The 114043-nt window shown below is 69.0% G+C and carries 106 protein-coding genes and 1 tRNA gene (2 of these 107 cut by a window edge); 74 read left to right on the top strand and 33 right to left on the bottom strand.

The features are described 5' to 3' along the window. Positions 1–382 carry the 3' end of a hypothetical protein gene (locus tag DLJ53_RS17055; RefSeq protein ID WP_111347422.1) on the top strand. The gene continues 1643 nt to the left of window position 1, outside the view, so the window shows 382 of its 2025 coding nt (coding positions 1644–2025); its start codon lies beyond the left edge, outside the window; its stop codon occupies positions 380–382. A 33-nt stretch (positions 383–415) separates the two neighbouring features. Here DLJ53_RS17055 and flgF read toward each other — a convergent pair whose 3' ends face one another. Beyond that, positions 416–1138, bottom strand: a complete 723-nt coding sequence (flgF, locus tag DLJ53_RS17060) for a flagellar basal-body rod protein FlgF (protein WP_111347423.1) — start codon at positions 1136–1138, stop codon at positions 416–418. Beyond that, the gene (locus DLJ53_RS17065; RefSeq protein ID WP_111347425.1) at positions 1139–1924 is read right to left on the bottom strand and encodes a DUF1217 domain-containing protein; all 786 of its coding nucleotides are present in this window, start codon (positions 1922–1924) and stop codon (positions 1139–1141) included. 373 nt (positions 1925–2297) lie between these two features. Between DLJ53_RS17065 and motA the strand changes: the two genes are divergently transcribed. The 29 genes from motA (at position 2298) to fliK (ending at position 30642) form a co-directional block, all read left to right on the top strand. Further along, entirely contained in the window at positions 2298–3197 is a 900-nt protein-coding gene (motA, locus tag DLJ53_RS17070) for a flagellar motor stator protein MotA (protein ID WP_111347427.1), read from the top strand. Positions 3198–3205: 8 nt separating this feature from the next. Further along, complete coding sequence (locus DLJ53_RS17075) at positions 3206–4120, top strand: flagellar motor switch protein FliM (protein WP_111347428.1); 915 nt, start codon at positions 3206–3208, stop codon at positions 4118–4120. Beyond that, positions 4101–5069: a hypothetical protein gene (locus DLJ53_RS17080; RefSeq protein WP_111347430.1), complete on the top strand. Its 969-nt coding sequence runs from the start codon at positions 4101–4103 to the stop codon at positions 5067–5069. Before DLJ53_RS17075 ends, DLJ53_RS17080 begins: the two co-directional genes overlap by 20 nt. Before the next feature lie 111 nt (positions 5070–5180). Beyond that, positions 5181–5498 (top strand): flagellar motor switch protein FliN, encoded by a 318-nt coding sequence (gene fliN / locus DLJ53_RS17085; RefSeq protein ID WP_226578008.1) that lies wholly within the window; start codon positions 5181–5183, stop codon positions 5496–5498. Positions 5499–5501: 3 nt separating this feature from the next. Beyond that, positions 5502–6545, top strand: a complete 1044-nt coding sequence (locus DLJ53_RS17090) for a flagellar motor switch protein FliG (protein WP_111347433.1) — start codon at positions 5502–5504, stop codon at positions 6543–6545. Positions 6546–6700: 155 nt separating this feature from the next. Then, positions 6701–7792 carry a flagellar biosynthesis protein FlhB gene (flhB, locus tag DLJ53_RS17095; RefSeq protein ID WP_111347435.1) on the top strand — a complete coding sequence of 364 codons (1092 nt, stop codon included), beginning with the start codon at positions 6701–6703 and terminating at the stop codon, positions 7790–7792. 50 nt (positions 7793–7842) lie between these two features. Continuing rightward, positions 7843–8403 (top strand): sugar O-acetyltransferase, encoded by a 561-nt coding sequence (locus DLJ53_RS17100; protein ID WP_111347437.1) that lies wholly within the window; start codon positions 7843–7845, stop codon positions 8401–8403. A 258-nt stretch (positions 8404–8661) separates the two neighbouring features. After that, positions 8662–9081, top strand: coding sequence for a flagellar basal body protein (locus DLJ53_RS17105; protein ID WP_111347438.1), 420 nt, complete (start codon positions 8662–8664; stop codon positions 9079–9081). Further along, positions 9078–9506 carry a flagellar basal body rod protein FlgC gene (gene flgC / locus DLJ53_RS17110; RefSeq protein WP_111347440.1) on the top strand — a complete coding sequence of 143 codons (429 nt, stop codon included), beginning with the start codon at positions 9078–9080 and terminating at the stop codon, positions 9504–9506. The genes DLJ53_RS17105 and flgC overlap by 4 nt, the downstream gene beginning before the upstream one ends. Next, the gene (fliE, locus tag DLJ53_RS17115) at positions 9503–9796 is read left to right on the top strand and encodes a flagellar hook-basal body complex protein FliE (protein ID WP_111347441.1); all 294 of its coding nucleotides are present in this window, start codon (positions 9503–9505) and stop codon (positions 9794–9796) included. Before flgC ends, fliE begins: the two co-directional genes overlap by 4 nt. Positions 9797–9880: 84 nt before the next feature. Further along, positions 9881–10669 (top strand): flagellar basal-body rod protein FlgG, encoded by a 789-nt coding sequence (gene flgG, locus DLJ53_RS17120; protein ID WP_111347443.1) that lies wholly within the window; start codon positions 9881–9883, stop codon positions 10667–10669. Next, complete coding sequence (flgA, locus tag DLJ53_RS17125) at positions 10669–11148, top strand: flagellar basal body P-ring formation chaperone FlgA (protein WP_111347444.1); 480 nt, start codon at positions 10669–10671, stop codon at positions 11146–11148. Before flgG ends, flgA begins: the two co-directional genes overlap by 1 nt. Then, on the top strand, positions 11145–12260 hold the full coding sequence (gene flgI / locus DLJ53_RS17130; RefSeq protein WP_111347446.1) for a flagellar basal body P-ring protein FlgI: 1116 nt from the start codon (positions 11145–11147) through the stop codon (positions 12258–12260). The genes flgA and flgI overlap by 4 nt, the downstream gene beginning before the upstream one ends. Next, a complete protein-coding gene (locus DLJ53_RS17135; RefSeq protein ID WP_111347448.1) occupies positions 12257–12760 on the top strand; it encodes a MotE family protein in 504 nt (167 codons plus the stop codon). The genes flgI and DLJ53_RS17135 overlap by 4 nt, the downstream gene beginning before the upstream one ends. Beyond that, complete coding sequence (locus DLJ53_RS17140; protein ID WP_226577994.1) at positions 12757–13467, top strand: flagellar basal body L-ring protein FlgH; 711 nt, start codon at positions 12757–12759, stop codon at positions 13465–13467. The genes DLJ53_RS17135 and DLJ53_RS17140 overlap by 4 nt, the downstream gene beginning before the upstream one ends. Continuing rightward, positions 13467–13976 carry a flagellar basal body-associated FliL family protein gene (locus DLJ53_RS17145; protein WP_111347451.1) on the top strand — a complete coding sequence of 170 codons (510 nt, stop codon included), beginning with the start codon at positions 13467–13469 and terminating at the stop codon, positions 13974–13976. The genes DLJ53_RS17140 and DLJ53_RS17145 overlap by 1 nt, the downstream gene beginning before the upstream one ends. A 16-nt stretch (positions 13977–13992) precedes the next feature. Next, the gene (gene fliP, locus DLJ53_RS17150) at positions 13993–14745 is read left to right on the top strand and encodes a flagellar type III secretion system pore protein FliP (RefSeq protein ID WP_244935091.1); all 753 of its coding nucleotides are present in this window, start codon (positions 13993–13995) and stop codon (positions 14743–14745) included. A gap of 209 nt (positions 14746–14954) precedes the next feature. Then, positions 14955–15851 (top strand): flagellin N-terminal helical domain-containing protein, encoded by an 897-nt coding sequence (locus DLJ53_RS17155; protein ID WP_162409295.1) that lies wholly within the window; start codon positions 14955–14957, stop codon positions 15849–15851. Between the two features lie 275 nt (positions 15852–16126). Beyond that, positions 16127–16813 (top strand): hypothetical protein, encoded by a 687-nt coding sequence (locus DLJ53_RS17160; protein WP_111347454.1) that lies wholly within the window; start codon positions 16127–16129, stop codon positions 16811–16813. Positions 16814–17149: 336 nt separating this feature from the next. Then, on the top strand, positions 17150–17407 hold the full coding sequence (locus tag DLJ53_RS17165) for a hypothetical protein (protein WP_111347456.1): 258 nt from the start codon (positions 17150–17152) through the stop codon (positions 17405–17407). A 66-nt stretch (positions 17408–17473) separates the two neighbouring features. Next, the gene (locus DLJ53_RS17170; protein WP_111347458.1) at positions 17474–18388 is read left to right on the top strand and encodes a flagellin N-terminal helical domain-containing protein; all 915 of its coding nucleotides are present in this window, start codon (positions 17474–17476) and stop codon (positions 18386–18388) included. A gap of 323 nt (positions 18389–18711) precedes the next feature. After that, complete coding sequence (locus DLJ53_RS17175; protein WP_111347459.1) at positions 18712–19707, top strand: flagellin N-terminal helical domain-containing protein; 996 nt, start codon at positions 18712–18714, stop codon at positions 19705–19707. Between the two features lie 255 nt (positions 19708–19962). Then, on the top strand, positions 19963–20958 hold the full coding sequence (locus tag DLJ53_RS17180) for a flagellin N-terminal helical domain-containing protein (protein WP_111347461.1): 996 nt from the start codon (positions 19963–19965) through the stop codon (positions 20956–20958). Between the two features lie 275 nt (positions 20959–21233). Further along, on the top strand, positions 21234–22193 hold the full coding sequence (locus tag DLJ53_RS17185; RefSeq protein WP_111347462.1) for a flagellin N-terminal helical domain-containing protein: 960 nt from the start codon (positions 21234–21236) through the stop codon (positions 22191–22193). Positions 22194–22502: 309 nt separating this feature from the next. Next, a complete protein-coding gene (gene fliF / locus DLJ53_RS17190; RefSeq protein WP_111347464.1) occupies positions 22503–24113 on the top strand; it encodes a flagellar basal-body MS-ring/collar protein FliF in 1611 nt (536 codons plus the stop codon). Beyond that, positions 24113–25054 carry a hypothetical protein gene (locus DLJ53_RS17195; protein WP_111347465.1) on the top strand — a complete coding sequence of 314 codons (942 nt, stop codon included), beginning with the start codon at positions 24113–24115 and terminating at the stop codon, positions 25052–25054. The genes fliF and DLJ53_RS17195 overlap by 1 nt, the downstream gene beginning before the upstream one ends. Next, positions 25047–26426: a flagellar motor protein MotB gene (locus DLJ53_RS17200; protein ID WP_146619990.1), complete on the top strand. Its 1380-nt coding sequence runs from the start codon at positions 25047–25049 to the stop codon at positions 26424–26426. The genes DLJ53_RS17195 and DLJ53_RS17200 overlap by 8 nt, the downstream gene beginning before the upstream one ends. After that, complete coding sequence (locus DLJ53_RS17205; RefSeq protein WP_111347469.1) at positions 26423–28966, top strand: hypothetical protein; 2544 nt, start codon at positions 26423–26425, stop codon at positions 28964–28966. The genes DLJ53_RS17200 and DLJ53_RS17205 overlap by 4 nt, the downstream gene beginning before the upstream one ends. Then, a complete protein-coding gene (gene fliK / locus DLJ53_RS17210; protein WP_111347470.1) occupies positions 28963–30642 on the top strand; it encodes a flagellar hook-length control protein FliK in 1680 nt (559 codons plus the stop codon). The genes DLJ53_RS17205 and fliK overlap by 4 nt, the downstream gene beginning before the upstream one ends. An 85-nt stretch (positions 30643–30727) precedes the next feature. Here the strand turns inward: fliK and DLJ53_RS35565 are convergent, their stop codons facing one another. Further along, positions 30728–32890 (bottom strand): mechanosensitive ion channel domain-containing protein, encoded by a 2163-nt coding sequence (locus tag DLJ53_RS35565; RefSeq protein ID WP_202913203.1) that lies wholly within the window; start codon positions 32888–32890, stop codon positions 30728–30730. A 75-nt stretch (positions 32891–32965) separates the two neighbouring features. Here DLJ53_RS35565 and DLJ53_RS17220 point away from each other — a divergent pair, with 75 nt between their 5' ends. The 4 genes from DLJ53_RS17220 (at position 32966) to grxD (ending at position 36745) form a co-directional block, all read left to right on the top strand. Continuing rightward, positions 32966–33586 carry a deaminase gene (locus DLJ53_RS17220; protein ID WP_111347472.1) on the top strand — a complete coding sequence of 207 codons (621 nt, stop codon included), beginning with the start codon at positions 32966–32968 and terminating at the stop codon, positions 33584–33586. Between the two features lie 208 nt (positions 33587–33794). Further along, entirely contained in the window at positions 33795–35975 is a 2181-nt protein-coding gene (gene purL / locus DLJ53_RS17225) for a phosphoribosylformylglycinamidine synthase subunit PurL (protein WP_111347474.1), read from the top strand. Between the two features lie 53 nt (positions 35976–36028). Further along, a complete protein-coding gene (locus DLJ53_RS17230; RefSeq protein WP_111347475.1) occupies positions 36029–36262 on the top strand; it encodes a BolA family protein in 234 nt (77 codons plus the stop codon). 144 nt (positions 36263–36406) lie between these two features. Then, positions 36407–36745 (top strand): Grx4 family monothiol glutaredoxin, encoded by a 339-nt coding sequence (grxD, locus tag DLJ53_RS17235; protein ID WP_111347477.1) that lies wholly within the window; start codon positions 36407–36409, stop codon positions 36743–36745. Positions 36746–36850: 105 nt separating this feature from the next. On the opposite strand, the gene DLJ53_RS17240 is transcribed toward grxD, so the two are convergent. Next, positions 36851–38146 carry a hypothetical protein gene (locus tag DLJ53_RS17240; protein WP_111347478.1) on the bottom strand — a complete coding sequence of 432 codons (1296 nt, stop codon included), beginning with the start codon at positions 38144–38146 and terminating at the stop codon, positions 36851–36853. 161 nt (positions 38147–38307) lie between these two features. On the opposite strand from DLJ53_RS17240, the gene DLJ53_RS17245 reads away from it, so the two are divergent. Then, positions 38308–38898, top strand: coding sequence for a dTDP-4-dehydrorhamnose 3,5-epimerase family protein (locus DLJ53_RS17245; RefSeq protein ID WP_111347480.1), 591 nt, complete (start codon positions 38308–38310; stop codon positions 38896–38898). Here DLJ53_RS17245 and DLJ53_RS17250 read toward each other — a convergent pair. From DLJ53_RS17250 to DLJ53_RS17260, 3 genes are read right to left on the bottom strand one after another with little or no spacing between them, the layout of a single operon-like run. Further along, positions 38871–39953 carry a glycosyltransferase family 2 protein gene (locus DLJ53_RS17250; RefSeq protein WP_111347482.1) on the bottom strand — a complete coding sequence of 361 codons (1083 nt, stop codon included), beginning with the start codon at positions 39951–39953 and terminating at the stop codon, positions 38871–38873. The two genes, DLJ53_RS17245 and DLJ53_RS17250, sit on opposite strands and share 28 nt — an antisense overlap. Before the next feature lie 4 nt (positions 39954–39957). Beyond that, entirely contained in the window at positions 39958–40719 is a 762-nt protein-coding gene (locus DLJ53_RS17255; RefSeq protein ID WP_111347484.1) for an ABC transporter permease, read from the bottom strand. Further along, positions 40716–41666, bottom strand: a complete 951-nt coding sequence (locus DLJ53_RS17260; RefSeq protein ID WP_111347486.1) for an ABC transporter ATP-binding protein — start codon at positions 41664–41666, stop codon at positions 40716–40718. Before DLJ53_RS17260 ends, DLJ53_RS17255 begins: the two co-directional genes overlap by 4 nt. A 189-nt stretch (positions 41667–41855) precedes the next feature. Between DLJ53_RS17260 and msrA the strand changes: the two genes are divergently transcribed. Both msrA and DLJ53_RS17270 read left to right on the top strand, forming a co-directional pair. Continuing rightward, positions 41856–42500: a peptide-methionine (S)-S-oxide reductase MsrA gene (gene msrA / locus DLJ53_RS17265; protein ID WP_111347488.1), complete on the top strand. Its 645-nt coding sequence runs from the start codon at positions 41856–41858 to the stop codon at positions 42498–42500. 92 nt (positions 42501–42592) lie between these two features. Then, entirely contained in the window at positions 42593–43090 is a 498-nt protein-coding gene (locus DLJ53_RS17270) for an SRPBCC family protein (RefSeq protein WP_111347490.1), read from the top strand. Positions 43091–43185: 95 nt separating this feature from the next. Here DLJ53_RS17270 and gatA read toward each other — a convergent pair whose 3' ends face one another. Both gatA and gatC read right to left on the bottom strand, forming a co-directional pair. Continuing rightward, complete coding sequence (gene gatA, locus DLJ53_RS17275) at positions 43186–44643, bottom strand: Asp-tRNA(Asn)/Glu-tRNA(Gln) amidotransferase subunit GatA (protein WP_111347491.1); 1458 nt, start codon at positions 44641–44643, stop codon at positions 43186–43188. Beyond that, positions 44640–44927 carry an Asp-tRNA(Asn)/Glu-tRNA(Gln) amidotransferase subunit GatC gene (gene gatC / locus DLJ53_RS17280; RefSeq protein ID WP_111347493.1) on the bottom strand — a complete coding sequence of 96 codons (288 nt, stop codon included), beginning with the start codon at positions 44925–44927 and terminating at the stop codon, positions 44640–44642. Before gatC ends, gatA begins: the two co-directional genes overlap by 4 nt. 142 nt (positions 44928–45069) lie before the next feature. On the opposite strand from gatC, the gene DLJ53_RS17285 reads away from it, so the two are divergent. Together DLJ53_RS17285 and DLJ53_RS17290 are read left to right on the top strand one after the other, a co-directional pair. After that, complete coding sequence (locus DLJ53_RS17285; RefSeq protein ID WP_111347494.1) at positions 45070–45273, top strand: hypothetical protein; 204 nt, start codon at positions 45070–45072, stop codon at positions 45271–45273. 51 nt (positions 45274–45324) lie between these two features. Beyond that, entirely contained in the window at positions 45325–45858 is a 534-nt protein-coding gene (locus DLJ53_RS17290) for a cupin domain-containing protein (protein ID WP_111347496.1), read from the top strand. Positions 45859–45861: 3 nt separating this feature from the next. On the opposite strand, the gene DLJ53_RS17295 is transcribed toward DLJ53_RS17290, so the two are convergent. The 6 genes from DLJ53_RS17295 to DLJ53_RS17320 form a co-directional block, all read right to left on the bottom strand. Further along, positions 45862–47055, bottom strand: a complete 1194-nt coding sequence (locus DLJ53_RS17295; protein WP_226577935.1) for an ABC transporter permease — start codon at positions 47053–47055, stop codon at positions 45862–45864. Next, complete coding sequence (locus tag DLJ53_RS17300) at positions 47052–48077, bottom strand: ABC transporter permease (RefSeq protein WP_111347497.1); 1026 nt, start codon at positions 48075–48077, stop codon at positions 47052–47054. Before DLJ53_RS17300 ends, DLJ53_RS17295 begins: the two co-directional genes overlap by 4 nt. A gap of 19 nt (positions 48078–48096) precedes the next feature. Beyond that, complete coding sequence (locus DLJ53_RS17305; RefSeq protein ID WP_342353597.1) at positions 48097–49923, bottom strand: ABC transporter substrate-binding protein; 1827 nt, start codon at positions 49921–49923, stop codon at positions 48097–48099. Positions 49924–49985: 62 nt separating this feature from the next. Beyond that, positions 49986–51842: an ABC transporter ATP-binding protein gene (locus DLJ53_RS17310; protein WP_111347500.1), complete on the bottom strand. Its 1857-nt coding sequence runs from the start codon at positions 51840–51842 to the stop codon at positions 49986–49988. 304 nt (positions 51843–52146) lie between these two features. Beyond that, a complete protein-coding gene (locus DLJ53_RS17315) occupies positions 52147–52764 on the bottom strand; it encodes a GNAT family N-acetyltransferase (protein WP_162409297.1) in 618 nt (205 codons plus the stop codon). A 731-nt stretch (positions 52765–53495) separates the two neighbouring features. Beyond that, complete coding sequence (locus DLJ53_RS17320) at positions 53496–54710, bottom strand: lytic murein transglycosylase (RefSeq protein ID WP_111347503.1); 1215 nt, start codon at positions 54708–54710, stop codon at positions 53496–53498. Positions 54711–54862: 152 nt separating this feature from the next. Between DLJ53_RS17320 and DLJ53_RS17325 the strand changes: the two genes are divergently transcribed. Beyond that, on the top strand, positions 54863–55861 hold the full coding sequence (locus DLJ53_RS17325; RefSeq protein ID WP_111347505.1) for a KpsF/GutQ family sugar-phosphate isomerase: 999 nt from the start codon (positions 54863–54865) through the stop codon (positions 55859–55861). A gap of 319 nt (positions 55862–56180) precedes the next feature. On the opposite strand, the gene DLJ53_RS17330 is transcribed toward DLJ53_RS17325, so the two are convergent. Both DLJ53_RS17330 and DLJ53_RS36400 read right to left on the bottom strand, forming a co-directional pair. Then, the gene (locus DLJ53_RS17330; RefSeq protein WP_111347506.1) at positions 56181–57398 is read right to left on the bottom strand and encodes an acyl-CoA dehydrogenase; all 1218 of its coding nucleotides are present in this window, start codon (positions 57396–57398) and stop codon (positions 56181–56183) included. Positions 57399–57477: 79 nt separating this feature from the next. Further along, positions 57478–58470 carry a hypothetical protein gene (locus tag DLJ53_RS36400; RefSeq protein WP_146619991.1) on the bottom strand — a complete coding sequence of 331 codons (993 nt, stop codon included), beginning with the start codon at positions 58468–58470 and terminating at the stop codon, positions 57478–57480. A 451-nt stretch (positions 58471–58921) separates the two neighbouring features. Here DLJ53_RS36400 and pepN point away from each other — a divergent pair, with 451 nt between their 5' ends. Further along, a complete protein-coding gene (gene pepN, locus DLJ53_RS17340) occupies positions 58922–61492 on the top strand; it encodes an aminopeptidase N (protein WP_111347509.1) in 2571 nt (856 codons plus the stop codon). Between the two features lie 249 nt (positions 61493–61741). Here the strand turns inward: pepN and DLJ53_RS17345 are convergent, their stop codons facing one another. Next, the gene (locus tag DLJ53_RS17345) at positions 61742–62644 is read right to left on the bottom strand and encodes a glycosyltransferase 61 family protein (RefSeq protein ID WP_162409301.1); all 903 of its coding nucleotides are present in this window, start codon (positions 62642–62644) and stop codon (positions 61742–61744) included. A 1034-nt stretch (positions 62645–63678) separates the two neighbouring features. Here DLJ53_RS17345 and DLJ53_RS17350 point away from each other — a divergent pair. Next, complete coding sequence (locus DLJ53_RS17350; protein WP_244935092.1) at positions 63679–66201, top strand: PAS domain-containing sensor histidine kinase; 2523 nt, start codon at positions 63679–63681, stop codon at positions 66199–66201. A gap of 373 nt (positions 66202–66574) precedes the next feature. Beyond that, the gene (locus DLJ53_RS17355) at positions 66575–67399 is read left to right on the top strand and encodes a calcium-binding protein (protein ID WP_162409303.1); all 825 of its coding nucleotides are present in this window, start codon (positions 66575–66577) and stop codon (positions 67397–67399) included. Positions 67400–67476: 77 nt separating this feature from the next. On the opposite strand, the gene DLJ53_RS17360 is transcribed toward DLJ53_RS17355, so the two are convergent. Further along, complete coding sequence (locus tag DLJ53_RS17360) at positions 67477–68241, bottom strand: HpcH/HpaI aldolase family protein (RefSeq protein ID WP_111347514.1); 765 nt, start codon at positions 68239–68241, stop codon at positions 67477–67479. Between the two features lie 265 nt (positions 68242–68506). Here DLJ53_RS17360 and DLJ53_RS36405 point away from each other — a divergent pair, with 265 nt between their 5' ends. Continuing rightward, on the top strand, positions 68507–68629 hold the full coding sequence (locus tag DLJ53_RS36405; protein WP_264194524.1) for a hypothetical protein: 123 nt from the start codon (positions 68507–68509) through the stop codon (positions 68627–68629). Here the strand turns inward: DLJ53_RS36405 and DLJ53_RS17365 are convergent. The 11 genes from DLJ53_RS17365 to DLJ53_RS17415 form a co-directional block, all read right to left on the bottom strand. After that, on the bottom strand, positions 68626–71457 hold the full coding sequence (locus DLJ53_RS17365) for a bifunctional [glutamine synthetase] adenylyltransferase/[glutamine synthetase]-adenylyl-L-tyrosine phosphorylase (RefSeq protein ID WP_162409314.1): 2832 nt from the start codon (positions 71455–71457) through the stop codon (positions 68626–68628). The two genes, DLJ53_RS36405 and DLJ53_RS17365, sit on opposite strands and share 4 nt — an antisense overlap. Position 71458: 1 nt before the next feature. After that, positions 71459–72904, bottom strand: a complete 1446-nt coding sequence (locus tag DLJ53_RS17370; protein ID WP_244935100.1) for a sensor histidine kinase — start codon at positions 72902–72904, stop codon at positions 71459–71461. A gap of 84 nt (positions 72905–72988) precedes the next feature. After that, positions 72989–73669 (bottom strand): response regulator transcription factor, encoded by a 681-nt coding sequence (locus DLJ53_RS17375; RefSeq protein ID WP_111347518.1) that lies wholly within the window; start codon positions 73667–73669, stop codon positions 72989–72991. A gap of 62 nt (positions 73670–73731) precedes the next feature. Then, on the bottom strand, positions 73732–74934 hold the full coding sequence (locus tag DLJ53_RS17380; protein WP_111347520.1) for a hypothetical protein: 1203 nt from the start codon (positions 74932–74934) through the stop codon (positions 73732–73734). Positions 74935–75038: 104 nt separating this feature from the next. Next, a complete protein-coding gene (locus DLJ53_RS17385) occupies positions 75039–76577 on the bottom strand; it encodes a Do family serine endopeptidase (protein WP_111347522.1) in 1539 nt (512 codons plus the stop codon). Between the two features lie 111 nt (positions 76578–76688). Continuing rightward, positions 76689–77921 (bottom strand): bifunctional alpha/beta hydrolase/OsmC family protein, encoded by a 1233-nt coding sequence (locus tag DLJ53_RS17390; protein ID WP_244935093.1) that lies wholly within the window; start codon positions 77919–77921, stop codon positions 76689–76691. A 141-nt stretch (positions 77922–78062) separates the two neighbouring features. After that, positions 78063–78536 (bottom strand): cytochrome c-type biogenesis protein, encoded by a 474-nt coding sequence (locus DLJ53_RS17395; protein ID WP_111347523.1) that lies wholly within the window; start codon positions 78534–78536, stop codon positions 78063–78065. Continuing rightward, a complete protein-coding gene (locus DLJ53_RS17400; RefSeq protein WP_111347525.1) occupies positions 78533–80515 on the bottom strand; it encodes a heme lyase CcmF/NrfE family subunit in 1983 nt (660 codons plus the stop codon). Before DLJ53_RS17400 ends, DLJ53_RS17395 begins: the two co-directional genes overlap by 4 nt. Positions 80516–80522: 7 nt before the next feature. Beyond that, positions 80523–81041 carry a cytochrome c maturation protein CcmE gene (ccmE, locus tag DLJ53_RS17405; protein ID WP_111347527.1) on the bottom strand — a complete coding sequence of 173 codons (519 nt, stop codon included), beginning with the start codon at positions 81039–81041 and terminating at the stop codon, positions 80523–80525. A 231-nt stretch (positions 81042–81272) separates the two neighbouring features. Next, a complete protein-coding gene (ccmI, locus tag DLJ53_RS17410; RefSeq protein ID WP_111347529.1) occupies positions 81273–82439 on the bottom strand; it encodes a c-type cytochrome biogenesis protein CcmI in 1167 nt (388 codons plus the stop codon). Positions 82440–82534: 95 nt separating this feature from the next. Further along, positions 82535–84112, bottom strand: coding sequence for a DUF2497 domain-containing protein (locus DLJ53_RS17415; RefSeq protein ID WP_111347530.1), 1578 nt, complete (start codon positions 84110–84112; stop codon positions 82535–82537). A 251-nt stretch (positions 84113–84363) separates the two neighbouring features. Between DLJ53_RS17415 and DLJ53_RS17420 the strand changes: the two genes are divergently transcribed. The 28 genes from DLJ53_RS17420 to DLJ53_RS17545 all read left to right on the top strand — a co-directional run bounded on the left by DLJ53_RS17420 (position 84364) and on the right by DLJ53_RS17545 (position 105997). Next, on the top strand, positions 84364–85239 hold the full coding sequence (locus DLJ53_RS17420; protein ID WP_111347532.1) for a LysR family transcriptional regulator: 876 nt from the start codon (positions 84364–84366) through the stop codon (positions 85237–85239). A gap of 73 nt (positions 85240–85312) precedes the next feature. Further along, on the top strand, positions 85313–86176 hold the full coding sequence (locus tag DLJ53_RS17425) for a putative hydro-lyase (protein WP_111347533.1): 864 nt from the start codon (positions 85313–85315) through the stop codon (positions 86174–86176). A gap of 11 nt (positions 86177–86187) precedes the next feature. Continuing rightward, positions 86188–87249 carry a TRAP transporter substrate-binding protein gene (locus tag DLJ53_RS17430; protein ID WP_111347535.1) on the top strand — a complete coding sequence of 354 codons (1062 nt, stop codon included), beginning with the start codon at positions 86188–86190 and terminating at the stop codon, positions 87247–87249. 7 nt (positions 87250–87256) lie between these two features. Then, positions 87257–87841: a TRAP transporter small permease subunit gene (locus DLJ53_RS17435; RefSeq protein ID WP_211100610.1), complete on the top strand. Its 585-nt coding sequence runs from the start codon at positions 87257–87259 to the stop codon at positions 87839–87841. Then, positions 87838–89112 (top strand): TRAP transporter large permease, encoded by a 1275-nt coding sequence (locus tag DLJ53_RS17440; RefSeq protein ID WP_111347537.1) that lies wholly within the window; start codon positions 87838–87840, stop codon positions 89110–89112. Before DLJ53_RS17435 ends, DLJ53_RS17440 begins: the two co-directional genes overlap by 4 nt. A 145-nt stretch (positions 89113–89257) precedes the next feature. After that, the gene (locus DLJ53_RS17445) at positions 89258–90241 is read left to right on the top strand and encodes an NAD-dependent epimerase/dehydratase family protein (protein WP_162409316.1); all 984 of its coding nucleotides are present in this window, start codon (positions 89258–89260) and stop codon (positions 90239–90241) included. Positions 90242–90319: 78 nt separating this feature from the next. After that, positions 90320–91333: a TRAP transporter substrate-binding protein gene (locus tag DLJ53_RS17450; RefSeq protein ID WP_111347540.1), complete on the top strand. Its 1014-nt coding sequence runs from the start codon at positions 90320–90322 to the stop codon at positions 91331–91333. Positions 91334–91336: 3 nt separating this feature from the next. After that, positions 91337–91846, top strand: a complete 510-nt coding sequence (locus DLJ53_RS17455; protein ID WP_111347542.1) for a TRAP transporter small permease — start codon at positions 91337–91339, stop codon at positions 91844–91846. Further along, positions 91843–93159, top strand: a complete 1317-nt coding sequence (locus DLJ53_RS17460; protein ID WP_111347543.1) for a TRAP transporter large permease — start codon at positions 91843–91845, stop codon at positions 93157–93159. Before DLJ53_RS17455 ends, DLJ53_RS17460 begins: the two co-directional genes overlap by 4 nt. Continuing rightward, complete coding sequence (locus tag DLJ53_RS17465) at positions 93156–94592, top strand: NAD(P)-binding domain-containing protein (protein WP_111347872.1); 1437 nt, start codon at positions 93156–93158, stop codon at positions 94590–94592. The genes DLJ53_RS17460 and DLJ53_RS17465 overlap by 4 nt, the downstream gene beginning before the upstream one ends. Before the next feature lie 170 nt (positions 94593–94762). Beyond that, positions 94763–94855, top strand: a tRNA-Ser gene (locus DLJ53_RS17470). Positions 94856–95002: 147 nt separating this feature from the next. Further along, positions 95003–96154 (top strand): tyrosine-type recombinase/integrase, encoded by a 1152-nt coding sequence (locus DLJ53_RS17475; protein ID WP_111347545.1) that lies wholly within the window; start codon positions 95003–95005, stop codon positions 96152–96154. Between the two features lie 529 nt (positions 96155–96683). Next, positions 96684–96899, top strand: a complete 216-nt coding sequence (locus DLJ53_RS17480; protein WP_162409318.1) for a helix-turn-helix transcriptional regulator — start codon at positions 96684–96686, stop codon at positions 96897–96899. Continuing rightward, positions 96899–97297, top strand: coding sequence for a hypothetical protein (locus tag DLJ53_RS17485; protein WP_111347548.1), 399 nt, complete (start codon positions 96899–96901; stop codon positions 97295–97297). Before DLJ53_RS17480 ends, DLJ53_RS17485 begins: the two co-directional genes overlap by 1 nt. After that, positions 97297–97527: a hypothetical protein gene (locus DLJ53_RS17490; RefSeq protein ID WP_111347550.1), complete on the top strand. Its 231-nt coding sequence runs from the start codon at positions 97297–97299 to the stop codon at positions 97525–97527. Before DLJ53_RS17485 ends, DLJ53_RS17490 begins: the two co-directional genes overlap by 1 nt. Further along, positions 97524–97739: a hypothetical protein gene (locus tag DLJ53_RS17495; protein WP_111347551.1), complete on the top strand. Its 216-nt coding sequence runs from the start codon at positions 97524–97526 to the stop codon at positions 97737–97739. The genes DLJ53_RS17490 and DLJ53_RS17495 overlap by 4 nt, the downstream gene beginning before the upstream one ends. 1 nt (position 97740) lies before the next feature. Beyond that, the gene (locus DLJ53_RS34755) at positions 97741–98001 is read left to right on the top strand and encodes a hypothetical protein (RefSeq protein ID WP_146619994.1); all 261 of its coding nucleotides are present in this window, start codon (positions 97741–97743) and stop codon (positions 97999–98001) included. Beyond that, positions 97998–98492 (top strand): helix-turn-helix domain-containing protein, encoded by a 495-nt coding sequence (locus DLJ53_RS17500; protein WP_111347553.1) that lies wholly within the window; start codon positions 97998–98000, stop codon positions 98490–98492. The genes DLJ53_RS34755 and DLJ53_RS17500 overlap by 4 nt, the downstream gene beginning before the upstream one ends. Before the next feature lie 334 nt (positions 98493–98826). Then, positions 98827–99180 carry a hypothetical protein gene (locus DLJ53_RS17505; RefSeq protein ID WP_111347554.1) on the top strand — a complete coding sequence of 118 codons (354 nt, stop codon included), beginning with the start codon at positions 98827–98829 and terminating at the stop codon, positions 99178–99180. 106 nt (positions 99181–99286) lie between these two features. After that, a complete protein-coding gene (locus DLJ53_RS17510; protein ID WP_111347556.1) occupies positions 99287–99691 on the top strand; it encodes an HK97-gp10 family putative phage morphogenesis protein in 405 nt (134 codons plus the stop codon). Beyond that, on the top strand, positions 99688–101190 hold the full coding sequence (locus DLJ53_RS17515) for a terminase large subunit domain-containing protein (protein WP_202913205.1): 1503 nt from the start codon (positions 99688–99690) through the stop codon (positions 101188–101190). The genes DLJ53_RS17510 and DLJ53_RS17515 overlap by 4 nt, the downstream gene beginning before the upstream one ends. Then, the gene (locus DLJ53_RS36680) at positions 101187–101480 is read left to right on the top strand and encodes an HNH endonuclease (RefSeq protein ID WP_111347558.1); all 294 of its coding nucleotides are present in this window, start codon (positions 101187–101189) and stop codon (positions 101478–101480) included. The genes DLJ53_RS17515 and DLJ53_RS36680 overlap by 4 nt, the downstream gene beginning before the upstream one ends. Beyond that, positions 101474–102748 carry a phage major capsid protein gene (locus DLJ53_RS17525; RefSeq protein ID WP_111347559.1) on the top strand — a complete coding sequence of 425 codons (1275 nt, stop codon included), beginning with the start codon at positions 101474–101476 and terminating at the stop codon, positions 102746–102748. The genes DLJ53_RS36680 and DLJ53_RS17525 overlap by 7 nt, the downstream gene beginning before the upstream one ends. Positions 102749–102750: 2 nt before the next feature. Continuing rightward, the gene (locus tag DLJ53_RS17530; RefSeq protein WP_111347561.1) at positions 102751–103374 is read left to right on the top strand and encodes an HK97 family phage prohead protease; all 624 of its coding nucleotides are present in this window, start codon (positions 102751–102753) and stop codon (positions 103372–103374) included. Next, positions 103374–103907, top strand: a complete 534-nt coding sequence (locus tag DLJ53_RS17535) for a hypothetical protein (RefSeq protein ID WP_111347563.1) — start codon at positions 103374–103376, stop codon at positions 103905–103907. Before DLJ53_RS17530 ends, DLJ53_RS17535 begins: the two co-directional genes overlap by 1 nt. Beyond that, complete coding sequence (locus tag DLJ53_RS17540; RefSeq protein ID WP_111347564.1) at positions 103904–104983, top strand: phage portal protein; 1080 nt, start codon at positions 103904–103906, stop codon at positions 104981–104983. Before DLJ53_RS17535 ends, DLJ53_RS17540 begins: the two co-directional genes overlap by 4 nt. 85 nt (positions 104984–105068) lie before the next feature. Beyond that, a complete protein-coding gene (locus DLJ53_RS34760) occupies positions 105069–105596 on the top strand; it encodes a hypothetical protein (RefSeq protein WP_146619996.1) in 528 nt (175 codons plus the stop codon). Next, entirely contained in the window at positions 105587–105997 is a 411-nt protein-coding gene (locus DLJ53_RS17545; RefSeq protein WP_111347566.1) for a hypothetical protein, read from the top strand. Before DLJ53_RS34760 ends, DLJ53_RS17545 begins: the two co-directional genes overlap by 10 nt. A 519-nt stretch (positions 105998–106516) precedes the next feature. Here the strand turns inward: DLJ53_RS17545 and dctP are convergent. Beyond that, a complete protein-coding gene (gene dctP, locus DLJ53_RS17550; protein WP_111347567.1) occupies positions 106517–107614 on the bottom strand; it encodes a TRAP transporter substrate-binding protein DctP in 1098 nt (365 codons plus the stop codon). Between the two features lie 111 nt (positions 107615–107725). Between dctP and DLJ53_RS17555 the strand changes: the two genes are divergently transcribed. Together DLJ53_RS17555 and DLJ53_RS17560 are read left to right on the top strand one after the other, a co-directional pair. Continuing rightward, entirely contained in the window at positions 107726–108385 is a 660-nt protein-coding gene (locus tag DLJ53_RS17555) for a TetR/AcrR family transcriptional regulator (RefSeq protein WP_146619997.1), read from the top strand. Positions 108386–108759: 374 nt separating this feature from the next. Continuing rightward, the gene (locus DLJ53_RS17560; protein ID WP_111347571.1) at positions 108760–110259 is read left to right on the top strand and encodes a Do family serine endopeptidase; all 1500 of its coding nucleotides are present in this window, start codon (positions 108760–108762) and stop codon (positions 110257–110259) included. A gap of 21 nt (positions 110260–110280) precedes the next feature. On the opposite strand, the gene DLJ53_RS17565 is transcribed toward DLJ53_RS17560, so the two are convergent. Together DLJ53_RS17565 and mprF are read right to left on the bottom strand one after the other, a co-directional pair. Further along, on the bottom strand, positions 110281–111666 hold the full coding sequence (locus tag DLJ53_RS17565; RefSeq protein ID WP_146619998.1) for a virulence factor family protein: 1386 nt from the start codon (positions 111664–111666) through the stop codon (positions 110281–110283). A 7-nt stretch (positions 111667–111673) separates the two neighbouring features. Further along, positions 111674–114043: the 3' portion of a bifunctional lysylphosphatidylglycerol flippase/synthetase MprF gene (gene mprF / locus DLJ53_RS17570; RefSeq protein WP_111347574.1), read on the bottom strand. Its footprint extends 282 nt past the window's final position; the window shows 2370 of its 2652 coding nt (coding positions 283–2652); its start codon lies off the right edge, out of view; the stop codon is at positions 111674–111676.

A 114043-nucleotide genomic window follows, 5' to 3' on the forward strand; every position in this document is an offset into this window, starting at 1 on the left:
CCTCGTCACCACGCGCCATCCCCTCGACGTGTGGCTCAGCATGGTGTCGTCCCGCTTCGCCAAACCCGAGGCGATCGGCCCGGTGATGGGGGGCTTCCGGCATTTCGCGGAGTATGCCGCCACGAACGGCTTCCTCACCTACGAGGCCTTCACCGAGGCGCCGGACCGCTGGCTGCGCGAGGCGACGGGCCGCCTCGGGCTCCCGTTCGACCCCACCTGGAGTGAGACGTGGGCTGACTACCGGACGATCACCGGCGACAGCGGCCGGCGGTCGGGTGACATCGCGCCCCGCCCCCGCCGCCCCGTCTCCGAGGAGACGACGGCCCTCGTGAATGTCAACTCGGACTACAGGCGCGCCTGCGCATTGCTCGGCTACGACTGATCCGCAATACGCCGCACTCCAACGGCGCCCGCGTCAGTCGGCGCCGAGGGTCCGGACGGCGCGCTGCAAGGTCTCCTCGCGGTCGCCGACGGCGGCGGTCGCGTTGTCGAAGGCGCGCTGGATCTCGATGAGCTCGGCGATCGACTGGATCGGGTTGACGTTCGATCCCTCCTGGTACCCCTGCCGCACCCCGTTGGCGACACGGTCCACCACCGGCTCGCCGACGACGTCGGAGAGGAGCGCGGTCTCGCCGTAGCGGGTCAGGTTGGCCTCGTCGGACAGCATGAAGAGGCCCAGGACGCCGACGTTGCGTTCGTTCTGGATCATCGTGCCGTCCGCCCCGATCTCGACCGGACCGCCGTTGATGTCGAGCTGGATCGGTGCGCCGCCCTCGTCGAGGACGGCGTAGCCGGTGAGGCTCCGCAGGTCGCCCTCGGCGCTGACCGTGAAGCGGCCGTCCCGCGTGTAGGCGGTGCCGGACGGCGTCTCGATCCCGAACCAGCCCTCGCCGACGATGGCGACATCGAGCGGGTTGCCGGTCAGTTCGACCGGACCGGCGGAGCGGTCGATGTGCATCTCGCCGACCGCGGCGAAGTTGACGCGGTCGGCGTGATAGTCGCTGAGGACGGTGTCGAAGTTCACCGTTTCGGCACGGAAGCCGGCGGTGCGCATGTTGGCGACATTGTTCGCCACCGTCGAAAGTCGCGTCTCCATGGCCATCTGGCCAGACAGCGACACGTAGAGTTCGGATGCCACTCAGGCGCCTCCAAGGCGTAGGGAAGACAGGGATAGTGCCAGTTCGAGCGAGACGGTCTGCATGGTCGCCCCGCCGACGGCGAAGAGGTTGAGGATCGGGTCGCGGCTCACCGATTGAGTCGCGTCCCACATCGTGGTGAAGCGCATGAGGAAGCGGCGGAGCTGGTCTTCGTCGCTGAAGTCGACGCCGTCGAGACGCTCCGCCAGCACGGCGGCCTGCTTGTCGATGTCGGCGCCGGAGAAGGCGGTCGGAAGGTTCAGCACCGTCCGCACGACTTTGCTCAGGGCCTTGTCGGCGAGGATGTCGTAGGGAGAGTGGATCTCCCCCGCCATCCGCTCGAAGTAGAGGGCGAGGCGCACCCCTTCGCCGTCCAGTTCCCCCGCCGTGACTTCCAGCTGCTGGCGGACGAACTTGTCGACCACCTGCTGGCCGGTGGCTTCCCGCTTCATGGTGAGGTCGCCGAAGCTCTCGAAATCGAAGGCGCGGGCGAACTCCTGGATGCGCGGGTCGGTCGTGCGGTTGCCGAGCGAGAGAGGGTCGCTCATTCCCTCCTCGAGGATCTTGCGCATGTAGCCTTTGGCAAAGGCCATGTCTTCGAGGCCGAACGCTTTCATCGCGGTCGTGAACAGCCTGGTATCCTGCAGGAATTCGTCGATCGACGTCACATTCCCGTAGTTCTCGAGGTAGTACTGCGCCTCGAGCTTCACCGGCCCCTGCTTCGATGTGATTTCGAGCTGCCGGTCGAGGTTCGAGGAAATTAGCCTGTAGCTCACTGCGACGGACATGTTCGTCCTCCTGTAAAGCGCCGTGGCCCTCTTCAACTCCTTTCGCGCGCGGCGCTTGAGCACACTCGCTCAGGCCAGTTGCACGGGGCTGGCGGTCAAGCCGCAAGTTCCCGTCAGATCCGGTGATAACAGGCATCGGACGGCCTCGCCCCAGCCTCGCGCCCCGCAGTCGGCGTATCCGCGCGGGCTCACAGCCGATGCGCCACCGGTCACCTGCAACAAGCAACTCCCGCAGAGATTGCGCCGCCTTGCCGGGGGCGGCGAGCGTGGACACCGGGGCCCCCTTGGAGATCCTGGCGAAGCCTGCCTCGGGCCATGCTCGAGCAAGCTAACAGGCATACGCCTCTAGCGTGCAATCACGGGAGATGAACTCTTGGCAGTCATATTGGGTCTCGTCATCGGCATCGGATCGATGCTGGGTGGCTTCATGGCGATGGGCGGCCACATCGACGTGCTCTGGCAGCCGTTCGAGGTGCTCATCATTTTCGGCCTCGCGGCGGGGATCTTCATCATCGCCAACCCCTCGGCGATGATCAAAAAGACCGGGTCGGCCATCGTCCAGGCGGCGTCCGGCAAGGCGCCCAAGCGCAAGGACCTCCTCGAGCTGCTCGGCTGCCTGTTCGCGCTCATGCGCGACCTCAAGGCCAAGCCGCGCAACGAGGTCGAGGCGCACGTCGACAACCCGGAAGAGTCCGAGCTCTTCAAGAAGTTCCCCACCATCGTCAAAGACAAGATGCTGCTGAACTTCATCTGCGACTACGTGCGCCTGATCCTCATCGGCAACGCGCGAGGCTTCGAGATCGAAGCGCTGATGGACCAGGAAATCGCCACCATCCGCAAGGACAAGCAGAAGCCGGCGCTGGCGCTCGGCGAGATCGCCGACGCGCTTCCGGCGATCGGCATCGTCGCGGCGGTGCTCGGCATCGTGAAGGCGATGGGCGCCATCGACCAGTCGCCGGAGATCCTGGGCGGCCTCATCGCCTCGGCGCTCGTCGGCACCTTCCTCGGCATTCTGTCCTCGTACGCGTTCTTCGCGCCGATGTCCTCCAAGATCAAAACCATCTCCGAGAAGCAGATGAAGCCCTACCTCATCACGAAGCAGGCGCTTCTCGCCTACATCAACGGCGCGATGCCGCAGATCGCGCTCGAGCACGGCCGCAAGACGATCGAGACCTCCTCCCGTCCGACCATCGACGAAGTGGAGTCGGAGGCCCTGGGCAACGGCCCGGCCAATGACGACCAGGGCCGCCGCGCCACCGACAAGGCCGCGTGAGGGACACGATGAGCGATGTTTCCGACAAGCTCCTCGACGCGGCCGGCATCCAGGTCGACCGCCTGCCGATGCTGCCGGTCATCTTCGACCGGGTCGCCAACTCCTGCGCCGAACAGATGCGCGCCGTCGCCGCTTCGCCCTGCTACTTCTCCGTCCTCGACATCGAGCAGGGCCGCATCGGCGAGATGCTCGAGCCCTACGAGGCGAACGCCGTCACCGCGATCCTCGAGGTCCCCGAGTGGGACAGCGAGGTGGTCCTCGGCTTCGATCGCGACTTCATCTTCACGATCGTCGAGGTGATGTTCGGGGCCGACGGGCAGGAGATGCCGGAGGAGGACGGCCGCACCTTCTCCAACATCGAGATGAAGGTCTGCGCCAAGCTGGCCGAACTCGTCTGCGATGTCCTCACGCAGTCCTTCTCGGTGGTCACCAAGGCGACCTTCCGGGTCGAGCGCCTCGAGACGCGGATGCACTTCGCCGTCATCGGCCGGCGCACCGCACAGGCGGCGGCGGCGAAGTTCCTGGTCCAGGCGATCAACCGCGGCGGCGAGATGTTCATCATCCTCCCCTACGCGGGCCTGCAGATGGTCCGCCGCGCGCTCGGCTCCACCACCACCGCGGAGGTCGGCGGCTCGCGCGATCCGGACTGGGTCCGCCAGATGCGGGCCGGCGTCACGCGCGCCGACGTGAAGCTGCGCGCGATCCTCGACGAGAAGATGATCACCCTCGGCGACATCACCGCGATGAAGCCCGGCGATCTCATCCAGCTGTCGGCCACGCCGAAGTCGCCCGTCAAGCTGGAGGCCAACAACCAGGCCCTCTTCTGGTGCCAGCTGGGACAGGCGGACGGGGTCTACAAACTGCGCGTCGACGATGTGTTCGATCCAGAACAGGAGTTTATCGGTGATCTCCTCGGCAATTAACATCATCCTCCTTGCAGCTCTCGCCGCGACCTCCGGGGCGGTGATCCTGATGTACCGGCGCCTCCGGCGGTTCGACGCGTTGCAGAATGCGGCAGCGAAGGAGTTCGCCCGCGCCTCCGAGGCCATCGACCGCGCCCGCGAGGCGATGGGGAAGATGGCCGACGACGGCGGCGAGATGGCCGTCACCCTCGCCACCCGCCTCAACGAGGCGCGGATGATGATGAACGACATCGAGGACGCGACCATCCGCACCCGCGACGCCTACCTCGAGTTCAAGGTCTTCGAGACGGCGACGCCCCCGGCTCCGGCCGCAGTTCCCGCCCCCCGCCCGGTCGTGATCGAGGCGAACGCTTCCGCCGCGGGCGAGGAGCCCGCAGCCGAGCCGGCCGAAGCCGGGGCCGAGGAGGAGCCGGTGGCGGCCGGCAAAAGCGTCCCCGCCGCGATCCGCATCCGTGACGCGGCCCGCGCCCGGATCGCCGCCGCCCGGGAGAAGGCGACGGAGACGCAGGCCGCGAACCGGAACGCCGCGCTCCGCAGCCCGCGCCCGCTGCAGTCGGTCCCCGGCGCCAGGCCCCGGCCGGCGACCCCGCTCGCCTCCGCCGCCAGCGCCCAGCGCGCCACCGAGGCCGATGCGTCCGCCGTGCGGCCCGCATCCTTCGGATCGCTTCCGGCAGCCTCGACCGGCCCCGACGCGTCCCCTCTCGCGGCCGCATCCGACACCAGGCGGCCCGCCTCGTCGACGGCAGCCGAGCGGCCCGCGCCGACCGGGCCGATGATGATGCTGGTCAAGAACAGGGAGGCCCTCGCCAGGGCGAGCGAACCCAAGGCCGACGGCGACGACGAGACGACGACGCAGAACAGCCCCGAGTACGAGGCCGCCATGGCCGTCATGAACGGGCGCCAGTTCACCTGGTCCGAGCTCGCCACCGCGGCGCAGCGCAGCGCCTGACCCCCCGCCGAAGCGCGGTGGGCCGCCGGCCCGCCCCCGACGCGACCCGCCTGATCCCGAGGGCTCATCGAGGAGCCCTCTCCGCCATGTTTCCCTTCAATGAGGACGATGATGTCTGACGGCGAGAGCAAGCCCAACACCCCGAACGCACCGGCCAACGGCTCCCACGAGCCCTCCATCGACACCATCCTGCGCATCCCGGTGAACATGCAGGTGGTCCTGGGCTCGGCGACGATGCCGGTGGCCAACCTCATGAAGCTCGGCCGCGGCCAGGTGGTCGCGCTCGACCACCGCGTCGGCGAGCCGGTCGACATCGTCGTCAACGGCCGCATCATCGCGCGCGGCGAGGTGGTGGTGGTCGACGACGACTCCTCGCGCTTCGGCGTGTCGCTGACCGAGATCGTCGGCCCGGCCGGCAGCGAGAGGTAGCCGATGCCCCCCGAAGCCGCCACCGCACCAGCGCCGCCCGCCCTTCCCAAACGGCAGCTGTCCAACGTCGAGAAGGTGGCCACCGTCCTCATGACCATGGGCCAGCACGCCGCCGGCGAGGTGATGAAGCACCTCGAGCCGCCGGAGCTGCGCACGGTGACCCATGCGATGGCCGAGCTGCGCCCGGTCCCGGTGCACCAGATCGAGGAGCTCGTCGAGGAGTTCATCACCCAGTTCGGGATCGGCACGAACGTCGTCGGCGACACCGCCACGGTGCAGCGGATGCTGGAAGGCATCCTGCCGCCGGAGCAGATCGCCGACATCATCGCCGAGATGGAAGGGAGGGTGAACCAGTCCATCTGGGACAAGATGAGCGGCCTGTCGGAAGGCTCGCTGGTGCCGTACCTGCTCAACGAGCACCCGCAGACCGCGGCCCTCGTCCTCACCAAGCTCGCCCCGCCCACCGCGGCGAAGGTGATGAGCGAGTTCCCGAAGGAGCTGCGCGACTCGGTCGCCCGGCGCATGCTGTCCACCAAGGCCGTCGTCGAGGATGCGCTGAAGATCGTCGAGAAGGCGCTCTACGAGGACTTCATGGTGAACCTCTCGCTCGCCGGCGGCGGCGACAGCCACGCCAGGATGGCCGACATCATCAACAAGATGGACCGGGAGCAGATGGAGGGCCTGCTCGACGGCCTCGCCTCGACGCACCCGAAGTCGGCGGAGATCCTGCGCTCGCTGCTCTTCACCTTCGACGACATCATCAAGCTCGCCCCGAAGGCGCTCACCACGCTGTTCGACAGCATCGACAACACGGACCTCGTGATGGCGCTCAAGGGGACCGACGCGGCCTTCCGCGCGCAGGTGCTCTCCTGCCTCGCCGCCCGCACGCGGCGCATGGTGGAGCAGGAGCTCGCCTCCGGCGAGGCGGCGACCGCCCGCGAGGTCAACGAGGCCCGGCGCAAGATCACCGACCTCGCCCTCGCCATGGGCCAGCGCGGCGAGATCGACCTGTCGACCGGGGACGACGACGGCGGGCTGCTGCAGTAGCCCCGCCGCCGGGCCGGCGGAGCGCCGCACGGGCGGCGATCCGCCCGCGCCCCCGACGCGCCGGCTGCCGCTGAGCGGCCGGCCGCCCTTCCCGCCTCCGGGCCCCCGGCCGCCTCGCGCGTCCCGGCGATGGAGTTGAGACGTGGAGTGGAGACATGGCGGACAAGCCCGACAGCTCTGAAAAGACGGAAGAGGCGACCCCGAAGAAGATCGAGGACTCGCTCAGCAAGGGCCAGACGCCATTCTCGCGCGAGGCGCCCGCCTTCGCCTCGCTCCTCGGCATCCTCACCGTGCTCGGCGTGATGGCGAGCGAGCAGACGCGGGACCTCGCCGCGGCCCTGTCGCGCCTGATGGACAACGCCTCCAGCTACGACCTCGGGCAGGGCGCGGACGTCACGGCCCTGTTCCTCGACGTCTACAAGACGGCGGCCGTCTTCACGCTGCCCATCGTCATCCTCCTCGCCGTGTTCGGACTGGCGGCAGGGTTTGCCCAATCCTCGCCCCGCATTGTCGGCGAGCGCATCCAGCCGAAGCTGGAGCGGATCTCCATCAATGCGGGCCTGAAACGCATCTTCGGGAGCCAGGGCGTCGTGGAATTTCTCCGCTCACTGTTCAAATTCGCGGTGATCGGGACCATCGCCGCGCTCCTTTTGCGCAACGAGGTTCCGACGGTGATCCGTGCCGTCTTCGTGGACCCGACGCTCCTCCCCAAGCAGATCCTGACGATCGCCATCCGCCTCCTCTCCACGATCTGCGCGGCGACCATCATTCTCGTCGCGGCCGATCTGACCTGGACGCGCATGAAGTGGCGGCGCGACCTGCGCATGACCCGGCGCGAGGTGAAGGACGAGCTGAAACAGTCGGAAGGCGACCCGATCCTGAAGGCCCGCATGCGATCGGCGCAGAAGGACCGTTCGCGCCGGCGCATGCTGACCGCGGTCCCCCAGTCGACGGTCGTCATCGCCAACCCCACCCACTACGCGGTCGCCCTCGCCTACGAGCGTGCCGTCGGCGGCGCGCCGAAGGTCGTCGCCAAGGGCGTCGACGCTGTGGCGCTCAGGATCCGCGAGCTCGCCGAGGGTGCCGAGGTGCCGGTGGTGGAGAACCCGCCCCTCGCCCGCGCCCTCTACTACGCGGTGGAGGTCGACCGGTTCATCCCCGAGGATTTCTATCGCGCGGTCGCGCAGGTGCTCTACTTCGTCTACTCCAAGGACGAAGAGGCCGCGAAGTCGCGGCCCGCCTTCTGAAGTCCTGCCGCCCCGCCGGTGGCGGGAGACGACGAGTGGGAGCGGGCGCCATGAGCGCGACGTCGAACAAGGAACGGATGCTCGCCGGCGAGCTCTACCTCGCCAGCGACCTGGAACTGGTGGCCGACTACGAGGCGGCGCAGACCCTCGTCGATGCGCTGAACGCCACCGTCGCGAGCGACACCGCCGCGCTGCGGGCGGTGCTGGGGCGCCTCCTCGGTCACCTCGGGGAGGACGCCGTGGTCCGGCCGAGCTTCCGCTGCGACTATGGCTTCAACATCGCCATCGGCGCGCGCACCTTCGTCAACTACGACTGCGTGTTCCTCGACTGCGCCGCGATCACCCTCGGCGCGGACGTGCAGGTCGCGCCCGGCGTGCACCTCTATACCGCGACCCACCCTCTCGACGCGGCCACCCGCCGCAGCGGTCTGGAGGCGGCACACCCGATCGTCATCGGCGACGGCGCCTGGCTCGGCGGGCGCGTCGTGGTCTGTCCCGGCGTCACGATCGGCGAGAACACGGTGGTCGCGGCGGGCAGCGTCGTCACCAGGGACCTTCCCGCCGGCGTCCTCGCCGCCGGAAGCCCGTGCCGCGTGGTCCGCACGCTCTAGCGCTTCCCGGCTCCGCCCTGGCGGGAGCGAAACTCGGCCTCGGCCCGGCCGGCCCGCCACCGCGGCGCCGTTGCGGGACAGTCGCCCTGCCGCAGCCCGGCATCGCGCGTGCCGTCCAATGGTGGCGGCATAGGTGATTGTTCGCCGGGACGCTTTTTGCCCGGTCACGGCATAGCTGTTAGCGCCGCGCCAGCCCCGCACAAGACGCTCCGCCTACGGTGGCCCCGTTCGAAGACGGATGGAGCGTCGAATCCGACCATGACCGTTGGAGCCATTCCACAAACATCAGCGGCCGTCGGCCCGCTCCACGTGATGGAGCTCGCCGGCCGCAGGGCCGACTGGGCCGCCACCCGGCAAGCCGCGATCGCGGGCAACATCGCGAACGCCAACACACCCGGCTACAAGGCGCGCGACATCGCCGCCTTCTCCGCCGACGGCGACAGGACCCACCTGCAGATGGTGGCGACCCGCGCCAACCACCTGACCCTCTCGCCCGGACGCCTCACCGGCGGCAGCCTCACACGCAAGGAAGGCTGGGACATGAAGCACTCGGCCAACAACGTGTCGCTGGACGAGCAGCTCATGAAGGCGGACGAGACCGCGCGCGAGCACCAGCTCTCGCTCCAGGTGATGGGCACCTTTCACCGCATGCTCCTCACCTCGGTGAGCTTCCGATGAGCGGTGCCGATCCACTGGCCATGGTGTCCCGCCTGTCGGGCGCCGGCCTCGAGGCGCAGTCCTACCGCCTGCGCGTCGTGTCGGAGAACATCGCCAACGCGCAGTCGACCGGGGGAACGCCCGGCGCCGACCCCTACCAGCGCAAGACCATCGTCTTCGGCGCCGAGCTCGACCGCGAGATCGGCGCCCTGTCGGTGCGCGTCAAGAACACCGCGCTCGACGATGCCCCCTTCATCGTCGAGCACGACCCCGGCCACCCGGCGGCGGACGCGGACGGCAACGTGAAGATGCCGAACGTGAACCTGCTCACCGAAATGGCGGACATGCGCGAGGCCAACCTCTCCTACGAGGCGAACCTCCAGATGATGAAGCGTGCCCGCTCGATGATCGCGCAAACCATTGACCTCCTGAGGAGCGGCTCATGATGAACGTCTCCCCCATCGGCGCCGGCGAATCGATCCGCCAGGTCGATCCGGTCGGCTCCGCCGCCACCGTCGGCGACAACTTCGAGGCGATGTTCGCCAAGATCGCCGCCAACGCGCGCGATGCGATGCGCACCGGCGAGGCGGCGGCGATCTCGGGCGTCGCCGGCGACACCTCGGTGCAGAGCGTCGTGCAGAGCCTGATGACGGCGGAGGAGCAGCTCCGCGCCGCCGTCGCCGTGCGCGACCGTGTCGTCGCCGCCTACCAGGAAATCGCGCGGATGCAGATCTAGGCCGACGGCCGGAGGCTGCCCTCGACCCGCCGGGCCAGCCGGCGGGCCAATCCCCATTCGCCACGCAATCGAAGGAGCGCCGCCATGAAGGCTCTCGCCATTGCCGCCACGGGCATGAGCGCACAGCAGACGAACCTCGAGGTGATCGCCAACAACGTGGCGAACATCAACACGACCGGCTTCAAGCGCTCGCGCGCCGAGTTCGCGGACCTGCTCTACCAGACCGACCGCGCCCAGGGCGTGCCCAACCGGGGCGGCGAGCTGCCGGTGCCGGAAGGCACCCGTATCGGCCTCGGCGTGCGCACCGTCGCGGTGCGCAACCTCCACGAACAGGGTCCGCTGAAGGGCACGAACAACCCGCTCGACCTCGCCATCAACGGTCGCGGCTGGTTCCAGATCATCGGCCCCAACGGCGAGACGCTCTACACCCGCGCCGGCAGCTTCAATCTCGGCCCCAACGGCGAGATCGTCACCCTGGACGGCTACCTGGTCGACCCCGGCTTCAACGTGCCGATCGACGCGACGGAGATCGTCGTCAACCAGTCGGGCGAGGTGTACGCCAAGTTCGCGGGCGTCACCGCGACGCAGCAGCTCGGCCAGATCAGCCTCGCCGTCTTCCCCAACGACGCCGGCCTCGAGGCGCTGGGAGACAACCTCTTCCGCGAGACGCCCGCGTCCGGACAGGCGACCCTCGGCTTTCCCGGTGACACCAACTTCGGCACCCTGCAGCAGGGCTATCTCGAGGACTCCAACGTCGACCCGGTGAAGGAGATCACCGAGCTCATCTCCGCCCAGCGCGCCTACGAGATGAACTCCAAGGTGATCCAGACGGCCGACGACATGGCGGGCACCGTCTCGAAGGGTATCCGCTGATGGTCGCGGCGCGGGCGTTCCACCCGATGTGCGGCGCCGCTTTGGCGCTCGCCCTCGCCGCGGCTCCGGCGGCCGCCGTCGACCAGTCCGGCGGCCTGCTGCCGGTCCCGGCGGAGACCATCAACCGAGGCGACACCGTCTCGGCGGATATGCTGACCGAGCGGCATTTCTACTACGACCCGAACCGGCCGCTGGCCGTCCTCACCGATCCTTCCCGCGCGATCGGCCGGGAGGCGCGGCGCACGCTGCCCGCCGGCAAGCCGATCCCGCTCAACGCCTTCCAGACGTCGAGGGTCGTCTTCCGGGGCAAGCCGACGCAGGCGCGCTTCCGGATGGGCAACCTGACGATCACGACGACCGTGCTGCCACAGGCGGACGGCGGGGTGGGCGACATCGTCCAGGCGCGCAACCTCGACTCCAACCGGATGGTCTCGGGCATCGTCGGGATGGACGGCGCGATCGAGGTGTCGGCCCCATGACGCGCCTCCTCACGATCACGGTCGCGGCGCTGTCGCTCCTCCTCACCGCCGGGGCTCCCGGCGGGCCGGACGGATCGCGCATCAAGGACATCACCACCGTCCAGGGCGTGCGCGACAACCAGCTCATCGGCTACGGCCTCGTCATCGGCCTGCAGGGGACCGGCGACACGCTGCGCAACGCGCCCTTCACCGAGCAGGCGCTGAAGTCGATGCTGGACCGGATGGGCGTCGCCGTGCGCGGCGTTCCGCTGCGCGCCCAGAACGTCGCCGCCGTCACGGTGACGGCGACGCTGCCGCCCTTCGTCGGCGTCGGCTCGCGCATCGACGTTGCGGTCTCCTCCATCGGTGACGCGACCTCGCTGCGCGGCGGCACGCTGGTGGTGACCCCGCTGACCGGCGGCGACGGCCAGGTCTACGCCGTGGCGCAGGGCCAGGTGCAGACCTCCGGCGTCAACGTCCAGGGCCAGGCGGCGACCCTCACCGAGGGCGTCGCGACCGCCGGCCGCGTCCCCAACGGGGCGCTGGTGGAGCGCAAGGTGCCGGGCACCCTCGTCGGGATCGACAAGCTGGTGCTGGAGCTCAACAACCCGGACTACCGCACGGCGGCCAAGATCGCCGACGCCATCAACGCGTACACCGAGCGGCGCTGGGGCAGCCGGATCGCCGCGGAGCGCGACCTGCGCACCGTCGTCCTCAACAAGCCAAAGTCCGTCGGCGCGACGCGCTTCCTCGCCGAGATCGGCCAGCTCACGGTGGAGACCGACGCCCCGGCCCGCGTCGTCGTCGACCAGGCGACCGGCACCGTCGTCATCGGCGCCAACGTGCGCGTGTCCACCGTCGCCCTCGCGCACGGCAACCTGACGCTGCGCGTCGCCGAGTCGCCCACGGTCGTCCAGCCCGATCCGTTCTCCTACGGCGTGACCGCGGTCGAGCCGAACACCTTCGTCTCCGCCGAGGAGGCCGGCGGCAAGATCGCCATCGTCGACGGCACCGACCTCCAGACCCTCGTCCACGGCCTCAACACCATCGGTCTGAAGCCGTCGGACATCATCTCGATCCTTCAAACCATCAAGACCGCAGGCGCCCTTCAAGCGGAGCTGATCGTCCAATGACCCATCACCTGACCCACTCCGCCAGTGCGGTGGCGCTCGCGATCGCCCTCCTCGCCGCGCCGTTCGCCCTGGCGCCCGCCGCCGACGCCGAGGAGAGCTCGGCCGCCGAGGCCTACTGCCGGAACCTCGCCGACGAGGCCGGCGACGTGCGCTTCGCCCGCAAGCTCGCCCGCCTCCAGGAGGCCGAGCAGCAGGTCAACGCCCGCCTCCAGGCCCTCGAGGCCAAGCGACAGGAATACGAGGACTGGCTGACCCGGCGCGAGAAGTTCCTGAAGCTCGCCGAACAGAACCTCGTCGCCATCTACGCCGGCATGCGGCCGGACGCCGCCTCCCAGCAGCTCGCCGCCATGAACGAGCTGCAGGCGGCGGCGGTGATCGCAAAGGTCTCGCCCCGCACGGCGAGCGCGATCCTGAACGAGATGGACACCAAGAAGGCGGCCCGGATCGCCGCCATCATGGCCGGCCTGTCGCGCGACGACCTCAACGGGATGCCATCGTGAGACGCGTCCTCATGTTCGGCACGACGGCGTTCGTGCTGGCGGGATGCGCCGACGGCACTCCGCTGGTCAAACCCGAGCTGTCGCCGGTCGGCACGGGCCTCGTCGCCGAGCGGATGCCGATGGCGGCTGCGGTCGAGGTGGCCGCGCTCGGCGACCCGACCTCGCTCTACGGCCGGCGGACGCGCGAGCTCCTCACCGACGTGCGCGCCAGCAACGTGGGCGACACGCTGACCGTCATGATCCAGCTCGACGACAAGGCCGAATTCGACAACGAGTCCGAGCGCAAGCGCAAGTCCGACGCCAATCTCGACTTCGGCCTCAACGTCTCCGGCCGCGGCTTCGACGGACCGGAAGGGTCGGCCGAGGGTGCTCTCACCGGCAACGTCGGCTCGACCTCCAACTACAAGGGCACCGGCACCATCGACCGCTCCGAGAAGCTGCGGCTTCGCGTGGCGGCGGTGGTGAAGGAGGTGCTGCCCAACGGCAACCTCTTCATCACAGGCAGCCAGGAGATCCGCGTCAACGACGAGATGCGCGTCCTCACCGTCGCCGGGATCGTCAACCCGCTCGACGTGAACCGCCTCAACACCGTCGACTACGAACGCATCGCCGAGGCGCGCATCTCCTACGGCGGCCGGGGCCGGCAGAGCGAGATCCAATCCCCGAACTGGGGCCAGCAGATCTACGACAGGGTGGTACCGTTCTGATGGAAGACGACGTCACGGCAGATGATCTGGCGACTGACGACGACAAGAAGAAAGGCGGCATGATGGGGACGATCCTCGCCGCCGTTGTCGTCACGCTCATGGGCGGCGCCGCCGGCGCGGGCCTCGGCATGATGCAGGTGGACACGATCTCCAGCGTCGCCACCAAGCGCGCCAACGAGGTGGAGATCCAGAAGCCCTCCCTCGCCTGGGACAAGGAGACGACGGTGACCCGGCTGGAACCGGTCATCACCAACCTCGCCTCCCCGTCCGGCGCGCGCATCCGCCTCGACACCGCGATGGTGTTCGACGTGGAGGCGGTGGAGGACGTGGAGCGGATGAAGGCGACGCTCTCGACCGACCTCATCGCCTTCCTGCGCACGGTCTCGCTGGGGGAGCTCATCGGCGCCTCGGCCTTCAACCACCTGCGCGACGACCTCAACGAACGCGTGCGCGCCGCCTCGAGCGGCACCGTGCAGGAGCTTCTGATCGAGTCGATGGTCTTCCAGTAGGGATTGGATCCGGAAAATGACTTTCCGATTTGTGCGTCATGGTCTCATCGTCGCCATGGCGGCGAGCCCGCTCGTCCTCGTCGCCGGCGCGGCGGCCGCCCAGCAGCTCGACCTCTCCGAGCTGCTTCCGGCCGGCAGCGGCTCGGCCTCCGGGCGGATCATCCAGTTCGTCGCCCTCATCACGGTGCTGTCGCTGGCGCCGGGGCTCCTCATCATGGTGACGAGCTTCACCCGGATGATCGTCGCCCTCTCCTTCCTGCGCGCCGGTCTCGGCCTGCAGACGACGCCGGCGAACATCGTCGTGATCTCGCTGGCGCTCTTCATGACCTTCTACGTGATGGGTCCGGTGTTCGACAAAGCCTGGGAGGACGGGGTGCGCCCGCTGACCCAGAACGAGATCACCGAGGAGGAGGCCTACACCCGCGTCACCGAGCCGTTCAGGGAGTTCATGCTGCAGCAGGTGCGCCCGCGCGACCTCGAGCTCTTCGCCGACCTCGCCGGCATCGAGGCCTCGTCGGAGCGCGTGACGGAGCTGCGCACCCTCGTCCCCGCCTTCATGATCTCCGAGCTGCGGCGCGGCTTCGAGATCGGCTTCCTGGTGCTGCTCCCCTTCCTGGTGATCGACCTCATCGTCGCGACGCTCATCATGTCGATGGGCATGATGATGATGCCGCCGACGGTGATCGCGCTGCCGTTCAAGATCCTGTTCTTCGTCCTGATCGACGGCTGGAACCTGATCGTCGGTTCCCTGGTCCGCTCCTTCGTGTGAGCGGGCCCGCGACGGGCGGCGGCTATGGCAACACAGAAATAATCACAGCCACCGCTCAATTCACAAAGCTTCAAGCAAGCTCGTCAGGTTAGAACCTGCTCGTGCGCAGGTTGGCGGACAGCACAGTTCCCGCCAATGACATGAAGTCCACCCTGCGAGCCGTGTCCGGCATGTTTCCCCTCATCTTGTATTGCGTAGAGGACGAAACAATGACCAGCATCATCACGAACGCTGCCGCGATCTCCGCCCTTCGGAACCTGCAGAACGTCAACAGCGCCCTCGAGACCACCAACGAGCGCGTCTCCACCGGCCTGCGCGTCAACGACGCCGCCGACAACGCGACCTACTGGGAGCTCGCCACCACCGCGCGTTCGGAGAACTCCGCCGACATCGCCCTGCGCGACTCGCTCGGCATCGGCAAGGCGCTGATGACCTCCGTGCAGGCGACGATGGACGCGACCGTCTCCGAGCTGCAGGACCTCCAGACCCTTCTCGTCTCCGCGCGGCAGGCCGGTGCCGACCGCTCGGCGATCCAGACGGAGGTGGACGGCATCGTCTCCCGCCTCGAGTCCCTCGCGGCGACCCAGCCGATGAACGGCGTGACCCTGTTCACCGCCGACCCGGCCTCGAACAGCGACATCTCCTACGTCACCTCGATCAACCACTCCGCCACCACCACCTTCGGCACGCTGACGGTCGCGACGGACAGCTTCATCCTGACCGACTCGGCAACGAACGCGGGCATCCTCAACGGCACGGCTGCCGCGGTCATCACCGACCTCGACGGCACGACGGTGAGCGCGGCGACCGACGCGACGGCCGCCACCGTGCTCGACCCGTACATCGCCGCGCTCGACACGGCGATCGCCTCCGCAATCGCGGGTGCGCAGGAGGCCGGCGCCTCCCTCTCCGCCCTGGAGTCGGCCGAGTCGTACCTCAACTCGATGATCGACGCGCGGACGGTGGCGATCGGCGACCTCGTCGACGCCAACATGGAGGAGGAATCCACCAAGCTCCGCGCCCTGCAGACGCAACAGCAGCTCGCTATCGAGGCCCTCTCGATCGCGAACTCGCAGAGCTCCTCGATCCTGGGCCTCTTCCGCTAGGCGGCAGGTCCGGTCTCATGAAGGGTCGCCCTGACGGGCGGCCCTTTTTGTCGTTCCCCGGGAGCCGACATCCGGCCGCCGGCCGCGCGCCGGAGGGCGCCCCGGCACGGATGTTTCGGCGAACCTGATATCCTTCGCCAACCGCCCGCCTCTGCCACACATCCCCCATCTGATCCGAGGGAGCGCCACCGCTTCCGCGCCTGGAACGCGCGCCGGCGAGCGCGCTCGCAATCCCGCGCGGCGACCGGCTGGGGCCGAAGTGCTGTAGGACGAGTATGCTGACCAACAATACCGCATCGAAGGTTTTCGGCGGGGCCGACGCCGCCGGCTCGACCGTGCGCGAACGGCGCGATGGCCCGAGCGACGGGATCGGGTCGGCCCTACCGCGCCTCCGGTCGGTCGCCACGCCGAACGGCGACGCCCAGACCGCTGATGCCGCCGCCCGGACACGGCCGTTGCCGCTCCGCGAGCTGCGCGAGCCGGTGCAGGAACCGGCCGACCGGCCGTCCGACTACGATCCGTCGCTGTGGGACGCGTCCGCCGCCGAGCTCTCCATCGCGCCCGCCGGGCCCGCCCCGCACACCGCGGCGCCCGTCGCGCTTCTCCCTGCCCCCGTGCCGCCGGCGGACGACCTCGAAGGCGTCTACGTCGAGTTCGCCTTCGCCGACGAGGACGCCGCGCCGGCGCCGGCGCCCTCGCAGAGCCCAGGCGTGAAGTACGGCCGCCGCAGGACGGACAGGGTCGGCACCGCGCCTGTGTACGCGGACGCCAAGGACGCCGCTGCGGAGGTCCGCTGCACGGGTTCGGCCTTCGCCAACGCGCTGCTGACCGAGGTCACGACCCTCTCGGGAGACGCTCCGGCAAAGGTCGGCACCACCATCGACACCGGGGCCGAGACCGCGGCGCCGGCCATTGTCACCGGACAGGCGGCACGCAGCGCGCAGCGCTCCTACCGGTTCTGACGCCTTCCCGGAGGCGCCGGGCGACGCGCCGGGCGACATTCCCTCGCCGGACGTCGCGGCACCGGTCCGAGGCAGGCGGCTCACCCGGCAAACCGGAATTTGCGAAAGCTGAAAGTGCGGCGGAAGTGCGGATTTCCTCGCTCCGCGGCAGTCCCGCGCCGGGGTTCGCGCGTTAAGTGGCCGAAGCCGGTTCGGCGGGTCGATCCGGCACCTGTTCCCCCATGTACGCCATGACGGCGTGCCCGGTCCGCTCCGTGTTCGGAGTCATCCCTTGCCGCCGCGCACCGTACCGCGCGTCAGGCAGCCTCATGTGTATCGAGTAGAGGACGCCAAGCGATGAGACGCTCTCATCCCGACGGCCCGGTCCTGGCCCTCCTCCCGGCCAACGACAACGGCGCCCCCATCGTCGCCGATCTCCCCACGCCGCTCGCACGGCGGGGCACGCGGCTCTGCGGCACGGCGATCGCGCTGCCGCCCGGCGCGCTCGACGAGCTGCGCAACCTCAACGCCCATCGCATCCGCTACGCCGAGGCGCTGCAACGCCTCGCCGCGGACCGCGAGGCGTTCCGGGAGTTGCTGGCCGAGTTCCGGTAGGCGGCGGCAGGGGCGAGCCGAACCGGACGGACCGACGAGGGATCAGGACGCAGAAGGATCACGGTTATGACGACCATCCACGCCAACAGCGCCGCGCTGACGGCCCTTCGCGAAGTCAATTCGATCAACAGGCAGATCGCCGCCAGTACCGAGCGGGTCTCGACCGGCAACCGCATCAACAGCGCCAGGGACGGCGCCGCACTCTGGGCCATCGCGGCGACGATCCAGAGCGACATCTCGCTGTCGGACACCCTCATCGACCAGCTGGCCGTCGCAGAGGCCGCGTTCGACGCCGCGTCCGCGGGGCTGTCGTCCGCATCCGACACGCTCCAGGACATCCGCGACAACCTCGTCCTCGCCCGCGCGAACGGGGCCGACCGCGTCACCATCCAGAGCGAGATCGACGGGCTCCAGGCCACGCTCCGGTCGACGGCGGCGGACGCCAACATCGGCGATGTCGAGATCCTCAGCCAGTCCGCGTCGGCGAGCTACAATCCGGTGAAGTCGTTCGTCGCCAACGTCAGCCGCTCGGGCGGTTCCGTCACCGTCACCGACTTCGAGATCGACGTCCGCGGCGTGGCGCTCGTCAACGACAACGCCGACGAGGGCATCCTCGACGCCTCGCGCACCGAGAACGCAACCACCGATACCGTGCTCGACTTCGACATTTCCGGGCTGACGGACTCGGCGGCGGACATCCAGACGATCGACGACCTCATCGCCATCGTCGACGCGGCCATGGGCGAGGTCACGGACGCCGGAGCGACCGTCGGCGCGATGGTCAACCAGGTGCAGTCCCACGCCGCCATGGTGGAGACGATCGCGACGGCGCGCGAGCAGGCCTACGCCTCCCTCGTCGAAGTGGACCTCGAGGAGGAGGCCGCGTTGCAGGAGGCGCTTCTCGTGCGGCAGCAGCTCGCCATCGAGGCGCTCGCGATCTCCAACTCCTCGCTGTCCACGATCCTGCGCCTCTTCGAATAGGCGCGGCCCCTGGACATGCTGACCGGTGGGAAATGCGGACCCGCGGCCACGTCCCGGCAAGGACGTGGCCCTATGGCATTCAGGCTCGCACCGGCATGCGCGGTCCCGCTTCCCGGGCCGGGGCGCGACCGGTACCCCGAAAAATCGAAAAGCTGACACACCACAAGGTTCGTGCCAGCGACGCGGCGTAGACGATTAAGCGTAGCAGGTTGGACGAACACGGCATCCCCCACTCGAACGCGCCGGTGCTCTCCAAAGGCATGAGGCCGCCCTGAACAAGCCGACCGTCGGCATGTCTTTCTCAAGTGCCACAAGGAAAGACGATGACGAGCCTTCTCACCAATACCGCGGCGATGGTCGCGCTTCAGACGCTCAACAGCATCAACTCCTCGCTCAACGAGGCGAACAACCGTGTGTCGACGGGCCTGCGGATCCGGCAGGCCGCGGACTCGGCCGCCTACTGGGCGATCGCGACGACCACCGACTCCGACAACGGCGCGCTCAGCACCGTCAAGGACGCGCTCGCCATCGGCAAGTCGACCCTCGACGTCGCCTATAGCGGCCTCGACAACATCCGGGACTCGCTCCAGAAGCTCAAGGAGCTCCTGGTCTCGGCCCGCCAGCCGGGCGTCAACCGCGCCAACGTCCAGGTCGAAATCGACGGCCTCATCACCGACATGGTGAACAAGGCCGGCGCCTCGGTGATCAACGAGCAGAACTTCCTCTCCGTCGACACCGACGACGCGGCCTACAACTCCACCAAGGCCGTCGTCGCATCGTTCGAGCGTGCCGCGTCGGGCATCGCCCTCTCGACCATCGACCTCGACATCACCAACGTCATCCTGGTCGACGCGGACAGCTCCAACGACGGCCACAACGGCATCCTCGACCGCGACCGCTCCGGTTCCGGCATCGCCCAGGTGACCGACAGCGGCGGCGCCACCCACGACGGCATCATGGCGCTGATGTCCTACGAGGCGGCCGGCCCGGTCGACGTCGCCCCCATCGGCGACCTGACGGATTCGGCGGCGGACCTCACCATCCTGGAAGGCTTCATCCAGGGCGTCGACGAGACGCTGGTGGACGTCATCACCGCTCAGAACGCCGTCGGCGTGAACCTTGCCCGTGCCGAGAGCCAGCTCGTCTTCGTCGACGCGCTGATGGACGCCAACAAGCGCGCGGTCGGTGCCCTCGTCGATGCCAACATGGAAGAAGAGTCCACCAAGCTACGTGCCCTCCAGACCCAGCAGCAGCTTTCCGTCGAGTCGCTCTCCATCGCCAACGCCTCGGCCCAGAACGTCCTCGCCCTCTTCCGCTAAACGGACCGGCCCGGGCCGGTCGAGCCGCGCTCCCGCCCGGGGCGCGGCAGAACCGGCGCCGGCAGTCCGCCACCGCTGAGCTCAGCGCTCCCGGGCGCGAGCCGCAAGGCCGGGCCCAGCGTCATGCGATAGGCCTTGCGATGCAGCAGGTTGGTTCCACGCCGCCGTGCATCCGGTCGTGCGTTCCCAAAGGTATGAGGCCGCCCTGCAAGCCGATCGTCGGCATGTCTTTCTCACGTAGTCAAAGGAAAGACGATGACGAGCCTTCTCACAAACACCGCGGCCATGGTCGCGCTCCAGACGCTCAACAGCATCAACGCGTCGCTCAACGAAACGAACAACCGCGTCTCGACGGGTCTGCGGATCCGCGAGGCCTCCGACTCCGCCGCCTACTGGGCGATCGCGACGACCACCGCCTCCGACAACGGCGCGCTCAGCACCGTCAAGGACGCGCTCGCCATCGGCAAGTCGACCCTCGACGTCGTCTACAACGGCCTCGAGACGACCCGCGACTCGCTCCAGAAGCTCAAGGAGCTCCTAGTCTCGGCCCGCCAGCCGGGCGTCAACCGTGTCAACGTCCAGGTCGAAATCGACGGTCTCATCACCGACATGGTGAACAAGGCCGGCGCCTCGGTGATCAACGAGCAGAACTTCCTCTCCGTCGACACCGACGACGCGGCCTACAACTCCACCAAGGCCGTCGTCGCCTCCTTCGAGCGCTCCGCGAGCGGGATCTCGATCTCGACCATCGACCTCGACATCTCGAACGTCATCCTCGTCGACGCCGACAGCTCCACGGACGGCCACAACGGCCTGCTCGACAAGGACCGCTCCGGCTCCGGCATCGCCCAGGTGACCGACAGCGGCGGCGCCACCCATGACGGCATCATGGCGCTGATGTCCTACGAGGCGGCCGGCCCGGTCGACGTCGCCCCGATCGGCGACCTCACTGACTCGGCGGCCGACCTCACCACCCTGGAAGGCTTCATCCAGGGCGTCGACGCGGTCCTCGTCGATGTCATCTCCGCGCAGAACACGGTGGGTGTGAACCTCGCCCGCGCCGAGAGCCAGATGTCGTTCATCGATGCGCTGATGGACGCCAACACCCGCGCGGTCGGCTCGCTGATCGACGCCAACATGGAAGAAGAGTCCACCAAGCTGCGCGCGCTGCAGACCCAGCAGCAGCTCTCGGTGGAATCCCTCTCCATCGCCAACGCCTCGGCCCAGAACGTCCTGGCCCTCTTCCGTTAAGCGTACCGGCCTCCGGTCGAATTTCTGTGGCACCACCTGGGCCGCGTTCCCCCCGGAACGCGGCCTTTTTCAATGCCGTAGCGCCGGTCCGGACACCCGCTACGCATCCCAAGCCCCAGACCAGCGGCTGGGGGTAAACAGTCCGTGGCTGCAGGTTGGTCGGGCGTCTGCCGAGCCCGTTTTCCGGCGCACGCGCCGCCTTTGCCAAAGGGATGTACCCGCCCTGCTCCAGCCGATCGTCGGCATGTCTTTCTCACATTCCCAAAGGAAAGACGATGACGAGCCTTCTCACCAACACCGCGGCCATGGTCGCGCTTCAGACCCTCAACCAGATCAACGCGTCGCTGAACACGACGAACAACCGCGTGTCGACCGGCCTGCGCATCGCCCAGGCCCAGGATTCGGCCGCGTACTGGGCGATCGCGACGACCACCGCCTCCGACAACGGCGCCCTCTCCTCCGTCCAGGACGCGCTCGCCATCGGCAAGTCCACCCTGGACGTCATGTACAACGGCCTCGAGTCGACCCGCGACAGCCTTCAGAAGATGAAGGAGCTCCTGGTGTCGGCCCGCCAGCCGGGCGTCGACCGGACCAACGTCCAGGTCGAGATCGACGGCCTGCTCACCGACATGCAGAACAAGGCCGGCGCGTCGGTCATCAACGAGCAGAACTTCCTGGCCGTCGATTCCTCGGCTGCCGACTGGAACGCCACGAAGGCGATCGTCGCCTCCTTCGAGCGCTCAGCCAGCGGCATCTCGATCTCGACCATCGACCTCGACATCTCGAGCCTGACGCTCACCGACGCCCATGCCACCGCCGCGTCGAAGATCGGCATCCTCGACCAGCAGCGCGGCGTGGCGGTGACCACCGGTCCGTCCCCGCTCGCCGCTGACGCCACCATCAGCGTCCTCGACGTCGACATCAGCGCGCTGACCGACTCCGAGGACGACCTGCAGCGTCTCGAGCAGTTTATCAGCCTGGTCGATTCCGCCCTCGTCGACACGATCTCGGCACAGAACACCGTCGGCGTGAACCTCGCACGCGCCGAGTCGCAGAAGTCGTTCATCGACGCGCTGATGGACGCCAACGACCGCGCCGTCGGTGCCCTGATCGACGCCAACATGGAAGAAGAGTCCACCAAGCTGCGCGCGCTGCAGACCCAGCAGCAGCTCTCGGTGGAATCCCTCTCCATCGCCAACGCCTCGGCCCAGAACGTCCTGGCCCTCTTCCGCTAGGCCGTCCGGACCTGAAGGTCTGCGGGCCGTCCCCTCCGGGGGGCGGCCTTTTTTGCGTTCGGCGCCGCCCCTGCGCTCCCACATCGCCGCGCTGCACCGAGGCGGTTTCCCTCCCCGTCCAGCCGCCGCCACCGGTGGCCGGAAGACCACAGCGCCCCGGCTGCCCGGCGCCCGGCCGGCCCAATCCGGAGCGCGCAAGATACGCGACAGGCATATCAGCCACATTGCCCCTGCAGCGGCCCGGATTGTGCGCGTTTTTCGTTCCCGGCCGTCACGTTCAGCAAACTGTTATCGCCATGAGGAGGGCCGATGACCGGCCGCGAACACGTCGATCGGGTGCTCACCAACATGCGGGAGCTGGGCCCCCGGCGCCTTGCCGCACTCGCCGCCATCGCCGTCGCGACGCTCGTCGTCGTGGGCGTCGGCGCGAGTTATCTCGCCAAGCCAGCGCGTGAGGTTCTCTACACCGGCCTCGACCGCGAGGACGTCACGCGCATCGGAAACGTCCTGTCCGACGCGAAGATCAGCTACGACGTCTCGCCGGACGGCACCGCCGTCCTGGTGAACTTCGCCGACACCTCCGCGGCGCGCATGCTGCTGGCCGAAAACGGCCTGCCCCGCTCCCCCAACGCCGGCTACGAGCTCTTCGACGACATGAGCTCGTTCGGCCTCACCTCCTTCATGCAGGAGGTGACGCGGGTGCGGGCGCTCGAGGGCGAGCTGGCGCGCACCATCCAGGAGATGCAGGGCATCACCGCCGCACGCGTCCACCTCGTCATGTCCGACCGCGGCTCCTTCCGGCGCCAGCAGCGCCCGGCCTCCGCCTCGGTCGTGATCCGCACGGACGGGCCGAAGGGCGATGCCTCTGCCGACGCGATCCGCCACCTCGTCGCAGGGGCGATCCCGTCGATGGAGATCGGCTCGGTGACCGTCCTCGACACGCGCGGCCAGGTGCTCGCGTCCGGCGACGACCCGGCCAACCAGTCCACCGACCGCCTCGCCCGCCTCCAGAAGGAGACGAACTCCGGCCTCGAGGAGCAGATCCGCAAGACGCTGGTGCCGTTCCTCGGCGTCCAGAATTTCACGGTGTCCGTCACCTCCCAGCTCAACATCGACAAGACCACCGAGGCGGAGACGATCTACGATCCCGAAAGCCGGGTCGAGCGCTCGGTGCGGACGGTCAAGGAAGAGCAGTCGGCCCGCAACCGCAACATCGACCAACCCGTCACCGTCCAGCAGAACATCCCGCAGGAGGAGCTGCCGAGCGCCGGCGGAGCGGACGCGACCGAGGACTCCAACCGGCGCGAGGAGCTGACCAACTACGAGATCTCGAGCCGCCGGGTGGAGCGTGTCCGCGACGGGTTCGCCATCGAGAAGCTGTCCGTCGCCGTGCTGGTCAACCAGGACCGGCTGCTCGCCAACGCCGCCCTCGAGAACGGTCCGACGGTGGAGGCGCAGGTCGCCGACATCCAGGCCCTCGTCGCCACCGCGTCCGGCCTGTCGGTCGACCGCGGCGACGAGCTGAAGGTCGCCACCATCCCCTTCGCACCGGAGAAGGACCTGCTCGAGCCGGTCGAGGCGGAGGGCTTCCTGGCGATCCTGAACCGCCAGCTCGGAACGGTGATCAACGCGGCAATCATCCTGATCGTGGCCATTCTCCTCATCTGGTTCGGTCTGCGCCCGGCCATCCGCGCCCTGACCGCCCGCCACGAGGACCCCGCCGTCGCCGCCCTCCTCGAGGGCCAGAGCGCCATGGGCGAGGACTCGGGCGAGGAGGACGAGGAACGCAACTTCATCGAGGAGCTGAAGGCAAGCGCCCACAAGACCCCGCAGAAGCGCCTCGAACAGGTCGTCGACTACGACGCGGCGAAGACCGCCAAGCTGCTGAAGCAGTGGCTCATGCAGCCTGAGGCGGTCTGATGCGCTCCTTCGCCGACACCCTCCCGACGCTCCGCGATGGCGGGGCGTCCCAGCCGCCGCTCCCGGTCGCGCGGGAGGCCGCCCGGTTCAACCCGGTCTTCCTCCGCAAGGCGGCTTCCACCCTCGCCGCGCCCCGGGACGACGCCGCCGACCCCGTAGAGGTGGACGAGCCCGACGTCGCCGAGATCCGCCGCACGCTCCTCCGGCGCCAGGGTCTGGAGGATGGGCCCCCCACGGACACGCCGGCTCAGGGACCCCGCCAGGCCCTGTCCGCCGCCGAGGCGGCCCTCCTCTCCGCGCAGAAGGCGAAGCCGGAGACGAGCGGCCCGCCGGCGGCGCCCGCGGCGCCAAGGGGCGAGCCCCGCCCCGCCGCCGCGGTCGTCCCGCCGTTCATCAACGCCGGCGGCAAGGGCGAGATCATCTCGGTCGACCGGCAGATCGCCGAGGCCGTCGCCGAGGCGCGCCGCGAGGCGGAGGCCGAGAAGGCCAGCGCCGTCGAGTTTGCCCGCAAGGTCGAGCGCGACGTGGCCGCCCGCGCCGTGGCCGAGGCGCGCGAGAGATGGTGCGCCGAGGAGGGCACGGCCTTCGCCGCGCGCTGCACCGAGGCGTTCGACGCGCTGCACCAGAGGCTGGCCGACGCGTTCGCCCGCGCCCTCGCCCCGATCGCCGAGACCGCGATCAGGGACGCCGCCGTGCGCCGCTTCGCCGCCGTGCTGGACGACCTCGTCGGCGCGTCCGCCACGCAACAGGCGGTGACCGTGCGCGGTCCCGCCCAGTTCGTCGAGGCGCTGAAACAAGCCTCGGGCGACAGCGGCGTCGCATTCGAGGTGGCCGAGGGCGAGACCGAGCTCGCCGTCACCGTCGACGAGACGACGTTGCGCACGACCATTGGCGCGTGGGCGGAGACGCTCGCCAGGACAATCGGTGGGGACGATGCCTGACAAACCCCAAGACCTCATCATCCTCAAGCGGATCGAGGAAGTCGCGGAAGCGAAGAAAGGCGGCGCCTGGAAGGTCGCCCATGCCGACTTCATGACCGCGATGATGGCCTTCTTCCTCATCATGTGGCTGGTCAATGCCACGGACGAGGAGATCAAGAAGTCCATCGCGAACTACTTCAATCCGATGAACCTCATGTCCTCCCCAACCGACGTGCGCGGCATCGAGGATCCGACGAAGGACACCCAGCCTCCCGCCTCCGGCAACGAGGACGGCCAGCCCGTCGGCGACCGCCCGATGGGCTCCAACTCGCCCGGCGACGGCGGCAGCGCGTCCGGCGGCGGCAATGTCGAGATCGGCAACGACAAGCGCATGGCCTCCTCCGGCCTCAACGAGGAGAACGCCGGCGCGGCCTTCCACGACCCCTATGCCGTCATGACCTCGGCCGCCGCCGAAGTCGCGCCGGACGAGCCGGTCGCGGTCGACGTGCCGCAGTCCCAGGTCGGCGCGGACGGCAACACCGACATGCGCGACGCCCCTCGCGATCCGTTCGACCCGGCCTATTGGCAGACCACCTCGCCGCGCCCGTCGCGCTCGCTGCGTCCGGGACCGAACGATACGCCGGGCGCGATCCCGAACCAGGCGAGGATCGACGCCGCCGACCGCACGCCGACCGAGCCGGCCCAGCAGGCGCCGGACACCCCCTACGAGAGCTCGCCGATGAATGCCGTGCCGGGCTCGCCCGCGCTCGCCGCCAACAACCCGCCGGAGCCGCAGCAGGCCCCGTCCGTCGGCCCCCGCTCGCCCCTCGCCGAGGCGGTGCTCGCGGTCTACGGCAACGAGACCGCCAGCGCCGCGGCCGCCGGCGCGCAGCCGGCCGCACAGGACCGGAAGGCCGACAGGCCCGACCCGCGCGCCATCGCCCTCGCCGACGCGGCGCAGAGCATCGCCGCCGAGCTGAGAGGCGTCGACGCGGACATCGGCGTGACCGCCGGCGAGACGAGCGTCCTCATCTCGCTGACCGACGACCGCGCGTTCTCGATGTTCGCCATCGGCTCGGCGGTGCCGACGCGCGAGACCTCGCAGCTCTTCGCCCGCGTCGCCCAGGCCCTCGCCGACCGCGACGGCCGCGTCGTGGTGCGCGGGCATACCGATGCGCGCCAGTTCGCGTCCGGAACGTCCGACAACTGGGTGCTCTCCTTCGAGCGCGCCTACGCGACGAAGCGGGCGCTGGTCGCGAACGGCGTCTCCGAGGACCGCATCGCGCGCGTCGAAGGTCTCGCCGACCGCGAGCCGACCAACGCGGAGAACCCCTACGCCGATGAAAACCGCCGCATCGAGATCCTGTACGAGCCGGCCGAGGTGACCCCGTGATCCGTCTCTCCCACCGCCTAGCCCTCTCCACCGCGATCGTCTCGCAGCTCGCCGTGGCGACGCCGCTGCTGGCCGACTCCGAACGGCTGTCGATCTACCGCACCCACCCCGACCACATGGCGTGGTCGTCCGGCCGGAGCGGCACGCCGATGGACTTGCGGCCGTCGGGTGCGCCGGACGGGCCGGACACGGGGCGCGTCGTCGCGGACCCGCTCCGGCGCCCGCTCGAGAATGACGTCACCAGGCTGCTTGGCGAGCAGGCCCGGCCGTCCAAGCGCAAGAACCGCGTGGACTTCAAGCCGAGCTTCAATATCCGCGCCCCGTCCCAACGCCCGCGGTACGCAACGCCGGACCAAGGCGCGCCTGAAGCGCAAGGGGCGGTCCCGACGCCCCCCCGGTCCTCGCGCGTCCCCGTCCCCGCACCCGGTAGCGCCCCCCACCAAACCGCGGTCCCGTCCGGCCGGATGCCGGACGCGCCGATGCACGCCGACGAAGCCCCCGCCGCAGCGCGAACCGCGCCCCGGGCGCCCCGTGCCCGGGCCGCGTCGATCCCGGTCCCGCCGCCCTCCCCACGGCGCGCGCGCGGGATCGCGGCCGCGCCCGCCCATGCCCCGGCGGACGGTCCCGCGTTGTCGCGCGATGCCGCGACCCTTGCGTCGCCTCCCGCGCCGCTGCGCCGCGATGTGCCGCGGGTCCATCCGCATCGGGCGGCCGCGATAGTGACCGCCGCGACCGCCGCGACCGCCGCCGTCTCGGCCGTCGCGGAAGTCCATGCCGCGGATCACGGCGGCGGCATGCCGGCCGGCGCGCCGCACGGGCCCGCGCCCGTACCCGAGTCCCCGAGCGAGACCGCCCATGACACTCACCCTGCGCCGGCTGATGCGGTCCCTGCGCCGGCTGGCGAAGCTCGCAGCGACACGCATGGTGCGGTCGCCGAAGGTGCCGCAGCCAACGCGCCCGCGGCCGACGACCACCCGGCAGCCAGCGGCGAGTCCGACGCGGACCAGGACGCGCCGACCGAGACGCCCCCGCAGGTCGCCGAAGGCAGCGCGGATGATGCGCCGGGCGACGGCGAAGATATCGCGGCGCATGGCGATGAGCCGCATAACTACGACACGGCGCACGCCGGGAACGTCGCCGGGAACAACGCAGCGACGTCCGCCGACGGCGCGCACGGCGACGGCGCCCACGACACGGCCGCCACGAACGGCGACGCGCACGAGGTCGCCGAAGCTCATGCGGCAACCGAAGCTCATGCGGACGCCGAAGGTGAAGGTGACGGCGCGAGCCATGGCGAAGAGAGCCACGATGGCGAGGACGCGCCGCAGCGGGTCGACACCACGCCGATCCCGCCGGGTCCGACCCCGGTCCAGCTCATCAGGATGCTGACCGCGCTGCAGGACGACATCGCCCGCGGCTCGTCCACCGCGCTGCAGGCCCAGCGCGTCCTCAACCGGCGGATCGGCGAACGCTTCACCACCTCCGCGCCGCGCGAGTGGGAGGACCACGGCAACGCTCGCGCCCTCGTCACGTACGCGTTGTCGGGCGGTGATCCGACCGTGGTGCGCGACGTGGTGCGCGACGCCTGGCTCGATGAGGAGTACATGCACCTCGCCAAGGGAGCCCTGGCCTTCTCGGAGGGGCGGACCGAGGACGCGAAGTTCCATTTCAAGGCCGTCGAGGGCACCGATATCGCCCGCTCGATCCTCGGTACCATGCGCCTCGCCCAGGCCGCCCTCGTCGTCGGCGACGACCGCGAGGAGGCAATGCACTACCTCGACGACGCGCGTCTCAACGCGCCGGGCACGCTGGTCGAGGAGGCGGCGCTGCGCCGGGCGATCCTGCTCGCCTCGGAATCGGACGACTACCCCGAGTTCGAGCAGATGGTGGACCGGTACCTCCGCAAGTTCCGCAGCTCGGTCTACGCCGGCAACTTCCGGCGCCGCCTCGCCGCCGCTGTGACGCGGATGAGCTTCATCAAGGACCCCGACGCCATCGACAAGCTCGAGCCGATGCTCGAATCGATGACCGTCGCCGGACGCCAGGAGCTCTACCTCCTCATCGCCCGCTCGGCGATCGAGACCGGGAGCCACACCGCGACCCAGGCCGCTGCCGCGCGCGTGCTCGAGACCGCCGAACCCGGCACGCTCGACCATGCACGCGCCGAACTCTACCAGGCGGCGGCCGAGGTGGTGGTGCCGGACAGGCTGGAGAGCGCGACCGCCGTTCTGGAGCGGCTCCGGAGCGAGACGTTGCCGGACGACGACGCGGCGCTCCTGAAGGCCGCCCTCAGCCTCTCCCGGTCGGTCGTGACCCTGCCGGAGCCGGCGATGGACCTCCCGGTCCCGCCCGATGAAATGACGATGGCCTCCGCCGACGGGTCCGGCGCTCTCGAGGGCGCGCCGCCGGCAGATCCCGCGGCCGCGCCTCCCGACGACAACACGGCCGGGGATGACCCGCTCGGCCCTCCCCTGGATGTCGAGCGGCGCGTGGCGGCCGCCGTCTCCTCCATCGATTCCCTCTTGGAGACTGCCGAATGACCCGGATCGTCCCGGACACGAAGCTCGCGGCGCCTCATCTGGCGACCCGTCAGGGTCAGCCCGGCCCCGGCTTCTCGCTCGCCTTCCAGCAGGCGCTCGCCGCCGCCCTCAACAGCGAGGTCCCCTCGGGCGACGCCTCGCCGGGCGAGACCGCCCCGCCGCCGGACGAACCGAGCGCCCGGGCAGCGGCGGCAAAGACCGGCAAGCCCGGCCGCGCCGACCTCGCCCATCTGCTCGTGGCGGACCGCGAGGCGCGGCCGAAGGACGCCGGACGCGACGCGCCCGAGGGCGGCAACCGCGTCGCCGGGGCCGCCGCGCGGCTCGAGAAGCGCAGCGACGCCGGCGCCCGCGATCCACGCGTGACCGATCGGACAGAGACCGATCCCGGCCGCGTCGAGGTGCACCGTGCCGACCGTACCGACGGCATCCGCGGCGAGGCCGTGCGCAACGTCGCTGCCGCGGACGCCGTGCGTCATACCCCCGCCGAGCCCGCGACGGTCGCGCGGCGTTCCGAGAACGGGCGGTCCACCGTCCTCCCCCGCCGGGAGCAGGCACCGGGCGACGGCGAACCGCGCACGGCATCCGGGCGGCCGGTCCGCGGCGTGCCGGAAGCCGAAGCGAGCGTGCCTCCACGCCGCGGCCTCCTGCGCGGCGAGGCGCGCGACATCCCTCGGCAGCAGTCTCGAGAGGTGCCTGCCGACCGTCCGGCCGCCCGCGACCGCCTCGCGCCGTCGCTTCCCCGGACTCAGGTCGCCGGAGGGACCGAGCCGTCGGCCGAAGCCCGCTGGACGCGGCCCCATCAGCCGCGCGGCGAGCCCGACGGCCCGCGTCCCGGCATTGCGGGCGACCTCGAGACCGCCCCTCGTGTCCGCCCGGACCTCCTGCGCCGGACGCCACCGGCGGATCGCGGCGAGATGCACGGCACCGCGCGCAGCGTCCGCGCCGACGTTGTCGCCAACATGGCGCCGATCACGGTGGAGGACCTCGACCATCAGCAGCAGCGGCGCCGGATGCCGCAGCTCCGCGCCTCCGAGTCCACCCCCGTCCACGAGGCCCTGCATTCGACCGTCACCCGGCGTGAGACTCACTTCGCCCCGGTCATGATGCCCCGCCGTGAAGGGACGGCGGCAGGTTCCGCGGCGAAGTCCTCCGGCACCGACAGTCCGCCCCCCGCGAGCGATCCCGCAAGCTCGGCACCGGACGCGCGTGCCGCGTCGGACCAGCTCGGACGCGTCCTGGAGCGGACCGTCGCCGAGCTGCGGACCTCCGACGTGCGCGCACCCTCGCTCCAGCCGGCGGACGCTGCCGTCCGCCCGCAGCCCCGGCAGGCCGCCGGCCCGGTGCGTGTGGTCGAAATCCAGCTCCAGCCGGCAGCGCTCGGCTCCCTGACGGTGACGATGCGTCTCACGGCCGGCGCGCTGAAGGTCAGCGTGGTCGCCAGCCATCGCGAGACGGCGACCCGCCTCAACGAGGATCGCGGCGAGCTCACCCAGCTCATCCGCCGCGCCGGCTACGACGCCTCGGAGATCACCGTGGAGGCGGCCGCCTCGACCCAGAGCGGATGGGGCGACGACAACCCGTCCCCCGGTGGCGGCGACCGACGCGAGTTCGAGGAGCGGCGGCAGCGGCGACCCGCCGTCACCGAGAGCCGCGGCCGCCGCGCGATCCACGTCTGACGGCCATCGGCGCTGACCGGCGCGCAGGACCACCTGCGCGCCGCTTCGGGCGCGATGCCCGCCCCCGCGCGGTCCGGGGCGGGCGCTACCAGATCTCCGCGCCCGACATGCCCCGGGCGCGCTCGGCCTCGGACTGGCTGACCGCGCCGAGCGCGGCCTGACGGCGCATGTCGTCGTCCGCCGCATCCGCGACGCGGACCGTCACCTCGCGGTGCGCGAACTTGATCCCGTTCGCGGAGAAGACGTCGCGCACCCGCTGGTAGACGTGCCGGCGCAGCACGAACTGGTCGCCCGGCTTGGTCTTGAACTTGATCCGCACGATCATCGCCGAGTCGTCCATCTGGATGACGCCCTGGCTCTTCGGCGGCTCGAGGAAGAGGTGTCCGTACTCCTCGTTCTCGGCCATCTCCAGACCCAGCTTCTTCACCAGCTTGCGCACCTTTTCGATGTCGGTGTCGTAGGTCAGGCGGATGGGCAGCTTCATGATCACCCAGTCGCGCGAGTAGTTGGTGAGCTGCTTGATCTCGCCGAACGGGATCGTATGCAGCAGGCCCGAATGGTGCCGGAGCTGGAAGGAACGGACGGAGATCTTCTCCACCATCCCCGCCGTCCCGCTCACCTCGACGTATTCGCCGCGGCGGAACGCGTCGTCGAGCAGGAAGAAGGCACCGGAAAACATGTCACGGATCAGCGCCTGCGCGCCGAAGCCGATGGCGAGGCCGACCACGCCGGCCCCGGCGAAGAGCGGCGCGACGCTCACGCCCATCGCGCTCAGCACCACCATCACCACGACCGCGAAGATCAGGAACAGGACCACGTTGCGGAAGATCGGCAGCAGCGTTTCGAGCCGGGTCGCGCCGGGACCGAACCCCTCGCTCTCGGTGTCGGCAGTGGTGCCGCCGTTCGCCTCCCGCTCGGCCTCCAGCCGTTCGTTGACGAAGATGCGCACCGCGCTCCACCCGACCCAAGCGAACAGCACCATCACGCCGATGGCGAGCCCGCCCTTCAGCACGTGGCCCCATGGCGAGCCGAAGATGTGCCATACGACGCCGAGGAGCGCGATCCCCGACAGGACGCCGATCCCGCGGGCGAGACGCTCGAAGAGCACGCTCCACGGGTCGAACTCCGATCCCGCCGGAAAGCGGCGGTCGTGGATCATGAGGAGGATCCCGGTCACGAAGAGGCCGAACGCGATCGCCAGCACCGGCGCCATCACCGGCCCCACGGTCAGCCGGTTCGAGCTCGTCACCTCGGCGATGTTGGCGAACCAGCCGATGAAGAGGTAGGCGATCACCAGGAACGGCCACGTCAGTGCCACGGCGCGCCGCACGGAGCCCGGCGGCTCGGACGCGCCGAGGATCGCCGCCTTGATCGCCTGCTTGTAGACCAGCACCAGCGCCGCCAGCATCGCCACGCTGAAGGTCGGCGCCACGACCAGCAGGAACTGATGCGTGCGCGGCTCGAGCGGGAAGTAGGCCAGCCAGAAGCAGATCCACGTCACGAAGTTGCCGAGGAAGGCGACGAGGAGGATGCGCCGGAACAGCGCCCCGGCCAGGGTGTCGCCGATGGTGACGAGCCGCGCCTCGGCGTTCCCCGGCATCAGGATCGCCTGCACGATCACCCGGAACGCCAGGAAGGTGGAGAGCATGCCGATCACGTGGAGCGAGCTGACCTGCGCCGGCGAACGCACGGGCATGGCGAGGATCGTCACCAGCGCCCCCGCCCCGGCGAAGGCGACCGTCGCCGCGCCGCCGCGCGCGATGGAGCAGAGCGCCCACATGATGCGCCCGGAGCGCGTCTCCAGCGGGGTCGAGCCGACCGTGCTCCAGAGCCGCCCGACGAAACGAGCGGTGACGCGCCCGGCGAAGTAGCCGACGGTCACCGAGACGAGCGTCAGCAGCGCGGCCGGCAGCAGCCAGAGGAGCGAGCCGCCGCCCGCCTTCGCCATCGCGTCCAGCATCCGCTTCGGCGTCCGCGGCCCCTCGGCCAGGATCTGCGCGAGCGACAGGCGCACCGAGGCGATGAACGTGCCGACCTTGGAGATGTCCGGCACGGCGAGGCCGTCGCGCGCCGCCTCCGCTGCCGGCGGAGCGACGAACACGGTGTAGCCGGCGCCGCGCAGGGTATCGAGCGCGGACTCCACGTTGCCCGCGGGGGGTTCGCTGGGCTTCGTCTGCGCCCACGCCGCGCCGCAGAGCAGCAGAATGGTCAGAACAATCGTTCCCGCGAGCCTGATGATCCGTGCCATGATGCTCGCCTCCGTTCCTCGCTCTTTGTGCCAAATGCCGTCATTGGGCGCAACGAAGCCCACCGTGACGCCCCGATGCCCGCAGCGCCTTCTCCCCCGCTCCTGTCCGATCCGCGACTGCCCGCGTGCGCCCTCGACGCGATGGAGCGGGACGTCCTGCCGATGACCGCCGCCGGGGTCGCCGCCGGCAACAAGATCTTCGGCGCCGCGCTCATCGAGAAGTCGGACTTCTCGACCGCGCTCGCGGAGACCAACAACGAGACCGAGAACCCGCTGTGGCACGGCGAGGTCCACCTCCTGAAGCGCATCCACGAGCGGCCCGACATCGCCTCGCGCCCGCCGAGCGACTTCATCTTCCTGTCGACGCACGAGCCCTGCCCCATGTGCCTCGCGGCGATCACCTGGGCGGGGTTCGACACGATCCTCTATTTCTTCACCTACGAGGACAGCCGCGACGCGTTCGCCATCCCGCACGACCTGAAGATCATGGCGGAGGTGTTCGGCGTGCAGGACGGGGCCTACCGGCACGACAACGCCTTCTGGCACGCCCGCGCCGTGATGGACCTCGTCGCGGCCCTGCCGCAGGCCGAGGCGGCGCCGCTCCATGCGCAGGCCGAGCGCATCCGCGCCCGGTACGCCGACCTTTCCGCGCAGTACCAGGCGACCAAGTCCGGCAACACGATCCCCCTCGCCTGACGGGTCGCACGGTCGCCGCAGGGCCTTGGCTCGCGCGCCGGGCGGCCCACCTAGGGTCCACCGGAGGGGTTGCGCGGCGAGGAAATGGCGGCCGGGCGGCCCCGTCGGACAGTCCGAACGACGCGCGCGCCTGTCAGCTCCTCGCATCAGCGCCTTGACGCACCCGTTCGGCGTCCATAAGCGGCAGGAAGGTTGACAAGGGGACTCCATGGACGTCGAGATCACGCCGGACCTCGTGGCGCAGCACGGGCTCACCGCGGATGAATATGAGCGGTTCTGCGGGCTGATCGGCCGCACGCCGACGCTGACCGAGCTCGGCATCGTCTCGGCCATGTGGAACGAGCACTGCTCGTACAAGTCCTCCCGCATCCACCTGCGCACGATGCCCACCACGGGCAGGAACGTCATCCACGGCCCCGGCGAGAACGCCGGCGTCGTCGACATCGGCGACGGGCTCGCCGTCGTGTTCAAGATGGAGAGCCACAACCACCCCTCGTACATCGAGCCCTACCAGGGCGCGACGACGGGCGTGGGCGGCATCCTGCGTGACGTCTTCACCATGGGCGCGCGGCCCATCGCCTGCCTCAACGCGATCCGCTTCGGCGCCCCCGACCACGAAAAGACGCGCCATCTGGTGTCGGGCGTCGTCGCCGGCATCGGCGGCTACGGCAACGCGTTCGGCGTGCCGACGGTCGGCGGCGAGGTGGAATTCGACCCGTCCTACAATGGCAACCCGCTCGTCAACGCGATGGCGGTCGGCCTCGCGCGGCAGGACTCGATCTTCCTGTCCAAGGCGGAGGGTGTCGGGCGGCCGATCGTCTACCTCGGCTCCAAGACCGGGCGCGACGGCATCCACGGCGCGACGATGGCGTCCGCCTCGTTCGACAGCGAGGACCAGTCCGAGCGCTCCACCGTCCAGGTCGGCGACCCCTACGCCGAGAAGCGCCTCCTCGAGGCGTGCCTGGAGCTGATGAAGACCGGGGCGGTGATCGCGATCCAGGACATGGGCGCGGCCGGCCTCACCTCGTCGGCGGTGGAGATGGGGGCCAAGGGCAACCTCGGCATCCGCCTCGACCTCGACAACGTGCCCTGCCGCGAGACCGGCATGACGGCCTACGAGATGATGCTCTCCGAGAGCCAGGAGCGCATGCTCATGGTCCTCAACCCGGAACACTGGGACAAGGCGCGCGCCATCTTCGAGAAATGGGAGCTGGAGAGCGCCATCGTCGGCGAGACCACCGACGACCTCAGGTTCCGCGTCTGGCACAACGGTGTCGAGGAGGCGAACCTTCCCATCAAGGAGCTGGGCGACGAGGCGCCGGTCTATGACCGCCCGTGGACCGAGCCCGCCGCCCCGCCGGCCCTGACCGAGGCCGACCTCGCCGCCCCCAACGACGTCGGCGACGCGCTGCTGGCGCTGATCGGCAGCGCCAACGGCTGCTCGCGCCGCTGGGTGTGGGAGCAGTACGACCACGTGATCTCCGGCAACGTCGTCGGCGGCCCGGGCGGCGACGCCGCGGTGGTGCGCGTCGGCGACGGGCCGACCGCGCTCGCGATGACCGTCGACGTCTCCCCGCGCTACTGCCAGGCGGACCCGTTCGAGGGCGGCAAGCAGGCCGTCGCCGAAGCCTGGCGCAACCTGACCGCCGTCGGCGCGACGCCGCTGGCGCTGACCGACAACCTCAACTTCGGTGCCGCGACCAACCCGGAGATCATGGGCCAGTTCGTCCGTGCCATCCACGGGATCGGCGAGGCCGCGCGCGGGCTCGACTTCCCCGTCGTGTCCGGCAACGTCTCGCTCTACAACCAGACCGACGGCAAATCGATCCTGCCGACCCCGGCGATCGGCGGCGTCGGCAAGCTCGACCATGTCGACGTGCGCGCGACCCTCGCCTGGGCGGCCGGCGACACGATCTTCCTCGTCGGCGGCCACGGGGAGCACCTCGGCCAGTCGCTCTACCTCGACGTGGTCCGCGGATCGCGCAACGGCGCCCCGCCCCCGGTCGACCTGGCACTCGAGAAGCGCCACGGTGACTTCGTACGGGCCGCCATCGTCGACGGCATCGTCAAGGCCTGCCACGACATCTCGTCCGGCGGCCTCGGCACCGCGCTCGCCGAGATGGCGATGACGTCCGGCATCGGCGCCCGGCTCGACATTCCGGACCCGCTCCACGTCCACCTCTTCGCCGAGGAACAGGGCCGCTATGTGCTGGCGACGTCCGACACCGACCGCCTCCTCCTGGCGGCGGCGAACGCCGGCATCGCGATCGCCCCGATCGGCCTCGTCGGCGGCGCTTCGCTGGAGATTCCGGGCAAGTTGTCGCTCCCGGTTGCGGCCTTGACCGAGGCGCACGAGTCTTACCTGCCTGCTCTTATGGCGCAGCCATGAATTGTGTCATTCGCCGCGCGGCTTTATCCTAAGTCTCCAACGGAGATACGAATATGGCGATGGACGCACACCAGATCGAACGCCTCATTCGCGAGGCGTTGCCTGACGCGACGGTCGAGATCCGCGATCTTGCCGGCGACGGGGATCACTACGCGGCCGTCGTGGTCTCCGAGTCCTTCCGCGGCAAGACCCGCGTCGCCCAGCACAAGCTGGTCTACGACGCGCTGAAGGGCCGGATGGGCGGGGAACTGCACGCCCTCGCCCTGCAGACGTCGGCTCCGCAATAGTCCGGAGACCCTCGACGCTGAGGCGATGACGCTTTATTTGTCGAATGTTGTGCCGGCACCTAATTGCGCAAGCGACCGGTCGCCGGCACTCCGAAACACGCACCAGACAGTCCGCGGCACCGCCGCTTCTCATGGGAGTATCACATGACGGACGCTCACCAGACGATCGACAATGCGGTGAAGAGCAACGACGTGATGCTCTTCATGAAAGGCACGAAGCAGTTTCCGCAGTGCGGCTTCTCCGGCCAGGTCGTCCAGATCCTCGACTATCTCGGGGTCGACTACACGACGATGAACGTCCTCGAGGACGACGGCATCCGCAACGGCATCAAGGCATACTCCAACTGGCCGACGATCCCCCAGCTCTACGTCAAGGGTGAGTTCATCGGCGGTTGCGACATCATCCGCGAGATGTTCCAGGCCGGCGAGCTGCAGAGCCACATGACGGCCAACGGCATCTCCATGCGCGATACCGCCGCCTGAGACGCACCCGGCACGGCATCCGCCGGGCCCCGAACGACATCCGGCACGGCGCCCGCCGTGCCGCCCCTGCGGGGCCGGACCAGCGCCCCCGCATCGCCGCAGCGACTAAAGCTGCGGCCCCGCCGTCCCCGCGGACGCCTCCTCGGTTCCCGGACGGCAGGACGCTCCCCCCGCGACGGAAATCAGCGCCAGCGCATCGTAGGTCGGGCGCGTGGTGTCGAGCTCGAGTGCGCCTGCGCGGGCGTAGTCGGCCAGCGCACGCGCCGTGCGCGTCCCCCAGAGACCGTCGACCGGCCCCGGCGCGCACCCCACTCTCACCAGCGCCGCCTGGATCTGCCGGGTCAGGCCCGTCACGCGGTCGGGCACCACCTGGGTATCCTCGTGGACGACGCGGAACGTGGCGCCGATCCGGTGCAGCCTCAAAGTGTACATCAGCGTTCCCGCGCTCCGGGCGCCGGTTCCGGGGTTGGCGGCCGCGAAGTCGGCCTCGCCGATCACCGTGCAGGCCAGCCCGCCGGACGTGCACGTGATCGACGGCGCCCCGTTCTTGGTCAGCGAATAGCTCGGCCAGCGCTCGGCCTGGTCGGCCCGGCGGCGGATCAGGTCGGCGCGGGAGATGCGCAGGCCGAAGCTGTCGACCTGATCGGCATAGACCCGGCCCGCCAGCGTGCGCAGCGCGCCGGGCGAGGCGTTGGCGCTGGAAAAGTAGAAGTCGAGGAACTGCCGGGCGCGGACCACCGCCTCCTCGCGCGCCTCGTCCTGGCGTTCGGTCATGCGGTGGCGCAGGCTCCCCATCGTGACCGATTGCGACGCGGACGGGACCGACGCGGTCGCGAGCTGCCCGTCGCGGAGCCCCTTCGGCACCCGCGTGTAGGTCAGGCCCGACCGCTCGGCCAGATCGGCCGTGAGATAGGACATCGAGGTGTGGTCCGCCTCGGTCGCCATCACGACGACGCTGACGGGGTAGCCGAGACGCGTGAGGTAGGCACCGACGATCGCGTTGCCGCTTGCCGTCATGCGCACCACGTCGCCCTCCCGGGCCGCCGCCGCGTGGAAGCCGATCGATCCGCCGTCCTGCCAGGAGCGCTCCACCCCCGCGATCCAGATCAGCGCACAGGCCGAGGTGCAGTGGGCGTTGGCGGCGACGGCGGTGAAGTCGCCCCGCTCGCGCAGCCGGTCGCCGATCGCGAGCGCGTCGATCAGCTTCCCGCCCGGCCCGTCCAGGTAGATGACCGCCGGCGGCAGGTCGACGGTGACGCTGCGGAAGCGGGCGGCGTCGCCCAGCTCGATCTCGCCCGCGATGACGATGCGCGGGCGCTCGCCCTCATCGTCGACGACGCGGATCTCGGCCGCATTCACCCCGGTCGCAAGCGCGAGGATCACGCACAGAAGTGACGCCATACCTGGCCAAGCGACGCGCATTCGAGGCCCCGAGATTGACGATTAACCTCAGAGTGCTGCCAATGTGGTGCGAACTCAAGCCTGTCCGGACCGGCCTAGCGCAGACGTGAGAAGCGGAGACGCGCCGCAGCGGGGCGCCACGGCCGGAGAAGCGGGAGCCGATGAAGGTCGAGACCACGCCGATCGAGGGATGCCTCCTTGTGCGCACCACGGTGCTGCAGGACGAGCGGGGCTTTTTCCTCGAAACCTACAAGCAGTCCGCCCTGACCGAGGCGCTGGGCCGGCCCCACCGCTTCGCCCAGGGCAATCACTCGCGCTCGCGCGCCGGGGTCCTGCGCGGCTTCCATGCGGAGCCGTGGGACAAGCTCGTCGCCGTCGCGAGCGGGCGTGCGCTCATCGTGGTCGCGGACCCCCGGCCGGAGAGCCCCACATTCGGCGCCCACGTGACCTTCGAGCTCGGCGACGCGCCGGGGACGCGTGACCGCGTCTTCGTCGCCGCCGGCCTCGGGAACGCCTTCTACTGCCACACCGACGTCGACTACCTGAACGACGTCTCCGCCGAGTTCGATCCGGCGACGCGCGGGGGCTTCTCCTGGTCCGACCCGTTCATCGGCGTGGCATGGCCGACGGAGGAGCCGGCGCTGTCGCCGAAGGACATGAGCCTCTCCCGCCTCTCGGAGCAGCATGCCGATCACCCCGCGGTGATCGCCTGGCGCGAGGGGCGTCAGAGCGTGGCGAGCCGCCTCGCCTGATCGGGGAACGGCGGCGGCAGCACCGAAAGGTCCCTGAGAGCGCGCCGGGCGAACTTCGGGTTCTCCGCCGCGAAGTCCCGCCACCGCCGGTCCACGCCGTCGATGTCCGTCACCGCCGCCTTCACCGCGAGGAACGCGCAGCGCGCCTGACGCCGCTGGCGCCGGCTCATCGGCACGTCGAGCGGCGCGCCGTCGACCGCGACGTTGAACGGCGCCCCCGGCTCCACAAGGCGGAGGCCGCAGTGCTCGATCGCGGCGTCGAAGGTTCCGGCGTGCTCCAGCTCGCTGTAGGCGAACAGGGTGACGAGGCCGCGAAGGATGTCCGCCTGCCCGAGCGACAGCGCCTCCGAGGCCGGATCGTTGATGGCCGGGAGCCATCCGCCGAGGACCGCCGCCCGCTCGGTCGGGGTCAGGTGGCTGCGCTTGCCGCGGCTCGGCATCCGCAGCACCGTCGCCTCGGCGCTGGAGGCGATCCGCATCCCCTCTGCCTGGAAGAACTTCGCCCACATGAAGAGGTCGGACGGCCCGGGCTCGGGCGCCGGTGTCCACCCCTCGGCGAGCCGGAGGTAGGCCTCCCGCCGGTAGGCGACGTTGTTGAGGCCCGGCGCGAGGGGCCGCATCGCCGCCGCCGCGCGGCGCGAGACGGCGGTCCCGGCGTTGGCGAAGCGCCAGCGCACGTCGTCGCCGGCGGGCAGCCACATGACGCCCTGCCGCCCCCAGTCGGCCTCCTCGAGCAGCCGGTGCATGGCCGCCAGATGGCCCGTGCGCCAGAGATCGTCGTCCGAGAGGTGGCAGACGATCTCCTCCCCGGCCTCGCGGATCACGATGTCCCGGTAGGCCTCGCCGTAGCGCTCCCCCTTGGGGAAGACGCGGTGTTCCACCCGCGGGTCGTCGTCGCCGATCGCCTGCAGGATCTCCACCGTCCTTGCCGGCGCTCCGTCGCAGATCACCACCATGCGCCAATCCGTGACCGACTGCGCGCGGACCGCCGAGATGGACATCAGCAGCGCGTCCGCGTGGTCGTGCGTCGGGCACAGGATCAGCGTCTTGGCCATCGGGTCAGGCGCGCAGGCGGTAGCCGGTGCGGAACATCCAGCGGATGATGAGGATGCACGCGGCCGAGAACAGGGCGATCATCAGCAGCGAGAACGCGAGATTGACGTCCGCCGCCCCGAAGAAGCTCCAGCGGAACACCGAGACCAGATAGACCACGGGGTTGAAGAGCGTCACCGTCTGCCACGGCTCCGGCAGCATCGTCACCGAGTAGAAGCTCCCGCCGAGGAAGACGAGCGGCGTGATGATGAGGAGCGGCACGAGCTGGAGCTGCTCGAAGTTGCGCGCCCAGATCCCGATGATGAACCCGAACAGCGCGAAGACGATGCAGGTCAGCACCAGAAGCAGCACCATCGCCACCGGGTAGGCGATGTGGACGTCCACGAACGCCGTTGCCGTCGCGAGGATGATGAGGCCGATGAGGACGGACTTCGTCGCCGCCGCGCCGACGAAGCCGATCGTCAGCTCGTAGAAGGAGATCGGCGCGGAGAGGTACTCGTAGATCGAGCCGATGAACTTCGGAAAGAAGATGCCGAACGCCGCGTTGGTGACCGACTGCGTCAGCACCGTCAGCATGATGAGGCCCGGCACGATGAAGGACGCGTAGGAGACCCCCTCGACCTCCTGGATGCGCGAGCCGATGGCCCCGCCGAACACGACGAAATAGAGCGACGTGGTGATGACCGGCGCCACGAGGGACTGCAACGTGGTGCGAAAGGCCCGGCTCATCTCGTGCCGGTAGATCGCCCAGATGGCGTAGGTGTTCATTCGGCCGCCTCTCGGGTCTGGTGCGCGCGCTCGTCGGCCGAGACCAGCTCCACGAAAATGTCCTCCAGCGAGCGCTGGTCGGTCTCCACGTCGCAGAGCGTGAGCCCCGCCGCCGCCACGTCCCTGAAGAGCGCGCCGACAGGCTCCTCGCCGCCGCTGCCGCTCCAGACGAGCGACCGCCCGTCCGTCTCGAGGGCGAGATCATAGCCGGCGAGAATGTCCGGAATGCGCTTCAGCGGCTCGGCGAGCGTCATTGTGAGCTGGCGGCGGCCCATGCGGGCCATCAGCTGGTCCTTCTCCTCGACGAGGAGCAGCTCGCCGCTGGAGATGATGCCGACGCGCTCGGCGATCGCCTCCGCCTCCTCGATGTAGTGGGTGGTGAGGATGATGGTGACGCCCTGGCGCTGCAGCTCGCGCACGGCGGCCCACATGTCCTTGCGAAGCTCGACGTCGACGCCCGCCGTCGGCTCGTCGAGGAAGAGGATGCGCGGCTCGTGCGCGAGCGCCTTGGCGATCAGGACGCGCCGCTTCATCCCGCCGGACAGGGCGAGGATCGGCGAATCGCGCTTGTCCCACAGGGACAGCGTGCGCAGCAGCTTCTCCATGTAGGCCCTGTCGGCGCGCTTGCCGTGCAGGCCGCGGGAGAAGGCGACGTCCGTCCCCACCTTCTCGAACGGCTCGAGCGTCACCTCCTGCGGCACGAGGCCGATCAGGGAGCGCGCCTTGCGATAGTCCTCGACGATGTCGGCACCGTCGACGGTGACGCGCCCGCTGGTGGGCTTCACCAGACCGCAGATGACGGAGATCAGCGTCGTCTTGCCGGCGCCGTTGGGCCCCAGGAGGGCCAGAATTTCACCGCGCCGAATGTCGAGGGACACGTCCTTCAACGCGGTGTGGCCGGAGGCGTACGTCTTACTCAGCCTCTCGACCGATAGAATGGTATCCATGGAAGGCTCCGTTGGGACCGTTTGAGGCGGCCCGCCCGTTTCCGCGCCTAAATGGCACACTCGGGCGCTGAGACCACTCCCCCCAAGTGGGACCGCGCCTCCCGCCGCAAAAGGTAACGAATGCGTCACGGCCCATAGGACCCTGCGAAAGCGTAATTACATGGGGTGGAAACTGAGGTGGTCATCGCTATGACGAAATTCGTGCGCGCCGTGCTGACCGCGCTGGCCCTGGCGACGGGACTGACGGCGGGTATCCTGAGCGCCGACGCGGGCGGCGACAAGGCCCGCCAGGCCGCAACCGGCCCGACGGCGACGGCGATCTTCGCCGGCGGCTGCTTCTGGTGCGTGGAGTCCGACTTCGACAAGGTGAAGGGCGTGGTCGCGACGCAGTCCGGCTACACCGGCGGCCACGTCGCCAACCCGACCTACCAGCAGGTGAGCCACGAGAACACCGGCCACTACGAGGCGGTGAAAGTCACCTACGACCCCGCCAGGGTCTCCTACCGCACGCTGGTGGACTACTTCTTCCGCCACGTCGACCCGACGGACGCGGGCGGCCAGTTCTGCGACCGCGGCGAGAGCTACCGCACCGCGATCTTCGTCGGCGACGAGGCGCAGCGCGAGGCGGCCGAGGCTGCGAAGGCCGACGCGGCGGCGGCGCTGCACGAAGCCATCGTGACGCCGATCGAGGCCGCCGGCCCGTTCTACCCGGCGGAGGACTACCACCAGGACTACTACGAGAAGAACCCGCTGAAGTACCGCTACTATCGCTGGAACTGCGGCCGCGACGCGCGGGTCGAAGAGGTCTGGGGCAAAGCCCACACGCCATCCTAAAGCGGGGGTTGAGCCGGCCGCAGAAAGAGTGACGCTCCTTCCATCAACGACCGGGCGGCCGATTCGAGCCGCCGGCACCGATGGGAGGACCAATGACCCGCACCGCTCTCAACACCGCGCTCGCCCTGACGCTCGGCACCTCGCTCGCCGCCCTCGTGGCCGGGCCCTCGCTCGCCGCCGACGCCGCGCGCAGCGTGACGACATCGGCCGCGCCCGCCGCCGCGTGGGAGGCCGTGGGCGACTTCTGCGCCATCGCCACCTGGCATCCGGCCGTCGCCAAGTGCGAGCTCTCCGAACATGACGGCACCATGCGCCGCACGCTGAGCCTGGAAGGCGGCGGCACCATCGTCGAGGACCTCGTCGGCCGGGACGACGACGCGATGGAATATACCTACAAGATCATCGAGAGCCCGCTGCCGGTCGCCAACTACGAATCGACGATCGTCGTCACCGCCGACGGCGACGGTTCGCGCATCGACTGGACCGGCTCCTTCGACCCGTCCGGCGCCAGCGAGGACGAGGCGGTGAAGGTGATCGACGGCATCTACGAGGCGGGGCTGACCGGCATCGTCACCGCCGCCGAGAAGTAGGAGGGCCGCAGCGCAGGCCCCGACACACTCCGCAGAAACCGCCCCCTCGGGGGAGCGCGGCCGCACCGTGATGCGGCCGCGAGCTGGCGGCTGCCTTACGCGGCCTTCTGCGGCACGAACCGGCCGGCGGCGTCTTCCAGCGCGCGGGCGAGCGGCATGAGGCCGGCCTCGTCGAACGGGCGGCCGATGAGCTGCAGGCCCAGCGGCAGCCCGTCGGCGAGGCCGGCGGGCACCGAGATGCCCGGCAGGCCGGCCATGTTCACAGGGACGGTGAAGATGTCGTTGAGGTACATCTCCACCGGGTCCTGCTTGCCGCCGATCTCGAACGCCGGGCTCGGCGCCGTCGGCGTCAGGAGCGCGTCGACGCCCTGGTGGAAGACGTTCTCGAAGTCGCGCTTGATGAGCGTGCGGACCTTCTGGGCGCGCAGGTAGTACGCGTCGTAGTAGCCCGCCGACAGCACGTAGGTGCCGATCAGGATGCGCCGCTTCACCTCGTCGCCGAAGCCGGCCGCACGGGTCGACTCGTACATGTCGATGATGTCCTCGCCCGGGACGCGCAGCCCGTAGCGCACGCCGTCGTAGCGGGCGAGGTTGGAGGACGCCTCCGCCGGGGCGACGATGTAGTAGGCCGCCAGCGCGTACTTGGTGTGCGGCAGCGAGACATGGACGATCTCCGCCCCCGCGGCACGCAGCCAGTCCTCGCCCTTCTTCCAGAAGGCGGCGAGTTCCTCCGGCATCGGGTCGATCGAGTATTCCTTCGGAATGCCGATCTTCTTGCCCTTCACCGACCCTTCGAGCGCGGCCTCGTAGTCGGCGACCGGGAGGTCGACGGAGGTGGAGTCCTTGTCGTCCACCGAGGCCATGTGCTTCAGCATGATCGCGGCGTCGCGCACGTCGCGGGTGATCGGACCGGCCTGGTCCAGCGAGGACGCGAAGGCGACGATGCCCCAGCGCGAGCAGCGCCCGTAGGTCGGCTTCAGCCCCACCGTGCCGGTCAGCGCGGCCGGCTGGCGGATCGAGCCGCCGGTGTCCGTCGCCGTCGCCGCGGCGCACAGGTGCGCCGAGACCGCCGCCGCCGAACCGCCCGACGAGCCGCCCGGCACCAGGCGCCGGTTGTCGCTGCCCCACGGGTTCAGCACCGGGCCGAACGCGCTGGTCTCGTTGGACGAGCCCATGGCGAACTCGTCGAGGTTCAGCTTGCCGAGGCAGACCGCGCCCGCCTTCCAGAGGTTGGCGGTGACGGTCGACTCGTACGGCGGCACGAAGTTGCCGAGAATCTTCGACGCGGCCGTCGTGCGCACGCCCTCGGTGCAGAAGAGGTCCTTGATGCCGAGCGGCACGCCCTCGAGCGGACCGCCCTGCCCGGCGGCGAGCTTCTCGTCCGAGGCCTTGGCCATGGCGCGCGCCTTGTCGGGCGTCGGCAGCACGTAGGCGTTGAGGGACGTCGTCGCCTCGATGGCGCCGATGTAGGCGTCCGTCAGTTCGGTGGCGCGGATTTCCTTGGCGGCGAGCTTGTCGCGCGCCTCGGCGAGCGTCAGATCGGTCAGGCTCATTCGACGACCCTCGGCACGAGATAGAAGCCGTCCGCCGCTTCCGGCGCGTTGGCGAGCACACGGTCCGGGTATCCGCCGTCCGTCACGACATCGTCGCGGCGCTTCAGCGAGGCGTCGACGACGGAGGTCATCGGCTCGACCCCCTCCACGTCCACTTCGCCGAGTTGCTCGACGAAGCCGAGGATGGCGTTCATGTCGCCCTTCAGGCGCTCCAACTCTTCATCGCCCATCTTGAGGCGTGCGAGGTGCGCGACGCGGCGCACGGTTTCAGTGTCGACGGACATGGCGGCTCCAGCAATCCGGGCGTCCCGTACCACCCCTTTCGCGCGCCGCGCAACGTCGCCACGCGCCCGCTCTTGCGTTCGATCAATGCAGACGCCCGCCAGCGGAGTGTGATGGGGCGATCACCATAGAGGAGGCTCGGCCGTGCTCAAGGTTACCGCCATCGTCCACACCATCGTCGCACCGACCGTGATGGGCGTCCTCATCGTCCTCTGCCTGGTGACGCCGGGCTACGGGACCGGGTTCTGGATCGTCGTCGCCGCGGTCTCGGGCGCGGTCCTGTCGATTCCGCTGTCGATCTACGTGGCGCGAAAGATCCTTCACCTCAGCGGATCTGGACCGTCCTAGGTCCCTGCCCCAAGTCTCCTCCTAAAACAACATAAGATAGAGGAGACGACCATGGGCACCAGGACGCTCGACCACGCCGAGGTGGTTTCGCGGTGCTTCCCGCCGGCGGACGGGATCCCCAACCACCCCGACCTTCCCATGGTCGCGATCCGCAAGGCGCTGGCTCCCGGCACCGGCCCGGGCGACGCGCGGGAGATCTACGCCTCGAACGGCTGGGGCGGCATGTGGACCTGGGGCGTCTTCCCCTTCCACCACTACCACCCCGACGCACACGAGGCCCTCGCCTGCATCTCGGGCTCGGCCGAGCTGATGATCGGCGGAGCGTCCGGCGAGCGGATCCGCGTCGAGACCGGCGACGTCCTGGTGCTGCCGGCCGGCACCGGCCACTGCTTCCTGAGCGGCGCTCCGGACTTCAAGGTTTGCGGCGCCTACCCTGCCGGTCAGGAGGACTACACCACTCTCAGCGCCGCCGCGTTGCCCATGGACGAGGCCGCGGCGCAGGTCGCGCGGGTCCCGCTTCCCGAGTCAGACCCGATCTACGGTACCGACGGCCCGCTCACCAAGGCGTGGGGTCTGAGGCACTGAACCTCAGTGCTTGTACGGATCGGCGGCGTCCCTCAGGCCGTCGCCGAGGAAGTTGAACGCCAGGACGACGATGATGATCGGCACCACCGGAGCCATCAGCCAGGGGTAGATCGTCACCACGGTGATGTTCTGCGCCTCGTTGAGAAGGACGCCCCAGGAGATCGCCGGGCGCTGCAATCCGAGGTTCAGGAACGACAGCGCCGTCTCGCCGAGAATCATCGTCGGAACCGAGAGCGTCGCCGAGGCGATCAGGTGGCTCGAGAAGCCCGGCAGGAGGTGGCGCGTGATGATGCGCCTCGGCTTCGCCCCCATCAGCACGGCGGCCTTGGCGTAGTCTTCCTCCCGCAGCGACAGGAGCTTGGAGCGGACCGCGCGGGCGAGACCCGGCCAGTCGAGCAGGCCTAGGATGATGGTGATGCCGAAGTAGATCCACAGCGGCGGCCAGGTCACCGGCAGTGCCGCCGACAGCGCCATCCACAGCGGAAGCTCCGGCAGCGAGCGCAGGATCTCGATCAGCCGCATGATCACACTGTCGATGATGCCGCCGAAATAGCCGGCGATGCCGCCGAAGAACATGCCGAGCAGGATCGAGATTGTGATGCCGACGAGGCCGACCGTCAGCGAGATGCGCGCCCCGTGGACGAGGCCGGAGAAGACGTCGCGGCCCAGCCGGTCGGTGCCTGCGAAGAACATCGTGCCGCCCTTCGGCGGGCAGATGACGTGGAAGCGCCCCTCGATGAAGCCCCACATCGTGTACTCGCCCGCCATGCAGAAGAGGCGGATGTTCTGCGGGTTCTCCCGGTCCTCGATATAGTTCCAGCGCAGCGTGTCGAGGTCGAGCTCGGCCCGCATCGGGTAGACGAACGGCAGGTGCAGCGCGCCGTCGTGGACGATCCGCGGCGGCTGCGGCGGCGCGTAGAGGAACTGCGCGTTTCGCATGTTGGGGTCGTAGGGCGCGATCGGCTCGGCGAACGGGACGCAGAGGTAGAAGAGGCCCAGGATGACGAGCGACCAGACGGCGATCCGGTGCCGGCGGAAGCGCCACCAGATGATGCGCCACTGCGAGGCCTGGAAATAGCGCTCCTGCTCCGGCGTCAGCGCCTCGGCGTCGGTCGGGTCGAAGGGCGCGCGGTCGACGTAGCGGCTCGGGAGCTCCGGGAGGTTCGCGGCCGGGTCCACGATCTGCTGCTCCTTCACGACGCGGCCTCCTGACCGAGCCTGATCCGGGGGTCGAGCAGCGCCAGGAGAATGTCCGACACCAGCATGCCGATCAGCGTCAGCATCGCCACGAAGAGGAGGATGAACCCGGCGAGGTACTGGTCCTGCGACTGCAGCGCGCCGAGGAGCACCGGGCCCACCGTCGGCAGGTTGAGCACCACCGAGACGATGACCGAGCCCGAAACCAGCGAGGGGATGAGGTTGCCGATGTCGGAGATGAAGGGGTTCAGCGCCATGCGCAGCGGGTATTTCAGCACCGTCCGGCTCTCCGACAGGCCCTTGGCCCGCGCGGTGGTGACGTACTGCCGGTGCAGCTCGTCGAGGAGGTTGGCCCGAAGGCGCCGGATCATCGCCGCCGTCCCCGCGGTGCCGATGACGACGGTCGGCACCACGAGGTGGGCAAGGATGGAGAGGACCTTGTCGACGCTGATCGGCTGGCCGACGAACTGCGGCGCCATCATCCCGCCGATCGAGACCCCGAACCACTCGTTCATGAAGAAGAGCAGGATCAGTCCGAGCAGGAAGTTCGGCGTCGCGAGGCCGATGTAGCCGAGCAGCGTGAAGCCGTAGTCCCCCCAGGAGTACTGCCGCGTGGCGGAGTAGATGCCGATGGGGAACGAGACGATGTAGACGAAGAGGATCGAGGCGAAGTTGAGGATCACCGTGAGGAGCAGCGTCCCCGACACCACCTGCTCCACCGGCTTGGAGTACTCGAACGACCAGCCGTAGTTGCCCTGCAGGATCCCGTCGAACCCATTGGGACCGGGCCAGATGCCGACCCAGACGCCGTAGCGCTCCAGGAACGGCCGGTCGAGCGCGAACTCCTTGCGCAGGAACTCGAGCTTGGCGATCGACGCCGTCTCGCCCTGCACCCGGAGCTGCTCGATCTGGTTCGAGAGGTAGTCACCGGGGGGCAGCTCGATGATCAGGAAGATGAGCACCGAGATGACCAGAAGGGTCGGGATCATGCCCGCCAGCCGGCGCAGGATGTAGGCGAGCATGGTCGTCCCCTAGTGCCTCTTATTCGCTGTCCGCGAAGAAGAACTCGTCCGGCCGATAGATGCCAAATTGCGCGCCCGGATCCCAGCCGTAGGTGGCCTTCATGGGCACATTCTTCAGCGAATTCGAGATCACCACCGGCTGCACCACGCCTTGGACGGTGCCCAGCGTCAGCACCTCCTCCCCGTGGATCCGCAGGATCTCCATCCACGCGGCCTCACGTTCGGCCGCGTTCTCCGAGGTCATCCAGGTGTTGTTGGCCTCGAGGAGCTTCACGACCGGCTCATAGTCCGGCTTCTCGCCCGACTGGCCGCCGCTCGTCACCCAGGCGCCCCACGCCGGCCCCGTCAGGAACTGCTCGGAGGTTGGAACGCGCTCCACCGGGGGCATCGTCTCGGACGGGATGCCGTTGTCGTAGCCGAGCCAGACGCTCATCGCGAGGTCGCCGGAAAAGGCGCGGCTGCGCATCACGTCGCGCTGCGAGGGACGCGGGAAGAGCGCGACGCCCAGCTCGCGCCAGCCGTCCTTGATGAGCTCCAGCGCGTCGATCTGGATCGCGTCCTCGCCTGCCGTCTCGATGATCAGCTCCAGCGGCCGTCCGTCCGGCAGGAGACGGATCCCCTCCGCGTTGCGCTTGGTGAGGCCGATCTCGTCCAGCAGCTTGTTGCCCTTGTCTGTGTCGTAGGGCGGCGGCGCGGCGACGGCCTCGCTGTAGAGCGGGCTCTCGGGCAGCACGATATTGGCCGACGGCTGGCCGAGCCCGAAGTAGAGCACCCGGTTGAGGAGCTCCCGGTCGATGCCGAGCGACAGCGCCTCGCGGAAGCGGCGGTCGCGGAAGAGCGTGCGGAGCTCGGGGTCGTTGACCGTGAGGTTCGGGTAGATCGCGATGGCCGAAGCGTTGGCCTGCGGCCACAGCCCGGCGGTGTAGCCCCGCGACTTCTCGCCCCGCTTCAGCACCGGGAGGTCGGCGAAGACGAGGCCGCGGGCCTGCAGGTCCGCGTCGCCCGCCTGCACCTTGGTGGCGATCAGCCCGCCGTCGACCACGTTCATGATCACGCGGTCGATGTAGGGAAGCTGCTGGCCCTCGGTGGTGACGCGGTGGAAGTACGGGTTGCGCACCATGACGGCGCGGCGGTCGTTGGTGTCCGCCGACAGGACCCAGGGCTGGAGCGACGGCAGGTCCGGGTTGGACGCGTCGTACATCTCGTCCTTGAGATTGTGCAGCGGCGCCCAGGATCGGACCTTCGCCTCCCGGACCATCTGCTCGATCTTCTCCGGGTCGCCGTACTTGGGATTGAACTGCTTCAGGTAGTGCGCCGGGCGGTAGATGAACGGCGGACGGGCCTGCGCCAGCGACGGCAGGAAGTTCGGGTTCGGCTTGTCCCAGGCGAAGCGGACCGTGGTCTCGTCGACCACCTCGAAGGTCGGCAGCTTGCCGTCCACCAGCATGAAGGGGCTCGGCGTCGGCGTCAGCTCGGTGTTGGTGAGGATGTCCTCGAACCAGTAGCGAAAGTCCTCGGAGGTGAACGGCTCGCCGTTCGACCACTTGTGGCCCTTGCGCAGGTGGAGGGTGAAGACACGCCCCTCCTCCTCGTCGACCGCCTTGAGGATGTCCGGCTTCAGCTGGTATTGCTCGTCGTAGCCGACGAGGCGGGCGTAGCCCCACACGTTGATGAGCCGCACGTCCTTCGACCGGCCGATCATCGTCTTCAGGTCGCCGCCGTGCTTGCCGACCTTGCGGCCCTTGGCGGCGAGATCGACGATGTACGGCTCCTCCGGCACACGCTCGGTGACCGGAGGCAGGCCGGTGTGCGTGCGGGAGAGCGTCTCGGTCTCGACCAGTTGCACGGTCTGAGCCGATACCGGCAACGCCGCCAAGACAACGAGTCCCAAGGCAACGACGAAGCGGATCATGCGGCGTCCTTCATGCTCGGCGCCTCTCCGGGCGCGCAGACGAAATGCCCCGGCTCCCGTTCGATCATGACGGGCACCTGGCCGGGCTCCAGACGATAAGGCTCGGGCCACGCCGACGGATCCGACGCACGGCCCGCCGACAGCTTCTTGAAATCGAGCGGCCTGTCGAGGTTCGCGTCCGGAACCGCGGTCAGGAGGGCCTGGGTATAGGGGTGCTGCGGATTGTCGATCACCGCGCGCGTGCCGCCGAGTTCGACGAGGCGGCCGTGGCACATCACGGCGATGCGGGTTGCGAGATAGTCGACCACGGCAAGATTATGGCTGACGAAGAGGTAGGTGAGGTTCAACTCGCGCCGCAGGTCGGTCAAAAGATTGAGAACCTGCGCCTGGACCGAGACGTCGAGCGCCGACACCGGCTCGTCGCAGACGAGGAGGTCCGGACGCAGGGCGAGCGCCCTGGCGATCCCGACGCGCTGGCGCTGCCCGCCCGACAGCGAGTGCGGGTAGCGCCGCAGCATCTTGGGGTCGAGGCCGACGAGGCCCATCAGGTCGCGCACGCGCGCCGCGCGCTCCTCGGCGGTGCCGACGTCATGGATCACCATCGGCTCGCGGATGATCTCGTTCACCGACATGCGCGGGTTGAGCGAGGAGAACGGATCCTGGAAGACGAGCTGCACGCGCTTGCGGTAGGCCGCGAGCTCCGCGCCCGAGAGGCTCGCGAGGTCGCGCCAGCCGTTCGGCGTATTGAGGCTCACGCTCCCGGACGTCGGCGGGAAGGCGCGCATGATGGCCATCGCCATCGTCGTCTTGCCGGAGCCCGATTCGCCCACCAGGCCGAGGCACTCCCCGGTGTTGATGGTAAACGAGACCTGGTCGATGGCGCGAAGCGTCCGCGGCGGCGAGAAGAAGCCGCCCTTCTTGAGGCGGAAGGTCTTCACCACGTTGTCGACCTTGATCAGCGGCGTGCCGGGCGCGCCGGGGCACGGCTTGCCGAACGCGCCGAGCTGCGGCTTGATCGGCCGGATCGGCGACAACCGCTCGGTCATCGCGAAGGTCGGCACGGCGTGGAGGAGCGCCTTGAGGTAGGGGTGCTCCGGCGCGGTGAAGATCTCCCGCGCGGATCCCCGCTCCACCACGCGCCCGTGGTACACGACGACGATCTCGTCGGCCATGTTCGCGACGACGCCGAAGTCGTGCGTGATGAGGAGGATCGACATCCCCAGCTCGTCCTGCACGTCGCGCAGCAGCTTGAGGATTTCGGCCTGGATCGTGACGTCGAGCGCGGTGGTCGGCTCGTCGGCGATGAGGAGCGCCGGGCGGCACATCATCGCCATCGCGATCATGGCGCGCTGGCGCAGCCCGCCGGACAGCTCGAACGGATAGGCGTCGACCGCGCGGTCCGGGTCGGGGAAGCGCACGAGGCGCAGCATGTCCCGCGTCGCCTCGCGCGCCTGGGCCCGGTCCATGCCGCGGTGGAGCCGGCCCGCCTCGCCGATCTGGTCGCCGATCGTGTGGAGCGGCGACAGGCTCGTCATCGGCTCCTGGAAGATCATCGCGATCCGGTTGCCGCGGATGTCGCGCATGGCCGCGCCGTTGCGCGGGAGCTTCGCGAGATCGATCGTCTCGGCGCCGACGTCGCGGTCGTCGCGGAAGAGGATCTGGCCGGACACCTTCGCCACCGGCGGCAGGAGGCCCATCACGGCCTGGCTGATCGTCGACTTGCCCGAACCTGATTCGCCGACGACGGCGACGGTCTTGCCCTGCGGGATCGCGAACGACACCCCATCCACCGCACGCACGATCCCATCGGCGTGGTACTCAACGACCAGATCACGTACGTCGAGGACAGTCACGGGGCCTCTCGTGGAACCGCTGCGGCCACCCCTGTGGCAGCGCTCGATCACACCGTGACGACATTACTCGGAAAATTCAAACCCGCTCCCGGCGTTTTATCAGGCCGATGTTAAGTCGGGTTCGTTTCGCACCCCGTCGATAAGACGACAGCATGCGCAAGATACCGCCAAAAATAAGAAATTTCGGATCCGGGACTGTCCGGGGAGGCAGGGTAACCTCCCCTCTCCGGCCTATGGCTCAAGCTGTGGACCATCCGGTGCGCCGGCCGGCGATCCGGCCCGGCGCGTGGCCCACGGCCACGTTTCAGGCCGCGCGGCTGCGCGACGGGGCACGGCGGGGCATCCAGCCGGTCGGGTCGTAGCGGGCCCACCAGTCGAGCGTCGCGAACGCCGTTCCGGCCATCTCGGCGACGGCCTCGCGCGCCATGGAGAAGACGTTCGCCGGTTCCTCGGTGAGGGTTCCCTGCATCTCGCCCGGCCAGCGCACGATGGAGCCGCCGAGGCGCCGCGCCAGCGTCTGCATCGCCCGGTTCTCGGGAAGGCAGGCCATCGACAGCGTATGGATGCCATGGTTGCGGGCGCGAAGTACCAGCCGTTCGAACAGCCTGGTCCCGAGGCCGCGCCGCTGGAACGGCAGCTCCACGCTGAACGCCGCCTCCGCGTGGCCGCGATACTCGCCGCCCAGCGGGCGCAGCTCGGCGATCCCGCGAAGCACACCGTCGACGAACACGCCCTCGATGTGGCCCGGGCGGTACTTTTCGCCCATCACGTAGCTTCTGAGGTAGGCATCGTTCACCGGACGGCAGAAGCGCCGGCGCCGGCTCTCGTCATCGAGCCGCATGAAATGATCGATGACCAGGTTCATTTCGGAACGGCGCAGACGGCGCACCACCACGGACGCGAACGCCGCCTTGTCACTCATACTCGGCGCCATGTGCCGACACCTCCATTACTCTATAGGATAGATGCATCGCACCCCTCCCGCACGCCACTCTTAATTGTGCAGACCAGCCCTGACGGAACCTTTCAAGCCGCTGAGACATAATCGATATATCAGATGTCGAGGCACATCCGGACGGGTCCTACGCCTCCGGGAACGACCGACTTTCGGGATAAAATCGTCGCATGTGAAGGATTGCCGGGCCGCCACGACCACGGCGCCGCACATAGGACGATTTGTCCGGACAACCAGCTACTTCGCCGCCGCCGTGGCGAATTTGCCCCACCACGGTCGGACGCCGCCGCGAATCGGCGCGCCGCGTCGCTGCGGCGAATCGGCCAGCGGCGACGAACAGGTCCGATCGATCGAAATTCAGCAATGAAGCGGAGCCATCCCGACGCGCCCGCGCCATACCGCTTGAATGACCGTGGCGCCTGCGCACGACGGGGCTTCCTGCGGACGGATCCCGCGAAGGCGAGGACATCAGGGACATGGACTCACTCCGGTCGCCGGAAACAGGCGACCGAAAGTGTTATAGTGTCGATCCGGCAGGAGGTTAGGTCGGGCCGGATCACGTCGCGCTTCAGACCTGAAGCATTCCGTGATCGCGGTTCTGCGCCGCCCGGAGGGGTCCCGACCCAGTCGGGGTGCGGAACCCGCAGCCGCTCAGCGGCGCCGCAGACAGGCGCCGCCGGGTCGCGCTCGGGCCTGGATCAGCGACGCTGAAGGTCCTGGAGGAGCTGGGTGGAGGCGTAGCCGTCCGGCACCTTGCCGCCGGAGGACTGGTAGGCGCGGATCGCGTCGCGGGTCATCGGCCCGACCGAGCCGTCGATGCCGCCGGTGGAGAATCCGCGCCGGGTGAGCAGCGACTGCACTTCCTTGACCTGAGCGCGCGTCAGCGGCTTCTCGTCCTTCGGCCAGCTCTGATTGAAGTCGCCGCCGCCGATGATCCGGTCGGCCAGGTGGCCGACGCCGAGCGCGTAGGCGTCCGCGTTGTTGTAGCGCTTGATGACGTCGAAGTTGTGCAGCATCAGGAAGGCCGGCCCGTTCGCCCCCGCCGGATAGAGCAGGTAGGCCTGATCGCTGGGGCGCGGCCAGCTCGCGCCGCCGGCGCGCTTGATGCCGAGCGCCTCCCACTGGGCGAGGGTCCGCTTCTGCTTCGAATCGGCCTTGCGGTGATCGAAGTTGCGCGGGACGACGACCTCGTAGCCCCACGTCTCCTGATAGTTCCAGCCGGACTTGGCGAGGTAGTTGGCGGTGGAAGCGAAGGCGTCGGGGATCGAGCGCCAGATGTCGCGCTTGCCGTCACCGTCGAAGTCGGCGGCGTAGGCCTGCCAGCTCGTCGGGATGAACTGGGTGTGCCCCATCGCCGCACCCCACGACGAGTTCATCTGGTCGAGCGGCACGTGCCCGTCCTGCGCGATCTTCAGCGCGGCGGCGAACTGGTCGGTCCAGAACGAGGACCGGCGGCTGCCGTTGCAGGCGAGGGTCGCGGCCGCGCGGACGGCGTTGTGGTCGCCCATATGGGAGCCGTAGCTCGTCTCCATGCCCCAGATCGCCACGATCACCTCGGGGTCGACCTTGTAGCGGGCCGAGATCGCGCTCAGCGTATCGCGATACTTCGCATAGGCGGCACGGCCTTCGCGCACGCGCTTCTCGGAGACGGCGGTGTCCAGATACTCCCAGATCGGCTTGACGAACTCCGACTGGTGATTGGACAGGCGCACCGTGTCGGGGTCGGGACGCAGATCCCGCGTCGCCGCGTCGAAGGTCGCGCGGGTGACCCCGGCTGACCTGGCGGCGGGCCACTTCGACGCCACGCACGACGAAAACGCGTCGGCGCGAGCGTGGTGGGGGATAAACAGCATCACCGCCACGAGCGCGGCAGACGCCAGCACGCGATTGAAGGCAATGTCTCCTGAAACCATAAAGCGCGACTCCAACTCTCTGAGGAAAGCGCATACCGGACGATCGCTGGCAAACCGTTAAGGCCATCCTCACCTTGAATGGCAAGTCTCATCCGCATAAAGCGCGGGTCAATCTGCGGTACAGTGTAGCCGGAACAGTGAAGGAAGTGGCGATGACGGTCGTCGAGTTGAGGGGGAGCCCGCACGAGGCGGACGTCAAAGCCTCCGCGGAGCGGACGATCCGCACGGAAATCAGCGCCATGGCGCTCCTTGCGGACGCGATGGCCGGCCCTCTCGGCCGCGAGGTGGCCCGCGCGGTCGACCTGATGGCGGGGTGCGAGGGGCGAATCGTCGTCACCGGCATGGGCAAGTCCGGACATATCGCCGCAAAGGCCGCGGCGACGCTCGCCTCGACGGGGACGCCGGCGCAGTTCGTCCACCCGGCGGAGGCGAGCCACGGCGACCTCGGCATGATCACGCGCGCCGACGTCATTCTCGCCCTCTCCTGGTCCGGCGAAACGAAGGAGATGGCCTCGATCCTCTCCTACGCGAAGCGCTTCCGCGTGTCGGTGATCGCGATCACGTCGAACGCGAAGTCGACGCTGGGCCGCGCGGCGGACGTCGCGCTGGCGCTGCCGATCGGCGCCGAGGCGTGCCCGCTCGGCCTCGCCCCCACCTCATCGGCGGTGGCGCAGCTCGCGATGGCGGACGCGCTGGCGGTGGCGCTACTTGAGCGGCGCGGCTTCACGCCAACGGATTTCCACACCTTCCACCCCGGCGGACGCCTCGGCGCGCGGCTCCAGTTCGTCGGCGACCTGATGCACACCGGGCAGGAGGTGCCGCTCGTCAAGGTGGGCACGCCGATGAGCGAGGCGATCATCGCGATGTCGGCGAAGGGGTTCGGCACGGTCGGCGTCGTCGACGCCGAGGGGTCGCTGACGGGCATCGTCACCGACGGCGACCTGCGCCGACATCTGGAGAACGACATCCTGCGCCGTCCGGTCGAGAGCGTGATGAGCAAGGCGCCGAAAACGATCGAGAAGGACGTGCTGGCGGGTGCCGCGCTGGAGGCGATGAACTCGGCGAAGATCTCCACCCTCTTCGTGACGGACGAGGGCAAGCTGGTCGGCATCCTGCACATGCACGACCTGCTGCGCGCCGGCGTCGTCTGAGGGCGCACGCCGCCCCCGCCCTCTTCCTGCTCCGCCAGATCCCGACCCGGCACGGCCCGAGGGCCAGGGCCGGGTCAAGGGCGCGCGCAGCGCGGGCGAAGCCTTCACCCTTGACGCGGCCCTGGCCCTCACCAGGCTGGACCGGGTGGTTCAGAACAGCCGGCCGCCCTTCGCGGCCGTCTGACCTGAACCGCCTGCCTGCCGGCGAGGCGGAGGGAGCGCGAGGGGGGAACCCCCCTCGCATCTTCGGGGCACCGCCTTCCCGGGCGGGACGGCGCCCGTCGGCGCCCCGGCCCGGAGGCCGAGGCGCGCGGCCGGATCAGAAGAACGCCTGCAGGCCTGTCTGGGCGCGGCCGAGGATCAGCGCGTGCACGTCGTGGGTGCCCTCGTAGGTGTTGACCGTCTCGAGGTTCACCATGTGGCGGATGACGTGGTACTCCTCGGAGATGCCGTTGCCGCCGTGCATGTCACGGGCGATGCGGGCGATCTCGAGTGCCTTGCCGCAGTTGTTGCGCTTGACGATGGAGATCATCTCCGGCGCCATCTGCCCTTCGTCGAACAGTCGGCCGACGCGCAGCGAGCCCTGAAGGCCGAGGGTGATCTCGGTCATCATGTCGGCGAGCTTCTTCTGGACGAGCTGGGTCGCGGCGAGGGGCTTGCCGAACTGCTTGCGGTCGAGCGTGTACTGCCGGGCGCGGTGCCAGCAGTCCTCGGCGGCACCCATCGCGCCCCAGGAGATGCCGTAGCGGGCGCGGTTGAGGCAGCCGAACGGCCCCTTGAGGCCGGACACGTTCGGCAGGAGGTTCTCCTCCGGCACGAACACCTCGTCCATCATGATCATGCCGGTGACCGAGGCGCGCAGCGAGATCTTGCCCTCGATCTTCGGCGCCTCGAGCCCCTTCATCCCCTTCTCGAGCACGAAGCCGCGGATCGCGCCGTCATGCGCCTCGGACTTCGCCCAGACGACGAACACGTCGGCGATCGGCGAGTTGGAGATCCAGGTCTTGGCGCCGGAGAGCTTGTAGCCGCCGTCGACCTTCACCGCGCGGGTCTTCATGCCGCCGGGGTCGGAGCCGGCGTCCGGCTCCGTCAGGCCGAAGCAGCCGACGAACTCGCCGGAAGCGAGCTTGGGCAGCCACTTCATGCGCTGCGCCTCGTCGCCGTAGGCGTAGATAGGGTACATCACCAGCGAGGACTGGACGCTCATCATCGAGCGGTAGCCCGAATCGACGCGCTCGACCTCGCGGGCGACGAGGCCGTAGGAGACGTAGCCGGCGCCGACGCCGCCGTACTCCTCCGGCACCGTCACGCCCAGAAGGCCGAGCTCGCCCATCTCGTTGAAGATCTCGCGGTCGGTATGCTCGTTGCGCCAGGCCTCCATCACGCGGGGCTGGAGCTTTTCCTGCGCGTAGGCGTTGGCGGTCTCGCGGATCAGACGTTCGTCTTCGGTGAGCTGCGTCTCGAGCTGGAAGGGGTCATCCCACTGAAACGCAACCTTCTTGTCCTTCACGTTCTGGGGTTCGGCGACGGCTGACATGTTTCTCCTCCCGCAGGGCATCCGAAGGGGGCTTCATAGGCCCATTGGCGGAGCCGAGCAAAGCGCAGAACGCCGCCCGTCAGATGAAGTGGTCGTCCGTCAGGAGGTTGGCATTCACGCCGAGCAGGAGCACCGTCGCGTGTCCGTAGGCGATCTGGGCGTCATCGCCGACCTGGGTGATGTCGACCGCGTCGCGCGCCGTCTCCCCGTCGTCCAGCATGAATCGCAGGAAGCGCAGCGCGATCACGTCCTCGTCGAGGTCGAAGTCGGTGATGATGTCGTGGCCGTGACGCACCCCGATGACGAAGGTGTCGTGCCCCTCCCCGCCGGTGGTGACGTCGTTGCCGAAGCCGCCGATGATGCGGTCGTTGCCGCCGTCGCCGAAGATGGTGTCGTCGCCCCAGCCGCCGAACAGGACGTCGTTGCCGTGGACGGCGAGGACCTCCTGCAGCGAGACATTGTCGATGACGACGCCCTGCGCGTCGGCCGTGCCGTCGGACTGACCGGCGAAGCGCAGGGTCCCGGTGCCGTCGCCGCTGCCGCCTTCGACGTTGAACTGGAAGGTCTCGTAGGCGTCGACGCTGTCGGGGCGGATGGTGCCGAGGAGCTCGCCGTTCCAGTAGACGTTGAGCGTCTCGTCCGGCGCGTCGCTCGGCGCGCGCCACTGGCCGGCATCGAACGTCAGGAGATAGGTCTCCCCGGCCTCGACGCCGTCGATCTGCTGGGAGATGTCGATGACGTCGGAGCCCACCGTCCCGGTATCGACCCAGTAGCCGCCGTCGGACGCGGGCATGCCGACCCAGCCGTCGCGGACCACCTCGACGGCGACGCCGTTCTCCAGCGTCCAGCCCGTGGGTGTCCCGACGAAGCCGAAGTCGCGGGCGCGCAGGCCGCTCACATCCTCGAACGAGCCGTTCTGGACGAGGTTGTGGCCGAGCGTGTCCTCGTCACGGTCGCCGCGCAGGACGTCGTCGCCGGTGCCGCCGAGGATCGTGTCGTTCCCCCCGGCCCCCTCGATCGTGTCGTCACCGAACCGGCCGTGGAGCCAATCGTCTGTGGCACGTCCGAGCACTCTCTCCCCACGCAAAGACCAAAACACGACAAATCCTCTCGATGCCAAATACTGGCGCTGATATGACTGCGAATATATCACACTATAGCGCACACAGATTCAGTCATCAATATGGCCGTAAAGTCATTTTATAGAACCAGAGGTTCGAATATTTAAGTAGAGAGCTGTAAGTTTGCGCAAGATGACCCCGGGATGCTCCCGCACGGGAGACGCATCGCCGACACGCCCGGCGCGCGTGGCCGGGGAGCCCCAGGTGACCTAGATACCGGGTTGACGCGCGGGCCGCTGCCGCGACCCCGGGACGCACGGCGCGCCGCCGGGCGGGGACTCCCCTACCTCCGGGCCGCCTCCCGTTCGACCGGCGCATTTGCCGCGCATTGCGCGGCGGGGCTGGTGCAGCTGGCGCCAGTGAGGCACACGTCAATGCAGTAGGACACCGAAAGGGCACCCCATGCGAACCGATACCGGCAAGACAGTCTTCCTCAAGGACTACGCGCCGACGCCCTACCGTGCCCCGCACACCTCGCTGATGTTCGCCCTCCACCCGACGCGTACCGTGGTGCGCGCGACGACGCTGTACGAGCCGGTCGGCGGCGGCCCGCTGGAGCTTGCCGGCGACGGCCTCTCGCTGATGGCGGCGGAGCTCGACGGCGCACCGCTCGACGAGAGCGCCTACGAGGCGACCCCGGACAGGTTCGTCCTCAAGGCCCCGCCCGCGGAGCCCTTCGCGCTTACCCTCGTCACCGTCGTCTCGCCGGACGACAACACCGAGCTGATGGGCCTCTACCGCTCCAACGGCGTCTACTGCACGCAGTGCGAGGCCGAAGGCTACCGGCGCATCACCTACGCCTACGACCGCCCCGATGTCCTGTCGGTCTACGACGTCTTCGTGGTCTCCGATGCGGAGGGCGAGCAGGTCCTGCTGTCCAACGGCAACCTCGTCGACCGGAAGGTGTCGGGCGGCCGGCTGACCGCGCACTGGCACGACCCGTTCCCAAAGCCGACCTACCTCTTCGCCCTCGTCGCCGGCGACCTCGGCGCGGTCACGGACGAGTTCACCACCATGTCCGGCCGGAAGGTGGAGCTGAACATCTACGTCGAGCGCGGCAAGGAGCCCCGGGCGACCTACGCGATGGACGCGCTGAAACGCTCGATGGTGTGGGACGAAACCCGCTTCGGGCGCGAGTACGACCTCGACGTCTTCAACATCGTCGCGGTGTCGGACTTCAACATGGGGGCGATGGAGAACAAGGGTCTCAACGTCTTCAACGACCGCTACGTGCTGGCCGACCCGGACGTCGCCACGGACCAGGACTATGCCGGCATCGAGACCGTCATCGCCCACGAATATTTCCACAACTGGACCGGCAACCGGATCACCTGCCGCGACTGGTTCCAGCTCTGCCTGAAGGAGGGCCTCACCGTCTTCCGCGACCAGGAGTTCACCTCCGACGAGCGCTCCCGGGGGGTGAAGCGGATCGCGGACGTGCGGCGGCTGCGCGCGGCGCAGTTCCCGGAGGACGCCTCGCCGCTGCGCCACTGCGTGCGGCCGAACAGGTACGACGAGATCTCGAACCTCTACACCTCGACCGTCTACGACAAGGGCGCCGAGCTCATCCGCATGATCCACACCATGATCGGCGAGCCCCGCTTCCGCGCCGGGATGGACGACTACTTCGCCCGCTTCGACGGCACCGCGGCGACGGTCGAGGACTTCATCGGCTGCTTCTCGATCCCCGATCCGGGCGCCTTCATGCGCTGGTACGAGGAGCCGGGTACGCCCCGCGTCAAGGTCGCGGAGGCCTTCAAGGACGGGCGCTACACCCTCGAGCTGACGCAGGTTCCGGCCGAGGGCGCCTCCGTGAAGCCGATTCCGGTGCGCCTCGCGCTGCTCACCGACACCGGTGCCATCGACCCGGCGAAGGCGACCGTGACGGGCGGCGAGATCGGCACCGGCCACATCGTCCTCACCGACAGGGTGACGGTGACGGTCAACCGCCTCAACGCGGCGCCGATCGCCTCGGTGATGCGGGGCTTCTCGGCGCCGGTCACCATCGAACGCGCACCCGACGAGGCGCGCGACCTGACCCTCATCGCCAAGGACGACGACCCGTTCACGGTGTGGGACGCGGTGCAGCGCCTGGCGCTGTCGGCGATGCAGGCCCGCTATGACGGCGCCGCCATCGACGAGACGCCGCTCGCGGCCGCGCTCGGCACGCTGGCGGCGAACGCCGGCCATGAACCCGCCTTCCGCGCGCTCGCGCTCATCCTGCCGACGCGCCAGGCGCTCATCGAGGCGATCGGCCAGAACGTCGACCCGGACCGCGTCGACACCGCCCACCAGGGCCTCGGCGCCTCGCTCGGCGAGAAGATGCGGGACGTCCTCGCCAGGCTCCACGGCGCCCCGCTGCCGCCGGCGGACGACGTCTCCGCCGACGCCGCGGGCCAGCGCGCGCTGCGCAACGCGGCGATGCAGCTTCTGGCGTCCGCCGGCGACACGGGCCGCGCCATGGCGCAGGCGAAGAACGCGACGTCCATGACCGACCGCCTCGCCGCGCTCGGCGCTCTCGCCTTCACCAATGCCGGCGAGGCGGACGAGGCGCTCGCCACCTTTGCCCGGGAGTACGACCACGAGCCGCTGGTGCTCGACAAGTACTTCGCGATGGAGGCGATGCGCCCGGATGCGGAGGCGCTCGACCGGGTGCGGCGGCTGATGGAGCACCCGAAGTTCAGCCTCAAGACGCCGAACCGCGTGCGCAGCCTGATCGGCGCGTTCGCGCAGAACGTCGCCGCGTTCCACCGGGCCGACGGCTCCGGCTACCGCCTCGTGGCGGAGGTCGCGAAATCGCTCGACAAGTCGAACCCGCAGGTGGCGGCCCGGCTGCTGACGTCCTTCTCGGACGTGCGCCGGTTCGACGCCCCGCGGCGCGAGGCGGCGGCCGACGTCCTCGCGGACGTCCTGCAGACCGCGACGTCGTCGGACGTGGTCGACATCGCCCGGCGCCTGACCGCTAAGGGTTGAGGGGAGTAAGGCCCCGGGGCGACGTGTCGGCGCCGACCCATGCGCCCGATCCGGGGCCCCTGCCCGCCGCCCGGCATGCAGGCGTCCGGGACGGCCCCGATCAGCGATCTCCCCCTGGCCCCGGGCGCAGGGACCGGGCCGACCTCCGCCCTGCGCATGCCACGGGACCGGAAGGGCGTGCGCCCCGGCCCGCGACTGCCGGTCCTCTCCGCTCCAGACCGTGACCGGCGACGGGTGCGCCCGTAGGCCCTATGACGCGCGCCGGGGGCGCAGTGCCCCGGCAACCCCGCGCGGGGACGGCGCCTTGACCTTCGCCTTCGCTCCGCCACGCTGCACCCCGAGCGTGTCGTAGACCGTTTCGGGCTCCAGCAGCGTGTACTGCCTCGAACCCGCGGTCCGGACGCTCTTGAACTCCAGGAACACCTCGCGCTGGACGAGGCCTTTGACGGTCGCGATCGTCTTGTAGGTGATGATCCGGGGCTCCTTCGGGCTGAAGATCGTGACCTCGGCGTTCACCTCCCGCAGCAGCAGGAGGCTGTGGAACGCCGACCCGATGAAGCCCGCGATCTGCGACGCGCCGGCGAGCGTCTCGAGCTGGCTGGCGATGGTGTGCTGCTCGGGGTGGTAGATCTCCCATCCGTCCGCGGAGAGGACGTCTTCGATCTCCACTTCGTTGGCGAACGACTTCAGCTTCTCCGGCAGGGCGCTGCGGGAGAGCCAGAGCTTCGGCCCGCCGGGCCGCCAGCCGCTGCGCGGTGTGTACTGGCCGAGGAACCTGGCGTGCTCGGCGTTGAGCATGTGGCGCATCACGCATCCCGGATCGGGGACATGGAGCGTCTCGACGACGGTGGGCTGCGTGACCTTCAGGCTCTGATTGCGAATGCCGAGGAGCTCGAGGACGGCAGTCTGATAAGGCGCGAGCGGCGACAGGCGGCACCAGAGGAGCGGCAGCTCCGGGCGTTGCCTCGCGTACCAGAGGTGGGTGCAGGACTCGAGAATGAAGTGCCCGAACAGCGGCGAGACATACCCTGCGAAGATGTGCTCGCCGTCGAGCCGCGCCTCCGGCCCGTAGGGGGCGGGCGGCGGATGCACCAGGCGTTGCCCGGCCCGGTGGATGGCGGCGGGCTCGACGTCCCGGTGGTCCCTGTCCACGACGCCGCCAAGTTGATGCCCGCCACCCGGACGCCGGAAGGGGAATACCGTGGCTTCCGGGTACGTATTCACAAAAATTTCGTGAGCCATGACACCCTCAATTGAACAAATTCGAACAACCGTGGATCGGATCAGACGCACAGGGCCCGTTCCGGGTGCTGGAAAACAGCGGACCACACGCCGATGCGCTATGGATGCATGGGCGCGGCGCGGGCCAGACACGTCATCGCACCTGCGATGACTATGCTTCACCCTCCATTCGACATTCGAGACGGAGGAGATCGCTGTGATGACTGAAGGCGCGGCGTTCTCGAACGAGCGCAGGCAAATGTCGGGAAATGTTCATCCAAGGCAGCCCCGTCAATAATCCGGACAACTGGTTGGTCGCACACACTGAATTCGCCGTCGTCAGAATTGACGGGCGGCTCTGCACTTCGCGCAATGCCTCTATTGACCGGAATTGCGCTGAAATTCACGCAAACGACACTCGAACGACAAGCAATTCAAACTCTGCTTGCCAAAATCGACACATTTGATGCGATTTTGAGCCTGAAAGTCGGCAACGCATCGTAGAACGACAGAACAACTACCGAGATAGTGGAACTTATAATGCAACCAAGGTCAACCGATATTCGGGAACACCCGCCGCGACCGTCTGGACGAACGGTCCGACCACGCCGCATGACCCGACCGCCGCCGCCGTCGCCTCCCTCCCCCGCACGGACCCCCGTCGCGCGGGCATGGCGGATCTGTGCTCGAAAGGTGTCGCGGAGCCGCCGGCCGGACGGCTCCCCCGGGCGCGGCGGCCAACTCCGCACGGGAGAGGCAAGAACGAAGCCTTAACATCACTTGGACAAGCTGCGTACGGCGCCTACACTGCGCTGAGTCGGATGAGACGTCGGGGCACGATGGCAACGCGGTTGCAACCGAGCGATGGCGGACAGCGGCCGGTTGCGCCGCCGGCCGCCAACGTGGCGATTGAGGCGGCAAGCGCCCGCCAGACTGCCGGGACCCGCGGGCCGGCAGCCGCGGGCGTGCGTCCGCGCCCCGCCACACCCCCGACCCGCCCGGCCAAATCCCGCAGCGACCAGCGCCCGCAGGACCTCGTCGTCCGCCTCGAGGACGCGAAGGCCAACGCCAACGAGGCGGCGCCCTCCGACCAGTTCGTCGAGGACGACGGGGGCGAGCCGACGCTGCTGCGCACCCCCGGCATGTCCGCCCGGTCCGACACGCCGCGCGAGCAGCCGGGACCCGACGCGCCCCGCACCCGGACCGATCCCAAGCGCCGCGTCGACACCGCGCGCAGCGCGCGCCGGCCGGAGATGAACGGCCACGTCCGCCTCATCGCGACGCCGAACTACGGCCAGCTCCTCGCCCGCGAACCCCTGCTGCGCAAGGCGATCCCGTTCCTGACGATCATCTTCGTCCTCGTCATCGCGGCCTACCGGATCGCCATCACGCTCGACCACCGCGCCCGCGACGTGGCGCAGGCCCAGGGCGAGCTGACCCTCGTCGCCTCCGCGATGGCCTCCGAGATGGCCCGCCGCGCCGACAGCAGCGACGCCCCCCTGACCGACATCTTCGCCTTCAGCCTGCCGGACCGCGCGACCCAGGACGGCCGTCAGATCGCCCTCCTCGAGAACGGGCGGATCACCGCGACCTCCCCGTTCCGCAGCGAGCTGATCGGCAAGCCCGTCGCCACCATCCTCGGCGAGAACCAGCCGATGACCACCTTCGGCGCCCGCGCCGGCGTCATGGAGGTGGAGACCGCATTCGGCACCCAGTTCGCCACGGTCCACCACATCGAGGACCAGACCGGCTCCGTCGCGGTGACACAGGCCAAGCAGCAGGTGCTGACGGCCTGGCGCGAGGAGATGAGCACCAACGCCGTCCTCTTCATGACGACGGCGGGCGTGATCATCGTGGTGGTCTACGCCTTCTACGCCCAGTCCGCCCGGGCGCGCACGGCCGACCACATCTACGGCGCGACGTCCGAGCGGATCGACACCGCGCTGACCCGCGGCCGCTGCGGCCTGTTCGACTGGGACGTCGCGCGCGGCCGCATGTTCTGGACGCAGTCGATGTTCGAGGTGCTGGGGATGCCCCCGCGCGACGAATTGATGGGATTCCGCGAGGTGGCCGCGCTGGTCCACCCCGATGACGGCGGCCTCTACGAGATCGCCGAGCGGCAGCTCAATTCCGGCGTCAAGGTGCTCGACCGCACGCTGCGCATGCGCCACGCCGACGGCCGCTGGGTCTGGCTGCGCTTCCGCGCCGAGCTCGTCCACGACGACGAGACCGGCCGTCCGCACCTCATCGGCGTCGCGCTCGACACCACGGAGCAGAAGCGGCTGCAGGAGCTTTCGGCGACGGCGGACATGCGCCTGCGCGACGCCATCGAGACCGTCTCGGAGGCGTTCGTCCTGTGGGACACGCACAACCGCCTCGTCATGTGCAACACCAAGTACCAGGAAATGCACAACCTCCCGGACGAGGCGGTGCAGCCCGGAACGCCCTACACCGTGGTGATCAACGCCGCACGCCAGCCGGTCGTCTCCTCCCACATGCTGTCGCGCTCCGACGGGCCGGAGACCGAGCGCTCCTACGAGGCCGAGCTCGCCGGCGGCCGCTGGCTGCAGATCAACGAGCGCCGGACCAAGGACGGCGGCTTCGTCTCGGTCGGAACGGACATCACCGCGCTCAAGACCCATGAGGAACGCCTCATGGAATCGGAGAAGCGGCTGAAGGCCAACGTCGTCGAGCTGAAGAGCGCGCGCCGGACCGCCGAGAACCAGACCCGCCAGCTCGCCGAGCTCGCTGAGAAGTACGCCGAGGAAAAGACCAAGGCCGAAGACGCCAACAAGGCGAAGTCCGAGTTCCTGGCGAACATGTCCCACGAGCTGCGCACGCCGCTCAACGCGATCATCGGCTTCTCCGAGATCATGAAGAGCGAGATGTTCGGCCCCCTCGGCGCGCCGAAGTACGGCGAGTACACGCACGACATTCACCACTCCGGCAGCTACCTGCTGGGCGTCATCAACGACATCCTGGACATGAGCCGCATCGAGGCCGGCCAGGTGGACCTGTCGATGGAGACGGTGGACCTCTCCGAGCTCTTCAACGAGGCGACGCGCATCATGACGCCGATCGCCGCGGAGAAGTCCATCAAGCTGGTCTCCGAGATCACCGAGGGCACGCGCATCGTGGTGGACCGCCGCGCGATGAAGCAGATCCTTCTCAACCTCATGTCCAACGCGGTGAAGTTCACGCCCAACGAAGGCTGCGTCACCACCCGCGCCAAGCTGGAGCGCGACGCGGTGGTGGTCGCCGTCGAGGACAACGGCATCGGCATCCCCAAGCGCGAGCTGGACCGCCTCGGCCAGCCGTTCGTCCAGGTCGAGACGCAGCTCACCAAGACCTACCAGGGCTCGGGCCTCGGCCTCGCCATCGCCCGCTCGCTGACCGAGCTGCACCGCGGCAAGATGGTGATCGAATCCGAGGTCGGCGAAGGCACGACCGTGACCGTCCGCCTCCCCCGCGGCTCCGCCTCGGCCTGATCCACCGCCCCGCTTTCATCGCCGACGCCCGGCCTGCGCACCGGAGTGCGCGTTGCATCGCGCGTTCCGTTCAGAAGCCGTGACCGGGGGCGTCGTCCGTCCGTCTCGCGCGACAGGCTGCGCGCGCTCCCATGGCGAGCGGCCATCCCGGCGACCCGTGCTCAGCGTAGCCGAACGAGCAAGTCGTGCCGGATGGACCAACGGCGACAGAACTTTAAGTTCGGAAATACAATAACCGAACTCAGAGTTACGCAACGGATAAATTAATTTCGCGCTGAGCGGCTGCGACAGCATGCGAACATTACGATCATTGCAAAACATTATTGCGGATGCCATGACAGCGGGGACAAAGTATTCATGGCAGGGATGCTCAATGCTCAACGGACTTCTGGTGAAGCTCGAGTCGTTCTACCCGAACCTGCAGACGGTCGCGACGGCCGCCGAGTTCGCGACGGTGGGCAACCAGGTCGAATTCATCCGCGCGGACCAGCCCGGCCCCCTCGAAGTGATCGACAGCACGTTCGACCTCTACGGCAGCCGCGTCGACTACACGATCACCGAGGACACGGTCCGAGGGTTCGGCAGCGTGTCGGGCGCGTCGGGCTTCAACGGCCCGGTCTTCACCTTCCCCGACTTCGCCAGTCCCGCCGGCCTCAGCCTCAATGACGTGACGATCATCGGCGCCTCCACGCTCGGCGTGGCCGACGAGGACGTCACCGTCAGCAAGTCGCAGCTCTTCATCAACCTGGAGGGTCTCCCGTTCGACGAGGGCGACACCCTGTTCCTGCGCCTCGGCTTCAACATCTCCGGCGGCCGCAGGGCGGATCACATCTCCGGCGACCTCGGCAACGACCGGCTGTTCGGCCTCGCCGGAAAGGACCACCTCTTCGGCGACGTCGGCGAGGACGTGCTCCTCGGCGGCGACGGACGCGACACGCTGGACGGCGGACGCGGCAACGACCGTCTGTTCGGGGAGGCCGGCGCGGACGTCTTCGTCCTCTCCGACCAGGGCGTCGACCGGGCGCTCGACTTCAACCCGGACGAGGACAGGGTTCGCGTCGAGAGCGGCGCGGACGGTTTCGGCGATCTCGACCTCTTCCAGCGGCCCAACGGCGTCGCCGTGGCGGACGGGAACAGCCGGATGTTCCTCGCCGGTGTCACGGTGGACGAGGTCGACGCCCACTGGTTCATCTTCTGACCCCGCGGCGCCGGGCCGTCTCGGCGGCCCCGGCGACACCGACTTTCCGCCCGCGCGCGCCCGGGGCGGGCCCGCTCCTACGCCTTCCAGTGCTTCACCAGCGCCATCGCCCCCTGCCGGAGAATGTGGACGTCGATCCCGACGGCGACGAACGTCGCGCCGGCCTCCGCTACCTCCGCCGCGTACTGCGGGTCCGGCGAGAGGAAGCCCGCCGGCTTGCCGGCCGCCCGGATGCGGCGCACCGCATCCTTCACCGCCGCCCGCACCTCCGGATGGCCGGGCTGGCCGACGTAGCCGAGGCTCGCCGCGAGATCCGCCGGGCCGACGAACACCGCGTCGACCCCGGGGACGGCGCAGATCTCCTCCAGCTCGGCGACGGCCGACAACGTCTCGATCTGCACGATGAGGCAGACATCCTCACGGGCGTGGACGAAGTAGTCGGGGATCGCCCCGTAGCGTGAGGCGCGCGTCAGGCCGGCGACACCGCGGATTCCCGTCGGCGGATAGGCGACCGCAGCCGCCGCGAGCCGTGCCTCCTCGGCGTTCTGGACGTAGGGGACGAGCAGGGTCTGCACCCCGTTGTCGAGAAGCTTCTTGATCTCGGCCACGTCGACCGAGCCCGGCCGCACCACCGTCGAGACCGGATAGGCCGAGGCGGCGTGGAGCAGCGGCAGCACCGAGACGGCGTTCGTCGGCGAATGCTCGGTGTCGATCATCAGCCAATCGAAGCCCGCGGCGGCCAGCATCTCGATCCCGGCCAGATCGCTCATCTGAGACCAGAAGCCGATCTGCCGCTCACCCTTCTGGATGGCGGCTTTAAACGCGTTGCGACGAAGCTCCATGGACGGTCCTCAGGTTCTTGTTGGCCGTGCGCGGCGGGATGAAGCGCACGACGGAAGCGTCACCGGACAATGGTCGCCCGGCGGCGCGAGGCGCAAGGGCCACCCGTCCTTTCAGGGGCAAAGGGAGACGCCGCGCAACGCTCCGGAGGCGGAGGAAACAAGCGCGCAAAGTGTGACGGGGGTCGCACCCCTTTCCGCCGCGCGGCGCCATCTGAAGGTCATCGAAGATACCAAGACGAAGACTCAAACGAACAGGAGAGACCCGATGACCCCTCGACTTCTCTGCGTTTCGATCGTCCTCGCCGTCGCCGGCCAGTCCCTCGCCTGGGCCGTGGCCGTCAGCCTCGCCACGCCGGTCGGCGCGGTGGCCGGATTTCCGGTCGCCTAGTCCGGTCCGGCCGGCTCCCCGCTCGCCGTCGTCGGCAGCGGCGCGACGATCCGCTCGAACAGGTCGCGCACCGCCTGCTGGCGCTCGTGGAGGTCGGCCACCAGGAACGTAAGGTCCGGCGCCTCGCCGGCCCGAACGAGGATCCGCCGCAGCGCGGGCGGCGCGTCCTCCAGCCGGATCGCCCCCTCCGAGGCGATCGAAAGGACCTGCGACAGGCGCTGATAGAGCGCGCTCGTCGCCAGCAGCAGCTCCGCGTCGTCGCCGGACAGCACCTCGGCATCGCGCGCCCGAACGAGCGCCGACGCGGTCGAGGTGTCGCCGCCGATCTCCGTGAGACCGTGCTTCAGCTGCAGATACTGGGCGATGAAGTCGATATCGACCTGCCCGCCCGGCATGTGCTTCAGGCCGTCGCCTTGCTGCTCGGCCATCCGCGCCCGCATCGACGCGACCTCCTCGGCGAGGCCGGCGCGCGTGCGATCGGTCGTCAGCGCCTCGCCGATGGTGGCGAGCGCGGCCTCGGACAGCCCCTCGCTGCCGGCGACGACGCGCGCCCGCGTCAGCGCCATATGCTCCCACACCCACGAACTCTCCGCATGATAGGTCGTGAACGAGCGGATGTGCGTCGCGATCGGCCCCGCCCGTCCCGCCGGGCGCAGGCGCAGATCGACCTCGTAGAGCGTGCCCTTGGCCGTCGGCGCGGACAGCGCCGCGATGAGGCGCTGCGCGAGGCGCGTGTAGTAGTGCCCCGGCGAAAGCTGGCGCCGGCCGTCCGAGGCTCCCGCGTCCTCCGCGCAGTCGTAGATGAAGACGAGGTCGAGGTCGCTCGTCGCCGTCATCTCGCGACTGCCGAACTTGCCGAGCGCCACCAGCGCGACGGCCCCGCCCTTCAGCGTCCCGTGCGCCTCCGCGAACGCCCCGCCGGCGATGCGCAGGGCGTGCCGCGTGACGACCTCGGCGAGGAGGCTCAGCGCGTGCGAGGCGTCCGGGCCGATCAGCGAGCCGGTGAGGATCCGCACGTCGATCAAGAGCGCCTGCTCCTGGCCGAAGGTGCGCATGGCGTCGAGTTTGGCCTCGTAGCTCGGCTCCCCCTCCAGCGCGGTGAGGAGCTGCGAGTCGAGTTCCTCCGCGTTCGGCAGTCGCCCGAAGAAGGCCGGGTCGATGAGGACGTCCAGCACGTGCGACAGCCGGGCGAGCTCGCCCGCGAGGCGCGGAGCGGCGGCCACGATCAGCACCAGCACCGGGATCAGCTCGCGGTGCGCGTCGAGCCGCGCCAGCAGCTCCACACCGCGCGGCAGGCGGGCGAGGAAGACGTCGAACGCCTCGATCGCGTGCTCGGGATCGGTCGATGAGGCCAGCGCCGAGGCGAACGACGGGGCGAGCGCCGTCAGGAGCTGCTGCGCCTTGTCGGTGCGCAGCGCCTGGTAGCGGTCGGATCGCCAGACCTCCATCGCCTCGTTGAACTTGGCGGTGACGGCCTCGGGAATGTCCGAGTTGTCGACGAGCCCCTTCAGCATCGGATTGGTCTGACCGACGGTGCCGGAGAGCGAGCCGAAGTGGCGATGAACGGTCGCGAAGGTCTTCGTCAGGTCGCCCTTCAGGTCGTCGGTGCGCATCATGCAGGCGATGGCGGGCAGCTTCTCCTCGCTGGGGAGGTCGTGGGTCTGCTCGTCGGCGACCATCTGGATGCGGTGCTCCACCCGGCGCAGCACCTCGTACGCCTCGGTGAGCTCGCGGCAGGCGTCGAAGCTGACCCAGCCGGAGCGGGAGAGCGCGGACAGCATCGCGACGGTGGAGCGGCCACGCAGGCGGCGATCGCGCGCACCGGCGATCCGCTGCAGGCTCTGCACCACGAACTCGATCTCGCGGATGCCGCCGCGGCCGAGCTTCACGTTGTGCCCCGGCACCGTCAGCGTACCGGCCCCGCGGACGGCCGCGATCTGCTCGCGCATCGACATCGTGTCGTCGATGACGGTGAAGTCGTACGCCGCGCGCCAGACGGACGGCGTCACGGCGGCGATGTAGGCTGCGCCCGCCGCGCGGTCGCCGGCGACCTGGCGCGCCTTGATCATCGCCTGCCGCTCCCACGAGCGGGCGCGGGTCTGGAAGTACGTGATCGCCGCCCAGGTGGAGACGGCGACCGGCGTCGCCCCCGGGTCGGGCCGCAGCCTGAGGTCGACGCGGAAGACGTAGCCGTCCGCGGTCCGCTCCTGCAGAAGCCGCGTCATGCGCTGCACGAGGCGGACGGCGCGCTTGGAGTCGATGCCCGCGTCCTCCGCGCGGCCGGGATCGACGAGCGCCACGAGGTCCACGTCGCTCGAGTAGTTCAGCTCCCGCCCGCCCAGCTTGCCGAGCGCCAGGACGATGAGGCCGCAGGTGTCCGCGTCCGGCTTCACGCCGCGGCTCTCGGCCTCCAGCAGCACGCTCTTCAGCGCCGCGTCGATCGACAGATCCGCCGTCCGGCTGAGCGCGCCGGTGACGACCGCGACGCTCGCCCCCGCGAGGAGGTCGGCCAAAGCCACGGCGAGCGAGACCTTCCGCTTTGCGATCCGCAGGTCCCGTCCGACCGCGTCGAGATCCGCCGTCGCCGTGACGGCTGCTGCGGCGACCGTCTCCTCCAACGGGCGGTCGAGGACTTCGAGCAACTCGCCCGGCTGGGAAAGCATCAGGTGCTTCAGGTAGGGCGAGACGGCCGCGACCGTCGACAGCGCTACGAGCAACTCTGCCGGCAGCGAACCGGCCGCCGACTTCGCGATCGCCTCGTCGAAGAGCGGATCACCCGGACAGGCGAGCGGCTCGAGCTGGGCGCGCAGGGGAGCGTCGGCCTGCATGTCAGGATGCCAGCGGCAGAGAGATCCGCACTGCGAGGCCCGGATTGGCATCCTCGAGCGAGAGCTGGCCCCCGTGGTGGCCGACGATCGCCTTCACCATCGACAGGCCGAGACCGGCGCCGGGCTTGGAGCGGGCCGCGTCCATCCGCACGAAACGGTCGGTCAGGCGCGCGCGGTCGCCCTCGGCGACACCAGCACCGTGGTCGCGCACGGTGAGCACCGCGTCGTCGCCGACCCGCTGCAGCCGCAGCTCGACGATGTTGGCCTCGCTGGCACCGTATTTCATGGCATTGTCGAGCAGGTTCGCGATCATGGTGCGCAGTAAGGTTGGCTCGCCGGGGATGGCAAGCCCAGGTGTCACGTCTACGACCAATTGCATACCCGCATCTTCGGCCGCCGGCTCGTAGAACTCGCCCATATCCTCGACGACCGCCGAGAAGTCGGTGCGCTCCAGCGCGACGGCGGTGGTGTGGCTCTCCACCCTCGCGATGGTCAGGAGCGCGTCGAAGGTGCGGATGAGCTGGTCGCAATCCTCGATCGTGGCCGCGAGGGTCGCCTCGCGCTCCGGTCCTTCGGTGTGGGTGCGCAGCATCTCGTCGAGCCGGTTGCGCACGCGCGTCAGCGGGGTCTTCAGGTCGTGCGCGATGTTCTGCGACACTTCCTGAAGCCCGGCGTGCAGCCGCTCGATCTCGTCCAGCATCGTGTTGACGCCGACGGCGAGGCGGTCGAACTCGTCGCCCGAGCCGTCGGTCGGCAGGCGGCGGGAGAGGTCGCCGGCGACGATCTGCCGCGTCGAGCCGCCGATCGCGTCGACCTTGCGCAGCACGACGCGCGAGATGAAGGCCCAGGAGAGCAGCGCCAGCACCGCCACGACCACCATCGCGCCGCGGATCGAGCGGCTGATGATGGCGGAGAACTCGATCCGGTCCTCCACGTCCCGCCCCACGAGGAGCCGGTAGTGACCGCCCAGCACCGAGAGGCGCGCCAGCGCGCGGTGCGTCGCCCGCTCGGCGCCCTCCGCCGGCACGAGCCGGGTGTAGCGCACCGGGAAGGCGGCCCCCGTCACGACGTCGGCCGGGTCGTAGATCAACTCGGCGACGTTGCCGGCGATCGGATTGCCGGAGAAATCGGTGATCAGGTAGAGGTTCGCGTCCGGCCGCATGGAGCGCCGCTCGATGGTGCTCATCAGCTTGAAGAGGCCCGTGCGGCGGAACTCGTTGACGAGCTCCGCGCTCTCCCCCTCGATCGCCGCCTCGAGCTGGCGGTCGATGATGTCCTTCGTCGTGTTCGAGATGTAGGCGATCAGGCCGAGCGCCAGCCCGCCGAACACCGCAAGGTAGACGATGGTCAGCTTGAACGCGGTGGTGCGCACGAGACGCGCCCGGCGAATGCGCCGAGCCCTCGTCCGCTCGCCGCGCGGCTTTCTGGCGGCCCGCTCGGCCGTCATGTCGGTCACATTGCCTCCCCGTGCGCTCCCGCGCGCACCTAGGATATCCCGATCCGCGTCTACCGGCTCAAGCGCCGCACGCCGTCAGTCCGCGTCCGCCCGGATCACATAGCCTGCGCCGCGCACGGTGTGCACCAGCGGGCTCTTGAACGACTTGTCGATCTTGCCCCGGAGGCGGGAAATATGGACGTCGATGACGTTCGTCTGCGGGTCGAAGTGGTAGTCCCACACGTTCTCGAGCAGCATCGTGCGCGTCACGACCTGGCCGGCATGGCGCATCAGGTACTCCAGCAGACGGAACTCCCGCGGCTGCAGGACGATCTGCTTGCCCGCCCGCGTGACGGTATGGGACAGGCGGTCGAGCTCAAGGTCGCCGACCTTGTACACGGCCTCGAACTCGGCGGTCTGCTTGCGCCGGGCCAGCGCCTCGATCCGGGCGAGAAGCTCGGTGAAGGCGTAGGGCTTGGTGAGATAGTCGTCGCCGCCGGCGCGAAGGCCCTTCACCCGGTCGTCCACCTGCGCCAGCGCGGACAGGACCAGGATGGGGACGTGCTTGTCCTTCTCCCGCAGCGTCTCGATCAGCGACAGGCCGTCCCGCTTCGGCAGCATCCGGTCGACGATGAGGACGTCGTACTCGGCGCTGAGCGCCATCTCGAGCCCCGCCTCGCCGTTGCCGGCGGTGTCGCAGGAATGACCGGCCTCAGTCAGTCCACGCGCGAGATAGCGCGCCGCGTCCGCATCATCCTCGACAATCAAAACCTTCATCAAACGTCCTTCATCCCTATGGACGGCCTTCAGACCGCTTTTGTTCACGTATTAATCGTTCGTCAACTCACAAGAACCGCCGAGCGGGCGGGCGCGGTCGCGTCCATCATCGTCGCGGCGGTCTTCTGCAGAAGCGCCGCCGTCAGGGGTCCCTCGAACTGCGCGACGTTCCTGTGCAGCCGCTCGCGGAGTTCCGGCGCCGAGTGCGGATCGAACTCCCGCTCCAGCAGCTCGTCGACGATCCGGACCAGCCGGCCGAAGCGCTCCCGCCGGTCTGAAATCCCGTCGTAGTCGGCGGGGATGACGTCGCGCAGGACGTCGAACCCCAGCGCCTCGATCTGTTCGAGCGCGCCGGGATTGCCGAACACCATGATGGGATGGCCGAGGAGCAGCGGCTTGATGGACTTTTCCGTAAATCTCCGCCTCTGACCGCCCGTCATCTCCGTCTCGGTGACGAGCGACATGCGTGTCGCCGCGTAAAGGTCCGGCTCGAGCTCGGTCACGAGCGCGCCGGGCGAGGAGATGTCCGCGGCGCTCTCGTCGAAGCGGCAGTCGCGGAAGAAGGTCTTCACCGCCTCGCGCCCCGCCGCGGAGCGACCGAGGTAGAAGCCGGCGTGGTAGGCGGCCGTCTCCACGGCGGCGACGCGCTTCTCATGGGCGATGAAGGTGGCGTGGAACCGGTGCCGCTGCGGGTGATTCGCGATCGTGTAGAGCAGCGCCAGGCGATGCGGACGCGGGGTCGCGTTGAGGCACAGGGCCATCCGGTCGGCGGTGGACGCAGCGTCGATCCGCGCGTGGCCGATCTCGTGGAGGCGGTCCCGCTCCGCCCTCTCCGCCAGCTCGAAGACGTAGTGATGGAACCAGGCGTGGCGGATGGCCTTCACGGCCGCCGGGGCGGAGGACCGGGCGATCTGCTCGCCGAGGGCCTCGCTCGTCTGCACGAAGACAACCTGATCGGGACGCAGCCGCAGCGCGTCCATCAGGTCCTTGAGGTTCGTGCCGAGAGTGTCGGTGTAGGCGATCCCTTCCCAGGACAGGTCGACGACCAGCATCGGCCGGGGACCGGCCACCGCGCGGGCGGCCTCGGGATCGACGATCTTCAGGTGGGTGCGGTCGGAGCCGAACAGCCAGTGCTGGCGAACGCGGATGTAAAGAAAGGTCAGCTCCGAAAACGGCTCCAGCGCGGACAGTCGTTCCAGCTCGCTGAAGAAGGAGGTGACCGGATCGTTCGGTTCGGAGGTGAACTTTTGGAGGTTGATGACCAAAGCTTCGCAATCCACCCGAACGGAGCGTGACGGAAAATGCCACGCGATCAACGATTTGAGAGGCCGGGCCGCAGCCCGGCCTCTGCTTTTTACGCAGTACTCAATTAACCGCGATCTTCCTCGACGGGAACCGCGACATAGCGTGCGTTCTTGCCGGACTGGATGCGCAGGAACACGTTGCTGCGTCCCTCGCTCTTGGCCATGTCCATGCCGTCCTGGAAGTCGGACTGGCTGGCCACGTCCTCGCCGCTGGCCTGCAGGATGATGTCGCCCGAGCGGATGCCCGCCTCGGCCGCCGCGCTGCCCGGATCCACGCTGATGACGGCGAGACCGTCGCTGTCGAGCCCGGTCTGGCGGGCCGGAACCAGCGTCATCCCGAGGACCTGCGAGGTCTCCTGATCGCCCTGGTCGCCCTGGTCGCCGTTGCGGTCGCTGCCACGGTCGGCCGTCTCGGTGTCGTTCAGCGTGCCGAGGGTGACCTCGACGTCACGCTGCTTGCCGTCGCGCCACACGGTGATCGCCACCTTGGAGCCGGGCTCCTTGCCGGAGATCGTGCGGGCGAGGTCGCGCGGGTTTTCGACGTCCTTGCCGTCGACGGCGACGATCGCGTCACCCGGCTCGATGCCGGCGGTGGCCGCGGGGCTGCCGTCCTGCGGCTCGGTGACGAGCGCGCCGTTGACCGACGAGCGGCCGATGCTCTCGGCGAGCTCGGGCGTGATCGTCTGGATCTGGACGCCGAGCCAGCCGCGGGTGACGGAGCCGTCGTCCTTCAGGTCGGCGATCACATCCTCGGCGATGGACGCCGGGATCGCGAAGCCGATACCGACCGAGCCGCCCGAGGGCGAGTAGATCGCGGTGTTCACGCCGACGACGTTGCCGGCGAGGTTGAAGGTCGGGCCGCCCGAGTTGCCGCGGTTGATCGGAGCGTCGATCTGCAGGAAGTCGTCGTACGGGCCGGCGCCGATCTCACGGCCACGGGCCGAGACGATACCGGCCGTCACCGAACCACCCAGACCGAAGGGGTTGCCGACCGCCATCACCCAGTCGCCGACGCGGGTTTCCTGCGACGCGAAGGAGACGAACGGGAAGTCGTGGTCACCCTGGATCTTCACCAGCGCGAGGTCGGTCTTCTCGTCGACGCCCACGACCTGAGCGTCGTGCGTCTCACCGTTGTTCAGGATGACGGTGACTTCCTCGGCGTCGTCGACGACGTGACCGTTGGTGACGACGTAGCCGTCGGCCGAGATCAGGAAGCCGGAGCCCTGACCCATCGAGTACTGCTGACCGCGACGCTCGTCGCGGCGGTCGTTGCGGCGCTCGCCGTCGCGGCCGAAGCGCTCACCGAACTGCTCGAAGAAGTCGAAGGGCGAGCCCTCGAATCCGCGGAAGTTCGAAAGGCGCGGCTGGGCGCGGCTCTTCACCTGGATGGACACGACCGCCGGGCTGACACGGTCGACGATGTCGGCGAAGCTGGGCGCGACGTTCTGCGCCGAGCTCGGAACCTGTGCGGAAAGGTTTTGCGCGTGGGCGGGCGTGGTGCCCGCGCCGTCCACCACCGCAGCCCCGACCGCGCCCATCAGGAACGTTCCGGCGAGGAGCGCGGCGGTACGGCGCTTACCGGCGTTGGTGATATTCAATCCCATTCAATTGTCTCCTCGGAAGGGGATTTGTCGTCCTCGAGGATCAACCTAAGTGCGCTCAGATTACGCTGCACTGTCCGTGGTGTGACAATTTGGTAAGCTGACCGCGCATCCTCAGGTTTCAGTGCGTGTCACGACTGCCGCCCCCCGCTCCAGCGTGAGATGGACCGGGCAGCGGTTCGCGATTTCGGCGAGACGGGCGTGGTTCTCCGGGTCGGTCCCGGGTCCGAATCGGATGACGCGTTCGAACCGGTCGATCCGGCCGTCCTTGCCCGCGTCGACGTCCATGCATTCCTCGCAGTCGTCCTTGTGGACCTTTCCGTGCGTGACGTCGACCGTCGCGTCGACGCTCCACCCCTTTCGCGCGCCGTACATGCGCATCGTCATCAGCGTGCAGGCGGCGAGCGCGGAGGAGAGCAGGTCGTAGGGGGTCGGCCCCGCGCCCTCGCCGCCGATCTCCGCCGGTTCGTCGGCGATCAGAGGATAGCCGGAGGCGGTCAGCGCCGTCTTGAAGGCGCCGTCCAGCGCGACCGCCCGGGCGCCGTCCGGCGGACCGGAGACGTCGGGCGCTGGCGTCTCGAGCACGAACCGGCTTGCCCAGGCGGCGACGATGTCGGCCGCATACTGCGCGTCGTCGGGATTGCTGAGGAGGTGGTCGGCGCTCCCGAGCGACACGAAGCTCTTCGGGTGCCGCGCCGCGACGAAGATCCGCGTCGCGTTGTCGATGCCGACGTAGTTGTCCAGCGGCGCGTGCATGACGAGGAGCGCGGCCTTCAGCGCGCGGACATGGTCCGTCACCTGGTGGGTCCGAAGATCCTCCAGGAACTCGCGGCGGATCGTGAACTCGCGCCCGGCCAGGGTCACGCGCGCCTCCCCGTCCTCCTCGATCCGGGCGAGGTCGGCCGCGAAGTTGTGCGTCACGTGCTCCGCGTCGGCCGGCGCCGCGATGGTCGCGACGGCCTTGACCTCCGGGATCTGCGACGCGGCGACGAGGACCGCGGCGCCGCCCAGCGAGTGGCCGATGAGGATCTGCGGCGCGCCGATTCCCTCGCGCATCGCGTCGGCCATCTTCACGAGGTCGCCCACGTTGGATGAAAAGTGCGTCGAGGCGAACTCGCCGCCCGACGCGCCAAGGCCGGTGAAGTCGAAGCGGACGGTGGCGATCCCCTTGTCCGCCAGACGCCGCGCGATGAGCTTCGCCGCGCGCAGGTCCTTGCCGCAGGTGAAGCAGTGCGCGAACAGGGCGACGGCACGGATCGGCCCGGCCGGGCGGTCCACCAGCGCGGCGAGCTCGGCGCCGAGCGCGCCCTTGACCTTGAGTTCCGTCATCGCATCCCTCTCGCGCATGCCCGCCTCGTGAGGCGTTTAGCATGGGGACGCGGGGACGCGATCGCCACCCCGTCCGGCACGTTGGGCCCACCTGCGCCCGCCGGGCTGCCCACGACAGTCCCGGTTTCCGGCCCGGACGACGCCCTTCGAAGGTGCCGCCTAGGTCTTGCGACGCTCGTCGAGGACGGCCTGGAGCTGCGCCTCCTCGTCGGCCGACAGGGCGGCGTCGGCGGGCGCCGGCTTCGGGCGCCGGCGCAGGTAGGTGACCGCTGCCGCGAGCGCCGCCAGCAGCACCAGGACCGGCATCGCCCACAGCGCGAACGTCTCCGCGTTGAACGGCGGGCGGAGGCGCACGAAGTCGCCGTAGCGGTCGGTGAGGTAGCTCATCACCTCGTCGTCGGTGTCGCCGGCGACGATGCGCTCACGCACCAGGAGGCGGAGATCCTTGGCGATGCCCGCATCCGAGTCGTCGATGGTCTGGTTCTGGCAGACGACGCAGCGGAGCTCCTTGGAGAGCTCGCGCGCCCGCGCCTCGAGCGCGGGGTCGGCGAGCTCCTCGTCCGGATTGACCGCGAGCGCCGGCCCCGCGAGCGCGAGGACGACCGCGAATGCCGCGAGCCACCTCGCCGTCATGCCCCTGCCCCTGCCGGCTCGGTCTCGCGGCGTCGCGCCGGAGCCGGGAGCCCGATGCGCAGCTTGCGGTCGGCCAGCGACAGGGCGCCGCCCGCCGCCGCGATCAGGCCGCCGATCCAGATCAGCAGCACCATCGGCTTGTAGAACATGCGCACGACGACCTTGCCGTCGGCCACATCCCCCAGCGTCACATAGAGCTGCGAGGCACCGATGGTTTTGATCGCCGCCTCCGTGGTGGGCATGTTGCGCGCCGGGTAGAAGCGCTTGGCCGGCTTGAGGATGCTCACCGTGCGCCCTCCCCGCCGCACGTCGAACACGGCGACGCTGTCGGTATAGTTCGGCCCCTCGACCCGCTCCGAACCGACGAAGCGCAGCTCGTAGCCCGCCACCGAGGCGGTGTCGCCGGGACCCATGTCGCGAATCACCTCCGTCTCGAACGCCGACAGGGCGGCGATGCCGAGGACGGTGACGCCGATGCCGAGGTGCCCCAGCGCCGCGCCCCACGTCGACCGCGGCAGGCGCGTCAGGCGGGAGAGGCGCGAGCCCAGCGACTGCCGGCCCGTGCGCAGCCAGAGCTCGGCGACGCTGCCGACGATGAGATAGAGGCCGAGTGCGACGCCGAAGGCCGCCGTCAGCGCCGTCTCCTCCCCCGCGAGCCAGGCCGAGATCGCGGCGCCGACCACGGCGATCGCCGCCGCGGGGATCAGCCGCTGCGCCGCCGCCGCCGCGTCGCCCCGCTTCCAGGCGAGGAGCGGCCCGAACGGCAGCACCACGAAGAGCGGCACCATCAGCGGGATGAAGGTGAGGTTGAAGTAGGGCGGGCCGACGGAGATCTTCTCGCCCGTCACCGTCTCCAGCACCAGAGGGTAGAGCGTGCCGACGAGCACCGTCGCGCAGGCGGTCGTCAGGAACACGTTGTTGAAGACGAGCGCGCCCTCGCGGCTCATCGGCGCGAACGCCCCGCCGGCCTTCAGCGTCCCAGCCCGCAGCGCGAACAGCAGGAACGCCCCGCCGATGAAGGTCGCCAGGATCAGGAGGATGAAGAGGCCGCGCGTCGGGTCGGACGCGAAGGCATGCACCGACGTCAGCACCCCCGAGCGGACCAGGAAGGTACCGAGGAGCGACAGAGAGAAGGTGATGATGGCGAGGAGCACCGTCCACACCTTCAAGGCGTCGCGCTTCTCCATCACCGCCGCCGAGTGGAGGAGCGCGGTGCCGGCGAGCCAGGGCATGAACGAGGCGTTCTCGACGGGGTCCCAGAACCACCAGCCGCCCCAGCCAAGCTCGTAGTAGGCCCAGTAGGAGCCCATGGCGATGCCGAGCGTCAGGAAGATCCACGACAGCAGCACCCAGGGGCGAACCCAGCGCGCCCACGCGGCGTCGATCCGCCCCTCGATCAGCGCGGCAACGGCGAATGCGAAGACGATCGAGAAGCCGACATAGCCGACGTAGAGGAGCGGCGGATGGATCGCGAGGCCGATGTCCTGCAGCAGCGGGTTGAGGTCACGCCCCTCGAACGGAGCCGGGAACAGCCGCTCGAACGGGTTGGACGTGGCGAGAATGAACGACAGGAAGGCGACCGAGACCCACCCCTGCACCGAGACCACGCAGGCGCGCAGCGACAGCGCCATGTTGCGTCCGAGCGTCGCCGCCATCAGCCCGAACAGCGTGAGGACGAGGATCCAGAGCATCATCGAGCCCTCGTGGTTCCCCCACACGCCGGCGATCTTGTAGACCAGCGGCTTGGCGGAGTGCGAGTTCTCGTAGACGTTCACCAGCGAGAAGTCGGAGCGCACGTAGGCCGCGGCCAGCGCCACGAAGGCGAAGCCGACGAGGGCGAAGACCGCTCCGGCCGACGGAGCCGCCGTCGCCATCAGCCGCGCGTCGCCGGTCCGTGCGCCGACGATCGGCAGCACCGACTGGACGAGCGCCACGGCAAGCGCAAGGACGAGTGCGAAATGTCCGACCTCGTTCAGCATCGCGGCGTCACTCCTTGGGGATCGTCTGGTCGGGATTCTCGGTCGCCGTCTTGGCGAGGCCCTGCATGCCGGTGCGCGCCTCCTCGCCCTCCTTCCAGCGCCCCTGCGCCTTCAGCGAGTCGACGACCTCCTTCGGCATGTAGTTCTCGTCGTGGCGGGCGAGCACGGTGTCGGCCTTCAGCGTGCCCGACGGGTCCATGACCCCTTCGGTGACGACGCCCTGCCCCTCGCGGAAGAGGTCCGGGAGGATCCCGGTGTAGGCGACGGGGACGTGGTTCACCGTGTCGGTGACGGCGAAGACGACCTCGCCGTCGCTGCCCCGCTGGACCGAGCCTTCCTCGACGAGGCCGCCGAGGCGGACCCGCGCGCCGGCTGGGTGGACGGACTGCTTCAGCTCCGTGGGTGTCGCCGCGTAGGTGATCCTGTCGCCGAGGCCGTAGAGGACGAGCGCCGCCGCAGCCGCGATCGCGAGCCCCGCGACGCCGACGAGGGCGAGACGGCGCGCCTTGCGTCCGCGCCGGGTCATCGGCCGCCCTCCGGGTGCGGCGATGCCGCCATGGCCGCGCCCGTCGCGGCCCGATCGGTTTCGAATGCTGCTCTACGCCCTACTCGTCGCAACGTCGTGTCTCCACCCGGTCCTGTTCTGCGTGCCGTGCTTCTGCGTGCGGCGGGCTCGGCGGTCGGCCGCGCCCGGTGCGTGCCGGCCCATTATGCGCAGACAGCTTATGGGCGCGGCGACCTGGATCAAAGCAGGACGTTAGCGCCCGTCCGTCGCAGGGCCGACGGCTTGCGTGAAGGCGGCCCGGTCCGTCTCGTCGAGCGCGGCGAGGGCCTTCGTCCTGGCCGCCGCGGCGTCCTCGTCCCGGCCGAGGACGCGGTAGGAACGCACGAGACGCACCCACTCGTCGACGCTGCCGCCGTCGGCCTCGAGCCGGGCGGCGAGGCCCTCGACCATGCCCTCGATCTGCGCCGCGCGCTGCTCGGCCGGCAGCGCGGCGATGGCGGCCGCGGCGGACGACGACGGGTTCGGCCCCCCCTGCTGCGCGGCGGGTATGCGGGGTCCGGCCCCCGGTTGGGCCGCGAGCGCGGCGGCCGCCGTGCCGCCCGCGGCGGCGTCGGTCTGCTGCAGGGCGGCGATTTCGGAACGGGCGAGCGGGAGCCAGTTCTCGGTCCCGTCACTCGATTCGAGGAGACTGGCCCAGCGCTTCGCGGCGGCGCCGAGGTCGCCGCGCTGGCGGTCGGCGACCGCGAGGAAGACGCGCGGCGCCACCGCCTCGGGTTCCAGCGCCGACGCCCGCTCGAACAGCGCGACCGCCTCGTCCGGCACGGTGCCGCCGCCGGCGAACATCAGCGCCTGGCCGCGCCCGGTCAGGAGCCGCGCGTCCTCGCCCAGAAGGTCGATGGCGCGGCGATAGGCCTCGGCCGCGTCGGCGAAGCGGGTGAGGCGCAGGTACATCGGCGCGATGGCCGCCCAGCCCTCCCCCTCCTCCGGATGGGCGGCGAGGCGCGCCTCGGCCTGGGAGAGTAGCTCGGCAACGTCGGTCCCGCTGGTCTGCTGGCGTTCCGCGAGGGGTCGGTCGCCGTAGCCGGGCATGCCGAGCGTCAGGTAGCCGGCCACCGTAACGGCGGGGATCAGCACGACGAGGATCGCGGCGACGACCCAGCGGCGCCGGCCGATGGCTGCGGCCTCGCCCGCCTCGCGGTGGGCGCGCAGCAGGCGGCGGGCAACCTCCGTGCGGGCAGCCTTGGCCTCCTCCTCGCCGATGGTGCCGTTGGCGCGGTCGGTCTCGATCTCCTCGAGCTGCGCGGCGTAGACGACCTCGTCCGATCCGCCGACGGCCGGCTCGCCGCTCGCCAGAAGCGGTCGACATACCAAGGCGAGCGTCAAGAGCGCCAATACGGCGAACACGATCCAGAGCACCATTGCGCCTTAGTGATGGCCACACGGCCTGAATGCAAGATTGTATCGACTGCAACCGTCCGGCAAATTGTCGCCGAACGGGACCGCTGATGGCCGGATCAGCGGCGTCCGGTCAACCGCTCGATCTCCTCGCGCACCAGACGTTCGACGATGGTCCTGAGGTTGGCGTCGATCCATTCGCGCAGCAGTGGCCGCATCGCCTCCCGGGCGAGGTCCTCGACGCTGGTGCCGCGCCCCGCCGCACCCTGATGGACGGTCCGTGCGAGCTCGTCGAACGCGGCCCGGGCGGCCCGCCGGGTGGTCCGGCCGACCAGATCGTCCTCCCGGAACGCGCCCTCCCGCTCCTCGGCGGGGAAGCCTGCGTCCTCGTCCTCGCGCAGGAGCGCATCGTCGTCCCACTCGCGAAGCCGCCGCCGGCGCTCCGCGACGCCCTCGGACCAGGCGCGACGCGGCGTCGCCACCCCGCCGGAGCCGTCCTTGGGAGGGTTGCTCTCCGCGACGTCCCGGTCGCGGGCCTCCTCCACGGGATGCCGCGCCCGCGTGTCCCGCGGGCCAGACCCGGGCGACGGCGGCAGGGGGTAGCCGGGCCAATCGTCCACCTCGCCGGGGGACGACGCGCGGGAGGGTAGAGCGGTGCCGGGCACCGTGTCCCGGGATCGGGGCGTGCCCTGCGGCAACCGGGCGCCGTCGGCGCGATCCGCGTCGCCGTCGGCGCCGGACAACGGGGGCCGGCCGGCTTCCGGCTCCAGTGCAACGACGGGGACGGCGGTCTTCGCCGACGTCGCCTCGATCGGGTCGGGGGAACCGGCCGAGACGTCCGCAGGCGGTTGCCGGTGCTGCCCTGACTTGTCCGTCGGGCGGAAGGCCGCGAGGTCCACCACCGTGGAGGCCGCCGGCGGCGCCGACGGAGTTTCCGCATTGCTCCGACCGTCCACCGGTCCGGCGGGCGCGCCGCTCCGTACCGGCGCGCCGGAGTCGGCGGACCGGCCCGGAGGCGCCACCGCGTCGCGACGCCGGGCTGCCCCTTCCGGCGGTCCGTCGGCCTCGCCGGAGCCTGTCGGCGCGAGGGACTGGTAGACCGGACCGTCCGTCCCGTCGGCAAACGGCTCCGCAGGGGCCCCGCCGGCGGGGCCGGCTCGTCCATCGACGGCTGGCGGACCGGAATCAGGGCGCCGGATATTCGCCGGGTCGTCCGACGGCGGGCCGTCGCCGCAGGCGAGCGTCGCGAACCGGGGGCCGGACGCAGACGGCAGCTGCGGGTGCTCCCGCCCCGGGAGGCCGGCAAAAGTCGAGGCAATGCCGATCCCCGCGCGCGCCCCACCATGCGCCGGCAGTCCTGCCGGCGCGCGGGCGGGCGGCGCTGCGGGGCCGCCCGCGACGCAGCCGTCGATGGCGGCGAGGAGCGCGGTGCGGGTCCGGTCGGTCGCCACCCGGTCCTCGTGGGAAAGGCCGACCGGCTCCGCGCCTGCCTCCGCGGCTTCGTGGACGGGCGCCGCATCCGACCAGCTCGCGTCCGCGAATGCGGAGCGGATCGACCGCTCGACGCTGTGCGGCATCGGCTCGCGCCGGGCGTGCCAGGTCGCGCCGGCCGCGCGCGGACCGGCGGGCACGACGGGCTCTGCGCCGGGACCGTCCTCGGCGAGGATCCTGCGGATCGAGGCCAGAAGGTCATTCATCGCGCCAGCTCCCATCGCGCCAACCCGGGCCGCGCCAACCGAGGTTGCGTCCAGACCGGGCCGCGACGTCGCAGACGCCGGTCGAATCAACGTGCGGTCGGCATCGTACCCTTTGCGCCCCCGCCGCCAGGACGCCACAAACAGTTCGCAAGGGTTGATTCACAGTTCCGTCGCCGAACGGCGCCTCCGGCCGTTGACTGATCCGATGCGACCGTGCCCACCGGGCGACCGATCCAGCCGAGGACCAGCCCATGTTCGACCTGCGTGATGCCGAGATGCTCCGCGAGATCGTCAAAGCCGGGGGCTTCCGCGCCGCCGCCGACACGATGGGCCTGTCGCAATCGGCGGTCTCCAACCGCATCGCGGCGCTGGAGCGGCGGCTCGGCGTGCAGCTCTTCGACCGCTCCCGCCGCCAGGCGAGCCTGACGCTCGTCGGCCGCCGCGTGCTGGAGGAAGGCGAGCGCCTCATCGCGCTGCGCGACCAGATCGTCGAGGGGATCACCGGCGCCTCGGCGGCCGGCACGCTGCGCCTCGGCGTCGCCGAGACGATCGTCCACACGCGCCTCCCCGCCATCGTCCGCGCGCTGCGCGAGGCGGCACCGGCGCTGCGGATCGAACTGTCGGTCGAAGTCTCCCAGCGCCTCTCGGCGATGCTGGCGGACGACGAGATCGACCTCGCGGTGCTCCTGCGCCAGTCCGTCCCGCCCGGTGCGGTCGGCGGGCCGATCTCCCGTTCCGAGCTCGGCTGGTACGCCTCGCCCGCCCTCGACCTCGGCGACGCGCCGCTCACCGTCGCGACGCTCGCGCGGTGGCCGATCGTCACCTTCTCGCGCGGCACGCTCCCCTACCGCGAGGTGGAGCGGCTGTTCGCCCGGCCGGAGATCGAGCCGCCCATCCTCCACGGCAGCGCCTCCCTTGCGACGGTGCTCTCACTGGTGGCCGACGGCACCGGGATCGGCACCCTGCCGGTGGAGATGGTCGCCGGCGACGTCGAGCAGGGCCGCATCGTCCCCGTCCCCGTCGCCGCGGAGCTCGTCCCCTCCGCGCTCGACTTCACGATCTGCCGGATGAAGAGCCTCGGCGCGGCCGTCGACGCCGTGATCGACCGTCTTCACGGCCACAAATGATCACTACAGGAGATCATTTGAGGCTCCAATTCATCAGTTGACAGCATCATTTTTTGGGAGACAAATATTTCTTATGAATGTCGCTGCGAATGAGCCCACCTCCGAGCCGCACCGGCTGGTGTACGCCCACCCGGCGGACCTTCGCCGCGCGAGCCGCACCGGCGACTTCGCCGAGCAGACCGCCGGTCAATGCCCCGGCGCCCTCCAGGCCAACCTCGTCATCCTCCCCAAGGACGCCGCCGACGAGTTCCTGGCCTTCGCGGTGCGCAACTCCAAACCCTGCCCGCTGGTCGGCGTGACCGACCCGGGATCGCCCCACCTGCCGATGCTCGCCGACGACCTCGACCTTCGCACCGACGTGCCGCGCTACCGCGTCTGGCGCCACGGCGAGCTGGACGACGAGCCGACCGACATCGCCGACCTCTGGCAGGGCGACCTCGTCGGCTTCGCCATCGGCTGCTCGTTCTCGTTCGAGGACGCGCTGATCGCCGAGGGACTGCCCGTGCGCCACGTCGAGGCGGGGCGGAACGTGCCGATGTACGTAACCGGCCGGCCGACCGAGCCGGCGGGCCGTTTCCAGGGCCCGATGGTCGTCTCCATGCGCGCCATGCCGCCGGACGCCGCGATCCGCGCGATCGTCCTGTCCGACCGGCAGCCGCTCGCCCACGGAGCGCCGGTCCACATCGGCGACCCCGCCGCCCTCGGCATCGCCGACGTGATGAAGCCCGACTTCGGCGACCCGCCGGTCATCGAGGCCGGCGACGTGCTCGTCTGGTGGGCTTGCGGCGTGACGCCCCAGCGCGCGCTGCAGGCCGCGAAGGTGCCGTTCGCGATCACCCACGCCCCCGGCTTCATGCTGGTCACGGACTTGCTTGCAGAGGGGCTGACCACCTTCCCCACACGCGCCTCCCGCCGCGTGCCGCGATCCACCACGTGAGGAGCCTTCCGATGCACAAGTCCCGACGTCTAGCCGTGGCCCTTCTCGCCGCGACGACCCTCGCCAGCGTCCCGGCGCTGGCCCAGGAGATCGAGCCTGTGACGCTCGCCGTGGTCGGCTCCTGGTCGAGCCTGCCGCTCCACAAGAACTACGAGAAGCCGTTCTGGACCGAGGCTCTGCCCGAGGCGTCCGCCGACGCCATCACCGTCGAGCTGACCACCTTCGACCAGATGGGCGTCGCCGGCGGCGACGTCTACCGCCTGCTCGGCGACGGCGTGTTCGACGTCGGCACCACCGTGGCGGACTACATCGTCGGCGATGCGCCGGAGCTCGAGGGCCTCGACGTGCCGCTCCTCGCGACCTCGGTGGCGGATGCCCACAAGATGGTCGAGGCCGCCTGGCCGATGGTCGCCGACGTCGTCGAGGACCGCTTCAACGCCAAGCTGCTGACCATCGCGCCCTATCCGCCGCAGGTCGTCTTCTGCAAGGGCGAGGTGAAGAGCCTCGCCGACCTCAAGGGCAAGAAGGTCCGCGGCTCGGGCCGCATGACGACGAAGTTCCTCGATGCGCTCGGTGCCGAGGGCGTCAACATCGCGTTCGGCGAAGTCCCGGGCGCGCTGGAGCGCGGCGTCGTCGACTGCGCGATCACCGGCTCCGGCTCGGGCTACTCCGCCGGCTGGTGGGAGTCGGCCGACCACCTGATGACCCTGCCGCTCGGCGGCTGGGACCCGGTCATCTCGGCGATGAACCTCGACAAGTGGAACGAGTTGCCGGCGGCAACGCAGGAGCTCATCGCCTCCAAGGCCAAGTCGGAGCTCGAAACCCCGGCATGGGACGCGGCCGCCGCCGCGCTCGAGGGCGACATCGCCTGCCTCACCGGCAGCGGCGAGTGCCCGCTCGGCGAGCCGGCCTCGATGACCCTCGTGGAGCCGAGCGCCGAGGACGTCGCCACGGCCGAGGACGTCCTCAAGACCGTCGTCCTGCCCGACTGGGCCGAGCGCGCCGGCCCGGACGCCGTCGCCCGCTGGAACGAGACCGTCGGCAAGGCCGTCGGCGTCACGATCGGCGAGTAAACTGGCCGTGGAGACGGTCTCCACCACCACCCCGGGTGACGGCGTCGTGCGCGCCGTCGCCCTCCTCGCCCGGGTGAACCGCGCCATCGCCGTCATCCTCGGTCTGGCGCTCCTCGTCACCGCCGGGCTCATCCTCCTCGAGATCGTCCTGCGCGAGGCGACCGCCGGCATGCTCGGCGGCACCGACGAGATCTCGGGCTACGTTATGGCCGGCGTCGCCTCCTGCGGCTTCGCCTACGCGCTGCTGGAACGGGCCCACGTGCGCATCGACATCCTGCAGCGCCGCCTCCCCAGCCTCGGCCGCGCGGCGCTCGACCTCCTCTCCATGGCCTCGCTGGCGGTGGTCGCCGGGCTCGTCTCGGTCCACGGCTGGAGCGTGCTGGCCAAGACCATCGCCCGTTCGAGCCGCTCCAACACGGCGCTCGAGGTGCCGCTGTGGATCCCGCAGTCGATCTGGCTCGCCGGGTGGGTCTGGTTCACCCTCTGCGCGCTCTTCATGCTGGTCGCGGCCGCGATCCTCGTCGCCCGCGGGCGCCTCGCCGAAGCCGAAAGCGCGGTGGGCCTCCTCTCCGAAGCGGAGGACGTGGCATGATCGGCATCATGACCGGGTCGCTCTTCGCGCTCCTGGCGCTCTCGCTGCCGGTCGGCGTGGTCCTCTTCGTCCTCGGGATCGGGATCGACGTCTTCGGGTCGGCCTTCCCGCTGATCCGGGGGCTCGGCCAGGTGGTCTGGTCGTCGATGAACTCCTCGCTCCTCATCGCGATCCCGTTCTTCGTCCTCCTCGGCGAGATCCTCGTGCAGGCGGGCGTCGCGGAGCGCACCTACCGCTCCCTCGACGCCTGGCTCTCCTGGCTGCCGGGCGGGCTCATCCACGCCAACATCGGCACCGCGACGATGTTCTCGGCGACCTCGGGATCGTCGGTCGCGACGGCTGCCACGGTCGCCACCGTCGCGATGCCGCAGGCGGACCGGCTGGGCTACGACCCGCGCCTCTTCGCGGGGTCGATCGCCGCGGGCGGCACGCTGGGGATCATGATCCCGCCGTCCATCAACCTCATCGTCTACGGCTTCCTGACCGAGACCTCGATCCCCCGCCTCTTCCTCGCCGGTCTCGTCCCGGGGATCCTCCTGGCGCTGGGCTTCATCGCTCTCACCGCCGTCGTGTGCCGCCTCCGTCCGGAGCTCGGCGGGCCGTCGCGGGACGCCACGTGGAGCGAGCGCATCGGCGGGCTGACGGCGCTCGTCCCCATCGCCATCCTCTTCGCGGTCGTGGTCGGGTCGATCTATGCCGGGTGGGCGACACCGACCGAGTCGGCGGCGCTCGGCGTGGCGATGGCCTTCGTCATCGCCGCGTTCCAGTCCGGCATCCGCTGGAGCTGGGTCGCGGACGCCCTGCGCGGGACGGTCAAGGTAACGGCGATGATCGTCTTCGTGATCGCCGCCGCCTCGTTCCTGAACTACTGCCTCGCCTCGGCCGGGCTCGGCCGGCAGCTTCAATCGATGCTGACCGGGCTCGACCTCGGGCCGCTCGAGACGCTGCTCGTCATCGTCGTCATGTACATCGTCCTCGGCTTCTTCATCGAGACGCTGTCGCTGATGGTGGCGACGATCCCGATCGTCGTGCCCATCGTCACGGCGCTCGACTACGACAAGGTGTGGTTCGGGATTCTCCTCGTGCTGCTGATCGAGATGGCGCTCATCACCCCGCCGGTCGGCCTGAACCTTTACGTCGTCCAGGGGGCCCGCAAGTCCGGGCGGCTGTCGGAGGTCATGATCGGCGCCTTCCCCTACGTCCTGGTGATGCTGGCGATGGCCGGGCTCCTGATCGCGATCCCCGGCATCGCGCTCTGGCTGCCGGGCTGATCGCCCGGCACGCGACGCCGCGCAGCGCCGCCGCCACCGACGGGATGGCCGCGCCGGCCGGCGGCGCGGCGTCATTCGGAGTTGACCTCCACCCGCCGGGTGCGGATGGTCCCGCCGACATGTCCCAGGTTTGGAATTCCACCTCTTGACCACCCTCATTCTCGGCGGGGCCGGCTTCGTCGGCCTCAACATTGCCGAGGCGCTCATGGCGTCCGGCCAATCCGTCGTCCTGTTCGACCGCAGCGCGCCGCCCCCCGCCTTCGTCGAGCACCACGCCGCCGGCGGCCTCCTCACCGTCGTCCAGGGCGACGCAACCGACGCCGCCGCCGTGCACGCCGCCGCCAAGGGCTGCGACACCCTCGTCCACGGCGCCGCGATCACCGCCGGGCCGGACCGCGAGACGACCGACCCGGGCCTCATCCTCGCCGTCAACAACGGCTCGCTCGTCCCCGCCCTCGAGGCGGCGCGCGACGAGGGCATGAAGCGCGTCGTGATCCTGTCGTCCGGCGCGGCCTACGGCGACGCCGGCTTCATCCACGACGACCTCGACGAGGATACGCCCTGCGATCCGGTCGGCCTCTACTCCATCACCAAGTTCGCCTCGGAGCGGATCGCCCGGCGGCTTGGGACGCTGTGGAAGGTGGACGTGCGCGTCGTGCGCCTTTCCGCCGTGTTCGGCCCGTGGGAGCGCGACACCGGCGTGCGCGACACGCTGAGCCCCCACTTCCGCATCATGCAGGCGGTCTCCCGCGGGGAACCGCTGATCCTGAACCGCGCCGCCGTCCGCGACTGGATCTATGCGCCCGACGTCGGCACGGCCATCGCCGGTCTGCTGGCCGTCGAGGCGCCGCAGTACCCGGTCTACAACATCTCCACCGGCGATCGCTGGACGGTGCTCGACTGGGCCAAGATCGTCGCCGGTCTGACCGGCACCGAGGCCTCGATGGCCGGGCCCGGCGAGACGCCCACCGTGCCGGTCAAGGACAGCGGCGACCGTGCCCCGATGCGCATCGAGCGGATGCTCGCCGACCTGCCTCCGGCGAGGAATTCCGGCTGCGAAGACTCGGCCAGGGCGTACCTCGACTGGTGGAAGACCTTCGGCCCCGCCGTCGTCGGCGACGTAGCCTAGGCGTCGGCCCGCCGTCCGGGCACGGCGGGAAATGGCATACCAATTGCTAGTGGGATCTCGCAATTGTCTGGAGATCCCATGCGCAAAGCCGTTCTTCTCGCCTCGGCGCTCGCTGTCCTGTCCGCCCCCGCCCTGGCGCAGGAGGTGACGATCCGCCTGCACTCGTTCTCGTCGCCCACATCGCTCGACCACACCGAGCACCTCGACCGCTGGGCGGAGGCCGTGGAGGCCGATTCGAACGGCCGCATCGACGTCCAGGTCTACCCCGCGATGCAGCTCGGCGGCTCGGCCGCCGACCTCGTCCAGCAGCTCGAGGACGGCGTCGTCGACATGATCTGGACGGTCGCCGGCTTCACGCCCGGCCGCTTCACCGGCACGCAGGGGCTGGAGCTGCCCTTCATGAACACCGGCGAGTCCGCCACCATGAGCCCGGCTGCCATGGAGTTCATCGAGGCGAACCTCGCCAAGGAGTTCGAGGGCATCAAGATCATCGAGGTGCACGCCACGGACGGCGCCCTCTTCCACATGGCGGGCGCGTGCGTCGAGACCATGGACGACCTCGCCGGCAAGCAGATCCGCGTCTCCGGCAAGTACATCGGCGAGGCGGTGAAGGCCCTCGGCGGCACGCCCGTCGGCATCGCGCTGCCGGGCGTCTACGAGGCGCTGGCACGCGGTCAGGTGGACGGCATGCTCATCAACTGGGCGATCACCAAGCCGTACAAGTTCTCCGAGGTCACCGACTGCCACACCGAGCCGCCGCTCTACCAGACGATGCTCATGACGCTGATGCGCCAGGAGACCTACGACGCGCTCCCCGACGACCTGAAGAAGGTGATCGACGACAACTCGGGCATCGAATACGCCAAGAAGATGGGCGTCGTCTGGGACAGCCAGACCAAGCCGGCGCGTGACGTCGCGGTCGAGGCGGGCGACGAGATCGTCACCCTCTCGCCCGAGGAGCTCGCCAAGTGGAAGGAGACGGTGAAGCCCGTCTACCAGATGTGGGCCGACGAGATGACCTCGCGCGGCTACGACGGCGACGCGCTGCTCGCGTCCCTCCTCGAGATCACGGCGAAGTACGGCCGGCAGTAGGCCATGCGGCGCACGTTGACGGCCGTCTCCGAAGCCTTCGCCATCGTCGGCGGCCTCATCGTCGTGGCGGCCATCATCGTGACCGTGGTCGCGGTGGTGGCGGCACGCCTCGGGAGCCCGATCCTCGGCCATAACGAGATCGTCGAGCTCCTGGTGGGCGTGGCCATCGCCTTCTTCCTGCCCTGGTGCCAGATGCGCGGCGCGAACGTGGTGGTGGACTTCTTCACCGCCCGCTTTCCCGACAAGGCCAAGGCCGGGCTCGACGCGCTGATGAGCGCCCTCTTCGCGCTCGTCGTCGCGGTGCTCGCCTGGCGGCTCATCGTCGGCGGGATCGACGCCTACAACCGGGGCCGCACCTCGATGTTCCTCCTCTTGCCGCAATGGTGGGGCTACGCGCCGGCCGCGCTCGCGATGGCTCTGTGGTCGCTCGTGTGCCTGGCGACGGCCGTCGAATCCGCGCTCGGGCTGAAGCCGCGCTCGGACCACCAGATCGCCACCGACGAGATCCAATGAGTTCCTTCGATATCGGCGTCGCCATGTTTGCCGGCGCCGTGATCCTCATCATGCTGCGCATGCCGGTGGGGGTCGCCATGCTGCTGGTGGGCGGGCTCGGCTATGCCGCGCTCGTCGGCTGGTGGCCGATGCTCAACACGCTGAAGTCGCTGACCTTCAGCTGCTTCTCCTCCTACACGCTGTGCGTCATCCCGTTCTTCCTGCTGATGGGCGAGCTCGCCACCAAGGGGGGCATGTCGGCGGCGCTGTTCCGCGCCGCCCGCGCCTACGTCGGGCACAGGCGCGGCGGCCTCGGTGTCGCGACCATCCTCGGCTGCGCCGCGTTCGGGGCGATCTGCGGCTCCTCGCTCGCCACCGTCGCGACCATGACGAAGGTGGCCGAACCGGAGATGCGCGCCAACGGCTACTCCGGCGCGCTGATGACGGGCACGCTCGCCGCCGGCGGCACCCTCGGCATCCTGATCCCGCCCTCGGTGATCCTGGTGATCTACGCGATCTACACCGAGCAATCGATCGGCGCCCTGTTCTTCGCCGCCGCTGTCCCGGGCGTCCTCGCGGCGCTCGGCTATGTCCTCGTGATCCAGGTCTATACGCTCGTCGCCCCCGGCGCCGCGCCGCGCGCAGAGCGGGTCGGCTGGAGCGAGCGGCTCGCCCGCACCCGCAGCGTCTGGCCGGCGATCGGCGTCTTCCTGCTCGTGGTGTGCGGCATCAACTTCGGCTGGTTCTCCCCCACCGAGGGCGCGGCCGTGGGAGCGGCGGCGGTCGGCGTCCTCGCCGTCGCGTCCGGCGGACTCACCTTCCGCGACTTCCTCGACGCCCTGCGCTCCACGGCCGAGATCACCGCGATGGTGTTCCTCATCCTCCTCGGTGCGGAGCTCTTCTCGGCGGCGCTGGCGCTGTCGCAGATGCCGCAGGAGCTGTCGCGCGAGGTGGCCGCGCTGCCGCTGCCGCCGATCGCCATCGTCGCCGCCATCGTCGCGATCTACCTGGTGCTTGGCTGCGCGATGGAATCGCTCGCGATGGTGCTCCTCACCCTGCCGGTGTTCGTTCCGGTGATGCTGACGCTCGACCTCGGCATGGACCCGACGCAGGTGCTGGTGTGGTTCGGCATCCTGGTGCTCGTCGCCGTCGAGGTCGGCATGATATCGCCGCCCTTCGGGCTCAACCTCTTCGTCATCAACGGTCTCGCCAAGGAGGTTCCCCTCGGCCAGACCTACAAGGGCGTCGCCGGCTTCTGCGTCTCGGACACGGTTCGCCTGGTGCTGCTCATCGCTTTCCCCGGACTCTCGTTGTGGCTGCCTGGACTATGGTGACCGATCCCCTCTCCCAGCTCGAAGACGAGGTCCGCCGCGACCTCGCCCGCATCGCTCACCCCCGCCAGCCCTGGCTGACGCCGAAGACCGCGCCTGACGGCACCGAGGCGCTCGACGTCCTCGTCGTCGGCGCGGGCCAGGGGGGCATCGCCACCGCGTTCGGGCTGAAGCGGGCCAAGGTCGACAACGTCCTCGTCATCGACATGGCCGAGGCCGGACGCGAGGGGCCGTGGCGCACCTTCGCGCGCATGCCGACCCTGCGCAGCCCGAAGGACTATACCGGCCCGGACCTCGAGGTGCCGAGCCTCACCTACGAGGCGTGGCACACCGCCCGCTTCGGCGCGGACCACTGGCAGGCGCTCGACCTCATCGGCCGGGAGGAATGGGCCGGCTATCTCGACTGGGTGCGCAGGATGACCGGCGCCCGCGTGCGCAACGGCGTCGAGCTGATCGGCATCGACGAGGCGGGGCCGCTGCTGCGTGCGACCGTGCGCGAGGCCGGCGCCACGCGGGACATCCACACGCGGCGGATCGTGCTCGCGACCGGTCAGGAGAGCGGCGGCTCGTGGCACCTGCCGCCGGCCGTCGAGGCGCTCCCGGCGCACCTGCGCGCCCACACGTGCGAGGACATCGACTTCGCCGCGCTGGAGGGCAAGACCGTGTTCGTCCTCGGCGCGGGCGCGTCGGCCTTCGACAACGCGGCGACGGCGCTGGAGGCGGGCGCGGTCGTCCATCTTTTCACGCGGCGCGACAAGGTGCAGGTGATCCAGCCCTACCGCGCAATCACCTTCGCCGGCTTCATGCGTCACCTTGCCGACCTCGACGACGCGTTGCGCTGGAAGATCATGCGGCACGTCCTCTCGCTGCGGGAGGGCTTCCCGCAGCACACCTACGACCGCTGCGCCCGCCACGACACCTTCCAGCTCCACGTCGGCGCGCCCTGGCTCTCCGCCCGGGCCGACGGCGACCGCGTCGTCATCGAGACGCCGCGCGGCACCATGGAGGGCGACTACGTCATCGCCGGCACCGGCATCGACATGGACTACGCCGCCCGCCCGGAGTTCGCCCGGTTCGGCTCCAACATCGCCAGCTGGGCGGACCGCTACCAGCCGCCGGTGGAGGACGCCGACGAGCGGCTCGGCCGCTACCCCTATCTCAACGACGATTTCTCGTTTGCGGAGAAGCACCCGGGCGAGACGCCGTGGATCTCGCGCGTTCACCTTTTCGCCATCGCCGCGACGATGAGCTTCGGCCCGTCCGGCTCGTCGATCAACGCGATGACGACCGCCGTGCCCCGGCTCGTCTCGGGGATCACGCGCGGCCTCTTCCGCGAGGAGGCGCCGGGCTTTTATGAGGAACTCCTGAAATACGAGGTTCCTCAGGCGGTTGTGCCGGAGGCCGACGTCATTGACCATCGCCGCGTGAAGGCGTGACGGACCGCGCCGTTCGCCGGTGTGGGCGGCGGGTGCCGTGGCGCTGCTGCGCCCTTGTCGGCGTGTGGCAGGGTGTGTTACCCGACATCCTGAGAACGAAGTTCGCCCCAGCGGTCCGGCCCTTGCCAATCCGAAGCCGCCGCCGGCGTATACGCTTGCGTTTTCAGTGCGGAGCCGTGGGTGAGTGGCTGAAACCGGCGGTTTGCTAAACCGTTAAACGGGGTCAACCCGTTTCGAGGGTTCGAATCCCTCCGGCTCCGCCAGCTACGCATTCGGTAACGTCCGCCCACGTCCAAAACCCGCAGAGTTCCTGGGCCTCGCCTCTTGCGGGTGTCCATCGGCGTCCGCAACTATGTGCCCATATCCGGGGATCGCGTTAGGCACCCCGTTAGGCACATGAGGCACGCGGGATGGCTGGAAGGCTCACGGCGACCCAGGTGAAGGCCCTCGACGAGGGGCGCCACGCCGATGGCGGCGGGCTGTATCTTCACGTGAAGCCGGGCGGGTGGCGCGGCTGGAAGTTCATTACCAACAAGGGTGGCAGGCGGCGCGAGAAGGGCCTGGGGGCTTTCCCCAAGGTAACCCTCGCCGATGCACGCAAGGCCGCAGCGCGCATCCGCCTCGCGATGGATGATGGTGAAGACCCGTTCGCCAAGGCTGAGGCTGCACCGACTGTCCCCACCTTCGCCAACGCGGCCGAGCAGTTCATCGACGGCATGGAGGCCGGGTGGAAGAACCCGAAGCACCGCCAGCAGTGGCGCAACACGCTCGACACCTACTGCAAGCCGATGGCTGACAAGAGCGTCGCCGAGATCGACACCAACGACGTGCTTGCCTGCCTCACCCCGATCTGGACGGCGAAGGCCGAGACCGCCTCTCGTGTTAGGGGCCGGATCGAACGCGTTCTAGACTTCGCCCGTGCGCGAGGATGGCGGAACGGTATCAACCCTGCCCTCTGGCGCGGCCACCTCTCGGCGATCCTACCCGCAGCCGGCAAGCTCAAGCGCGGCCACCACGGCGCCATGCCTTATCCCGACGTGCCGGCCCTCATGAAGACGCTCGCCGAACGCCGAGGGACGGCAGCTCGCGCCCTCACTTTCACCATCTTGACCGCAGCACGGAGTGGCGAGGTCCGCGGTGCGACCTGGGCCGAGATCGATCTGGACAAGGCGGTGTGGATCGTCCCTGCCGATCGGATGAAAGCCGGGCGCGAGCACCGGGTTCCACTCTCGCCCCCCGCTCTCGCCGTCCTCGAAGCCCTGCCCAAGGGCGGACCCGATGCGCTGGTGTTCCCCGGCCAGAAGAAGGACCGGCCGATGAGCGACATGACGCTCGGCGCCGTCCTCAAGCGCATGGAGCTAAACAACTTCACCGTTCATGGCTTCCGTTCCTGCTTTTCCACATGGGTGACAGAGTGCACCGACGCGACGATCGAGGTGCGTGAGGCGGCGCTGGCCCATGCGGCTGGGGACCGGGTGGCCGCAGCCTATAACCGTTCCGATCACTTCGCGAGACGGCGCGCGTTGATGGATGACTGGGCTACATATTGCGGGCTGGTATGATGAAGTTAGCTGATCATCACCGCGAACAGTTGCAGAAGATGGACCCGCACCTACGCAAAGCTTTTGAAGACGCAATTAGCGACGACTCAGGCCGTTCGATTCAACGTCTATGGTCATCACTGTTGCACGTTTCGACTGAGGAAGGCGATAGAGAGAGGTTGCTTAGTCTTATTGCGTTACTCCTAAGAACTGGCACCGTAGATGGTGACCTGTCTATAGAGCTGGCTAGCGCAATGGAGACGCCTCAGCGCAGGGGCCGCCGCGGTGATGTTGATCAATCGCTTCGCATCTGCGTGGAGGTCGCAGGCGCATACAACAGGCAACCTCAAGAGCGGCGCAAGCTTGAGGCTGCGAAGCAGGAGGTCGCGGACAAATTCGGGATGTCCTTCGACAAGGTCCATCACATATGGCGCAAATGGGAGCCATTGCTCAGGCGAGAATTAGAGCGAATTATCGCCCCCGATAGTTGATGCCACGGTTCGGCTGATGTGTATTGTTCGTGACTGTCCAACGAATGGAAAGGGCAGTCATGGACATCGACCACAACGCTTTGCGTCCGATCACGGTGCAGCTGAAAGATGCGCACAAGATGATCGGCATCGGCCGTACAAGCTTTTACGACCTGATGAAGCGCCCGGAATTTCCGCGCCCCGTCGAGATCATTCCCGGCCGTAAGAGCTTCGTCGTCTCGGAAATCGAACAATGGGTTGCGTCTCGCCTCGCAGCGCGCGGGGAGGCCGCGTGATGGGCGTCCGCGAGGAAGTGCTGGCGGCGGTGGTCGCCGTCTACGCCGACGCCGAAGCTCAGGGGCTCGACGGCTGGAAGGCCTGCGAGACGGCGTTCCCCGGCATCCCGACCGACGTGATCGTCAATGCCATGATCGAGGTGACGAACCGCCAGACCGAGGCGTGGTGGTCTCAGGTTGAGCGCACCATCGACGTGAAGGTGTTGCACCGCGCGATCACCGCGGCCGGCTCCGAGACGGATGAGGATGAGGACGACGACGGCACAGACGACGAGGTGGAGACGATCTCGGTGTCTAATGTCCGATGTGTCGGCGCGCTGCTAAATGGGCGCTTGGTCGACCCCGCCGAGCACGACAAGTGGATGTCCGATCGCCTCGCGAAGAGGGGGGGCAAGTGATGGCTAAGGACCACGACCTCGCCCTGCGCGACATCTGCGATGAGTACTGCCGGCTTGAAGACCGGATCCGCTTCTACACTGCCGGGGCGGAGTCGATCGCCGGCGACGCGCTCGACGGCTACGAATTGGACCCGTTGCTGCGCGCCAGCACAGACCTTCGGGAGTTCGCGGCCGCCTTCAAGGTGCTGCTGAACGATTACCACGAGGCTCAGAAGGTGGCCAAGGAATGAGCGCCTTGGACCTGGGGACCGCACTCATCAACATCACGGTCGGCAAGCTGAAGGGTACGGGCACCTGGGTGGTGCTCGACGATCACTCGCTGATCTACGCCGAGTTCCCGACCCTGCGTGAAGCACGGGCCGGTGCGAGAGCCGCAGCGTCCGAGCTGCGGCGTGAGGGCTTCCACTTCGTCTGCATCGACGACCTGTGGGAGGAGCGATAGGGTGAAGCCCGACAAAGAAAACCCGGCGACCGCCATTGGGGGTGAGCGGCGCCGGATCGAAGATGCACTGCAATGTTGTCGTGAGGGCGACGGTAACGCCGTCGTCCCCTCGGCGCAAGTCCATGCCGCTGCCGAGGCGCTGGTCATGACATCACCGACGCCCAAGCCAGCGGTGCCATGGCTGCGGCAGACGTTCGGCCTGACGGTATCGGAGGCGTGTCAGGCCATCACCCTCGCTAGGGCTGCGAGGGCGGTCAAATGAAGCGGGGAGGCCGCAGCAAGGGCCATGGCGAGGATCACTTCACCAAGATGATCCGACACACAATGGAGGAGCCCGCTTGGCGGGCTCTTTCTCCGACCGCGCAGGCTCTCTACCCATGGCTCAAATTGGAGTGGCGCGGGGCACAGGCGAACAACAACGGCAAGATCCGCCTCTCCACCCGGCAGGCTGCCGATCGGATTGGCGTGACGCCCGACACGGCAGCGCGCGCCTTTCATGACCTCCAGGCCAAAGGCTTCATCGTCCAGACGGAGCACGCTCGCCTCGGTATAGACGGTGCTGCCTGTTCACCTGCCTATGAGATCACCGAGTTGAAGTTGCCCGCGAGCGACAAGCAGGACGGCCGCAAGCTCTACCGCAACTGGAGGCCCGGTGCTGACTATCCCGTACACCGGACGAACGCCAACAACCCCAAGGGGCGCAACGGCCGCAAGGCGACGGGTAACGTGGTGAAGCTCAACCCCAAAATTTAGAACCTGTCATAGAAATCATGACGCCCCTGTCGTAGAAACCATGACGGATACGCTCTGCCTGTCATAGAAATCATGACACGCCGACATAGAAACCATGACGGATCGGGCCATTTGAGCCTGCCACCCGTCATAAAAACCATGACATCCTTATCTTACCACGTAGTGGAGCCTAGCTGACAGCACGTCTGAAGGCAGGCAATGGTCCCTTGGACGGGCTCAGTCACCCTCGAAAACAAAATTTGCCGCTGGCCCCCAAGGTTGTGGAAAGGGCCACCCTTGATTGCGCACACGCCTGCACTGATGTACAACCGGGATACCAGTATAGAGGCAGCTTGTGTCCATCCTTCTCGGCCCACTCGCGAGCGAACTCACCGCCGCCCTTGAGGCCGAGGGCGTGCCGTATGACATCGTGGTCACGCGCACGGTGACGACTGGTGGCGACCCGTGGAACCCGACGACCGAGGACGTGGATTATCCATGCCGTGGCTGGCGTGACGCATGGATGCAGGGCGAGGTGGACGGCACGCTGGTCCTGCAGAGTGACAGCAAGATTGTCGTCCTGGCGCTGTCCATCGGCATCGTCCCGACGACCGCCGACACCATCACCCTGGATGGGCTGACCTACGCCATCATCGACGTCAGTGCTGACCCCGCTGGGGCGACGTTCACCGTGCAGGCCCGCCGATGAGCGCACTGTGTGCATATCTGGTCCCAATACCCAAAGTTGTGACGACGGGAGGGCTCGCGGTGTGGGTCTTTCTTTCTCGCTACCTCCTCGGTTCAGGGGCCCGCTGATGGCCAGGGACTCCTTCTCCAAGGCGGTTGATGACTGGATCGCCAAGGCCGAACGCCGCCTGGACGAGGTGGTCGCCCGGTCGGCACACGACGTCGTCGCCGAGGCTCAACGCCCTCGCGCTGCTGGTGGTCGGATGCCTGTCGACTCCGGTCAGTTGCGCCGGAGCCTACGCGTGAAGATTGACGGCACGGTGCGCGCGACGGGGAGCGAGGCTTCGGTAGCGGCGCTGCTGATGAAGGCGGGGCAGACGCTGACGGCGGAGTGGACCGCGAAGTATGCCGCGCACGTGGAGTTCGGGACCGGTCAGAAGGGACCGCGTGAGCCGGCAGCATTCGCCCGTGGTGCCATCGAACAATGGCCCCGGATCGTGAGGGCCAACGCGCTCAAGGTGTCCCGCAAATGAAGTCGGCCACCCTCGCAACCCGCTTCTTGACCTCGTTGGAGATCCCCGAGGGGCCCATGGCGGGCCGGCCGTTGAAGCTGGCGCCGTTCCAGAAGTCCTTCATCAAGGGTGCGCTCTCCGATGACGTGAACATCGCCTGCCTCAGTGTCGGCCGCGGTAACGGCAAAACCGCACTGTCGGCCGGCCTCGCCCTCGGTGCTCTACTCGGTGTGTGGGATACTCAGCCCCGGCGCGAAATCCTGGTGGCGGCGCGAACGAGGGATCAGGGGCGCATCGCCTGGACGTACATCGAGGGCCTTGCCCGCTCGCTGCCGGATGAGCTGCGCGCCCGGCTCCAGTTCCGCCGGTCCCCGATCCTGTCGGTCACCCTCGACAACGAACATGAGATTCGTGTGCTGGCTGCGGACGGCAAGTCAGCCCTCGGCACGTCGCCGACCTTCGTGTTGATGGACGAGCGCGGCCATTGGGCGCTCGACAAGGGCGACGCGCTGGAGCACGCGCTGCTGACCGGCCTGGGCAAGAGGAACGGCCGGGCGCTGATCATCAGCACCTCGGCGAGCGACGACGCGCACCCGTTCAGTCGCTGGCTGGATGAACCACAAAACGGCGTATTCGTTCAGGAGCACAGACCCGCTCCGGCCCTTCCTGCAGACGACCGCGAAAGCCTCCTCATCGCCAACCCCGGCGCCAAGGGTGGCATTGGTGCGAGCCTCGAATGGCTGGAGGCGCAGGCCCGGCGCGCCATCGCCCGCGGCGGCTCAACCCTCACGTCCTATCGCCTCTATCACCGAAACGAACGTGTCGCGGCCGAGGATCGCGACACGCTGCTGACGGTGGATGAGTGGCTACAGTGCGAGGTGGCCGACCTTCCGCCGCGCTCCGGCCCGTGCGTCATCGGGATCGACCTCGGCGGATCGGCGAGTATGTCGGCGGCGGCGTATTACTGGCCCGAGTCGCACCGGCTCGAAACACGGGGCTGGTTCCCCTCCAAGCCCTCTCTCCTGGATCGCGGACAACGGGATGGTGTGTCCGACCGCTACGTGCAGATGCACGACCGCGACGAGCTGGCGACCCTCGGCGATCAGACCGTGCCAGTGGCGCCCTGGCTGGCCCAGGTGCTCCAGCACGTTGCCGGCGAGAATGTCGTGGCCATGGTGGCCGATCGGTTCAAGCAAGCCGAACTCGGCGAGGCGATGGACAAGGCCGGTGTCCGCATCCCGATCATCTGGCGCGGCATGGGCTTTAGGGACGGCGGCGAAGACGTCGAGCGATTTAGGCGCGCTGCCTACGATGGGGCAGTGCTCTCAATGCCCTCGTTGCTGATGCGCTCGGCGATCGCCGATGCGGTCGTAATACGCGATCCGGCCGGGAACGCGAAGCTGGCGAAAGGCCGGTCGCTTGGTCGGATCGACGCCGCGTCGGCAACCGTCCTGGCCGTGGCCGAGGGTGCCCGCATGCTGGGCCGCACACAGCCAACGCGGAAGGTGTTCTGGGCATGAGGTGTAGTCGTCACATCACCCGCACCAAGCGGTGGGCGAGGCTCCGCTGGGAGATCCTGCGGCGCGACGACTTCCATTGCACCGCGTGCGGCGCCCACGCCACCAAGCTTGAAGTCGATCACCGTCACCCGGTTCGCACGCGGCCCGATCTGGCTTGGGACCCGGCCAATCTCCAAACTTTGTGCGCCCCGTGCCATTCCCGAAAAACCTGCCTCGAACAGGGGCGAACTCTCCCCAACCCCGACCGCCTCGCGTGGGCGGCACTACTACGTGAGGACGTGAAATGCTGACAAGTGTGCGAATCCAGCGCCGACAGTCGGAGATCCGACAGGCGCTCGCCCCGCTGGTGGCGAACGAAGCGCCGAACGAGGACGAGACGCGCCAGATCGAGACGCTCGACCTGGAGTTCCGCCAGAACGAGACCCGCTATCGCGCGGCCCTGATCGCCGAAGACACCGAACGCCGCGAGGCCGGCGAGGAGCTGGAGAGCCGCAGCGATCGCGAATATGCCGACATCGTCGCCGGGTTCGAGATGCGCCAGGTGGCGCTCTACCTGGACGAAGGGCGCCAGTTCAACGGCCGCACCGCCGAGGTGGTGACCGAGCTGCGCAACCAGGGCGGCTTTCGGGGTGTCCCGGTTCCCTGGCAGGCCCTTGAGGTTCGCGCCGGTGAGACGATCGCCAGCGGCACGCCGGACCCGATCTCGACGCGCCCGATCATCGATCGCCTGTTCCCCGACACCGCCGCGGGCCGCATTGGCGCGCAGATGATCAGCATCGACAGTGGCGCAGTGGAATGGCCCGTCACGACTTCCAGCGTGTCGGCAGGCTGGGCCGATGGCGAGACGGCGAACGTGGCCGGACCCACGACCTATGCCACGACCGATCGGGCGATGTCGCCGGACCACAACCTGGGCATTCAACTGCGCGTGACCCGCAAGGCGATCAAGCAATCGGGCGCGGCGCTGGAACAAGCGATCCGGAGGGACATGGCCGGTGCCATGGCGGTCGAGATGGACCGGGCGGTGTTCCTCGGCACCGGCGCCAATGGTCAGCCGCTGGGCGTGATCACTGGGGCGGCGACCTACGGCATCACGTCCACCGACGCGGGCGCAATGGCTGACTGGTCCGCCTTCCGGGCTGCGGTGGTCCGCTTCATGACGGCCAACGCTGCGGGCTCGCCCTCGGCGGTGAAGGCTCTGATCCGTCCCGAGATGTGGTCCGTTTTGGACGCGACTCTGGTGTCCGGCACGGCCGTCTCCGAGTGGGACCGTCTGCTGAAGAACATCCCCGTCGGCAACATCGCGATGACGACGAACGGCCTCGCCGCTCCGTCCGGTGATCCGCTGGAGACGCAGTCGCTCCTCACCACATCGGCCGGCGGTGTCGCCCCGATCTTCGTCGGTGCCTGGGGCGCGATTGACGTCGTCCGCGATCCCTTCAGCGACGCGCAGTCCGGCGGGCTCCGCATCACCGCCCTCGCGACGCTGGACCTCACGGTGGCTCGCCCGGCTCAGCTCGAACTCATCACCGGCCTCGAGCTGGAAGCGGGCGTCTAACCATGCTCTTCGGCGGCGCCATAGGTGAACTAGAGCTGCGGCGCGATAGCCGCGGCACGGGGCGTCGCCTCAAGGGGCGGTTCCCCTACAACCGGCTTGCTGTCCTGTCGGACGGCGGGCGCAACGGCGGACGGCCGCGCAAGGAACGCATTGCACCGCGGGCGTTCTCCTACCGCGTGGAGAGGCCCGACGAGGAAATCCACCTGCTGGTCGGTCACTCCTATGACCGGCCCCTGGCGTCGCGGAACAATGACACGCTGACGCTTCGCGACACTGACGAGGCCCTGACCTTCGACGCGAACATCGTGCCGGAGGTTCAGGAGGCGCCCTACGTCCAGGACTTCCTGGCGGCCTTCAGCGCGGGACTGATCAGAGGCATCAGCCCCGGCTTTCGCATCCCCCCGCCGAGGACGGTTCCCGACGCCGAGAAGGTGGAGGAGGAGGACCCCGCCGAGGGCACCGCGCTTATCCGAACCATCTTCGAAGCGCTCCTTTACGAGCTTTCGCTGGTGACGGTCGCTGCCTACCGCGAGGCCACGGCCGAGGAGGCGCGGAGCTGGGATATGGCCCTTTCCGGCCTCATGGTGCCGCCGTCCCGCCACGTCCTGCACCGTTGGAGGCTCTGATGGCCGAGACGCTAATGCAGACCGAGGACGTACCGGAGAGCTACCCCCTCGAACCGTCAGGGCTGTCTGACGGCGCTGCCGCACTCGATACGTCGGTCGTGTGGGGCCGGATCGAGAACTACGTGATCGCCCGCTGGAGCGTGCGCCCGGTGACGTGGATCGTGGAGGGTGAGGGCGATTGGTCCCCGCCTCTGACGCCCGCGACGATCTCGCTGACGGAACGGTGGACCGGTGAAGCGTGGGTGGAGGAGACGCTGCCCACGGGGCCGTTCGGCTACTGCATCCCCTGCGGTGGGCCGTGGCGCATTACCGCCAGTGTCGGCGATACCGAGGCCCCCGAACCTGCCCTGGAGGCTTACCGGAGGCTCGCTGAATATATGGCGGCCACACCCGGTAAGCCCGGCGCCATCAGTGAGAGCGTCACGGCCGGGTCCGTCTCCATCACGCACCGTCGGTCGCCCTCGTGGATCGCCGACGCCCTCCGCAACAGCGGTGCGGCGGATCTTCTACGCCCATATCGGAGAGTGGCATGAGGTGGCCCTGGCAGAAGCGTGAAGGTGTCACGGAAACCGTGATGCCTCACGAGACGCGCGCCAGCGGCTCCGGCTTCACGGCCGAGCTGATCGGGATGCGCGAGGCGTACATCAGCGGCGCCCGCGGCATGGCCGAGCTTACGGGGACTGCTCAGACCTGCATCACCATGTGGGAGAATGGCTTTGCCCTCGCCGACGTGGAGGGGACGGACCTCCTCAGCCGATCGGTGATGGCGGCCACGGCGCGCTCGCTGGCCCTACGCGGTGAGGCGGTATGGCTGATCCGTGACGACGGCCTCGTGCCGGCGGTGGACTGGGAAGTGAGCACGCGTGATGGGTTGCCACGGGCCTACCGCCTGTCGATCCCCGACGCGGGCGGCGGTCACACCGAGACGGCACTGGCGGCCGAGGTGCTGCACTTCCGGACTGCGGTGGACATGGCGGCGCCCTGGTACGGCTCCGCACCGCTCCGGCGGGCTCGGCTCTCGGCTGGACTTCTCCATGCCCTCGAAACCGCCCTCGGTGAAGTCTACGAGGCGGCGCCGATCGGTAGCATGATCGTCCCGCTACCGGAGTCGAGCGAAGCTGACATGAACGCCCTGACGCGGTCGTTCAGAGGATCGCGGGGCCGTGTTCTGGTCCGTGAGAGCGTGGCCGTGCAGGCGGCCGGTGGACCGGCTCCGGCGCAAGACTGGCGCCCAAATGACTTGTCCCCGGATTTGGGGAAAACCATGGCGCTGGAGGCCCTGGAGGCGGCGCGGGGCAGCATCTTCGCAGCGTTCGGTGTTCTCCCCGCCATGTGGGCCTCGAACGCGCAAGGGCCGCTCGTGCGCGAGGCGCAGCGGCATCTGGCGCAGTGGGTGCTCCAGCCGATGGGCGTCCTGATGGCCGAGGAGGCGTCCACCAAGCTCGGCACCCCCGTATCTGTGGACGTGGTGCGGCCTACCCAGGCATTCGATGCCGGCGGGCGGGCTCGTGCCTTCGCTACCATGGTTGCCGCTATCGCCCAGGCAAAGGAGGCGGGGCTGGACCCCCAGGCCATCGAGGACTCGTTCAAGTTCATCGACTGGGAATGAGATGCTCGCCCGTGCTCCCTGGTCGCCTCCAACGAAGGCGGCCAAGCCGAAGCGGCGGAAGCTCAACGAGGCGAAGCGGCGTCAGATGGTGGACACCGTCGCCAACATCATCCGGGCGGGCATGGAGGCCGGCGCTCCGTCCCGGTTCGCATTCGAGGCATCATGCCGCCACGGTATCCGCTCCGGCCTCTGTGAAGATGGCTGGCCTTGGCACGATGCTGACCTAGCTGCAGGCGACGTGGTGTCCCGAGCGCTGGCGATGACCGGTGCGACCCGACCGACATGGAAGGAGGGGCAACCGGAGTGGACACAGGACGGCGCCCTGCCGATCGAACGCGAGCGCTGCATCCGGTGCGCGAAGCCGCTGCCGGAGGGGCATTGGAAGTTCTGCAGCGTGGTGTGCAAGGACGCCCACCGCAACGACCGTCGGGATTTGGACGCGGCGGCCGAGAACAACGTGCGGCGCGAGGCACTGCGGTCGGCATGGTCGGCACAACAGCCAAAGCGCGAGTGCGAGGGCTGCGGGGGCATGTTTCGGCCACGCACCCCAACACAGCGATTTTGCCGGAACCAGTGTATCGGCGTAGCAAGGCGGGCAGGTCGATGGCGTTGAAGCTGGATGACTTACCAGACGAGTTTTGCGAGCGCTGCGGCACCCCGATCGAGACCCACCTCAGCTACCGTCGCTTCTGCAGCGGGCGTTGCAAGCGGATGGTGTACTACCGGGAAGCGCACCCGGTGGAGCCGCGGACCTGTGCCGGATGCGGTGTGACGTTCCTGCCTCGCCGGAGCGATGCGAAATACTGCAGCCCGAAATGCGGCAACGCGGTCCGCAATCCCTTCAACGTCGCCGTCTATCGCGAAGAACGGTTGAAGCAGATCGCCGGTCGGACGTGCGCCCAATGCGGCACCACGTTCGACGCTCGGCGGCGGGATCAGATCTACTGCAGCGAGCGGTGTGGCAAAGCGGCCTCCAAGGCCCGCCAGCGCGCCAAGGCGGCCAAGGAGAACTAGAGGGAGAGCGCGACGAGAACGAGGTTCGTAAGGACTTTACCGTTTCGGAGCGGGTGGCGATCGGGCGGGCCGTCGAAGAGCTTATCGGCAAGCGCCAGGGGCAACGGACGGACAAGGAACTTCGGGACAATTGTCCCGAAGTTGAGCCAGGCAAGAGGACGTCAGAGGTCGCAGCGGATCGCGCCGGCTTCGACAGCTACAAGAGCTACGAACGCGCAAAGGAGAACTAGAGGGAAGTCCGATCGGCTACGAAAAGAACGGTGGATGAACACGGAATCGTTACGCACCACCGAATATTAGGCACAATGTTAGGCACTAAGGCACATTCAACGAACTATAAGCCAATAATATCAAGAGCTTAGTAGACAGATCTTAATCCCTCCGGCTCCGCCATACCCGCCGAAAATAGCCTGTGCTCCGTCGGTTACCATACGTCCTCGATGCGTGGTTCTGATCTACCTTGATCGGAAATGCTTGATCGACGACCGTCAAAATAGAGTGGCATTGCCGCTGGCCCATTCAGTCCACAAACTCGGCCATGATTGAAGCGACCTGTCCAATGACGGATGTGGCATCCGTAACACCCTGCTTTTTCTGTTCTTCCGCCCAGGCGGCCTGAACCTCCTCATATCTGGTGGCGGTCACAAATTGATCGACCTCATCCATGCTCAAGGTTCGGACGCTGGCACCGGCTTCCCGCAACTCGTCCAATTGCGTGTCGAAGCTGTCCGCCATGACCGGTCCAAGGGGCTGGTATGATTTCTGGGCGGCGCGCTGGATTGCCTCCTTGTCCTCCTGTGCAAGTCCGTTCCAGACGTCCTTGTTCATTGCCAGAATATAGACATGACCCAGCCACAAATCCTTCGAGGCCAGCACATTGGGGGCGCTGTCATGGACGTTCAGATTGTACCCGCTGTCCACATTCACCATCAGGCCATCCAGCGTCCCATCCTTGAGGGCCGCAGGGATTTCCGGGCCCCAATGCATCTTGACCGGCGTGGCCCCGGCATTCTTCAGATAGTCCAGATGCCAGAAGCTGGCTGAGCGCCATTTGCCGCCCTTCAGATCATCCAGGCTGGTCATGGGCGCATTGCGGAAAAACGCGACCGGATAGCCGGTGCCAAAAAATATCTGGACGATATTGTTCTTGTCCAACTCTTTCGGGAAAGCGGGAACTTCGGCATAGACCTGTTGGAAAAATTCGCTTTGCTGGCCGTCCACCGGACCTTTGACGAAGCTTTTGAAGATCTGATGCAGTGGCAGCTCTTTGGCGGTGTATTCCGGCACAACAGTGGCAAGGTCGGCGGTGCCGTTGCTGACAGCGCCAAGTGCGTCATAGGCCGCGGCGATGTCGCCGTTCCAGTGGTCCTCGATCTTCAGGCGACCGTTGGATTCCTCCTCGATGGCGGGAAACACCACCTCCTTCAGGAAACGTGTCCGCATCCCCTCCAACGGTTGATGGTCGCTGAACGTGAGGAGGCGAGGGGTCGTCTGCGCCATCGCTTGCGACACTGCGTTCGGCATCAACGTGATGGCTGCGGCTGCGCCCAATGCGGCAGCGAGCAGCTGCCTGCGATTGGTCCCGGTTCCACCCGCTATTTTGTCATCGACGATCATGACACGCTTTTCCTTTCAACTCTATCTCCGCGGTCCGGGCCTTTTCTTGACCCGGGCATTGATCCTTGACTAGCGTCATAACTGAACAATGCTTCAGTTGGATATTCGCATTTGAAAAGCGCCGAAACCTCCGTCCCAACGCGGCTGAAACCAAGGAAAATGCCCAGTCAGTCCAGATCGGGCGCAACTGTCGAGGCCCTTCACGAAGCGACCGTTCAGGTTTTGCTGGCGGAAGGGTTGAACCGGTTGACGACCACCCGGGTCGCTGAGCGCGCCGGAGTCTCAGTCGGCACGCTTTACCAGTATTATCCGAATAAGCAGGCCTTGCTTTTTGCCATCCTGGCGCGTCATTTCGAGGAGATGGCAGAGGCGCTGGAGCGGATTGGCATCGACGGCCCCGCAGAGACGCTGGACGACCTGGCTCATCGTATCGCGGATGCCTATGTGTCCGCAAAACTGGCGCATCCCGACACGACAGTCGCACTTTATCGGGTTGCAGGGGCGATAGATCAGGTCCGATTGCCTTCGGATGTCTTCAAAAAGCTGGATGCCGCTGTGGTCCGGCTTTTGACGTGCGTCCCGGATGCGTCCTTCAGTGATCCCCACCGCGTGGCATTCACGTTGCTGTCTGCATTGGCGGGCGTGTCTCGAGGAAGCTTTGGGGCACTGGCCTCGGGGCGCCACGTGCAAGACAGCCTGCGTGAGGAAACCCGCCTTCTGTCCAGAGCCTACCTGCGAGCGGCAGCGGAAACCGAACTGACAATGAAATAGAGGGCCACTCTGCTGAGATCCTTCAAACAGCAACACGATAAGGCGATTGATGAGGAGGATCATCCTGACGACGCAAGGCAATGGGTGCCGACGCTGGGGACGCCGCTCCGGAACCTTTGCTAGCGCCGTCAAGGCCGTGGCGACCTCACTGCCTCAGTCACTTTATAGGGCTATAGCGTAAGTGTAGTTCTCAGTTTCGTCGGCTTCGGCCCGCCATACCCGCCCCGCGGGGCTACCTTAAAATACCGCAACGTTCTTTATCGCCGCCGCGATGAGGTGCATCTTTCATGGCACCGGCATACGACGTCCGGAGGCGAGACGGCGCCGCCCCTACCGGCCGATACGGTTTTGGCATTCTCGCCGGGCGAATTTCGATGAAACGGTTGCACTCCAGCTTCGTCGCCATCCTCGTCGCAACGACCGCCCTCGCCGGCGTCCCGACCATCATGCAAGGCACGGCGGCGCAGGCGGCGGCTCCCCAGATCGAAGGCAGCGCGCTACCGGGGTCGTTTTCCAGCATCGTGAAGGCCAACAAGGACGCGGTCGTGACGGTGACGGTCGACGAGCGCGCCCCCGGCATGTCCGGCATCACCAACGACACCACGCCGAAGTCCGGCGAGCCGTCCCCCTTCGACGACTTCCTGCGGCGATACTTCGGAATGCCTCCGGAGGGTGAGCCCGACGACGGGTCGTCCGCGGTGCCGCACCCGGCGATCCAGGGCCTCGGCTCCGGCTTCATCGTCGACAGCAACGGCACCATCGTCACCAACAACCACGTCGTGCGCAACGCCGACCGGATCACGGTGATCCTGAGCGACGGGACGAAGTTCCAGGCCCACCTCATCGGCACCGACGAGAAGACCGACATCGCCGTCATAAAGATCGATGCCGAACACGCGCTCCCGACCGTTCGGTGGGGGAACTCGGACGACGTGACGCCGGGCGACTGGGTCCTCGCGATCGGCAATCCCTTCGGCCTCGGCGGCACCGTCACGGCGGGGATCGTCTCGGCGCTCGGCCGCGACCTCCAGTCAGGGCCGTACGACGATTTCATCCAGGTCGATGCGCCGATCAACCAGGGCAACTCGGGCGGGCCCCTCCTGGATGCCGCCGGCCACGTGATCGGCGTCAACGCGGCGATCTACAGCCCCACCGGCGGCAACGTCGGGGTCGGCTTCGCGATCCCGTCCAATCTTGCCGAGAATATCGTCGAGAAGCTCACGACAAGCGGACACGTCGACCGCGGCTACCTCGGCGTGATGATCCAACTGCTCGACCAGAACGTCGCCGAGGCGCTGGGAATCGACGGGACTGACGGGGCCCTCGTGACCGAGGTCACCTCCGGCAGCCCCGCTGCGGCGTCGGGGCTCCGGGCCGGCGACGTCATCACCGGGTTCGCCGGCAGGACGGTCGGCTCCCCGCACGAGCTGTCGCGGATCGTCGCCGACGCGAACGCCGGGACGCCCGCCGAGGTCGGCCTCATCCGCGACGGCAAGGCCATGACACTGAAGGTCACCGTGGGCGCGATGCCGAACGAGGACACCGTCGTGGCGGCGGAGGACGAGACCTACGCTCCGACCGGCCGACTGGGCCTGGCCCTCATCGACCTGACGCCTCAGTTGCGCCAGCAGTTCAACCTCGGAGCGGATGACACCGGCGCCCTCGTGGCGGCGGTCGATCCCGACAAGGCGGCGGCCGAGGCAGGGATCGAGGTCGGTGACGTGATCGTGGCGGTCGGGACCGAAGCGACGCACGACGCGCAGCAGACGAACGACCTCATCCAGAAGTCGGAGACCGGGTCGGGCAAGGTCCTTCTCCTCGTCGAACGCAACGGCCATCGGCTTTACGTGGCGCTGGACGCGAAGGTCGGTTGACCGCAGCCCCTCGGCCGGGCCCTAGCGCGGCGCGGCGCCACCGGATCGCGCCTGAGCCGGAGCCGCCAGCGCTTCGGCGAGGCGGGCACGGAGCATCGTTGCAAGGGCGGCGTAGTCGCCGTCGAAGTGGTGGCCGCCGGGGCGCTCGATCAGCGTCGCCTCGCGCAGCCCGGACAACGTGCACCCGGTGTCGTCGTCGGCCGCCTCCTGCGTGCCGTAGACGCATACGACCCGGTCCGCCGGCAGCGCGGCCAGCGGCCCCGCGAGCGGGATCTCCGCGCCCGATGACAGCCCGAGCCAGCCGGAGATCGTCACCTCCAGCGTCGTCGAATGCGCGAGCCCGAGCAGTCCGACGAGGACGGTCCGGTCCCGTGTCGCCTCGTCGAGCTTCGGCCAGGCGAGCGGGAGGACGTCGGCGCCGAACGAATAGCCGAGGAGCGCGACCTTCTCCACACCCCATGCACGGCCATAGTGCGCCGCGATGCGCTCGATCGCGTTCGCGATCTCCTCGGGGCTGCGCTCGCTCCAGAAGTAGCGCAAGGCATCCACCCCCACGACCGCCACGCCGTGCGCGGCGAGCCACTCGCCGATGGTCTTGTCGAGGTCGCGCCAGCCGCCGTCGCCGGAGATGAAGATCGCGAGCGCGACGGGGTCCTCGGCCGGGAGTTCGGTGAGCGGCAGGTCCGCGAGCGGATCGGCGGGGCCCGCGGCCATTGCGAGGACGGCGTCCGCCGCCGCCCCGGCCATCTCGGCGCCCACGGCCCGGACAGCGTTGCCGCCGGCGGCAACGAACGGCGCGACGTCGGGTGCCGGGGCGTCCGGCAGGATCAGCGTCCAAGGTCCCGGCAGGTGCCGGGGTGGGGCGAGGTCGAAGCCGCCGCCGTCCCGCGGGGTCGCGGCCGCGCCCGGGCACAGCGGACGGCGCGCCGCGAGAACCGGCGAAAAGCCAAGGCTGACGGCGCCGGCGGCCGTATTCTCCGGGGCCTGCGCGAGGGCCAGGTAGGCCATCGTCCCTCCTTCGCTGCCGAGCCCGACGACGACGGGCCAGCGCCACGTCGTCATGCCGAGCTGGCGTTCGGCGAGGCGCGACAGCTCCTCGAAGTCGCCGAAGACGTAGTGGCAGCCGTCCCCGTCCTGCGCCTCCTTCAGCGCCATCAGGCCGGGAAGTTCGACGAGCGCGACGGCGGTGCCCTTCGCCACCAGCGCCTCCGCCTGCGCCCGGACGGCATCGGTCGTCCCGTCAGCATCCGAGACGAGGACCGCGAAGGTCTCGGGCTGGCTCTCCGGAGCCAGCACCGTGATGTCGCCGATGTGGGCGGTCGCGACGGTCGTGGTGCGAGGCGCCGCCTGAGCCGGAGCGGGTGTCACGGCGAGGAGGACGGCTGCCGCCGCGGCGGCCCGGGTCATGAACACGTCAATCCTGCCTCTGTAGTGCGCCGGGGCCGCGCGAGATGAGCCGCGTCGCGTCCATCAGCACGCGCGGTACGGCGAGCGGCCCCGTGTAGGCCAGATAACGCGGTTGCCAGTCCGGCCTGAACTTCGCCTTGAAGGCCCGCAGGCCGCGGAAGTTGTAGAACTGGTTGCCGTGCTCGTAGATGAGCCGCGCGAACCGGCTCCATGCCGGGGCCAGCGAATGGTCCGGCATCCCCGACATGGGCGCGAGGCCGAGGTTGAACGTCGCGGCCCCTTCGGCCTTCGCCGCCTCCATCAGCGAGATGAACATGGCGTCCATCGTGCCGTTCGGCATGTCCGGCACGTGCCGCATGAGGTCGATGGACACCTGACGACCGCCCGCGCCGCGCCAGATGTTGGCGAACGCGATCGGCCGGCCGTCGTGCTCGATCACGGCCTGGTCGAAGCGCTCGATGTACGGATCGGACCAGAAGCCGAGCGAGAACCCCTTCTCGCGGCCCTTCTGCTGGGCGAGCCAGGCGTCGGATATCGCGCGAAGCTGGGGGAGCATCGACGGCACCTCGGCGGCGGGAACGATGCGGAAGCCGAGTCCGGCCCGCTCGGCCCGCGATTTGGCCTGGCGGAGCTTTGCACCGGCCGAACCCTGAAACGAGAACTTCGCGAGATCGACGATGGCCACCTCGCCGAGCTTGGCGAAGGAGAACCCCGCGTCGATGTAGTGCGGCAGGAGCTGTGGCCCGACCTCGTAGAATGCAGGGTCCCCGCCGCATCGGTCAGCGAGTTCGCGAAACCGCCAGATGAGGTCCACCGCGACTTTCGGATCGTCCGCGACGGGGTCGCCCATCGCGAGGACGGTCTTGCCCTCGACGCCGTACATCACGAAGCCCGTGCCGACGCCGGAGATCAGGAAGGACTTGTCGCCCAGCAGCGCGAGTTGGGCCCCCGGGTCCTCGACCTGCCCGACGATGGCGGCGATCTTCTCGAACTCGTCCTTCCCGGGAGGCGCGGCGGCGGACGGGGCGCGCACCACACGATAGAGCGCGTAGCCGGCGAGGACGATGGCCGCGCCCAGTGTGCCGCGCAGGAAGCGCGATGCGTCGCCGTCGAGCGCGAACCGCCACCAGAGCTCCCGCGAGTAGTCGACCGACCGATAGGCGAGGAAGCCGAGCCAGACCGAGAGGCCGATGGCCACGGCCATCGCGCAGATCCAGGGCCAGGACGGCGTCGCCCCCCACGCGCCGCCTCCCCGGTAGAACGCGCGACGCGACGCGAGAAGGAGCGCGAGCGCGGTGGTGCAGACCGCAGCCTCCTCCACGTCGAGCCCCTTGAAGAGCGAGAAGACCGCACCGGCACCGACGAGCGCCACGGCGATCTGCCACGACGCGCGGCGCCGCCCGAGCAGCCCGACGGACACCACGAGAAGCGCCGCCCCGACCACGCTGGCGAGGAAATGGGACGTCTCCACGAAGGGAAGCGGCAGGAGATCCGCGAGGATCGCGAGCCGCGTTCCCTCCGCAGGAGCCGCGCCGGAGAGCAGGAGGACGACCCCTCCCCCGAACACGGCGAGCCCGGCGATGCGCGGGACGAACGGCATGACGGTCTGCGCGGCGCGTGAGCCGATCGCGGCCACCCGCGCCCGCGATGCGCCGACCTCGCCGGCCACGAAAAGCACCAGCGCGAAGGCGAACGGCACGAGGTAGTAGACCAGACGGAACAGGATGAGGGAGGCCGCGATCTCGGCATGGGCGGTGGACGGCAGGCCGAGCAGGATGACGGCCTCGAACGCGCCGAGCCCGCCCGGCACGTGGCTCACCACTCCGGCCACCGTCGCGAGGGCGAACACGACGAGGAAGCCCGGATACCCGATGTGGATGTCCGCCGGCAGCAGCAGCCAGAGCGCGAGGGCAGCGGCGAGGATGTCCGCCATCCCGAGCAGGACGATCGCAGCGCTCGTCCTCGAGTCCGGCAGTCGCACCGTCCAGCCCGAGACGTTCAGCGTGGCGGACCGGCCGCGATGCCAGACCGACCACCCGGCGACGGCAACGAGGGCGCCGGCGCCGGCGGCGATCCCGGCTCCACGCGGCAACCCGGCGACCGCGCTGACGACGGACGGCTCGATCATCACGCATACCGCCGCGACGAGCGCGAGGCCGATCCAGAAGCTCACGGCGCCGAGCAGCGTGACCGCGAGGATCTGCGACGGCGCGAGGCCGACGGTCCGGTAGCGTCGCAGACGGACGGCGCCGCCGGTCAGGACGCCGAAGCCGAGGACGAAGGTGAAGCTGTAGCTGATGAAGGCCGTCACGGCGACGAAGCGCGGCCTCAGGTGGGTGACGCCGACCTGCCGCAACGCCACGTGCTCGTAGCCGAC

The sequence above is a fragment of the Acuticoccus sediminis genome (assembly GCF_003258595.1).
Lineage (GTDB): Bacteria > Pseudomonadota > Alphaproteobacteria > Rhizobiales > Amorphaceae > Acuticoccus > Acuticoccus sediminis.

Excerpts from the sequence above, each read along its gene's own strand:
- DLJ53_RS17185 (WP_111347462.1), top strand. The coding sequence starts at position 21,234 with ATGACGAGCCTTCTCACCAACACCGCGGCCATGGTCGCGCTTCAGACC.
- DLJ53_RS17370 (WP_244935100.1), bottom strand. The coding sequence starts at position 72,904 with ATGACGGCCGAGCGGGCCGCCAGAAAGCCGCGCGGCGAGCGGACGAGG.
- DLJ53_RS17400 (WP_111347525.1), bottom strand. The coding sequence starts at position 80,515 with ATGCTGAACGAGGTCGGACATTTCGCACTCGTCCTTGCGCTTGCCGTG.
- DLJ53_RS17565 (WP_146619998.1), bottom strand. The coding sequence starts at position 111,666 with ATGACCCGGGCCGCCGCGGCGGCAGCCGTCCTCCTCGCCGTGACACCC.
- DLJ53_RS17460 (WP_111347543.1), top strand. The coding sequence starts at position 91,843 with ATGAGTTCCTTCGATATCGGCGTCGCCATGTTTGCCGGCGCCGTGATC.
- DLJ53_RS17290 (WP_111347496.1), top strand. The coding sequence starts at position 45,325 with ATGGGCACCAGGACGCTCGACCACGCCGAGGTGGTTTCGCGGTGCTTC.
- DLJ53_RS17540 (WP_111347564.1), top strand. The coding sequence starts at position 103,904 with ATGAGGTGGCCCTGGCAGAAGCGTGAAGGTGTCACGGAAACCGTGATG.
- DLJ53_RS17485 (WP_111347548.1), top strand. The coding sequence starts at position 96,899 with ATGGGCGTCCGCGAGGAAGTGCTGGCGGCGGTGGTCGCCGTCTACGCC.
- msrA (WP_111347488.1), top strand. The coding sequence starts at position 41,856 with ATGACGAAATTCGTGCGCGCCGTGCTGACCGCGCTGGCCCTGGCGACG.
- DLJ53_RS17065 (WP_111347425.1), bottom strand. The coding sequence starts at position 1,924 with ATGTCCGTCGCAGTGAGCTACAGGCTAATTTCCTCGAACCTCGACCGG.
- ccmE (WP_111347527.1), bottom strand. The coding sequence starts at position 81,041 with ATGACCCGGCGCGGACGCAAGGCGCGCCGTCTCGCCCTCGTCGGCGTC.
- DLJ53_RS17365 (WP_162409314.1), bottom strand. The coding sequence starts at position 71,457 with ATGCAGGCCGACGCTCCCCTGCGCGCCCAGCTCGAGCCGCTCGCCTGT.
- DLJ53_RS17425 (WP_111347533.1), top strand. The coding sequence starts at position 85,313 with ATGAATGTCGCTGCGAATGAGCCCACCTCCGAGCCGCACCGGCTGGTG.
- DLJ53_RS17475 (WP_111347545.1), top strand. The coding sequence starts at position 95,003 with ATGGCTGGAAGGCTCACGGCGACCCAGGTGAAGGCCCTCGACGAGGGG.
- gatC (WP_111347493.1), bottom strand. The coding sequence starts at position 44,927 with ATGTCCGTCGACACTGAAACCGTGCGCCGCGTCGCGCACCTCGCACGC.
- fliF (WP_111347464.1), top strand. The coding sequence starts at position 22,503 with ATGACCGGCCGCGAACACGTCGATCGGGTGCTCACCAACATGCGGGAG.
- DLJ53_RS17490 (WP_111347550.1), top strand. The coding sequence starts at position 97,297 with ATGGCTAAGGACCACGACCTCGCCCTGCGCGACATCTGCGATGAGTAC.
- DLJ53_RS17105 (WP_111347438.1), top strand. The coding sequence starts at position 8,662 with ATGACCGTTGGAGCCATTCCACAAACATCAGCGGCCGTCGGCCCGCTC.
- DLJ53_RS17155 (WP_162409295.1), top strand. The coding sequence starts at position 14,955 with ATGACCAGCATCATCACGAACGCTGCCGCGATCTCCGCCCTTCGGAAC.
- DLJ53_RS17330 (WP_111347506.1), bottom strand. The coding sequence starts at position 57,398 with ATGTCAGCCGTCGCCGAACCCCAGAACGTGAAGGACAAGAAGGTTGCG.
- DLJ53_RS36405 (WP_264194524.1), top strand. The coding sequence starts at position 68,507 with ATGACCCCTCGACTTCTCTGCGTTTCGATCGTCCTCGCCGTCGCCGGC.
- DLJ53_RS17160 (WP_111347454.1), top strand. The coding sequence starts at position 16,127 with ATGCTGACCAACAATACCGCATCGAAGGTTTTCGGCGGGGCCGACGCC.
- ccmI (WP_111347529.1), bottom strand. The coding sequence starts at position 82,439 with ATGGTGCTCTGGATCGTGTTCGCCGTATTGGCGCTCTTGACGCTCGCC.
- DLJ53_RS17455 (WP_111347542.1), top strand. The coding sequence starts at position 91,337 with ATGCGGCGCACGTTGACGGCCGTCTCCGAAGCCTTCGCCATCGTCGGC.
- flgI (WP_111347446.1), top strand. The coding sequence starts at position 11,145 with ATGACGCGCCTCCTCACGATCACGGTCGCGGCGCTGTCGCTCCTCCTC.
- DLJ53_RS17390 (WP_244935093.1), bottom strand. The coding sequence starts at position 77,921 with ATGCGCGAGAGGGATGCGATGACGGAACTCAAGGTCAAGGGCGCGCTC.
- DLJ53_RS35565 (WP_202913203.1), bottom strand. The coding sequence starts at position 32,890 with ATGGCACGGATCATCAGGCTCGCGGGAACGATTGTTCTGACCATTCTG.
- DLJ53_RS17395 (WP_111347523.1), bottom strand. The coding sequence starts at position 78,536 with ATGACGGCGAGGTGGCTCGCGGCATTCGCGGTCGTCCTCGCGCTCGCG.
- DLJ53_RS17245 (WP_111347480.1), top strand. The coding sequence starts at position 38,308 with ATGAAGGTCGAGACCACGCCGATCGAGGGATGCCTCCTTGTGCGCACC.
- purL (WP_111347474.1), top strand. The coding sequence starts at position 33,795 with ATGGACGTCGAGATCACGCCGGACCTCGTGGCGCAGCACGGGCTCACC.
- grxD (WP_111347477.1), top strand. The coding sequence starts at position 36,407 with ATGACGGACGCTCACCAGACGATCGACAATGCGGTGAAGAGCAACGAC.
- DLJ53_RS17240 (WP_111347478.1), bottom strand. The coding sequence starts at position 38,146 with ATGGCGTCACTTCTGTGCGTGATCCTCGCGCTTGCGACCGGGGTGAAT.
- DLJ53_RS17220 (WP_111347472.1), top strand. The coding sequence starts at position 32,966 with ATGCCCGCAGCGCCTTCTCCCCCGCTCCTGTCCGATCCGCGACTGCCC.
- flhB (WP_111347435.1), top strand. The coding sequence starts at position 6,701 with ATGGCGGACAAGCCCGACAGCTCTGAAAAGACGGAAGAGGCGACCCCG.
- flgC (WP_111347440.1), top strand. The coding sequence starts at position 9,078 with ATGAGCGGTGCCGATCCACTGGCCATGGTGTCCCGCCTGTCGGGCGCC.
- fliP (WP_244935091.1), top strand. The coding sequence starts at position 13,993 with ATGACTTTCCGATTTGTGCGTCATGGTCTCATCGTCGCCATGGCGGCG.
- DLJ53_RS17325 (WP_111347505.1), top strand. The coding sequence starts at position 54,863 with ATGACGGTCGTCGAGTTGAGGGGGAGCCCGCACGAGGCGGACGTCAAA.
- DLJ53_RS17175 (WP_111347459.1), top strand. The coding sequence starts at position 18,712 with ATGACGAGCCTTCTCACCAATACCGCGGCGATGGTCGCGCTTCAGACG.
- DLJ53_RS17495 (WP_111347551.1), top strand. The coding sequence starts at position 97,524 with ATGAGCGCCTTGGACCTGGGGACCGCACTCATCAACATCACGGTCGGC.
- DLJ53_RS17440 (WP_111347537.1), top strand. The coding sequence starts at position 87,838 with ATGATCGGCATCATGACCGGGTCGCTCTTCGCGCTCCTGGCGCTCTCG.
- DLJ53_RS17355 (WP_162409303.1), top strand. The coding sequence starts at position 66,575 with ATGCTCAACGGACTTCTGGTGAAGCTCGAGTCGTTCTACCCGAACCTG.
- DLJ53_RS17515 (WP_202913205.1), top strand. The coding sequence starts at position 99,688 with ATGAAGTCGGCCACCCTCGCAACCCGCTTCTTGACCTCGTTGGAGATC.
- DLJ53_RS17560 (WP_111347571.1), top strand. The coding sequence starts at position 108,760 with ATGAAACGGTTGCACTCCAGCTTCGTCGCCATCCTCGTCGCAACGACC.
- DLJ53_RS17385 (WP_111347522.1), bottom strand. The coding sequence starts at position 76,577 with ATGGGATTGAATATCACCAACGCCGGTAAGCGCCGTACCGCCGCGCTC.
- gatA (WP_111347491.1), bottom strand. The coding sequence starts at position 44,643 with ATGAGCCTGACCGATCTGACGCTCGCCGAGGCGCGCGACAAGCTCGCC.
- fliE (WP_111347441.1), top strand. The coding sequence starts at position 9,503 with ATGATGAACGTCTCCCCCATCGGCGCCGGCGAATCGATCCGCCAGGTC.
- DLJ53_RS34760 (WP_146619996.1), top strand. The coding sequence starts at position 105,069 with ATGGTGGACACCGTCGCCAACATCATCCGGGCGGGCATGGAGGCCGGC.
- DLJ53_RS17255 (WP_111347484.1), bottom strand. The coding sequence starts at position 40,719 with ATGAACACCTACGCCATCTGGGCGATCTACCGGCACGAGATGAGCCGG.
- DLJ53_RS17530 (WP_111347561.1), top strand. The coding sequence starts at position 102,751 with ATGCTCTTCGGCGGCGCCATAGGTGAACTAGAGCTGCGGCGCGATAGC.
- DLJ53_RS17170 (WP_111347458.1), top strand. The coding sequence starts at position 17,474 with ATGACGACCATCCACGCCAACAGCGCCGCGCTGACGGCCCTTCGCGAA.
- DLJ53_RS17535 (WP_111347563.1), top strand. The coding sequence starts at position 103,374 with ATGGCCGAGACGCTAATGCAGACCGAGGACGTACCGGAGAGCTACCCC.
- DLJ53_RS17090 (WP_111347433.1), top strand. The coding sequence starts at position 5,502 with ATGCCCCCCGAAGCCGCCACCGCACCAGCGCCGCCCGCCCTTCCCAAA.
- flgA (WP_111347444.1), top strand. The coding sequence starts at position 10,669 with ATGGTCGCGGCGCGGGCGTTCCACCCGATGTGCGGCGCCGCTTTGGCG.
- DLJ53_RS17165 (WP_111347456.1), top strand. The coding sequence starts at position 17,150 with ATGAGACGCTCTCATCCCGACGGCCCGGTCCTGGCCCTCCTCCCGGCC.
- DLJ53_RS17075 (WP_111347428.1), top strand. The coding sequence starts at position 3,206 with ATGAGCGATGTTTCCGACAAGCTCCTCGACGCGGCCGGCATCCAGGTC.
- DLJ53_RS17525 (WP_111347559.1), top strand. The coding sequence starts at position 101,474 with ATGCTGACAAGTGTGCGAATCCAGCGCCGACAGTCGGAGATCCGACAG.
- DLJ53_RS17360 (WP_111347514.1), bottom strand. The coding sequence starts at position 68,241 with ATGGAGCTTCGTCGCAACGCGTTTAAAGCCGCCATCCAGAAGGGTGAG.
- DLJ53_RS36680 (WP_111347558.1), top strand. The coding sequence starts at position 101,187 with ATGAGGTGTAGTCGTCACATCACCCGCACCAAGCGGTGGGCGAGGCTC.
- DLJ53_RS17315 (WP_162409297.1), bottom strand. The coding sequence starts at position 52,764 with ATGAGTGACAAGGCGGCGTTCGCGTCCGTGGTGGTGCGCCGTCTGCGC.
- DLJ53_RS17480 (WP_162409318.1), top strand. The coding sequence starts at position 96,684 with ATGGACATCGACCACAACGCTTTGCGTCCGATCACGGTGCAGCTGAAA.
- DLJ53_RS17260 (WP_111347486.1), bottom strand. The coding sequence starts at position 41,666 with ATGGATACCATTCTATCGGTCGAGAGGCTGAGTAAGACGTACGCCTCC.
- DLJ53_RS17135 (WP_111347448.1), top strand. The coding sequence starts at position 12,257 with ATGACCCATCACCTGACCCACTCCGCCAGTGCGGTGGCGCTCGCGATC.
- DLJ53_RS17250 (WP_111347482.1), bottom strand. The coding sequence starts at position 39,953 with ATGGCCAAGACGCTGATCCTGTGCCCGACGCACGACCACGCGGACGCG.
- DLJ53_RS17510 (WP_111347556.1), top strand. The coding sequence starts at position 99,287 with ATGGCCAGGGACTCCTTCTCCAAGGCGGTTGATGACTGGATCGCCAAG.
- DLJ53_RS17100 (WP_111347437.1), top strand. The coding sequence starts at position 7,843 with ATGAGCGCGACGTCGAACAAGGAACGGATGCTCGCCGGCGAGCTCTAC.
- DLJ53_RS17300 (WP_111347497.1), bottom strand. The coding sequence starts at position 48,077 with ATGCTCGCCTACATCCTGCGCCGGCTGGCGGGCATGATCCCGACCCTT.
- DLJ53_RS17430 (WP_111347535.1), top strand. The coding sequence starts at position 86,188 with ATGCACAAGTCCCGACGTCTAGCCGTGGCCCTTCTCGCCGCGACGACC.
- DLJ53_RS17230 (WP_111347475.1), top strand. The coding sequence starts at position 36,029 with ATGGCGATGGACGCACACCAGATCGAACGCCTCATTCGCGAGGCGTTG.
- DLJ53_RS17545 (WP_111347566.1), top strand. The coding sequence starts at position 105,587 with ATGGCGTTGAAGCTGGATGACTTACCAGACGAGTTTTGCGAGCGCTGC.
- DLJ53_RS17195 (WP_111347465.1), top strand. The coding sequence starts at position 24,113 with ATGCGCTCCTTCGCCGACACCCTCCCGACGCTCCGCGATGGCGGGGCG.
- pepN (WP_111347509.1), top strand. The coding sequence starts at position 58,922 with ATGCGAACCGATACCGGCAAGACAGTCTTCCTCAAGGACTACGCGCCG.
- DLJ53_RS17270 (WP_111347490.1), top strand. The coding sequence starts at position 42,593 with ATGACCCGCACCGCTCTCAACACCGCGCTCGCCCTGACGCTCGGCACC.
- DLJ53_RS17500 (WP_111347553.1), top strand. The coding sequence starts at position 97,998 with ATGAAGCGGGGAGGCCGCAGCAAGGGCCATGGCGAGGATCACTTCACC.
- flgG (WP_111347443.1), top strand. The coding sequence starts at position 9,881 with ATGAAGGCTCTCGCCATTGCCGCCACGGGCATGAGCGCACAGCAGACG.
- DLJ53_RS17375 (WP_111347518.1), bottom strand. The coding sequence starts at position 73,669 with ATGAAGGTTTTGATTGTCGAGGATGATGCGGACGCGGCGCGCTATCTC.
- fliN (WP_226578008.1), top strand. The coding sequence starts at position 5,181 with ATGTCTGACGGCGAGAGCAAGCCCAACACCCCGAACGCACCGGCCAAC.
- DLJ53_RS17320 (WP_111347503.1), bottom strand. The coding sequence starts at position 54,710 with ATGGTTTCAGGAGACATTGCCTTCAATCGCGTGCTGGCGTCTGCCGCG.
- fliK (WP_111347470.1), top strand. The coding sequence starts at position 28,963 with ATGACCCGGATCGTCCCGGACACGAAGCTCGCGGCGCCTCATCTGGCG.
- DLJ53_RS17420 (WP_111347532.1), top strand. The coding sequence starts at position 84,364 with ATGTTCGACCTGCGTGATGCCGAGATGCTCCGCGAGATCGTCAAAGCC.
- DLJ53_RS17180 (WP_111347461.1), top strand. The coding sequence starts at position 19,963 with ATGACGAGCCTTCTCACAAACACCGCGGCCATGGTCGCGCTCCAGACG.
- DLJ53_RS17450 (WP_111347540.1), top strand. The coding sequence starts at position 90,320 with ATGCGCAAAGCCGTTCTTCTCGCCTCGGCGCTCGCTGTCCTGTCCGCC.
- DLJ53_RS17145 (WP_111347451.1), top strand. The coding sequence starts at position 13,467 with ATGGAAGACGACGTCACGGCAGATGATCTGGCGACTGACGACGACAAG.
- DLJ53_RS17415 (WP_111347530.1), bottom strand. The coding sequence starts at position 84,112 with ATGAATGACCTTCTGGCCTCGATCCGCAGGATCCTCGCCGAGGACGGT.
- DLJ53_RS17200 (WP_146619990.1), top strand. The coding sequence starts at position 25,047 with ATGCCTGACAAACCCCAAGACCTCATCATCCTCAAGCGGATCGAGGAA.
- dctP (WP_111347567.1), bottom strand. The coding sequence starts at position 107,614 with ATGATCGTCGATGACAAAATAGCGGGTGGAACCGGGACCAATCGCAGG.